Here is a 108981-nt window from a genome sequence, read left to right as displayed (position 1 = left end):
GGAATATCTTTGTTCTTAAGCTATCAATATCAACAGCCAAAACCTGTTTAGAATTATTGAGGATAAATTCCCTTATTGCTAAAAATCTATGCCCATTAAACTCAAATGTTTTATGTATTAATCTGTAATCCTTGATTTGTGCTAACGAGATATTTATCATTAGTAAAAAAAGAATTAAGGGCTTTTTCATGGTAAAACCTGTTTTTAGATTTATTATAGCTGGAATATTTTTTGCTGTGTTTTTTTCGGGGTGTTCTTCACCTAAATATAAAATAGAAAAGATATATCATCCCCCTACAGATAAAGCCTGTGTGAACAAATGTCAAGAAGAATTCCTAAAGTGTCAGGATACCTGTCAAAAAAACTATAATCAATGTTTATTAAAAGCTCCTGAGAAAGCCAAAAAAATTTATGACCAGCTTGAAAAGGAATATACACAAAAATTGCAGGAATATTATAAACAATACAGAATTTACCAAAACCAGCTTCGTGAAAGAGAAAAAACAATAGAAAGATTAAAAGCAGATTTAAAATTCTATGAAAGGTTATGTGCACAGTATAAGGATAAGGAAGCCTGTTATCGTAAAGAAAATATAAAAAGAGCATTAAAAAAACTTGAATATAGCACCCCTGTTGCACCTGAAAAACCTGAAGAAATTTCTTATCAGGAAGTTTTAGAAAAAGAAAGGGCTTTATGTAAATGTGATTGTGGTTGCAAAGAAATATTTGATGCCTGTTATCAGGCTTGCGGTGGAAAAGTAGAAATAAAAAGAATATGTATTGAAGATTGTGATAAAGATTAAGTCACAGGGATTTTAGACGATAAAATTAACAAATATTTGTAAAATAAGGAAAATTTTGTTATAAATTTTAGGACTATAAATAACAACTAACGGGGAGGTTAGAAGCCATGACAAAAGCAGAATTAGTAGCAAGAGTAGCTGAGCAGGCGGGGACAACAAAGGCTGCAGCAAGAAGATGCGTTGATGCATTTGTTCTTACTCTCGCTCAAGCTCTGGAAAGAGGAGAAAGAATTGCACTTCCAGGACTTGGTGTATTCAACGTAAAAGAAAGAAAAGCAAGAAAAGGAAGAAACCCAAGAACTGGAAAAGTTATCAAAATCCCTGCCAGAAAAGTTGTTACCTTCCGTCCTGCTAAGTCTCTCAGAGAAAGAGTTAAGTAATTAATCCTTATCTTATAGGGGCATTAATGCCCCTTCTTTAAATTTTTGAAAATTTTTCCAATCTGCATATATTGACCCCGTGAAGTAATAAAGGAGGGGTCAAAATGAAACTCAAAATCACCCCAAAGTTTGTCACCATCGTAATGTTATCACTTATGGTTCTATCTGTAGGATTATATATGATAGGAAAAAGTGTTGATTTCTTCAATTCAGAATTTGCCCAGAATGAATCAGATTTTAGAGGTTATATAATTGTTTTATTTGCAAGATTGTTTATGATTGTTGGATGGCTTGCAATTATTCTTGGTCTTTATTTTAGAGGTCAGTTTAATGATATTGAAAAACCAAAAACGGATTTACTTGAACTTCATGAAAAGATAGAAAAAATTGAAAAGGAAAAATTAATGAAAAAGGGGGCATAACCCCCTTTATGTGAAGAAAATTATTCTTCTACTACTTCTGTTTGGAGTGCACCAGATGGGCATTCTTCTGTGATTTCGAGAGCTCTTTCTGCGAGTTCTCCTTCTATGATAGCACCATCTCCGCCGATTTCGTCCTTAACTTTAGCTATTCCGTCACCCTGGTCTTCGTAAACTTCTGGAAGTTCATCGTAGCAGAGTGCGCAAGCTGTGCAGAGATCCTGGTCTACAGATACTTTTACTTTCATTGGACTAAACCTCCTTGTTAGTTAGTCAATCTTAAGTTCCTATAGTATATGTCAACAATAAGGAAATTGCAATATAACAATGTTTGATTTTTTGAATAAAGATGCTATTTTAGATTGCATGATTAAAGGAATATATATCCATATACCATTTTGCATTAATAAGTGTCCTTATTGTGATTTCACGTCTGTCGCATTTGTAGACAAAGATATTTTCAGAAGGTATTTAAATCTTCTAAAAAAAGAGTTCCTTTTATATAAGGACAAAAATTTTAATATCCAGACTATCTATTTTGGCGGAGGAACGCCATCGGTTTTTCCCCCTGAATACATAGAGGAAATTATTGATTTTATTGCCGATAATGTCAAAACCGTGAATAATCTGGAAATAACCATAGAGGTTAATCCTGAAACCTATAGATACAAAGAATTTAAACAGCTATTAAATGCCGGAGTTAATCGTATAAGTATTGGTGCACAGAGTCTTAATGAAAAGGTTTTGAAATCCCTTGGTAGATGGCATTCTCCCAAAGATGTTGTAGAGACAGTTTATTCAGCTGCAGATGCAGGAATAGAAAATATAAATATGGATATGATTTACGGTGTTCAGGGGCAAACATTAAAAGGCCTTGAAGAAGACCTAAAAGGATATACTCAACTTCCAGTAAAACATATATCTGCGTATATGTTAACTGCTTATGAAGAAACTCCTCTTGGTCAGATGGTAAAAAGGGGTGAATACTCATTGCCAGAGGAAGATTTATTACTGGATATGTTTAAGCTAATTGATGGCTTTTTAAATGAAAAAGGGTTTGATAGATATGAACTTTCAAACTGGGCAAAAAAAGGCTATCACTGCAAACATAATCTTTTTTACTGGACAGGAGAAGAATTTCTGGGAATAGGTGTTTCTGCATGGTCTTTGGTGGATAACGAAAGATTCGGTAATACAAAAAATCTGTATGAATATATGGAAAAAATAAATAAAGGTCAGTCTGCTGTTTTGTTCAGAGATAAACTTTCTCCAGAGGAAAAAAGGAAAGAGAAAATAATTCTTGGACTGAGACTTGCAGAGGGTATAGATATAGAACTGGTAAAAGATAAAATGGATTTTGTTAATCAGATAGTATCTGATGGTCTTGCCAAAATAGAAAATAACAGGCTGAAACTTACACCTGAAGGTATTATGGTATCAAACTATATAACCGCTTCCCTTATTTAGATAACTCTTTGCTTCTTTTTGTTGCTTCCTCCACAGCAGAAATAACAGCGTCTTTAAGGCCTTTTTCCTCAAGTTTATGTAAAGCATAAATAGTCGTTCCTGCAGGTGAGCTTACCTTGTCCCTTAAAACAGCAGGATGTTCATCAAGCTCTTTAACCAGCTTTGCAGCACCTAAAACTGTTTGGACAGCAAGTTCTTTTGCCTGAGCGTAAGACAGCCCTCCTTTAATGCCACCTTGAATAAGTCCTTCAATAAACATAAATACATAAGCAGGGCCACTTCCAGACAGACCTGTTACAACATCCATTAGAGACTCATCAACTTCAACAACAACCCCGAGGGCATTAAGAATATTTAAAATTTCTATCTTCTTATCTTCATCTATTTCCCCAAAAGACACTCCTATTGCACCTTCACCGATAAGTGCAGGTGTATTAGGCATAATTCTAACTATAACCGGTTCTTCAAGGAATTTTCTTATTTTTTCTATTTTTATTCCAGCTAAAACAGATATCAGAACTTTATCCTCTGTCCAGCTGTCCTTTATAGGTTCCAAAGTTTTTTCTAAATCTTTAGGTTTAACTGCCAGAAAGATTATTTCAGAGTTTTCAACAACTCTTTTATTACTGGAACTTCCTGCAACATTGTATTTTTCAACCAGATAACTAATCCTATCAGGGTCAATATCGGAAACAACTATTTCTGTAGATTTAACTACATTCTTTTCAATTAGCCCTCTGACTATAGCCTCTCCCATATTTCCTGCGCCGATTATTCCAATCTTAAACATATTTCTTCCTCTTCATTCTGTCATTTATTCTTTTTCCCTCAGATAGCCTTATTATATCAATTACCCTGTTGACATTATAATCCTCAAGAAACTGAAGCATTTTTATAAATATCTTAAGTGTGGTTTCTGCATCAGATAAAGCCCTGTGTCTTTGTTTAAAAGGGATATTAAAATGGAATGCTATATTTTCCAGAGATTTGCTATCAATATCAGGAAGAATACGCCTTGCAAGATTATCTGTGCATATCACCGGATTTTTTAGTGTTTTGTTCAGGTAAAGTTTTCCGTTATAGTTTAGAAAGGAAATATCAAACTTTGCATTATGGGCAACAATTATACTGTCTTTTATAAATTTGAAAAACTCAGGCAAAACCTCATTTATCTTTGGCTGGTCAATCACCATTGCTGTTGTGATACCGGTCAATTTAGAAATATGCTGTGGAACAAAATCCATATCAGGTTTTACAAGTTGATGGTATCTGTCAATCTCCACATTTCCCTGAAATTTTATTGCGGCTATCTCAATTATATAATCCTTTTCAGGATGAAATCCTGTTGTTTCAAGGTCTATAACTGTAAAAACAGCCTCATCGGTTGTCAGGTTATACATCTTTTATTCCTTTATGTATTTTGTTTAAGTATAAATTTAAATATCCATGGATACAAAATTCCACTTAGAAGGGCAGCAAGGATAATCATTGATGCATATTTTTCATCTATTGTATGGGTTTCAAGACCCAGTGTTGCAATAGCAACAAGCAGTGTAAGGGGCATTGAGGTAGCAAATGGGAAAGATATGATTTCCTTTACAGAAAAACCGGAAAAAATCAGAGGAATAGCAGCAAAAAATCTTATCAGCAAAATAACAGCTATTATGCTAAGAGCCCCTAAAAATACTTCTTTTTGTAAAAAGCTAAAAATATCAAATCTCAAGCCTACCTCAATAAAAAACACAGGAATTAAAAAACCATACCCAAAACTTCCTATTTTTTCTTGAATTTCATGTCTTTCTTTGAAAATCATTGCAAATAGCATTCCACCGAAAAATGCACCTATTATATATTCAAGTCCCAGTATGTTTGCAAGTGCTGCAAAAACAAACATATTTGCAAAATTAGCCCTGACCGCTGTTTCTGTTGGGTCATCTGTTTTTATAAACAAAAACATTTTTTTAGGATTCCACCATGCATAAAGCTGTAGAAGTTTCAACACAATATATGCAATAAAGAAGAAGATGTATATCTCTATTAGCTGGATAAATGTTTCCTTTGATAAACCGTGTTCAAAATACATAAAAAATCCGGATATAAAAAGAAGACTGAGGACTTCTCCTATACTGGCGATTATTAACATTGATTGGGCAAATTCTGTTTCAAGGAGTCCGGCATCTTTCAAAACAGGATAAAGCAACCCCACAGCTACGGTAAGATAAATCAGTATATTAATTTTAGGCTGACCTGTATAAAATACTATTACAAAGGAAAGGATAACAATTATCAGTATAGATAGTATGTATATAAACAGATTTTTCTTTGGGGTAACTTTAATTTTTTCAAAATTAATTTCCAGACCTGCAAGATACATCAGGATAAGAAAACCAAGGCTACCTAAAAAATGGAGAATACTAAGACTGCTTTCAGCTGCAAACTGTTTGAAAAATATTCCTATTATCAGCCCAAATAATATTTCCCCTACAGCAGAAGGAAGCATAAGCCTTTTACTGATAAAAGGCATTATAAATGCACCTACAGAGACCACAAGAAGCAATATAGATTCTTCTTTACTCATAGGTCATTTCCTCTAAAGGAAAACATAAAACCGAGGATTTTACATTTTTGGTTATATAAAATGGAACATTCGGAGAAAATACGGATATTTTTTCCTTTTTGTCATAAACTGTCAAAAGCAATGAATCCTTTTTATCTTTCATATATTTCAGTGTTTCCTTTACAGGATTTCCCTCTAAAACAGAGTATTTAATCCCTGTTTTGTATATATGTTCAAAATCTGAGATAATCTCATTCCTTTCTTTTATGGCTTCTTCTTCCTCTATACCCCTTAACTCCTCAGGCATGACACCGTAAACAACCTCAACAGGCAGTTTCATAAGCCTTGATAGTTCAATTCCCATCTCAAGAATGAAAGCAGGTTCGGAGCAGTTAAAAGAAACAACAATACTTTTATAAGGAGAACTTCCCCTGCTGATTAAAAATGGCTTTGTTGCCTCTTCGAATATAGCTTTCAGCTTAAACCATTTGAAAAATGGTTCTTTTATAAATGGGATTATAACTGTTCCTATATCTTCTTCTAATTTGAAAAGCTGCAGATGGCTATTAACAGGATTTTTTATCTCAAAATTATCAACAGTCTCTTTTATAAACTCAAAATCTTTTCTTATGTCATATTTTTTATACGGATATATCTGTAATTTATGGGCTTTTGTATGTTTTTTTAGATAAGCTGCTTCTTCAAGGCTTTTTCTGAATTTAGGGGCATAAATTGTGGCCATATCTGAGCCAAACTGGAGAGGAAATTGGGGAATACCTTTAATTAAAATATTAACCAGATTTTCCAGTACTTTAGGGTCACCTATAATTACAACTTTATCTCCTACCTTTATTCTCTCATTTCCTGTAGGTATGATAAGTTCGCCATTTCTGTAAATGGCGGCAATTCTCCATCTGGTAGGTTTCAAATATTTGAGTTTTCTATCTACAAGATGTGAGCGGGCAAGTATGTTAACCTCAATAATCTCCCCTTTCCCAAGACCAATATTTGTGGCGACGGTGTAATTTTTTTCTATCTTTGATACAACAGCATTTGTTATTATTTCTGCAGGTTTTATAATTGTGGCTTCAAAACTTTCAAAATCTTCAGCCCTATCCTCATCAAAAAGTAAAACAATAACCGGACTATCAAGCTTAAAAACCTCTCTAGCTATTCTGCATACTTCCAGAGAGACATCTGTATCCTTTATGGTAGAAATAATATGACCAATTGATGCCAGTTCTATCTTTTTCCATGTGAGGATACTGGAGGCATCACCATGGAGAAATTCAACGTTTTCAAATTCGCCGGAGAGTTGTGAGATTACAGACTCATTTATATCAACTCCGATTATTTCCCAGTTTTTTGATAATTTTTCAATCAGTTTTTTACCAAAAAATCCCAGCCCAAATATTATTATTTTTTTCTTTTTTCCTTCAGAGACCATAAATCAAATCCTGTAGTAAAATAATTTTCAAACATTATAACAGAAGAAAACGGAGGCTATATGAAACCAAGAATTGTCTTTATAAAAACACCAGACCCTAAAAAAATTGTTGACTCTCTTATGGAAGGTCTTGCAAAATCACTTTCTGCAAGAAATTTTGAAACAAAAATTGTAGAACCAACACCTGAAAATGTTCAGGAAGTAGTTAATGAAATCATTGAATACAAGCCGCTTTTTACATTTGATTTTAATCTGGATGGTCTAATCTTTGCAGAAAAAGATGGAGAACAAAGAATTCTTCCTGATGTTATCGGGAACATCCATGTAAGCTGGTTTTTAGAAGACCCTATGATTCATTTTACAAAACTAAAATCAACACTTCACTCTAATCAGCTTCTTTTCCTGACTATAGATATAGAACATGCCCAGTGGATTGGGGGCATGAAAAAAAATGTTGCCTTTATGGCACCGGGAATTAATCCCGGAGATTTTCCCCCTCCAAACACCGAAAAAGAGTTTGATGTTGCATTCTTAGGACCGGTTTCTGACCCTGATATTATTGAACAGGCTTGGAAAGAAAGATTTGACCAGCCTTTATTTGATTTTGCCGTTGAACTTGGAAGAATGCTTTACAGAAATCCTGATATGCCTGTTAGATATGCCTCAGGATTTTTACTTTCCCAGTATACACAGGATTTTCAACAGGCAATGTTCAAGTTCCAGCAGGAAAGGGAAGATGATTTTATGAAATATCTTATAGAGATAGCCCTATATGCTATGCATCTTAGAAGATGGAATATTATTGATTCTATTGAGGATTTTGAGATAAATGTTCTGGGTCCTGTTCAGGGAGAAACCAAAGAAAATGTTATTGTGTATGAAGATGTAATAGAAAACAAAGATGTAATAAACTTCCTGTCAAAAACAAAAATATCCCTACTATCCCATCCGACATTTATAACAACCGGACTTGCCTATTCAGTATTTGCTTCTGTTGGGGCAAACACACTTACAATGGTTGAGGAAAGACTTGCATCAAAATCATTCCTTGTTGATGGTCAGGACTTAATTACATACCATCCTATTGATAGCGTTGAGATAGAAGGGAAAATAGCATATTATCTGGAAGATGCACCTCAAGAAAGGGAAGAAATAGCAAAACACGGCAGAGACAATGTATTCCAGAACCACACAATTCTCCATAGAGGAGAATTCCTTGCCAATATACTAAATGACATTATAAAACAGGCTTCTGGAGTTGAAGAAAACAACGGCCAGAAAACTGAAGACCAGCAGGAGGGTCAGTAAGCTGCCCTGACCTTCCTTAGATGTTCTCTGTATGTTTTAGAGAAGGAATGTCTTTTGCCATCTTTAGAGAAAAAATATAGATATTCTGTCTTTTTATAATTAATCACAGCTTTTAAACTCTCCAGTGAAAAGCTACATATAGGGGTAGGTGGAAGTCCTTGATACAAATAGGTGTTATAAGGTGAATCTATTTTCATATTTTTCTTTGTAAGGTCTCCATACCACTGATTTTTAAGCTTTAGAGCGTAAATAATTGTCGAGTCAATCTGCAATTTCATTCCTTTTTTAAGCCTGTTTATTATAACCCCTGCTATTATAGGTTTTTCTTCTGGAACAGCAGTTTCCTTTTCTACCATAGAAGCCACAATCATAACTTGATATGGAGTGAGATTTTCTACAGGTTTCAAAACAGGTTTATATTTTCGTTTAAAATCCCCTAAAAATGTTTCAATTATATTTCTAAGGGTAAAATCTTTTCTAAAGTAATAAGTATCAGGTGGAAAATATCCCTCAAATGACTTGCCTTCAAGTCCATACCATCTAACATTTTTCGGGTCAAAGACATACTTATAGAATTCCTCTTTTTGAACAAATCCTGCTTTTTCCAGTTTTTGTCCTATGTCTATTAAATCTTCACCGGGAATAATGGTAAATTTTATTAATTTTTCTTTACCTGTATAAAGAATTTCCCATACTTGAGGAATATTAAGTTTTCCTTTGAACATATAAAAGCCGTATTTAAGGGGTTTGTTTTTGTATCTGGCATATAGAATAAAAAGATTTTTGTCTTTTATTATTCCTTTCTTTTCTAACTTTTCTGCAATCTTTTTTATACTTTCCCCTTTATGTATTTTGACAAAAACAGGTTTTGAAAGTTGATTGTATGAATTAATTTTTGATAATAGGACATAATAAGATATTCCGGATATAGCTAAGATTAGTAAAAATAAAGCAGCTAAAAAATAAACAAGCTTTTTCATCTAAATGTGCAAACTATCCAGATATGTTTTTAAGATATAAACAGCAGATACACTGTCCAGTTTTTGTTTTCTTTTTGATTTTTTTGTGGTTTCTCTGAGCTGTCTTTCTGCCAGTGTTGTTGTAAATCTTTCATCAACAAACTTTATAGGAATATCAGGAATTTCCTGTTTTAGTTTTTCTGCAAACTCTCTTGTTTTCTGTGCCTGTTCCCCTTCTTCGCCTTTTAGGGTTAAAGGAAGACCTATTACTATTGTCCCGATGTCATATTCTTTGACTAAGTTTTTAATTTTTTCAAATACTTTTTCATCATTTTGGATAACAGGAAGGGGATTTGCAGATATACCAAAGGGGTCGCTATAAGCAACCCCTATTCTTTTATTACCAACATCAAGGGCTAAAACCCGTTTGTTCATGCTTCAGCTGCTTCCTGGCAGTTATCACATCTGGATGATACGCCGGTAAGTTTATAAAGTGGACAAAAGCCAATTATTGCTGTAAACATAAAGATAAATCCAACTACTTCTCCGATTTTCCACACTCCGCCTACTTCAATACCGAGCCAAACCAGTATTGCACCAATTAGAACTCTAATTAAAGCATCCCATAAGCCTATCATCTTGCTACCCTCCAAGGTTTATATTAAACATTTACTTCTGCTTTTGTTCCTACAACTTCTTCAGGGTGTGCAATTCTTCCTAATACTGCTGAAGCTGCAGCTACTGCAGGACCTGCCAGATAAACCTCACTATTTGGATGTCCCATTCTTCCTGTGAAGTTTCTGTTAGATGTTGAAACGCAAACCTCTCCTTCAGCGAGGATACCCATATGTCCACCAAGGCAAGGACCGCAAGTAGATGTGCTTATCAGACATCCTGCATCTGCAAGGATTTCAAGGATTCCTTCATGGAGTGCCTGTTTGTATGTTCTATCAGATGCAGGAATTACAATACATCTAACATCAGGATGAACTTTTCTGCCCTTTAGTATCTGAGCAGCTATTCTAAGGTCTGTAATCCTTCCGTTTGTGCATGAACCGATGAAAACCTGATTAATAGGTTTTCCTGCAACTTCTGAGACAGGTTTTACATTTGATGGAAGGTTTGGAGCTGCAACAACAGGCTCTATTTTTGAAGCATCAAATTCATATTCACAGCAGTATTTTGCATCAGGGTCAGCTTTTATCATTCTAAGTGGTTTTTTGGTTTTATCTTTAAGCCATTCTAAAACTTTTTCATCAGCTTCCATTATTGCATTTTTTCCACCTGCTTCAATTGCCATATTTGTTATTGTAAGTCTTTCCTCAACAGGAAGATCTTTAATAGCTTCCCCGTGATATTCCATAGCCCTGTATAAAGCACCATCAACACCTATTTTTCCAATTACTGTAAGGACAAAATCCTTTCCACCTACCCATTTTTGTCTTTTTCCGTAGAATGTGAATTTCATAGTTTCAGGAACTTTAAGCCATGTTTCACCTGTTGCAAATATATATGCGATATCTGTTGAACCTACTCCTGTGGAAAATGCACCGAGGGCACCGTATGTGCATGTATGGGAATCAGCACCCATTACTAAATCCCCAGGAGCAATAAATCCTTTTTCCGGCAGAATTGTATGCATAACTCCAGAGTCCTGACCTTCAAAATAGTTTTTAATTCCCATTTTTTTGGCAAAATCTCTGGAAATTTTTATCTGCTGTGCAGATAAAATATCTTTTGGAGGGAAGAAGTGGTCCATAACAAGGGCTATTTTATCCGGATCATGAACCTTATCTATTCCATATTTTTCAAGCTGTCTTATTGCAAGTGGTGCTGTGATATCATTGGCTATTGCAAGGTCAACTTTAACTGTGACCAGTTCTCCTGGTTCTACATAATCTCTTCCTGCGTGCTCTGCAAGGATTTTTTCTGTTAACGTCATTCCCATTTATGTTTCCTCCTAAGTTTTCTTAAGGTATATGAAAAATATGAATATATATTTTAAACCTTTTTATGATTATTTACATCTTCAGGGGTTAAATAAGTTTTTCAATAAAATCTTTAGTGCTGGTTTTTTTGATTTCAGGTGAAAGAAGGTTATCATCATTGGACAAAATTAAATCACATTCATTTTCCAGTGCTAAGACATACTGCAGAGTGTCTTCCAAGTCTTCAAACTTTTTATCTTTTTGCATCAATTCTATTGCTTTTTGGGTTTCATAGTTTGAAAATGGGATTAAATACATTAATTCAAAAGTGTATGAAAAATTTTCTAAAGCTTTTTGTTTATTATACTTTTTTAATACATAGTAAACGGTAGTTATTAACTCACAACTGGTTAATAGCTCTACATTATTTTTTTGTAAATAAAAGAAGGATTTTTTTGAATATTCACTATATGGCCTATCATCTAAGAACAGGTCTAAAATAACGTTGGCATCTACAAATACCTTTTTATAATTCACTTCCCATCTGCTCCTTTATTTTTTGTATAGTTATGTTTGGGTCAATTCCTTTGAAGTATTTCCTGTTTTCAACAATCCTTTCTAAAGCTTCTAATTTTTTCTTTTTTTCTATTTCTTTATAGACTTCCTCTATAAGCTCTTCTATAAGCTGGCTCTGAGATTTATTTTCTATTTTTGCCAGTTCTTTCAGTTTTCTTTCTGCTTCCTTAGAGATAGTTATATTTTTTCTTACCTTTTTACTTTTTAATTTCATACTAATACCCTCTGCTTTAGTCTATACACCTAAATTTATACATAAATAGATATGTGTCAATTAAATACAATTAATTTTTCGTTTATTGATATGTCCCGAAAAAAATTTTATTTTAAAATGTTTCTTTGTTTAGATACCTATATATCAATATTTTAATGAGTGTCTCGAAAGTATAGAATTTTCTAAACCTGACAGGTAGAAATTTATTAACCTCACAAAAAGGGGAATTTTTTAATTTTCTAAACTTCTAAATCTAAATGATATTGATATCTATTAGTGATATGAGCTTTTGATATGAAAAACAAGAAATTTTTTGAAACCTTTGATTTAGTGGTGCGAGAGGGGGGAATCGAACCCCCACGGCCTTGCGGCCAAGGGATTTTAAGTCCCTCGCGTCTGCCAGTTCCGCCACTCTCGCTTAGGAATATATATTATATGGAAATTTTACTGCAAAAACAATATCTAAGAATATAGTAAAATAACCTATTATGCAGGCTAAAAAGAAAAAAATTCAGGTAAAAAATCTTACAAAAAAGTTTGGAGACAGGCTTGTCCTGAAAGGTATATCCTTTGATGTTTATGAAGGAGAAATATTTGTTCTTATGGGGGGTAGTGGTAGTGGAAAAAGCACCACTATAAAACATATAATTGGTCTCTTAAAGCCAACCAGTGGTCAGATTATTGTTGACGGAACAGATATAACAAAACTATCAGATAAAGAGCTCATAGATTTTAGGAAGAAAATGGGTTATCTATTTCAGGAAGGAGCCCTTTTTGATAGCTTAAAAGTCTGGGAAAATGTTGGATTTTATTTTCTGGAAAATACTAACATGCCTGTAAAAGAAATTTACAAACTGGCACAGAAAAAATTAGCCCTTGTAGGTCTAAAAGGGATAGAAGAGCTTTATCCTTCTGAGCTTTCAGGTGGTATGAGGAAAAGAGTATCCCTTGCAAGAGCTATCTCAACAGACCCTGAAATAGTTTTATATGATGAACCGACTTCAGGTTTAGACCCTGTAACAAGTGCAATGATAGATAAACTAATCATGGGATTGAGAGATAGAATAGGAGTTACTTCTATAGTGGTTACCCATGACCTTGATAGTGCATTTGGCATAGCAGATAGAATAGCAATGATACATAAAGGAAAAATATATGCTATAGGAACACCGGAAGAAATCAGGAACAATCCAGACCCAATAGTTCAACAATTCATAAACAGAAAAGCAGAGGGACCTATAACAGAAGAGCTCTATAAAGAGATGAATTTAGAGAGCACCGGAAAATGATATAATAATCACTCTAATAATTTCTGGAGGATTACAAAATTTGGGCTTGTGTAAATGGGAAGGAATCATTAAAGCTTATAAAGAGTATTTACCTGTTACAGAAAAAACCCCTATAGTTACACTTCATGAAGGAAACACGCCACTGATAGAAGCCCCAAATCTTGCTAAAAAAATAGCTCCAGATTTAGACCTGAAAATATATCTTAAATATGAAGGTCTCAATCCAACAGGTTCCTTCAAAGATAGAGGTATGACCCTTGCCATATCAAAGGCAAAAGAAGCAGGAAAAACAGCTGTAATATGTGCTTCCACCGGAAATACATCAGCCTCAGCAGCAGCTTACGCAGCAAGGGCAGGAATGGATGCCTATGTAATTCTTCCTAAAGGTGCTGTTGCTCTTGGAAAGCTTTCTCAGGCTATGGTTTATGGAGCAAAAATAATAGCCCTTATGGGAAATTTTGATGATGCCTTAAGTATTGTTCGTGAAATCGGTGAAAAATTCCCTGTAGAAGTTGTAAACTCTGTAAACCCATTTAGAATAGAAGGTCAAAAAACAGCATCATTTGAAATAATAGATGTTCTTGGAGATGCCCCGGATTTTCATTTTATTCCTGTAGGAAATGCAGGAAATATAACAGCTTACTGGAAAGGATACAAAGAATACCATCAGGCAGGAAAGTCAAAAAAATTACCCCATATGATAGGCTGGCAGGCAGAAGGAGCAGCACCGATAGTAAAAGGCTTTCCTATAAAAAATCCTCAGACTATAGCAACTGCAATTAAGATAGGAAATCCATATAGCTGGCAACCTGCACTTAAGGCTGCACAGGAAAGTAACGGATTTATAGATGCCGTATCTGATGAAGAAATATTGGAAGCTTATAGACTTGTGGCTTCTTCAGAAGGTGTATTTTGTGAACCGGCATCAGCAGCATCAATTGCAGGTGTGATTAAATCTTATAGAAGAGGATTATTCAAAGGCGGCGAAACAATAGTCTGCACCCTTACAGGAAACGGACTAAAAGACCCGGATACAGTAATAAAAGCCAGTGAAAAACCAATAGAATTACCACCAAACCTTAACGAGATTGCAAAATATCTGGGATTATGAAAATAGCAGTTTTCGGGCTTGGAGCCCTTGGCATTGCATTTGCAACATTTTTAAAAAAAGCAGGTGCCACAATTTACGGTATTACTAAGTCAGAATACCTAAGTAGATTTCTTGATAACACCCTATGTGTAACAGGTATATGGGGAAATCATCAGGTTAAATTAGATGGTATTACAGATAAACCGGAAACTCTGCCACCAGTGGATTTTGTAATACTTACCGTTAAATCTTATGATACGGCAAAGGCTTTAGAACAGCTTTCTCCTTTGATGAAAAATGAAACTCTACTTGTTGTTGCCCAAAACGGATACGGGAATTATGAACAGGCAGTTGAAAGGTTTGGAGAAAATAAGATTTTGCTTGCAAGGGTTATTTTTGGCTCAAAAGTCATAAATGGAAATTGTGCAGAAATCACCGTTAATGCAGATGATGTCAGGATTGGAGACCCTTCAGGGACAATTCCACAGGAAAAAATACTTCCTCTAATCAATCTCCTTAACAAAGAGGGAATTCCGGTATCTTATGCCCCGGATGTTTATCAAATACTATGGGATAAAATTCTTTATAACTGTGCACTTAATCCGCTGGGAGCATTACTTGAGTGCAATTACGGTAGTCTTGCAGAAAATCCGGAAACCAGGAAAATTATGAACAATATCATTTATGAAATATTTGAAGTTACCAAGGCAAATAACATAAAGCTAAACTGGAAATCTCCAGAGGAATACGTAAAAAATTTTTATGAAAAACTAATTCCTCCAACGGCAAAACATTATCCATCTATGTATTATGACCTGAAAGCAGGTAAAAAAACAGAAATAGATGCCCTTAATGGTGCAATAGTAAAGCTGGCAGAAAAGAAGGGGCTAAAAGCCCCTGTTAATGAAACGATAACTGAGCTAATTAAATTTAAAGAAAATCAGTTATAGATTGTGCTTTTCTTTTTGCTTTTGAATTAATCTGTTTAATCTTTCAGACAGATTTTCAAGTTCTTTTAAAAGGAAATTATATTCCTGCTGTAGTTTTACCTTTTCTTTTTCCAGTTCTTCCTCTTTTTCTAATAGTTTATCTTCTTCAAAAATTAAATCCTGGTATTCTGAACGCAGTTTTTCAATTTCTTCCATGAGCTGAGTAGCTTTTGCAACCAATTTATCCCTTTCTTTTAGATATTTTTCATATTCCCTTGGACTATCTGCCTGTTGAAGAAGTTTTCTGTGCTTTTTAATTTTTTGTCTTGTTTCATGTAGTTCATGCTCTAATTCTCTAATCCTGCGGGAAAGTTCAATAATTTTTACTTCTTTCTGAGTTAATTCATTTCTTACAGAAATCAGTTGTTTGTCAATTTCTTCTAATTTTTTTGAAACCTGTTCCATATGCTTTTCAATAGACTCCAGCCTTTTACTAAGTTTGGCTGTTTCATTTGAAAGTGCTTTTAATTCTCTCATTGTGCCCTCCTTTTTTTATTTACAACATATTACCTTTAATTTAACTTTTCAATGGATAGTTATGATAAAATTTTGTGTTTGTAAAAATGATTGGAGGTTTGTCTTGCGTCCAGACGGAAGAAGTCCAACTCAACTGAGACCTGTAAAAATCGTTAGAGATTTTAACATCTATGCAGAAGGTTCTGTCCTTATTGAGATGGGAAATACCAAAGTAATAATAACTGCTTCTGTAGAAGAAAAAGTTCCTCCATTCCTTAGAGGAACAGGACAGGGATGGATAACTGCTGAATATGCAATGCTCCCAAGGTCTACAGAAAGTAGAAATATAAGAGAAGTTGTTAGAGGTGCACCATCTGGCAGAACACAGGAAATTCAAAGGCTAATCGGAAGGTCATTAAGGGGTGTAGTTGACCTGAAAAAATTAGGAGAAAGAACCCTCTGGGTTGATTGTGATGTTATTCAGGCAGATGGCGGAACAAGGGTTGCCTCTATAACAGGAGCATTTATAGCTGTTGCTGACGCCATGATAAAAATAACAGAAAACGGTGTAGTTCAACAAAATCCCCTTAAAGACTATGTGGCTGCAGTTTCTACAGGGGTTGTAGGAAAAGAAGTGGTTTTAGACCTGAACTTTAAGGAGGACTCAGCTGCAAAGGTTGATATGAACCTTGTTATGACAGGAAGCGGAAATTTTGTTGAGATACAAGCAACAGGAGAGGAATACTCCTTTACACAGGAAGAGTTTGACAAAATGCTTGAATATGGAAAATTGGGGATTAAGAAACTTATACATATACAAAAACAATTTATTGAAGGAATGCCATCTATTGGCCACTGGAAAAGAAAAGATATTAAAGAGTTCGTTTATACTGATACAGGAGGAAATTAATGGGTAATAGCCTTGTTATCCTTGGCTCCCAATGGGGAGATGAAGGAAAAGGTAAAATAGTTGACCTTTTAACCCCTGATTATGATTATGTTGTTAGATATCAGGGTGGTAGTAATGCAGGGCATACAGTTATCGTAGGAGATAAAAAATACGCACTGCATCTAATTCCTTCTGGAATTCTCAGAGAAGGTAAAAAAAATCTAATCACAAATGGTGTTGTTGTTGCCCTTGAAGAGCTTATAGCTGAAATGGACAAAGTAAAGGACGTAGTCGGCGATGACTTTAAAGGAAGGCTTTTTATAAGCGATAGGGCACATATAGTTTTTCCATACCATAAAATCCTTGATGGACTTTCAGAAAAGAAAAAAGGTAAAGACAAAGTAGGAACAACTCTAAAAGGTATAGGCCCTGCTTACATGGCAAAGTATGCCAGAACTGGCATAAGAATGGTTGACCTGTTTGACCCTCCATATTTTAAAAACAGACTTGAAAGTGCGTTAAATGAAGCCAAAGAGATAGCAGAAAAGATATACGGAGAAACATTTGACCTGACTGTAGATGAAGTTTATTCAGACACAATGAGAATGTTTGAAAAAGTTCATGAACTTGTGGCAGATACATCTTTAATGCTACATAATGCTCTGTCAAAAGGGGAAAGAGTTTTATTTGAAGGTGCACAGGGAACAATGCTTGATATAGATATGGGAACATATCCTTATGTTACTTCTTCCAATGCTTCTGCTTTAGGTCTGTGCAATGGGACGGGAGTTTCTCCAAAACTAATAGGACAGGCAAAAGTTTATGGAGTAAGTAAAGCCTATGTTACAAGGGTGGGTGCAGGGCCATTCCCAACAGAGCTAAATGATGGAATAGGCCAGAAACTCAGAGACGAAGGGAATGAATACGGAACAACAACAGGTAGACCAAGAAGATGTGGCTGGCTTGACCTTGTAGCCCTTAGATTTGCAGCAAGAATAAATGGAATGGATGGTCTTATAATTACAAAACTTGATGTTTTAGACCATTTTGATGAAATAAAAGTTGCTGTTGCTTATGAGTATGAAGGCCAGATAATAAAAGATTTCCCTGCATCTTTAAAAATATTGGAAAACTGCAAACCTGTATACAAAACCCTTAAAGGTTGGGATAAAAGCACATTTCGTTTAAAAGATAAATCACAACTCCCGGCAGAAGTATGGGATTTTATAAACACAATAGAAGAAGAAACAGGAGTTCCTGTAGTGATGCTCTCCACAGGGCCAGAAAGAAGTGAATATATCTGGCTTAAATAGGAGGTGTTAAAAATGGATGAAGCTGCAAAACTAAGACTAAACCAGGGCACTCCTGAAAGTGTATTATCACAGGTTGGAGACCTCCACTCAACAGATATTTTGATACTGCTTATTCTTATTCTTGTGGCAGGGATAGGTAGCTATGTAATTATGGTGATAAAAAACAATAAAAAACCTCCTGAGGAAAGAAGGTCTAATTTTGCACTGTTTTTAATAGCGCTTAATATAGGATTTTTTACCGTTGTTTTGTTTTTTGTTTACAGGGTAGTATTTATAGGACTTAAATATTTAATGTCCCAGTAGGAGAAAGATGGAAATAATACAGAAGCACATAAAAGACCGTAAAAAAATAGATTTAGCTGTAGAGAACTCCATAAATTTTATAAAGGAAGAAGCATCAAAGTTTCCTTCTGTTGAAGAGCTAGTCTCAGACAGCAACCGCTTTTTTGAAGAAAGAAAATCAGTAGTCAGGTTCGTAAATCAGGAATTTAAACACAAAAAATTCAATAAATGGGAAATTCGGCAGGCAGTCATTGATATATTTGATAGACTGGAGCTTAATCCTGAAGAAGACACTCCGGAGAAAATAATATTTATGCTATTTACCGATGCACTTAGTGAGTTACAACCAACACCTGCACCTCTGGTATTTTTCTATCAGGGAACACCGCTTGTAAAAAAACACGGAATAATCATTGATTTTAATCTTTTACCTGAACTTATGCAAAAAATTGAGGAATTAGATGCTACCAAAAAACACCAGCTTGTTTTAGAGCTTTTCCCTGATGATGAAATTGTAAGGGAAGGAGTTTCACTTAAACTTGCCCAGCTTAATTTCCTAATACTTAATCTGTTTGACAAGGTTTTGTATGAAGAAATAATTCCCTTTGAAAAGGTTGTTATCCAAAAAGAAGGAAAACTTACAATAGATAAAAATATTATTCTATTTGGAATAGTTTCTGTTTTTGCTTCCCTTTATGAGATATTTACAGGAGAAAAACAGCAATTCAAAGGCAGTTTCTACACCGCAGAATTTTCAAAAATGTTTGTAAAAATCAAGCATTTTGTTAAAAAGCAGGTTGAAGATAAAGATGAATTTTTATATCTGCTAACTGTTTCTTATTATGAAGAGGCAGGAATTGAAAACAGGCTTGTTACCATAAGGGATTATGAAACCCAGAAAAATGTTTTTGAAGAAAGCCTGCGTAGGCAAGACGTAGATACATTTGAAAAAATAGAATCAATATTCTGGCTTCTTGGAATAGAAAATGTTAATCCGGTTTTACTGATTAGATATTATAACGGGGATGACATAATATATTATCTGTTTGAATTATTCAGGCAGGCACAGGATGAAGGCTTCAGCACAGGTGAGTTTATAGGTAGTATGAAACTTTTTCTTAAAAAGCTATTCAGATATCCATATCTTTCAAAAGGCTATCTCAATAAAAAAACACTGGACAAACCTGTAAATATTTACTACGGAGAGGATAACACCTTTAAAGCAGATTATCTATACTTCACACAAAGATATGAAGAATTCCTTGAAACTCCAAAGGAAAGTAATGATGACAATCGTTTAAAAGAGCTTTTTGCAAAGTATTTCACAAAACAGATTTCCGAAGATGAGCTTGTAGGCTGGCTGGCTTTAATAAAATCAAATGAAGGGGAATTTTTCTATCATCTATTTAGTAAGACACTTGATAATATTCCACAACAAAATCCTTATAAATATGTTGCTGACCTTTACAATGTTAAAGCTTCCCATCAGGACATATTTAATATTATTGGGGAAGAAGGCACATATACCTTGATTTTAAGACTGCTTGGATTTTATCCTTTTGATAACACATTAAAAAATCTTTCAGATTTGAGGTTTCAGCTATGAGGGAGGAGTTTTTTAAAACGGGGGAAAATGAATTAAATGAAGCCCATGAACTATTAGAGATTGATTTTTGTGATGATGGGCTTGTTTTTTTTCATCTTCAAAATGCCACAAGGGCACTACTAAAAGCACTCGGATTAAGCTACGGCCTTGACGTTGAAAAGGTGGGTTCAATCAGAAATCTAATTGATTTAATAAGACAGAAAACCACTGTAAAATTTCCAGACTGGATAGAGCAAATCATAGAGCTGGAAGAACTTTCTATGTCAGATGGCTGTGCTGCGTCTATATGCTATGACTACGACATGTATGGTGATATTGTTGAAGCGGTAGATGCCCTTTATGAATTTGTGAAGGAGCAGATTAAGGGATGAAATTATTAAAAGCCAGCGAAATGGCTTTTGCAGATGAAAATACAATAAAGCTGACAGGAATTCCATCCCTTGTTTTAATGGAAAATGCCGGTAGAACAGCAGCCCAGATAATCCTTGAAAAAAAGGATTTTAACTCTGCAGTTGTTGTTGCAGGAAGCGGAAATAACGGTGGAGATGGACTGGTAATAGCCCGTTATCTGCTCCTTGCCGGTAAAGATGTAAAAGTTTTTATACTATCAGATACTACTAAAAAGCTATCAGAAGACAACAGGAAAAATCTGGAAATATTTGAAACCTTCGGCGGTTCAGTTCTTCTGATAGGAAAAGATAAACTTGGTAAGCTAAGAAACGCAATAAAAACTGCTGATATAGTGGTTGATGCCATTTTTGGCACTGGATTTAAGCCACCTGTAAAAGGCTATAGAGAAAAAGCGATTGAAATTATAAACAACTATGCAAAATATGTGGTAGCAGTTGATATACCATCAGGACTGTCAACAGATACAGGAAAAATAGAAGGGGTTCACACAAAAGCTAATATAACAATAACCTTTGCTTATCCAAAAGTTGCCCATGTTTTGTATCCTGCCTGTGAGTTCTGCGGAGATATTTATGTGGTTGATATATCCATAGACCATCAGTATTTAAAAGAAATCCATAGATATCTGCTTGAGCCTGCAGAACTTGTTTTACCTGAAAGAAAGAAAAACAGCCACAAGTATACCTATGGTCATTTGCTTGTAATTGGCGGTTCAAAAGGCAAAACAGGTGCACCTATTATGGCTGCAAAATCTGCAACTGCAGCCGGTTCAGGACTGGTTTCTGTAGTGGTTCCTGAAGAACTTGATACTATATTTGAAATAGCCCTGATAGAAGAAATGAGTATTCCTGTTGATAGCAAAGATGGAACGTTTGGAAGAAAAGCTGCTGACCAGATTAAACAGATTATCAAAAACGGCAAATTTACATCTATAGCTATTGGTATGGGAATGTCTGTAAATCAATATACAATACAGGTTGTGGAAAGAATTTTAAAAGAAAAAATGCCTGTTGTTATTGATGCTGATGGGCTAAATAACTTTGTCAAAATAGACGGATTTAAAAATCTTCTGCAAAAAAGAAGATATCCAACGGTGCTAACACCACACATTGGAGAGATGTCCAGATTAACAGGTATTTCAACAAAAGAAATACTGGACAATATGGAAGATGTAGCCAGAGAGTTTTCCACAGAAACAAAAACATATGTGGTTCTTAAAGGTTCACGGACAGTAATCTCAACCCCAGAAGGCAAAGTTTATTACTCAATCCGTGGAAATGAAGGAATGGCAACAGCAGGCACAGGAGATGTTCTTGCAGGTATTCTGGGAACTATGGTTTATAGGCTTGGTGCAAAAGAAGGAACCAAAACAGGTGTTTATCTCCATGGACTTTCAGGGGATATAGCAGCCAGACACATAAATAAAGAAAGTATGAAGGCAACAGACCTTATCAAATTCATTCCAGACGCTTTAGACCTCTTCCAAAACTATCAAGAAAAATATACCTTCTATAAACATATAGACCCCCTCAAAGAAATCCTTTAGTTTCTGTCATTTTCATTGTCAGGCTAATTTATTGGGTTATAATTAATTTATGGAAGGTTTAAAAAATATTGCCAATGAGCTTGGTAAAACATTTTTTAATATTGCTGTTGCTATTTTGGTATTTGTGCTTTTACAACCTTTTGTAAAAGGAGAGTTGACAAAATCTTTAGTAGGCACAGCTTTTATAGGTATATCTTTCTCTCTTTTAATTGGTTCTATTCTTCTATATTTTGGAGGAAGTAAAGATGACAGTTGAAGAATATTTTGCGACAATTATTGCAATGTTAGTTTTTATTGGAATAACGGCAACAGCCATTCTCGCTTATCTAATAAAAAGAGCTGAAAAGAAAAAATCCTAAACTCTCCTTATCCTAAATGACCTGATTAAAAGGATAATTATCACTATTTCAACAAATAACAGAATAAAATGCAGATAATAGACCTTATCCTGATTTGTTGTAATTCCAAGAAAATATTCCAGACTACGATAAAAAATAAAAGAAATTACCAGTCCAGATAGATATCCAGCCTGTTTATAGATATCAACTAAGGATAAAAATTTTTTCTTTTTTAAAAAAATTGTTTCAGTTCTTACCAGATAAGAGCCAAATACAAAAGTTAGTTGATATCCGGCATAAACAAGCAAAGCAGTTGTGTATGTGTAAGGCTTTATCAAAAAATAACTAACTAAAAACAGAATAATGATCTCAACAAGCAAGGATATAAAAAAGAATATTTTCAGGTTCATCAATTTTTCATAAAATTTGGCAATTATAAGCATTCCAATAGCAAGTAAAACGCCCCCTACCGAGTAGATAGAGGGCTTAAGAGGAGCATATATTGTGAATATTGAACCTATTGAAAGGCCTGTGAAAAGTGAATTAACAAACTTATACCAGAAGTATCTCCTCGGATATAAACGGGTTATTCTCATCTATCACCATTTCAGCTGCATACCTGCATATAAACTTCTATCCGGTGTAGCATAACCTGCAACAGTCTGGTAAAACTTGTCTGTTATGTTATCCAGCTTTACATAAGCGAGCAAGTATTTGTTTATATTAAAGTTAGCAAAAGCATTTATAACTGTGTAGTAGCCGGTTTCTCTATTACCTGAATCTTTTCTTTTATCAACATATAATCCTGAAAATCCTATATTTATCGCTTCGGCTGGATACCAGATAACGTCAAAACCAAGCTGGTGTAATGGTCTTCCTGCAAGCCTTTTTCCTGTTTTTGGGTCTTTAGAGTCTAAATAGGTATAGTTTAGTCTTAAAAATGTATTTAAAAGATTAATGTATCTAGAGTATGAAGCATCAATTCCTTTTATTTTTGTTTTACCGGGAATATTTTGATATTTACTTGTGGCAAAATCATAATCAATCATATCTCGTATAGAGTATTTAAAGTAGCTTATGCTAAATCCTTTATATCCTGCCCCAATATCCCATTGGATAGAATTTTCTGGCTTTAGATTTTCATTTCCCCAATAAGGATTGAAAAGCTGATCTATTGTAGGCACGTTATACCCTGTTCCCCAGTTTGCGGATATATATAAATCTTTATCAAAAAGATATTTTGCTCCTAATTTCCATGTGGTTTTGTCTTTGAAGGCAGAATAGCTGTCGTGTCTAATAGACTGGGAAAGGTAAAATCTATTAATTTTTGAAAGGTTTGTTAGATAAATCCCATTGTTGTGGTATCTGGAAAGTTTTGGTGCAGAATATCCATCTTTACTTTGGATAAAATCCTGTCTGGAAAATCCAAATTTTACAAATCCAAAGGAGTAGTTAAATTTATTCTTTGCTGTATATTCCCTATACTCTCCCTCATATCCGCCGTATTGGGTTCTGTTGAACTTAGATTTTGCAAATAAAAAGGTAAGATGATTATTTTTCAATTTTTTATCATACTGTAGTTTATAAAATTTCTGGCTGTAATGGTTAAAATATTCACTTGGATAACCTAAACCGAAAGGATCATCATAATTCTTTGCATCAACGGCAGCTGCAGCATCATAATGTATAACCGCATCTATATTTTTCACCACAGCTTCAACCCTGTCCTTTGGCGTAATATTCCAGCCCATTTTAAAGTTAATAGTTTCATTTCTGTATGGGTCTCTTTCGTATCCTGCCTCATCCCATCTTTTGTTAAAAGGCTCTGCAGCAGAAAATCCGGAAGTTCTAAACCAGTGATATCCAAGAATCATATCTATTTTTTCATTGGCATAAGAAAGAGTTATACCTGCTTTCTTTGTGTTGTAATCTCCGATAAGTCCTGAGGTTTTCAAATGAAAACCCTTTTCAGGTTTTTGAGTAACAATATTAATCACTCCACCTACAGCATCAGTACCCCATACACCAGACTGGACACCTTTCACTATTTCTACTCTCTGGATATCGTCCATCATAAGAAGTTCATAAGCGGCTGATTGGTTTGGGGTTGTAAAATCATTTGCCCTAATACCATCGATATATAAAACAGTCCTTTTAGGGTTAGTTCCCCATAGATATATAGAAGTTATCTGACCAAATCCACCGTTTGAGCTAAAAGCAAAACCATTTTTATTAAAAATGGTATTCTTAAAATCAAATGGATGTTTTTCGTTTATTTCTTCTTCTGTTATCACATCCACAGGAGAGGTTATCTGGGAAATTCCTGATTCTGTCCCATAACCGGATTCAACTTTTATATTTTCCAGCTGATAGGCAAAAGCCGGAAATGAAAGCAACGCTGAGATTAAAACTTTTTTCATTCTGACCCTCCTTATTGCTAATGCAAATATTTTGCAATTATTATACCTGTGTTGAAACTTTTTTTCATTTTTTATAGGATAGGGAGATATCTCTCAGGGAGGGAAAAATATACGGAGGTAAGAATGTTTAAGAAGATTTTATTAAGCAGTCTTTGTTTGTCAACGGTTGTATTTGCAGCGGAACAACAAAAGGATTTTGAGATGCATGGTGAACTTTCTTATGTAAAAACATCCGGAAATTCGGACACAGAAACCTTCGCCACAAAAATTGAAGCTAAGAAAAAACTGGAACTTAACCGTCTTTTTGGTAAAGGTGAGTTTTTATATGGAAAGACAGATGATAAAGAAAATACAAATAAACTTTATCTTCTCGGTAGATGGGAGAAGCTTTTAAGTGATAGATTATTTATCTTTCTGCAAGGTGACTATTTAAGGGACAAGTTTTCCGGTTATGACTACCAGACAACATGGTCGGCAGGTTTTGGTTATGACATTATTAAAACTAAAAAGCATTATTTAAAAGGGCTTGCTGCTTTAGGTTGGACATTTGAGGATTTTAAAACAGGCGGTAGCGATGATTATACTACCGGAACAATTGAGCTTGATTATAACTGGCAGATTTTGGATAACTTAAAATTTATTGAGGAATTTAAATACAGAGTTAATTTAGAGGATACCGAAACATACTTTATAAATTCTGATACTGGAATTCAGGTTAAGATCAATTCCCATTTTTCCCTTGGGGTTGGTTATAGAATTGCTTATCAAAACAATCCCCCTTCTGATGACATAGAAAAAACAGATACAACTTTTCTTACTTCATTAATTATTGATTATTAAAAAGCCGGGAGAGATTAATCTCCCAGCAGTTCTTTTGCTTTATTTGCAACATTTTCAGGAGTAAATCCAAATTTTTCCATAAGAACATTACCCGGAGCTGATGCACCGAAACTTTCCATACCTACCACTGCACCATTTTCTCCGACAATTTCTTTCCACCCAAGTGATGAGCCAGCCTCAACTGCAAGTTTTGGGATTTCTGGAGGAAGAATAGATTTTCTGTATTCCTCAGGTTGTTTAAAGAATAACTCCCATGAAGGCATTGAAACAACCCTAATCTTTTTACCTTCATTTCTTAGTATCTCAGCAGCTCCAAGACATACATGAACTTCCGAACCTGTTCCAATTAGGATGATATCAGGATTGTCATCATCTTCTAATATATATGCTCCTTTTTGAACACCATTTTTTATGTCATATTTTTGAGGGTCTAAAACCGGAACATTTTGCCTTGTAAGAACAAGGGCAACCGGTTTTTTCTCTTTTATGGCAATTTTCCATGCTTCAACAGTTTCATTAGCATCAGCAGGTCTTATAACTGTGAGATCTGGCATTACCCTAAAACTCATAAGATGTTCTATAGGCTGGTGTGTTGGACCATCTTCACCAACACCGATACTGTCATGGGTATAGACAAATATAGAATGAACACCCATTAATGCAGCAAGTCTTACAGATGCTCTCATATAATCAGAGAAAACAAAAAATGTTGCACCAAAAGGAATTAGTCCACCATGGAGAGCCATTCCGTTAACAGCGGCTCCCATTGCGTGTTCTCTGATTCCAAAATGAATATTTCTTCCTGAAGGAGAATCACAATAAAATTCGCCTTTACCTTTCAAAACAACTTTATTAGATGAAGCAAGGTCTGCAGAGCCACCTATTATATTAGGAATTTTGTCTGCAAGTGCATTTAATGTTTCTCCTGAAGCAGACCTTGTAGCTATTTTTTTTGATGTATCTGTATAAACCGGCAGTCCTTCATCCCAGCCTTCAGGTAGTTCTCCTTTTATGAATCTTTCAAACTCAACTGCCAGTTCAGGATAAGCTTTTTTATACTCTTCAAACATTTTATTCCATTGTTCTTCTAGTTCTCTTCCTCTGTCTATTGCTTTTCTAAAGTGATTTAGAGCCTCTTGTGGGATGTAGAACATTTTATCTTCAGGAAATCCTAAAGCCTTTTTAGTGGCTCTTGCCTCCTCTTCAGATAAAGGTGCTCCGTGAACAGCAGGATTGTCCTGTTTAGGCGAGTGCCAGCCTATATGGGTTTTTACCCTGATTAAAGAAGGTCTTTCTTTTTCATCTTGAGCTGCTTTTATTGCACCGTAAATTGCATCTAAATCTTCTCCGTTTGGAACAGTAATCACATGCCAGCCATGAGCTTTAAATCTAAGCTCTATATCTTCATTCCATGTAATATCTGTTGGACCATCTATAGTAATATGGTTGTCATCATACAGGTATATAAGCTTCCCGAGTTTCAATCTTCCTGCCAGTGCAGCTGCTTCCGAGGATATGCCCTCCATTAAATCTCCATCAGAGACAATAGCATAGGTGTAGTGGTCAACTATATTAAACCCTTCCCTGTTAAAGTAGTTTGCAAGGAAACATTCTGCAATTGCCATTCCTACACCCATTCCAAATCCCTGTCCAAGGGGACCTGTTGTGGCTTCAACACCGGGAGTATGTCCATATTCAGGGTGTCCAGGGGTTTTGCTTCCCCATTGTCTAAACCTTTTAAGTTCTTCCAGAGGCAAATCATATCCATAAAGATGAAGTAATGAATAAAGCATTGCAGATGCATGTCCGGCAGATAAAATAAATCTGTCTCTGTTAAACCAGTTTGGGTTTTGGGGGTTATGTTTCAAAAACTTATCCCACAGAACATAAGCCATAGGTGATGCACCAAGGGGCATTCCCGGGTGTCCTGATTTTGCTGTCTGAATCTGGTCTAATGATAGAACTCTGATTGTGTTAATACACAGCCAGTCAATATTTTCCATTTATCCTCTTACCTCGTTGAAATTTTTATCAATAAAACTATTATAAACTTTTTATGGTTAATAGATACTATGAAAAAACGCAGTTTTTTTAAGGTTTTGCGGGGTTTAAGATTCATTGAATTTTTAAATAAGTTGATATATCATATAGCCTTATATATTTCTACATATATTCCTTTTGTGAGGTGGTTAAATGTCTTTCCAATTTACTGAAGAGCAAATAAAAAGATATAGCAGGCATATAATACTCCCAGAGGTTGGAGGAAAAGGTCAGCAAAAACTCCTCCAATCAAAAGTCCTTGTTGTTGGAGCAGGTGGATTAGGTTCACCGGCTTTATATTACCTGGCGGCAGCAGGGGTTGGAACAATAGGAATAGTTGATTTTGATGTTGTTGATTTTTCAAATCTCCAAAGGCAAATACTCCACAACACAGAAAGGGTAGGTAAACCAAAAGTAGAATCGGCAAAAATGACCCTTGAAGCCTTAAATCCGGATGTTAAGGTAATCGCATACAATGAAAAAATTCATAAAGGCAATGTCCTGGATATTATCAAGGATTATGATGTTGTCCTGGATGGCTCAGATAACTTCCCAACAAGATTTCTTGTAAATGATGCATGTTATTTTCTTGGAAAACCGCTTGTATCAGCAGCTATACTGAGATTTGAGGGACAGCTAACAACATTTGATTATAGAGATAAAGAAAATTCACCATGCTATAGATGTCTTTTCCCTGAACCTCCACCTCCGGGACTTGTTCCATCATGTCAGGAAGCAGGTCTTTTAGGTGTAGTAGGTGGAATAATGGGAACACTTCAAGCAAATGAAGCACTTAAGCTTATACTGGAAATAGGAGAACCACTTGTTGGAAAACTACTTGTTTTTGATGCCCTGACAACTGAGTTTAATATTGTTAAATTAAGAAAGGACAAAAAATGTCCTCTCTGCGGAGAAAACCCGACAATTAAAGAACTTATTGAATATGACCAGGCCTGTGATATCCATTTTTAAGGAGGAAAGATGTCTGAGATAAAGGTTGATAGAGAACTGGATTTAAAAGGTGAGGTTTGCCCATTTACTTTTGTGAAAAGCAAGTTAATAATGGAACAGATGGAGCCTGGACAGGTTCTCAGGGTAATCCTTGATTATAAACCTTCTGTAGAAAATGTGCCTAAAAGTATGAGAGAAGAAGGTCAGGAAGTTCTTGAGATAAACCAGATAGGTGATAATCTCTGGGAAGTTATTGTAAGGAAGGTAAAATGAATCTGTTAATCATAATGGCGAGTAATCCATATTCACATGATTTTAATACCGCTGTTAAGCTTGCGGCAGCATCTTTAGAAAGAAACCATAAAACAAGAATATTTTTTATGGGTAATGGTATTTACTCAATAGTTCGCCCTGAGATAAAAGAATTGGTAGATAAAGGGGCACAGGTCTATTATTGTGCCCATAATGCAGAACAGAGGAAAATTAAACCGGAAGAATGGGCAGAAAGTAGCAGTATGTATGGTCTTTCTAAACTAATCACGGAAGCAGACAAAGTTATAATGCTCTCCTAATGGTGAAAAAATGGCAAAGAAAAAAGTAGTTGTAATAATAAAATCAAATCCTTTCAGCTGGAAAGCCTTTGAAGCTCTCAGACAATCAGTCGGATTATCAATGGAACATTCCCTATCGGTAATATTCCTTAAAGATGGCGTTTACACCCTTACAGATTGGAAACCACAGATGATAGGGATAGAACCTATTGACAAATCTATGGAAGCCCTTGGCATGATGGAAGCCAATGTGATAGCAGAGGAAGAGGCAATAAGGGAAAGGGGAATAAAACCAAAAGAATGGCCGGTTGAAGTGCAGATAAAGCCAAAAGATGATATCTGTGAAATAGTCAAAGAAGCTGAGGTGGTGATAACATGGTGAATAATCTGTGGATAATAAAAAGACCTGCTGATTTTCCGGAAGCTGATATGCTTGAAGAAGATGATATGATTATTCTTATACAGGATGCCGTTCTAAGGGTGCCTTATATAGATAACTGGGCTGCTTGCAAAGAGGATGCCCTTGCCAGAAATATAAGAATTCCTGAAGATAAACTCCTTGAATACACAGAAATAATAGATATTATTGAGAAGGCAAATAAAGTAATTGTATGGTAAAGATAGCTATCTCCCTTGGTGACCCTGCCGGTATTTCACCTGAAATTTTAGTAAAAGGAGGCCAAAATTTACCTGAAGCCTCTTATGTTATTTATGGAAGCCAAAAAGCCATTGAAAAAGCTAAAGAGATAACAGGCCAAAATTTTGAATACACCTTAATATCATCTCCTGAAGAAGCCAATCGAAAAGGATTTTTCCTGATAAATATTTATGATAAAGATTTCCAGATAGGAAAACCCAATATAAAATCCGGTAAAGCAGCTGTTTTATTTTTGGAAAATGCAGTAAAAGATATACTTAGAAAAAAAGCTGATGCCCTTGTAACACTTCCCATATCAAAACAGTATGTTATGGAAGCAGGCTTTAGATTCGCAGGGCATACAGATTATCTTGCCCATGTTTCAGGTGTAAAAAATTACATTATGATGCTTATGTGTGATGAGTTGAAGGTTGCACTGGCAACAACCCATATCCCCCTGAAAGATGTTCCTAAAACTATTAAAAAAGAAAACCTAATCTCAAAGATAAAACTACTGGATAAAGAACTTAAAAATAAATTTAGAATAAACTCCCCTAAAATAGCTGTTCTGGGACTCAATCCCCATGCAGGAGATGGAGGAAATATAGGAACAGAAGAAATAGAAATTATCCAGCCTGCGATAGATACCCTGAAAAAAGAAGGTTTTAATGTAGTGGGAGCTTTATCAGCAGATACAGCCTTTAACCGTAGAGATGAATTTGATGCATATTTTGCCATGTATCATGATCAGGGATTAATTCCTCTAAAGCTTTTATGTTTCAAAAAAGCAATTAATATTACCCTGGGGCTTCCTTTTATCAGGACATCCCCAGACCACGGAACAGGTTTTGATATTGCAGGTAAAAATATTGCAGACCCATCATCTTTTGTGGAAGCCGTTAAACTGGCATATAAACTTGCCACAATTAATTCCTTATAGCAACATTAGGACAGAATTTTTTAAGCTGATTTTTTAAGTTTTCAATCTCTTTTTGAGAAAATCCTGTTTTTTCTTTGAACTCTTGCGATACCAGTGAATCTGAAGGATTAAAATTTTGCAAAACATATTTTTTGCTGTTTTTTATCATCTGGCATATCTGTAAGATTTCCTTTAAGGAGTGAAAACTTTTTATAAGCGTTGTTCTAAACTCATAATCTAGCTTGGAATTTTTTATTAGTTCCACAGATTTTAAAATTTTTTCGGTGTCGGTCTCTACACCGGTAATTTCTTTGTATTTACTGATAGGGGCTTTTATATCCATTGCTATGTAATCCACAAGGTTATTTTCTATTATTTCTTTTAGAATTTCAGGATTTGAACCGTTAGTATCAAGCTTGACACTAAATCCCAGAGATTTTATTTTCTTTATAAAGGGAATAAGGTCTGCAAAAATGGTAGGCTCTCCTCCTGTAATCACAACACCTTGTAGTTTTCCTATTCTGTTTTTGAGAAACTGGAAAACTTCTTCATCCGGTATCGTGAAAGAAAAATATTCAGGTAGAACCAGTTCTCTGTTATGGCAGTAACCACATCTGAAATTACAACCCTGAACAAATAAAACAGCAGATAGTTTTCCTGGAAAATCTATCAAAGAGAATTTTTGAATTCCGGCTATTTTCATTTCTTTCTCCAGTTCTATATTTTTTATAAAAAGGCCTCCCGGGGAGGGAGGAATGGGGAGAGGGGGATTTTATATCCTTTTCTATTTTTAAATTCTTCTTTTTTCCCATCATTCCACTGTTTAACAGGCCTAAAATATCCGACTATACGGGAGTATATTTCTGTTTCTTCTCCACACTCCGGACAGTTTTCATGTTTTCCTGAGATATATCCATGAACCGGACATACGCTGAATGTAGGTGTAATAGTAAAGTAAGGTAGATGATAATTCTCGCATACGAATTTAACAAAATTTTTAACCGATTCTGTATCTGAAATTTTTTCTCCTAAGAAGAAATGTATTACCGTTCCACCTGTATATTTTGTTTGCAGACTATCCTGATGGTCTAAAACAAACACAGGGTCGTCGCTATAGTAAACAGGCAGATGTGTAGAGTTGGTATAATACGGGGCAGCGCCGTATTCTTTGTATTCTTTCTCATTTGCTACAACAATATCAGAGAATGACTCTTTATCTATCTTCGCCAGTCTGTAAGATGCTCCTTCTGCCGGAGTTGCTTCCAGATTGTAATTGTTTCCCGTTTCCATCTGGAATTTTATAAGCTTTTGATTTATAAACTCCAGAATCTTTTCTGCAAATTCTTTTCCTTCCGGTGAAGCTATACTTTTTCCAAACAGATTAATACATGCTTCATTCATACCTATTATTCCTATTGTTGAAAAATGGTTCTGCCAGTATTTTCCTGTTTGGGATTTTATGCTTCTTAGATAAAATTTTGAGTAAGGATAGAGGCCTTTGTCTGTTAGTTCTTCAAGGAAGTTTCTTTTGATTTCTAGACTTTTTTTCGCTAATTCCAGCAGATTATTAAGTCTGTCAAAGAATTCTTCTTTATTTTTAGATAAATAACCAATTCTTGGCAGATTTATAGTCACAACTCCTATAGAACCTGTTAATGGGTTTGCACCAAACAGACCTCCTCCTCTTTTCCTTAATTCCCTGATATCCAGTCTAAGCCTGCAGCACATACTACGGGCATCATTTGGGTCTAGATCTGAGTTTATGAAGTTTGCAAAATAGGGAATACCGTATTTGCCTGTAATCTCCCATAGCTTTTCCAGAACCGGATTATCCCAATCAAAATCCTTTGTTATATTGTATGTAGGGATAGGGAATGTAAATACTCTACCGGAAGCATCCCCTTCTGACATTACCTCAAAAAAGGCTTGGTTTATCATATCCATTTCTTTCTGGAATTCTTTGTATTTTTCTTTTTTTATTTCTCCACCTATTACGACATATTGGTCTGCATAAGGGGAGTTTTCTGCTTTCAGGTCAAAGGTTAGATTAGTGAATGGTGTCTGAAATCCAACCCTTGTTGGAACATTAAGATTAAAGACAAACTCCTGAATAGCCTGTTTTACTTCTTTGTAAGAAAGCCTATCATATCTAACAAATGGTGCAAGTAATGTATCAAAGTTTGAAAATGCCTGCGCACCGGCAGCTTCCCCCTGCAAAGTATAAAGAAAGTTAACTATCTGTCCTAGTGCAGAGGTAAAATGTTTTGGAGGGTTACTTTCTATTTTTCCATAAGCACCTTTAAAACCTGTTATAAGCAGGTCATATAAATCCCAACCAACGCAGTAAACACTTAGATTTTGAAGGTCGTGTATATGAAAATCTCCGTTTTTATGGGCTGATGCCACTTCTTTAGGATAAACATTATTAAGCCAGTAATCTTTTGTTATTTCCGAAGAAATATAAAAGTTTAATCCTTGCAGAGAATATGTTGTGTTGCTATTTTCATAAACTCTCCAGTCTAATTTTTTCAGGTAGCTGTCTATCAGGTGTGTATTCATATTCATGACACCCTCCTAAATATAGTATTAAATTTTTAATACCACTACATATAGTATAGTGATACTAAAAAGTGCTGTAATTGATTTCTATCAATCCTTGATTTTTAGGAAGATGTAAAGGGATAAAATCTTTGCTAAACTAACAACTATGCGTAAAGAAATGGAAAGTCTCAAAGAGTATAAAATAGTTTTTTACGATATTTTCAAATGGAGTTTTATTTCTATCTTTAAAGGGCTTGTTGTTGGTTTCGGTGTCAGTCTTTTTCTTATGATGCTTGAAAAATTCTCTGTTTTTGTAAGGAATTATCCTTTCCATGTGCCATTTTATTTTTTCTTACCATTTGCTATGGGAATAAGTGCTTTTATAGTCTATAAAACACTTCCTGAAGCAGAAGGAGATGGAACAGAAGATATTATACGGGATGCTGTGGAAGATAACAAAAGACTTAATATATTTACTTTTACAGTAAAACAGGTTGCCACTATTTTAACAATTGTTTTTGGTGGTTCAGCAGGAAAAGAAGCTCCATCTGCTCAAATCGGAGGATATATTTCTCTTGTTTTTTCAAGAATACTTAAATTTTCCTATGCTGATCGGATTTTAACAATAATAACAGGAGTCAGTGCCGGTTTTGCTGTTGTATTTGGTGCCCCTATTGCCGGGGCAATATTTGCTATAGAAGCTTTTTTTGCAGGTAGAATTTTATGCCGTGTTTGTGTTCCTGCATTTATCTCTGGTTTTGTTGCATTTTGGGTAATGAAATTGCTTAATGTCCCATATATTTATAAACCAATAGAAATAGAGTTTGTTCCGGATTTATGGCAATTAGCACAGCTTGGTAAAGTAATACTTGCCGGTATATTCTTTGGTTTAATTTCCTATTTTGTAATAATAGCTATGGAATATGCCACAAAATTTGCCCGTGTAATTATTATAAATCCATTTTTTAAAGGTATGTTTGGTGGAACAATAATTGTTGTATTGGCTACTATTTTTGGTTCTGAGTATTTGGGGCTTGGTGTAGATATTATCGCTTTGAGTTTAAATCCAGAGTATCATGCTTCTATTTTTGAGCCTGTTTTAAAAATACTCTTTACTGCTTTAACACTTGGTTTTGGAGGAAGTGGTGGTTTTGTAACACCTATATTGTTTGTAGGGGCTACTTCCGGAAATTTCTTTGGACATTTAATTGGAGATAACGCAGCCCTTTTTGCTGCAATTGGTTTTGTTGCAGTTTTATCAGGTTCAACAAATACCCCAATAGCTTCTACAATACTGGCTGCTGAACTTTTCGGTGCAGATGTGATTCATTATGCTGCCATTGCATCTTTAATCTCGTATTTAGTATCATCTAAGAAATCTGTATTCTCCAGAGAGATTATTGATTTGATTAACAAAAGATTTAAAAAACATTATCCATAACTATTATCTTCTTGATAATAAAAAACTTTTGTAATAAAATATTTTTTTGCTTTAAATAGGAGACCAAGGAGGTATTCGCAGAATGTATGCAGTTATAAAAACAGGTGGAAAGCAGTATAAAGTAGAACCGGGAATGCTTGTAAAAGTTGAGAAATTATGTGCAAATCCAGGGGAAACAGTTGAACTTGATGCTGCTCTTATAAGAGATGATGAAGGAAATATAAAAACAGAAGGAAAAGTTGAAGCAGAAGTTGTAGAGCACGGAAAACACAAAAAAGTGCTTGTATTCCATTTTAAAAGAAAGAAAAATTACAAAAAATTAAATGGCCACAGACAGCCATATACTTTAATCAAAATTAAAGACATTAAGGCTTAAAGGAGGATTTTAATATGGCTTCAAAGAAAAGTGGTGGTTCAGCTAAGAACGGTAGAGATAGTTTTAGTAAAAGACTTGGTGTCAAAAGATATGATGGTCAGGTTGTAAAAGCAGGAAATATCCTTGTAAGACAAAGAGGAACAAAAATATATCCAGGTAAAAATGTAGGTCTTGGAAAAGACTATACACTGTTTGCCCTTATTGATGGAGTTGTTAAATTTGAAAGATCAAAAGGTAAAAAAGTTGTTTCTGTATATCCATTAGACGCTTAAAAGGGGAAGTTTTTCCCCTTTTAAATTTTCTCTGCAACTCGTTTATCTAATTTTCAAATCAAACTATAAATTAAACATTTTCTTAAGATAAATTATTTTAACAGTGTTTTACAAAATTATTCTAAAAGAATAATTCTATTGGAATAATTCCAGATAAATTATCTAAAGTGTAGTTTCTGGGTTTTGTGCGCCCTTATTACGCTTAAAGTAGCACCGATTATCAGAGAAAAGGTTAACATTGATGTTCCGCCGTAGCTCATAAAAGGCAGTGTTATCCCAACAACAGGGGCAAGGCCAACTGTCATTGCTATATTAATAAATGCCTGAGTGGTAATTAATCCAGCAGCACCATAGCAAATTAATTTACCTTCTAAGTCTTTAATCTTATTTCCCCAGTATATAAGCCGCAGTCCTATTATCAAATAAACAAGAAGTATAGTAAAAGATATAACAAAACCCCATTCCTCTCCTATGGTTGCAAATATAAAATCTGTATGCTGTTCTGGGAGAAAAAATAATTTTGACTGGGTGCCGTGTAAAAAGCCTTTTCCTGTTAATTCCCCCGAACCTATTGCAATTTTAGACTGAAGAATATGATATGCACTTCTAAAAGGGTCTGCCTCAGGGTTTAAAAAGGCAAGTATTCTTTTTTTCTGGTAATCCTTTAGATGTTCCCATATAAACGGAGATGCAATAATTAGCCCTATAAATGTTCCTGCTATTATTTTTTTGGATATACCTGCAACAAATAACATAAAAACTACAGGTATAAGTATTGTTATTGCTGTCCCAAGGTCAGGTTGTTTTAAAGTAAGCACCACAGGAATTAAAGTTGTTATTCCAACCAATATTAATGTTTTTGTATCAACCTTTTCCCTGTTTCCTAAAATAAATGCAGTCGTCAATATAATTACAAATTTCATCAGCTCAGAAGGTTGAACGGTAAAAAATCCCAGACTTATCCATCTTTTTGCACCAAGTATTGTTGTTCCAACAAAGATAACGGCAATTAACATGGTAACAGCTATCACATAAATTACTGGGGAGTAAAAGACCAGTTTTTTATAGTTGATGAAAGGCATAAGAAGAATAATAAAAATACCTGTAATGGCATAAATTCCCTGTTTTATATATAAATTGCTATATTCATGTATTGTTGCACTGTATATATTTAAAACACTCCAGCCTATCAAAAAAAATACAGCGGTAAGTATCACCCAATCATAATTTTCAAAAAAACTATTTCTGGATTTCATTAAATAATCCTTCCTGATAAAGTCTTTCTATAATATCTTTTGTTATAGGGGCTGCTGTTTTACTTCCGCCTATTCCGTGTTCAACAAAAACTGATATCACAAATTTAGGTTTGTAATAAGGGGCAAAGTCCACGAACCATGCGTGGTTCTGGAGTTTCCATTTTTCAATTTCCTGTTTAAGTTTTTTATGCCTGAATACCTGTGCCGTTCCTGTTTTTCCTGCATTTTTTACAGGTGCATCTTTTAGAATTTTTGCTGTTCCTCTTTTCCCGTAAACAACTTTATACAATCCTAATTTTACAATGTTGTAATAAAATTTTTTTATATCTAACTTCCTTATTAGTTGTGGCTTTGTTTCAATGAATTTTCTTTCCTTTGTGTCAAAGTAAGCCTTTAATAGTTTCGGCTTAAGAATTTTTCCTCCGTTTACCACTGGAACGAGTATTTTTGAACTGTCAAAGGGAGTAATAGCTAAAAATCCCTGACCAATACTGTAGTTTACAGTGTCCCCGAGATACCATGGTTCACCTATGTGAGAGAGTTTCCATTGAGGGTCAGGAACTCTGGCTGTTCTTTTTTCCAGTTGAGGATTTAGCTTTTCACCTATACCAAATAATCTGGCATAATAGCTAATTTTTTCAGCTCCCAGTTTTATTCCCACTTGATAGAAAAATGTATCACAGGACATCTCAAGAGCCCTTATAACATTTATTTTTCCACAACCTGCCGGGTTCCAGTTTCTATAAATCCATTTGCCTATCTTGAATCTGGCGCCGCTAAATATTTTTTGATAGGGATAAATAACTCCTTCCTGAAGTGCTGCAAGGGAAACAGTTATCTTGAATATTGAGCCCGGCGGGTATAAACCATAAAGGGCTTTATTAAACAAAGGTTTATATTCATTTTTTATCAGTGCTTTCCACTCTTTAGCTGTTAGGCCATCAGAAAATTTTTGTATGTCATAAATTGGATAACTAAGCAATGCCAGTATTTCATAAGTATATGGATTCACAATAACAACAGCACCTGATTTTTGACCTGAATTTTTAAAAGCTTCATAAGCTATTTTCTGAATTCTTGCATCCACAGTCAGATATATATCATTTCCACGTTTAGGCTGTTTTTCCCATAGGACTTTTTTGATTCTTCCTCTGGCATCAACCATAACTGCTTTTGCTCCATATTCACCCCTCAAATATTTATCAAAGATTTTTTCAACACCACTTTTTCCTATTAAAGTATCAGGGGTTATATCTTCTATATTTTGAAGTTCATTTTTTGAGGGATAGCCTACATATCCAAGGAGATGGGGCATGTATTTAGCATACTCGGTGTAAACTCTTCGCGGTTGAACTTCCAAAAAAAGTCCTTCAAAATCCATCCAGTTGTTAAAAAATTTTTGAACCTGTTCTTGAGATAGATTTTTGGCAATTACAACTTTGTTTGCATATCCTTTTTTAATCTTTTCAATAGTTTTTTTATCTAATTGAATGCCGAGTATTTCATTTAAGGACTTTATTAAATGATTTAATTTTTCCTTTTTCTTTACCATATATGGAAAAGTATATATCTGATAGGTGGGAACATCATAAGCAAGGAGTATTCCGTTTCTGTCGTATATTTTGCCTCTGGGGGCATTCTGGATTAATATTCTGATATGGTTTTTTTCTGAAATTTCTCTATAATAACTGCCTTTTATGATTTGCAGATATACTAATCTCCCTGCAAGTATAGAAAATCCTATTAAAAAGAAAGCTATTAGAATTTTTACTCTATCTATTTTCATCTAAAAAACTAACCGCATAAAATACTGAAAGATTTAGTAAAAAATATATAAGATGCTGGTATGACAACTCAAAAACTCCTGTTTTAAAAAAAATCAATGCACTTTTAATTCCAACATCAACTGCGGTAACCAATAAAATCAAAAATCCTTTTATCAAAAGGGATGAATAATAAAATTTATCCTTAAAGGTTAAAGTAACAATAACAATCAAAGATTTTGTTATTGTATTAAAAACTAAACCTATAGGGGAAAGTAAATCCTGTAAAATACCTAAAAATACAGCAAGTTTTAAAGAGTCTTTTAGGTTATTCTTTAAGGCATAAATGATTACAAAAATTGTTAAAAAATCAGGAATTATTCCGTTATATGAAAAAATTTTAATGAAAACCGAGGACTGAAGTAAAAGTAAAATAACTCCCAGTATATAAAATTTCACTTTTTATCCTCATTTTCAGTTATCGGAATAAATACCACTACGTATTCGGTTTTAAATGGATTAATTTTAAGGGATACGCTTACATTTTTATAAAAATTTCCTTCTTCATAGGAAACAGAAGATATTTCTCCGATTGGAATTCCTTCAGGTATTTTATTTTCTATCCCTGAAGTTTCTACGATATCTCCTATCCTAATATCCTGTTCAGGTTTAACAAAAATCAGCTGACCTTCCTTTTCATTTTTTCCCTGAAACAAAACAAATTCTCTGGTCTTTCTACATCTGGCAGAAATTCTAAAATTTTTATCAGAAATTAGAATAACCGATGATGAAAACTTACCTACCTGATATACCTGTCCAAACAGATATCCATTTGAAACAACAATATCTCCTTCTTTTATCCCATCTTTTTTCCCAAGATTGATAACTACATACTCACTCCAATTATCAGGTGAATATCCTATAATTCTTCCTGTTATAAGCCTGAAATTAGGGTATCTGTTAACAATGTTAAGTTGTTTTTTTAGCTCTGCATTTTCATCTTCCAGTCTTTTGAGGTAAATTATCTGTGCTTTTAAAAGTTCCAGTTTTTGTTGAAGATTATTATTTTCCTGAATAAGTTCTGTTTTTGAGGCTATCATCTGAGATATATAATCAAAAAAACCTGATACTTTATCAAAGGCATACATAAAGGGATATGAAATATCAAGGGCTAATCCCTTGACGAAATCTGTTCTTACGACTAAAAGTCCCCCTCCAACGACAAGTAACAAAATCAAACCAATAATAATAAGCTTTTTTTTCATTACTGGAATGAAATTCTTTTAATCAGGTCAATATCATCTAGAGCTATTCCTATACCACGGGCAACTGCTGTAAGAGGATCATCGCAGTAATAAACAGGCAGGTCTGTTTCTTCTCTAAGTCTTATATCGAGACCATGTAATAGAGAACCGCCACCGGCAAGGACTATTCCCCTTTCTACAATGTCCGCAGACAATTCAGGTGGAGTTTTTTCAAGGGCAAGTCTGACAGCGTTAACTATACTCTGGACAACATTTTCAAGTGCCTGTCTAACTTCTTCACCTTTTATCTCTACGCTGCTTGGAAGTCCCCTGAGGTCTCTACCGGGAACAACCATTGTTTTGTTGTCCCTGTCTGTAGGATATGCAGAACCAAGCTCTATTTTAATTCTTTCTGCAGATTGTTCACCTATCAAGAGATTGTGTTTTCTTTTCATAAATTGGATTATAGCTTCATTCATTTCATCGCCGGCAATTTTTATACTTTCAGATAAAACAAGTCCTGAAAGGGATATTACAGCTATCTCAGATGTTCCACCACCAATATCAACAATCATATTTCCGCCGGGTTCCTGTATAGGAAGGCCGGCACCTAAAGCTGCTGCCATAGGCTCAGCAATTAAAAATACTTCCCGTGCTCCTGATTGTTTTGCAGCATCAATAACAGCCCTTTTTTCAACGGTAGTTATACCTGAAGGAACTCCTATAATAACCCTCGGCCTTGGTCTAAGTATTTTAGATAAAGCCATATTAGAATGAACTTTTCTTATAAAGTATTTAAGCATCTCCTGTGTTACATCAAAATCTGCTATAACACCATCCTTTAAAGGTCTAATTACTTCTATTTCTTTTGGGGTTTTCCCTATCATCTGTTTTGATTCTATACCAACAGCTATAACATTTCCGGTTCTTGTATCCTGTGAAACTATTGATGGTTCTGATAAAACAATTCCTTTTCCTTTTACAAAAACAAGAGTATTTGCAGTTCCAAGGTCAATACCGATATCATTGGAAAAAGCACCGATTAACCTGTCTAAAAACATAATCCCTCCAGATTTTTTGAGTTAAGATAAATTGGCAAATATATTATAAACTATTATTAAATATAAATTTCTCAAGTTGGAGGTAATTATGTTTAAAGGCTCAATAGTGGCACTTATAACACCATTTAAAAATGGCTCCATAGACAGAAAATCTTTGAAAAATCTAATAGATTTCCATGTGGAAAATGGAACAGATGCAATTGTTGTAGCAGGAACCACAGGAGAATCAGCTACGTTAACTTTTCCTGAACATGAAGAACTGATAAATCTTGCTGTTGAATACGCAGATAAAAGAATTCCAATTATTGCAGGAACAGGCGCAAATGCAACTCATGAAGCAATAGCATTAACTAAATCTGCAGAAAAAGCAGGTGTAGATGGTTCGCTTCAGATAGTGCCTTATTACAACAAGCCTACACAGGAAGGAATCTATCAGCATTTTAAGGCAATTTGTGAGGAAACTAACATCCCATTGATTTTATATAACATCCCATCAAGAACAGGAACAGATATGCTTCCTGAAACTTTTGCGAGACTTTACGCAGATTTTCCAAATGTAATAGGTCTTAAAGAAGCAACTGGAAATGTGGCAAGGGTATCAGAAACTATAGCCTTAACAAATCCAGATGTGGTTATACTTTCAGGAGACGATGCACTTACACTTCCAATGATGTCTGTAGGAGCAAAAGGTGTTATATCTGTGGCAAATAATCTGGTTCCAAAAGATATTGCTGAGATGTGTAGGCTGGCATTGGAAGGTAATTTTGAAGAAGCAAGAAAAATCCATGACAAATATTGGAAATTATTCAAAATATTATTCATAGAAACCAATCCTATCCCTGTTAAGACTGCAGCATACCTTATAGGTCTAATAGATGATATAGAAATGAGACTTCCACTATATTACATGAAAAAAGAAAATGAAGAAAAACTTAAACAGGTGCTTAAAGAGTATGGTTTAATCAAATAGATTTTTGCAAAATTGCAAAAATCTTTCTATGAAAATTTCTTATTTTTCAAAAACTTGGTATAGGCATGTTTTTTGCTTTATTTAGTTTTGAAAATATTTAGAAGCCACAGGAGGAATTTTTTTGAAAGTAGGTATTGTTGGCACCGGGAATATGGGTTCAAAGTATGTAAATAAATTTGATACACTTGGCCTTGATGCTGTTTTAATAGACCTTGATGCAAAAAGGCTTTCTGAATTTCCGGATAAATTTTCAAAGTATACAGACCTTGATGAAGCACTGAAAAAAGAAGATATAAAATCCCTTTTTATAGCAACAGACCCCCGTTCGCACATTCCCCTTGCCAGAAAAGCACTTGAAAGGGGAATTAATGTAATGATTGAAAAACCACCATCAATGAAACCATCCGAGCTTGAAGAAGCTATTGAGTTTGCCAAAAAAAATGAAGCAGTTCTTGCAGTTTCAGAAATAGAGTTAAAATCAAATATAGTGAGGAATTTTGACGTTCAAAATGATATAGAAGAGATTGAGGCCTATAGACTTAACCTTGGTAGAGGATATATAAACCCGTTTTATGACCTTGCGTGGCATGACCTTTATATAATGAATTATCTATTTGGTGATTTTAGATTAAAATCTGTCAAGGACAGAGGAGATATATTTGATATTCATGGAGAAACACAATCCGGTGAGTTTTTCCTGCAGGTAGCATGGAGTCATGATTTTCTAAGAAGAGAATGGATACTAAAAAACAGAAATGAAGAAACAAAACTTAATTTTGCAGAGGATAAGATTATTTATCCGGATGGAACAGTAAAAGAAAAAGATAATATGGATAAATTGGAATTAATGATTTCTGAATTCCTTACAAATCCTGCTTTTGAAAGTGCTTACAGGGCATTAAATATTCTGAAAGAATTCAATAAATTCTCAATATAAAGGAGAGGCAATGATACCAATAATAAAACCTGTTTTTGGAGCTGAAGAAGAAAAAACAGTAATGGAAATTATCAAAAATGGTCAGATAACCAGAGGAAAATGGACTTTAAAATTTAAAGAAGAGTTTAGCAACTATATAGGAGCATCCTTTTGTCATACAGTGTGCAGTGGCACAGCTGCACTTTATATTGCCTTAAAAGCATTGGGGATAAATAACAAGGATGACATAGTAATTGTTCCATCTCTTAGCTTTATGGCAACAATAGACGCTGTTATCCTTGCTGGTGGGACTCCCGTTGTTATTGATGTAGGAGAAGACTACTGTATGGACCCATTCCAGCTGGAACAGGCTGTTGAAAAATATAAGCCAAAGGTTATTATACCTGTTCATCTATTCGGACAGCCTGCAGATATGGATAAAATAAAAGCGATTTGTGAACCAAAAGGAATTCATGTCCTTGAGGATGCGGCACAGGCACATGGAGCAGAATACAAAGGCAAAAAAGCAGGGAATCTTGGGGATGTAGCCGCATTTAGTTTTTATGCTTCAAAAAATGTAGCAATGGGAGAAGGTGGAGCGATTCTCACAAACAGTATTGCAATAGATGAAAGAATTTCAAACTGGATAGAATTTGGAGACCATCCTGCCCTAAATCTGAGAATAACAGAGTTTCAGGCAGGTATTGGATACTGGCAGCTTAAAAAACTGGATGAAATGAATGAGAAAAGAAGAAAAATAGCCCAGCTTTATAATGAAGAATTCAAAGACCTTCCAGGGCTAATTCTTCCAAAAGAAGAAGAAGGAAGAAAGCATGTTTACCATATTTATGCTTTAAGACATCCAGACAGAGACACAATAGTTGAAAGGCTTATTGAAAAAGGCATAGGTGCAAGAATTTATTATGAATACACCCTCCATCAGCTTAGAAATGCAGAGCATCTGGACTGTAGCTTTGGAGAAAAAGTAACAAAAGAGATTTTTGCAATACCTGTTCATCCTGCTTTGAAAAATGATGAAGTGTCTTATATCATAGAAACAGTAAAAGATGTGGTCAAAAATATATAACAGGGTGAAAAGATGAGAAATATAGAAGGTCAATTATCCGCAGAAGGATTAAACTTTGCCATAGTTGTCGGCAGGTTCAATAACCTAATTACAGAAAAGCTTCTTGAAGGGGCAGTTGATTGTATTGTCAGACATGGAGGTTCAGAGGATAACATTACTGTTATCAGAGTTCCCGGTTCATTTGAAATACCATTAATAGCCAAGAAAGCTGCGAAATCAGGCAAATACGACGCAGTTATATGTCTTGGGGCTGTTATCAGAGGTGCAACACCCCATTTTGAGTATGTAGCAGCAGAGGTTACAAAAGGAATTGCACTTGTATCCCTTGAAACCGAGGTGCCAGTGGCATATGGTATATTAACCACTGATACAATAGAGCAGGCTGTGGAAAGAGCAGGGACAAAAATGGGTAATAAAGGTTTTGATGCTGCTTTGACAGCTATAGAAATGGTAAATGTGATTAAAGGAATGGAGTAATGGAGAAAACAGGTAAGTATAGAAAAAAAGCGAGAGAGATACTTTTCAGAACATTATACACATACGATCTGAAAGGCGGAGATATATTCGAGATATTAGAAGAACATATAAAAGATATAAGGGATGAACTCTCTCCTGAAGTTCTGGAATATGCCTATTCTATTGCTAAAGGAATTATGGACTCCCTTGATGATATAGACAAAATACTTAGAGAAAATCTCAAAGGCTGGCGTCTTGAAAGATTAGGATATCCTGAGAGGGCATTGCTCAGGCTTGGAACTTATGAGCTTGTTTTTTCAGATGTTCCAGATAAGGGAAGAGTTTTTATTGATATATTAGACCTTGCAAAATGTTATCTTGATAATGAAGATAGCCTAAAGTTTATAAACGGTGTTCTAAGCACCATTTATAAAAAATATCATCAAGATGTGAAAGTATGAGAATAGCATTAATCTCTGATATCCATTCTAATATCCATGCCCTTGAGGCAGTAGAAAAAGATATAAAGGAAAATCAAATAGACCGTATATTTTGTCTTGGGGATATAATCAATTTTGGAGCACATCCTAAAGAATGTCTTGATTGGGTCAGGGAAAACTGTGATATTGTTCTTAAAGGGGAACATGACATTTTAGTGGCTGATCCAGGAGAGGTTTTTGTATCTAATCCTTATGCAATTCAGGCTGCAGACTGGACTTTTGATATGCTTGATGAAAAAGATTTTGAGTATATAAAATCTTTGGAAAACTTTTATGAAGAACCGGAATTTATTTTGACCCATGATGAACCTACCGTTCCCGGAACATACAGTTTTATGACTTCTTTAAGGGATGCAAAAGAAACATTTAGCTGTTTTGACAATAGATTTTGTTTTTATGGTCATACCCATCTACAGATATTATTTGTAAAAGATAAAGAGGATGTTTTTGCAGAAAAAGTAGAAACATATCCTATAAAAGAAGGTCAGCAATATCTAATCAGTGTTGGTAGTGTAGGTCAACCAAGGGATAGAGATACAAGGGCAGGTTATACAATAGTTGATACAGATGAAGGATATATTCAGTTTAAAAGAGTTCCTTATGATTTTGAAAAAGCGGCGGCAGACATACTGAATGCGGGTCTGCCGGAAATGTTTGCGAATATCTTGAAAATGAAGAAAGATTAACTTTCCTTTTTAGATTTTTCTTCAAATGGTGCAGCAATCGCTGATTTGAGGACTTTTATCATTGTTCCTTCAGAAACTTTGAGAGTAACTGTCTTTTCATCAATAGATTTAACTTCCCCTATAATTCCACCTGAGGTAACAACTTTATCCCCTTTTTTCAGAGAATTAATAAATTCCTGATGTTTTTTCCTCTGTTGTTGCTGTGGTCTGTAAAGGAGAAAATAAAATATGGCAATAAGAATTACCATCCATATAACAGCACCAACTATACTGCTCATCGCATCGCCTTGCATAGACAACCTCCTTGAAAAGTTTAATTAATTATTCTACACCAGAATAAAACCTCTTTATAGTAAAGATTAGGAAAGATTTAAGAAGCCGGAAAAATATACAAAAAGTCTTGACATTCAGGCGCAACAGGTATAAACTATTTTATCCAGAATAAAGGTGTGGCCAGGTAGCTCAGTTGGTAGAGCACGCGGCTGAAAACCGCGGTGTCGGCGGTTCGATTCCGCCCTTGGCCACCATAATATAACTCTTCCCTTTCCCTTTCAAATAATTTCATCTCAAAATTTCATAGAATTTTCTCTTTTGATTTATTTTTCATCTATTTTTTGCCAATTAGGGATATTTAATACCAAGGCTTTAAAAGAAAAAACCATATGGTTAATTTTTAGGATATCTGAGGTGAAAATTTCCGGTAATTAATATATTTTTGTAGATCTAATCCTGATAGTAAAAATTTGCCTTAAAAATTAATTAAGGGGCTTTCGCCCCTTATTCTTTATTTTTCTGGAAGTGCTTCAGGAGTTCTTAGTTTGATTATATGTTTTGTCCCATCTTCCTGAACAACTTCAATCGTTTTTATACCATCAACATCTTCATCAACATAAATTTCCACAGGTTTGTGAATTAGATGGTCATGTCTTTCTGCAGCCACTTCAAACTCATCGTCCTTTGGGTCATAAGCTAGTCCTACAAGTGGTTGCCACCAGGTTTCAACCTGATCGCCAATTTCATCATTTACAATTTCAATCTGAACTTCCTTTGCAGGAATTTGTCCTTCCCTATACTTCTTGTCAAATTCGTTAAAGTAACTTTCCCATTCAGATTTTTCCAGTTTCTTTACAGCCATGTTCAGCCCTCCTTGAGAATTTTTTTTGTTTTCTTAAATTATCTGTGCAATAAATAATATTATTTCCCTGAAACTGTTTTACAAGAGGAAAAAATGAGAATTAAAAAATTACCTGTAGAAATAATAAATAAAATAGCTGCAGGAGAAATAATAGACAGACCTGCAAGCGTTTTAAAAGAGTTAATAGAAAACTCCCTTGATGCACAGGCAGATAGAATAGAAATAAAAATTGAAAAAGGCGGAAAAAAACTAATTGAGGTAAAAGATAACGGCACAGGCATACACCCTGATGATATTATGTTTGCAGTTGATAGGCATGCAACCAGCAAGATTTCTTCTATAGACCAGCTGTATGCACTGGATAGCTATGGTTTCCGTGGAGAAGCCCTCGCAAGTATCGCTTCTGTTTCAAAATTTAGTCTTATTTCAAGGGCAAAAGGTTTTCCACTGGGAAAGGAACTTTATATAGAAGGTGGAGTTTTTAAACATCTGACAGACACAGGAGCACCTGAAGGGACAACAGTTAGAGTTAAAGACCTATTTTTCAATATTCCTGTCCGGCAAAAATTCCTAAAATCAGAAAAGACAGAATTAAACCACATAATAGATGTTTTCTTAAGATATGCTATTTACCACAATAATGTATTTTTTAGCCTTGAAGTTGATGGGAAAAATATTTATACCCTTTTACCTGCAGACAGAAGGCAGAGAATAAAAGATTTATTTCCAAAAGCAGAAAATATTCTAACTTTTTCACAGGAAAATCAGACAGGAAAAGCTTACGGCTTTTTACTTCCGGATTACCAGACAGGAAAAGAGTTTATTTACATCAATGGAAGACCTGTCAGAAACAGCCTTATTAAAAAAGTTTTAAAATCAAAGGCTGGAAAAACAATATCTATTTTATTCTTAGAACTGCCACCTTATATGGTTGACCATAATGTCCACCCTGCAAAAATAGAAGTTAAGCTAAGAAAAGAAAATCCTGTTTTGGAACTGACAAAAGAAGCACTGGAAAATGTATCAAAACCTAAGATAAATTATAGCCTAAATCAAAAAACAGCCAAGTATAACAGCCAGTTTGAGATTATTGGCCAGATAGAAAATACATTTCTTGTTGTTTATTTTGATGGTGAGGTTTACTTTATAGATCAGCATGTAGCAAGTGAAAGAATTAATTATGAACTACTACTGAAAAAATATAGAACAACCGGATTAGAGTCAAAAGAGATAAAACCTGTAAAAATTCCTCTTGATGAAAACCAAATTGAAAAGATCAAAAATCTAAAAGGCAAATTAAAAAATGCAGGAATAGAGTTTGAAATTTTACTTGATGGCATTAAAATAACAAAATCCCACCTTGAAGGAGAAACCCTTAAAAATCTCATACTCTCCCTGACAGAAACAGAATATCCTGATATTGAGATAGAGAAATTTCTGGGGGAGATTGCCTGTGAGCTTTCAATTGAAGCCGGAGAAATCCTCGACGATGAAGAGGCCAAAAATCTCCTTAAAATATGGCTTGCAACAAACAATCCAAATCTATGTCCCCACGGAAGACCCATTTATTATAAAATTCCAGTTGAAACCATAAAAAAGAAGGTAGGTAGGGTATGATGAATAAAACACTGGAAAAAAAGAAACAGGAAATATTAAAAAACTACTTTGAAAAAAAAGAGGAAATCGTCCAGAAACATAGAGCAGGTGCCGACGGTCTGGAAACAGTCCGTTCATTATCAGACCTCACAGACGAAACCATAAAACAGCTTGCAGAGATATCCTTTAAAGATTTATCCCAGATAGCAATTGTTGTTTTAGGAGGATATGGAAGGAGAGAGCTCTGTTTTAAATCTGATATAGATTTGTCCCTTGTTTTTGAACCTGATAATTTTGAACAGCTAAAGGAAGGGATAGAAAACTTCTATTACGCACTTTTAGACCTTAAAGTTGATATTGGATTTTCGCCACGGGATATAAAAACATTCCTTGATTTATCAAAAGAAGACCTTACCGTAGCAACTTCTTTGCTACAAGGAAGATTTATTATTGGGAATAAAGAACTTTATGACGAGCTTATAAAAAAATTTAAAAGATTAATCAGAAGGAAAAGATCAGCCTATATAAATGCTACCCTCAGAGCCAGAAAAATGAGATACCAAAGAACCGGTTCAACCATTTACATGATGGAACCTCATATAAAAGAGGGTGAAGGAGGTCTGAGGGACTTCCATGAGGTTTTCTGGATTGCAAAAGTTTTAGATGACGTCCCTAATTATCACTACTTTGTGGAAAACAATATAATCCTTGAGGAAGAATATCAGGAACTTATCAGAGCTTATAACTTTCTCTTAAGACTTAGAAATGAGATGCACCTAATATGCAATAAAAGATGTGATGTTCTGGTCAGGCCCCTTCAGGAAGAAGTAGCAAAAAAATTAGGCTATGTAGAAGCTCCTTATGATGAAGAAGCCCTCAGAGAAAGCGTTGAAAAAATGATGAGGCTTTATTACCTGTATGCAAAATCAATAAACACTATAACAAAGAGAATTCTAAAAGCCCTTACTGAAGAAGATGAACTTGAAATTCATGAACCTATTGATGATGTCTTTTCCAGAACATCTATTGAGCTTGATGTATTCAACAAAAACAAATTTGAAAAAGATGTAAAAAATATTCTAAAAGCATTCCTGTATTTTAAAGAATATAATCTCGATTTTTCTTCTGAACTGGAATTTTTAATTAGGAAAAATGAAGAAAAACTGAGAGAAAACAGAGACAATCCTGAGATAAAAAGCCTTGTTAGAAAAATATTCTCTGATCCAAAAAATCTTGCAAAAACTCTTAGAAAAATGCAGGACTTTTATGTTCTTGATGACCTTATACCAGAATTCGGATATCAAAGGTGCCATTTCCAGTATGATGCTTACCACAAATACACAACAGATGCTCATGCAATAAAGGCAGTGGAAGAGCTGGAAAGTCTCAAAAAAGTTGACCATCCCCACAGAAAAATGATGTATGAGCTTTACAAGGAGATAGACAGGGTTGATTTACTTACATGGGCTATCTTTTTGCACGATATAGGAAAGGGACATAAAACTGACCACTGTATTTTAGGAGAAAAAATGGCAAGGGATATTATGCGTAGATTTGGCTATCCTGAAAGGGACGCAGAGATTGTTGGTTTCCTTGTTAGACATCATCTTGATATGGCAAAGATCTCCCAAAGAAGAAATTTAAACGACCCAAAGGTTATAAATGATTTTGCAAAAACCATAAAAAACAAAGAGCTATTAAAGATGCTTACAGTCCTAACATGGTGCGATGCAAATGCCGTTGGTCCTAACATCTGGAATGACTGGAAAAACTCTCTTCTGTGGGAACTTTACCACAAAACAATGGAAGTCCTTGAAGAAAATGTTTCTTATGAAGAGATAGCAGCTAAAAAGATAGAAGAAAAAAGAAAAAAACTTTATGCACTTCTTGAAGCAGAGCTTGGAGAAGAGAGAGCAAAATTCCATATGCAAAGATTTTCTGAATATTACCTGCTTTCAACCCCACTGGACACAATGATAAGACATATCAAAATGGAAGAACTTTTATTCAAAACAGGAAAACCCCAGTTCTTTTTTGATAAAAATTATGGTATAGGATTTTCCGAACTTATTGTAGTTTTGGATAGTAAGAAAGTAAAAAATCCATTGCTTGTTGTAACAGGAATACTTTCTTACATGGGAATTAATATTCTTTCTGTTTATAGCTATATGAGAAAAGATGGTATCGTGGTAATTGACCTTCAAATATCAACCTCATCCCTTGAAGTTGTTGAAGATAAAAAATTTGAGCAATTTAAAGAACTGTTTGCCAAATATCTTGACAAAAAACTTACCCTTGAAGACCTTTCTAAAAAAAGGAACACTGTATTTAAAGCATCTGTAATTCCACCACCGACATTTGTAAAAGTGGACAACAGTTCATCGGACATTTACACCATATTTGATATTTCTGGAGAAGATAGAATAGGATTACTATTTGATATTTTCAAAGTATTTGCGAAATTTGATCTCTACGTCCATATAGTCAAAGTTGCTACTCAAGGGGAAAGGATAAGAGATGCTTTTTATGTAAGAACTCCAGACAAGAAAAAAATCACAGATGAATCACTCTTAGAACAGATTAAGGAACAGTTATATAAAGTGATTAAAAAATAGGCAGGTAAAACGTTTAAATCAAGTATAGGGTTTATTTTGGTCTTATAAAATCTGAGTCAAATACAAGCATATTTTATATGCAAACTTATTGCATTTTTTTATATTCAGGAATATAATATTAAATAGTAAAAATAAAGAAAAAGGAGGTTATGCAGGATGGCTAAAATCACACCCCTCTACGATAGAGTAGTGATCAAACCTGCAGAAGAAGCAGAAGAAAAAACTCCATCAGGAATTATCATCCCTGATACAGCTAAAGAAAAACCATCAGAAGGTGAAGTAATAGCCGTTGGTGAAGGAAGACTTTTAGAAAATGGAGAAATCAAACCATTAAAAGTAAAAGTTGGGGACAAAGTTATCTACAGCAAATATGCCGGAAATGAATTTGTTGTTGATGGAGAAGAACTTATAGTTCTCAGAGAAGACGACATCCTTGCTATTATCCAATAACAAAAAAACAAAGGAGGTGGAAATAGATGGCAGGAAAAATGATAATCTACGGTGAAGAAGCAAGAGCAAAACTTAAAGCAGGTGTAGATAAATTAGCAAATGCTGTAAAAGTTACTCTTGGACCAAGAGGAAGAGAAGTAATCCTTGAGAAAAAATGGGGAAGCCCTAATGTAACAAAAGACGGTGTATCTGTTGCTAAAGAAATAGAACTTCCAGACCCATTAGAGAATATGGCTGCTCAGCTTGTTAAAGAAGTTGCTTCAAAAACAGCTGATGTTGCCGGTGATGGAACAACAACAGCTACAATTCTTACACAAGCTATATACACAGAAGGTCTTAAAGCTATAGCTTCAGGAGCTAACCCTGTATATGTAAAAAGAGGAATTGATGAAGCTGTAAAAGTTGTAGTAGAAGAGCTCAAAAAACTTTCTAAAGAAGTAAGCGGAAGAAAAGAAATAGAGCAAGTTGCTACAATTTCAGCTAACAACGACCCAGAAATCGGAAAAATCATTGCTGATGCAATGGAAAAAGTTGGAAAAGATGGTGTTATCACAGTAGAAGAGTCTAAAACATCTGAAACAACTCTTGAAGTTGTTGAAGGTATGCAATTTGATAGAGGATACCTCTCACCATACTTTGTAACAAACCCAGAAAAAATGGAAGCTGTATTAGAAAATCCATACATCCTCATATATGAAAAGAAAATCAGCAATATCAGAGAACTTCTCCCAGTTCTTGAAAAAGTTGTTCAAACAAACAGACCACTTGTTATCATAGCTGAAGATGTAGAAGGTGAAGCACTTGCTACACTGGTAGTAAACAACCTGAAAGGAGTTCTCAAAGTAGCTGCTGTTAAAGCTCCAGGATTTGGAGAAAGAAGAAAAGCAATGCTCCAAGATATAGCTATCCTTACAGGTGGCCAAGCTATTACAGAAGACCTTGGAATTAAACTTGAAAATGTTGATCTTGATATGCTTGGTCAAGCTGACAAAGTTGTAATAGACAAAGACAACACAACAATAATCGGTGGTAAAGGTAATCCAGAAGATATCAAAGCAAGAATTGAGCAAATCAAAGCTCAAATTGAAACAACAACATCTGAGTATGACAAAGAAAAACTTCAAGAAAGACTTGCTAAACTTGCAGGTGGAGTAGCTATTATCAAAGTTGGAGCTGCTACAGAAGCAGAACTCAAAGAGAAAAAAGACAGAGTTGATGATGCTGTTCATGCTACAAAAGCTGCTGTTGAAGAAGGAATTGTTCCAGGTGGTGGAGTAGCACTTCTCAGAGCTTCTAAAGCACTCTGTGACCTTAAAGATGAAAACCCAGATAAACAATGGGGAATTGATATTGTAAGAAAAGCTGCACAAGTTCCATTAAAACAAATTGCCAACAATGCAGGCTTTGAAGGTTCTGTTGTAATAGAAAAAGTTGAAGCAAGTGATAATGTAAACTACGGATTTAATGCTGCTACAGGTGAATATGTAGATATGCTTGAAGCTGGTATTATAGACCCAACTAAAGTTGTAAGAACCGCTATACAAAATGCTGCATCTGTAGCCGGAACAATGCTCACAGCTGAAGCACTTGTTGCTGAAATACCAGAAAAAGAAGAGAAAAATCCAGCAGCAGGAATGGAAGGAATGGGAGACATGGGCTTCTAAAAAGCCCTTAATATAAAAAGTTTTCCAAGCCCCCGTAATGGGGGCTTTTTTTTTTGCACAAATTCAGTTCAAAACCTCCCTTATTGCCTAATCTTAGTGCAAGTCCCTCACTCTCCATATTTAATAAAAATTCATATTTATCAATAACTTATACTATCAAAATTTTTGGCATGATTTTTTATTTTAAAACTTTCTGAACAAAAAACAGGAGGTTTGGTTATGAAAAAAATTGAGGCTATTATCAAGCCTTTTAAGCTGGATGAGGTTAAAGAGGCAATATCAGAACTTGGAAATTTTGGTATCACAGTTACAGAGGTAAAAGGATTCGGAAGACAAAAAGGACATACCGAGCTTTATAGGGGAGCTGAATATGTGATTGATTTTCTCCCAAAAATCAAAATTGAGATTGTTGCTGAAGATGAGATGGTTGAAAAACTTGTTGAAGCTATAACAAATGCAGCAAGAACAGGAAAAGTGGGTGATGGAAAAATCTTTATCATTCCTGTTGAAGATGCTGTAAGAATAAGAACAGGAGAAAGAGGCGTAGAAGCCCTTTAAAAAATAAATAAAAATCAGGAGGTTACAGTATGAGAATTAAATCTTTATTATTTTGGGCTTTCTCCCTGCTGGTGCCGGCTATTTCCTTTGCAGATGAAGCAAAGTTAGATACCGGTGATACCGCATGGATGATAACAGCAACAGCTCTGGTTGTTCTTATGACTGTGGGAGGACTTATCCTTTTCTACGGTGGAATGACAAGATACAAAAATATTGTTAACACAGTAATGATGGTTCTTATGGCTTATGCAATAGCAATTGTTGTGTGGTTCCTTTGGGGTTATTCTATGGCATTCACAGACGGATATGGAGCTCTTGATGCTATAGTTGGAGGATTTGGCAAATTTTTAATGAATGGAGTTGATTATAAAGCTTTAAGTGGAACATATCCTGAATGGGTATTTGCAACATTCCAGTCAACATTCGCTGCTATCACAATAGCACTTGCTGCAGGTGCAGTAATTGAAAGAATGAAATTTTCCACATGGCTCGTATTTGTAATTCTATGGATTACTTTTGTATATGCTCCAATAGCTCACGTTGTATGGGGTGGAGGTTTCCTCTTTGATGCAGGAGCTCTTGACTTTGCAGGTGGAACAGTTGTTCATATCAACGCAGGGGTAACAGGTCTGGTTTTAGCATTACTTCTTGGAAAAAGAAAAGATTACAAAAAAACAGCAATTCTTCCATCTTCAGTTGTTTTAACTGCCCTTGGTGCAGGTCTCCTGTGGTTTGGATGGTTTGGATTTAATGCAGGTTCTGCATTTGGTGCAAACGAGGTTGCAGGTGTTGCACTTCTTACAACAAACCTTGCAACAGCAGCAGCAGTTATCTCATGGGTATTAATAGAATGGATAACAGCTAAAAAGCCAACACTCCTTGGTGCTGCTTCAGGTGCTATTGCAGGTCTGGTAGCTATTACCCCAGCGGCAGGTTTTGTTAATGCTGCAGGTGCACTTATTATTGGCTTTATAGCAGGTATAGTTGGATGGTTCGGGGTTTATGTTCTCAAGAAAGCCCTTGGATATGATGACTCCCTTGATGCTTTCGGTGTTCATGGAATGGCAGGTATCTGGGGTGCATTAGCAACAGGTTTCTTCGCACTTCAACCACTCGCATGGGACGGCTCTCCTCTCCAAAACGGAGATAGAATGGGACAAATTATTGTTCAGGTTGAATCTATTTTATTCACAATAGTATTCACAGCAATTATGACAGCCATTTTATATTTTGTATCTTCTCTGTTAACAGGTGGAGCAAGAGTTGACGAAGAGACAGAAACAATGGGTCTTGATGAAGCAACACATGGAGAGAGAGGATTTAATTTATAAACAATTTCGGGGCTTTAAAAGCCCCATTTTTGCTATTTAGATTAAAAATGTGCTAATATTGGCTAATAAAAACTTAAAGGAGGTTACAGTATGAAAAAAGCATTAAGTTTAGTGGCAGCAGGATTACTTGCAGCAGGTGCTGCGCAGGCTGGAACTCTTACAGTTGCTAACTCTGATATTGAAATGACAGGAGGTGTAACAGCGGGTTATTTCTATGCAACAAATAATGGGAAGAATCAAAATAATGATTATTTTACAGTTTCTTCTTTTGCAATTGATTTAACTTCAAAAATGAACTCTACAATTGGCTTTACTGTAGGTTTTGGTGCAAGTGGACAACCGGATATCTTAGATGAGACATTACCTCCTTCTCCTGAATTTGATGTTGAATATGCATGGGTTAGTATAAGACCAATTGAAGGGTTAACTATAGATGCGGGAAAACTTACTACAAATATTGGATATGAATTGTATCATACTTATGATAATCCTAACTATCTTTTTGGTGCAGTTTGGTATGGGCAACCTTTCGTTTATCCTGGAGCAAGAGTGACTTACTCTATTATGGATGGAATTGACATTTACGCTGAGTATACTCAGCAAAGTGAAGATACCGTTAGTGCCATAAACGGAGTATTGCCTTCTGATGCTTTTGCTATAGGTTCTATTGGTTCTATAGCGGGTTTTAACTATGCTGTTTCTTATTTTGACTATTCTGCTTTCAAAAACCTTGTTGATGTAGTTCTCAGCACAGAAGTTGCAGGTATTGAACTTGGAACAAATATTGATTATCAATGGTTAGATGACACAGCGAAAAAGTCTGGAAAGGATGATTCTGCTTACGGTATAGCTCTCTATGCATCTGCAAAAATGGATGTTTTTGAAATTCCAGTAAGAATTGAATACGTAAATGATGGAACAAGTGGAATATATAGTGTTGCCGGTGATGATGCATGGACTTTCACGATCACACCAACATGGAAACCAACTAAAAACACATTCCTCAGAGCAGAATTCTCTTACATCTCAACTGACAAAAAAGGTTTCCAAGATGATAATGGAAACAAAAAAGACAATAGAACAGTTATGGGTGTAGAAGCTGGATTCGTATTCTAAATTTTCCAAAGGGGCGAAAGCCCCTTTTTTCTTTAATGGAGAAAGCTAATGGGTCAAGTATATAATCCAAATGATTTCTTGTGTCAAATATGCGCATATAAATCTTGCCTTCATAAAAACAAAGGTAGAAATATAATTCGACGAAAAGTTCTTCAGATGAAGAAAAAATCATCAAATAATGTTTCTATCAAAGAAGAAAAAATTTTTAATTTTTGCAAAAGTGCAGAAGAGGAAAAATAAATTTTACATTGATTTTTTTCTTTCATATCTTTTCCATCAAGAAATATCAATACTTCCCCAAATATTATGAATGTTTCCTAATTTTGGCATAAATATTGTTTCCTTCTAAAATTAAAGGAAAATGTATTTGTTACGAAAATTAAACAAATAATATATTAGAATAGACATATGAATTAAAATTTGGTATAAAATTTATGAAAAAAATCATATTTAAGGAGGTTACGACATGAAAAAAGTATTAGGTTTAGCAGCAGCAGGATTACTTGCAGCAGGTGCTGCACAGGCTGGAACTCTTACAGTTGCTAACTCTGACATTGTTCTCTATGGTGGAGTATCAGCTTCTTACGACTGGCAGGACAATGATTTTGCTCTATCAAACTTTGGAAATGATGGCAATAACGATAATTTCCACGTATCTACATTTGCTATCGGATTAATGAAAAAAGCTGATGCAAACAGCCCAATCGGATTTAATGCAGCTTTCGCAAGCTTCGAAGTTCCAACATTAGTAGCATCTTCAGCAGTTGTAAATGGAGATAATTCTTTAAATAGTGGCAAAGGACAAAGACTTCTTAAATGGGGAAAAACAACAGATTTTAAACCATGGCTTGCTTATGTAACAATTGCTCCAATTGAAGGTCTTTCTATTGATGCAGGACTTCTCTGGAACAAATTCGGTGAAGCTCCATTAACAATTCTCAATAGAAACTATACAAGAGGTATCCTCTTTACAGGACACCCTGTTCTTTATGCTGGAGCAAGAGCCAACTATGATGCAGGAATTGCTCAAGTTTATGTAGGATACAATCAAGGAGGAGGATTGTTACAAGGTAAAAGTAATGATGTTTTAGGCTATGGTATTTCAGATGCTTTCGAAGCTGGTATTTCTTTCAATCTGTCAGATTTTGTAGGTTTCGGTTCAAAAGTAGGATTACACACATATAACGAAGCAGAAGGAAGAAATCTCTATGTTCTCTGCACAAACTTTGACTTTGGAATTGTAAAGGCAGGACTTGAGGCTGATTATACAACTCTTGATGATGCTGCAAAAAGATCTGCCACAGGAACCAAAAATCCGTTAGGAAGTGATTCTAAAGCAGATGATTCTGCATGGGGTGTAGCTCTTAATATTGACGTAGATTTCCTTGATGCTCAAATTGCTAATGTAACTTTCCCAATTAGAATTGAATATGTAGATAACGGAGATTCAAGCGATAATAACGGTAGTGGAATCTATCTCACAGGTAAAAACAGTGCATGGTCATTTACAATTACACCAACATGGAAACCAACTAAAAACACATTTGCAAGACTTGAAGCTGCTTACATTTCAACAGATAAAAAAGTTTTCGTAAACGACAGCGGAAAAGCTAAAGACAACAGAACAGTTTTAGCTTTCGAAGCTGGATTCCTCTTCTAAGGAATTCATTCTATAAATCTTCTTCTCAAGCCCCCGTTAATGGGGGCTTTTTTATTTGCAAAATCTCATTACATTCCATAAAATTAAAGTAAATTGTGGAATTTATTTGAGGTAATTGATGAGAAAAGTTTTATTTTCTCTTTTTTTAACTTTAGGTTTATTTGGATTTTCTTTTGCAGAAAACAAAAATGTAAAAATAACCAATGAAATGATTTATCAAAAACTCATTGATATAGACAAAAGACTAACTATCCTTGAAACTCAGTTTAGAGATTTTAAAGAAGAAACTAATAAAAGATTTGAGCAAATAGACAAACGATTTGAAGATATTAACAAACGTTTTGAGGATATTAACAGACGATTTGAGGATATTAATAAGCGTTTTGACCATTTTATTCAGTTTCTATGGATTATAACTGGAATCTTTACAACTTTAACTGTTTTTGTAATAGGGTTTGCTTACTGGGACAGAAGGACAATTATAAAAAGAGCTAAAGATGAAACCCTTGAGGAACTTCAAAAAGAAGAAAAATTAAGAGAATTGTATCAGGCTTTAAAACAATTAGCCAAAAAAGACCCTGAGCTTGCCAAAATATTAAAACAATTTAATATTCTCTAAAGGAAATCAAATGCTTGGAATAGAAAAACTACTTGAGAAAATTCTTCATAGACAGAATATTCCCAAAGACCAACGGGAAGAATTTGATTTAGATATAAAAACAAAGTATGTTCATGGACTTTTATTCTATAACTCTTATTTTGACCAGGTAGCAAAAGCTCTTGGAAAAGATACGGTCTGTCTTATAGTTGGAGGCTGGATAAGAGATAGACTGTTAAACAGACCTATTAAAAATAAAGTTGATGTTGATTTTATTGTAACAACAGACCCGTTTGAGATAGTAAAAAAACTAAAAAATATCCTTGGTAAAGGAGATATATTCTCTTTTGAAAAAGAAAAAGATGTAGCTACTATAATTTTCTATGAAGGGCAGACCCGCTATAGATTTGATTTCTCTTATATGGATATCTCTGATATTATGTCAAATCCCCAGCTGGACTTTTATGATAAGGAAAAAGAAATAATAGAGCGGGTTAATCAGGATTTACTCCAGAGAGATTTTACAATTAATGCAATGGCAATTGTTTTTGATGATGCTTTGGGTATGGGTGCTTCCCAAACGGTTCTATTTGATCCATCCGGTGGTCTTGAAGATCTTCAGACAGGAATAATAAGGCCTGTTTCATATGAAAATATACAAAAAGACCCTGTAAGAATATTCAGAGGTTTTAGAATTGCCCAGCAGCTTGATTTTGAGTTAGATAAAGAATACGAAAAATGGGTTAAGAAAAATAAGGAATTAGTTAAAAACTCCCCGGTTGAAAGGATAAGAGATGAAATTTTAAAAATTTTTGAAGGGGAAGATAGCTACAAAACAATTGAAAAACTAATATCAGCCGGAATATTTCAGCAAATTGTTCCTGAAATAAATGAAATGATAAAGATCAAAAATCAAGGAGAATTTCATAAATATCCCTTGCTGGAGCATTCTTTAAAAACAGTTGAGTATATGGAAGAATTTTTAAAAAAAAAGAGTTATTGAAAAATAGTATCCCTAAATCATTTTTAGAAAAATTAGGTAAACAGGAATTTTTTACAGAATTTAATGATATTACTCTTTTAAAATTTACAGCTTTCTTTCATGATATTGGAAAAATATACACAACCAAACAAAAATTTAAGGAACATGATATAAAAGGCAAGGAAATCATTTTGAACTCAATAAATAGAGAGCTATCCCTTGGAAAAAAAGCATCAGAATTCATTGGAAATCTTGTTGGTTCTCATCTGGAAATATTTAGATTATTAGCTTTGAAAGAAGCAGATAACCTGACTAATAAAGAGCTAAATTTTTTCTGGTTCAGGAACAAAAGTTTAATTCCTCACCTTTTTATCCTTACCTATGCAGATGCCTATGCCACCTCTGAAAATAAGGAATATCTTAAAAAACTTGAACTTTTTGTGATTTTTCTCCAGGAATATTATTTTGATATTTATACTAAAGAAGTTATAGAGCAACCTTTGTTAAATGGAAAAGAAATTATGGAAATTTTGAATATAAAACCTTCCCCAATTGTTGGAAAAATTAAAGAAGAACTGCAAAAAAAGCAGGTAGAAGGAAAAATAAAAACTAAAGAGCAGGCAATAGAGTTTATAAAGGAACTATACTATAACACCACCGCCTAACAGTTTGTCATTTGTATATATAGCCAGAATTTGTCCCGGTGCAAATTTCGGTTGTGGAGTTTTGAAGTAAAATCTAAATTTGTTATTTCCTTTTTCTACTTTTTTTATTTCTACGGGTTTTTGCTTATATCTTCCTTGAACTAAAATTTCTTTTTCAAATAAAAAGTCTTCCGGAACAAATAAATTGATATTTCCTGCCCCAACATAATCAGTTAAAAGTTTGTCTTTTGTCCCTACAATCAATGAATTTGTTTTTATATCTTTGTCTAAAACATAAAGAGGTTCTTTCCATGCAACCCCAAGACCTCTTCTCTGGCCTATAGTGTAGTGGGATAAACCTTTATGTTTACCAACTTTTTCTCCTGTATCAAGCAAAATATCCCCGGCAGTATTTATATTTAATCCAAGCTGGTCTATATATTCTCCGGGAGTCTTTCCAGCCGTAAAGCATATTTCAAAGCTTTCAGATTTTTGAGCTACAGGAATTTTATATTTTTGAGCTATTTGCCTGACTTCTTCTTTTGTTTTATCTGTTAAAGGAAAGATAAGATAATCTAAGATTTCCTTTTCTAAAAGAGCCATAAAGTAAGACTGGTCTTTTTTAATATCTTTACCTCTTTTGATTACTTTATGTCCTTCTATATCAGAAATTCCTAAATAATGTCCTGTAGCAAGATAATCAACGCCTAGAACATCAACTGCATATTTTGCAAGAAGACCTGTTTTTACTTCCCGGTTACATATAGAGCATGGATTTGGAGTTTTACCTTTTTTATACTCATCTAAAAAATAATTAATCACTTTTTTATGAAAAATATCTTCCCAATCTAAAACATAATGCTCTATACCTAAAAACTGAGATACTTTTTTTGCATCTTTGACATCTTGTGGGGAACAGCATATCTGTGTATCTGTTTCGCATACTACGGAAGATAATTTTAAGGTAATTCCTATAACGTCGTATCCTTTTTCTTTAAGCAAAAGGGCGGACACTGAAGAATCCACCCCACCACTTAATGCAACTGCAACTTTTTTCATTATGATTGAATAAGTTCACCCATTTTGAATATTGGTAGATAAAGAGCTATAAGAATGGCACCTACAATAATTCCTATAAATACAATAAGTAATGGTTCTATAGTTGAAATTAATGCTTCCACTGATCTGTCAACTTCATCCTCAAAGAAATTTGCAATAGTATCCAGCATCTCATCAAGTCTACCTGTATCTTCACCCACTCTCACCATGGCGATTAATATAGGCGGGAAAATTTTTGGGTCAAGGGATTTATATATCTCCTGACCTTTTTCTACTTTATCTTTCGCTTCAAGAATAGCTTTTTCTACAACAACGTTTCCTGCAACAGATGCCGAAATTTCAAGGGAACGCATAATAGGAACACCACCTGCAATAAGTGTTGCAAGTGTTCTTGCAAATTTTGCTATAGCACCTTTTAGAAATATATTTCCAAGAAGGGGGAGTTTAAGGAATAATCTATGATAGAACTCTTTACCGGCTTTTGTGCTGTATATAAATTTATTTAATATAATTATTCCAATAATTACACCTATAATTATCAAAATATTATTTTTGAGAGTATTACTTATATCGATCAGTAGTTGTGTAAGAAATGGAAGTTGCCCTCCCATGCTTGCATATAGATTGGCAAATGTCGGAACAATAAAAGTTAAAATTCCCAAAACAATAACAGTTGCTATAACAACAACCATTGCAGGATACCAGGAAGCACTTATAATTTTTCTTTTAATTGCAGCAATTTTTTCATAATATTGGGTTGCTCTTTGAAGAATAACATCCAAATTACCTGATTCTTCTGCAGCTTCTATTAAATTCACGAGAAATTCAGGAAAAACTTTTGGATGTTTAGCCATTGCTTTTGAAAGAGACATACCTGCAACAACATCTTCCTTTACTTCTTTTAGAGCTTCTCTAAGAGTTTTATTTGGCATCTGCTCTGCCAAAATTTCAAGTGCTTCAGCAATACCAACACCGGCAGCAATCATAGCGCCTAACTGCCGTGTAAATAAAGCAAGGTCTTTTTCTTTTACTTTTGGCTTAAATATATCGATTTCAAAAGAAAACTTTTTTTGTGGGATTAACTGTAGTTTTATATCTTCAAATCCTTGTTTCTCTAACTCTATTTGTGCTGCCCCTGCATCAGGAGCATAAATAACATCCTCCCTTCTGACACCATATTTGTCCCTTGCTATATATTTGAACTTTGGCATCTATTTCCCCCTCTACTTCAGAGTTTTTAATAATCTTTCGAGTTCTTGTGGCTCAGGAGATACTTTCATTCCATCTTCTTCTGTAATTAGTCCTTCTTTGATCGCCCGTAAAATTGACTGGTTCATTGTTTGCATACCTGTTCCAACTTGTCCAGACTGCATAAGCCCATATATTTGGTGAATTTTATTTTCTCTAATAAGGTTTCTTATACCTGTTGTTGGTATTAAAACTTCATGTATAAGGACTCTCCCACCTCCGATTCTTGGTAGAATCCTTTGTGATATTACACCCTGTAAAACAAAACTTAACTCTGTTCTAATCTGTTCCTGTTCATTTTCAGGGAAAACGTTGATGATACGGTTTATTGTTTGAATTGCTGTATTTGTGTGTAATGTTGCAAATACAAGGTGACCTGTTTCAGCGGCTGTAAGTGCAGCTCTGATTGTTTCTAAGTCCCTCATTTCACCAACCAGAATAACGTCTGGGTCTTCCCTTAAAGCATATTTCAGTGCTATGGCAAAGCTGGAAGTATCATTACCGACTTCCCTTTGTGCAACAAGTGATTTTTTATGTGGGAATAGATATTCTATTGGATCTTCAATTGTAATTATGTGATAAGGATAATTTGTATTTATATAATCTATCATTGAGGCAAGGGTTGTAGTTTTACCTGATCCTGTTGGCCCTGTAACAAGCACTAATCCCATACTTTTATGACATAAACCTTTTACAGAGGGAATAAGTCCTAACTCTTCCATAGGCTTTATTTCATAAGGTATTCTTCTTAAAGCAGCAGCAACACTACCCCTTTGTCTATAAACGTTTACCCTAAATCTACCAACCCCTTTAATTCCGATGGAAAAGTCAACCTCATTCTTTTCTTCAAATGTCCGCCTTTGCTTTTCATTCATAATAGAGTAAATAAATTTTTGGGTATCTTTTGGGTACATAACAGGATATTCAGATAGATAAGTTATTTTTCCATCTATCCTGATAGTTGGAGGTGCTCCCGCTGTTATGTGTATATCGGTAGCATCTTTGTCTATAGCAACCCTTGCTATTTCATCAATTGTGAATGCAAGTTTTTCTTGCTCCATAATATATCTCCTTAAAAAATTTATTTAACTAAAACCCTTTCTACTTCTGCAATATCTGTTATTCCTCGTTTTACTTTTAAAAGGGCATTTTGATATAGGGTTCTCATTCCATTTTTTATCGCAAGCTCTTTAAGCTGTGTTGCATTAGCTCCAGATAAAATAGCTTTTCTGATATTATCGTCAATTTCCAGTATTTCATGAACAGCAGTTCTACCTTTATAACCGGTTTTATTGCAACGGTCACAACCTCCCGGCTTATGAACAAAAAATGTTCCTTCTTCTACGTCTTTTTCAGATAATCCCAATCCTGTCCAGAACTCTTTCGGATATGTAGCAGGCTGTTTACAGTAATTACATAATTTTCTGACAAGCCTCTGGGCAATTATCATATTTACAGCTGTTCCAACAAGGAAACTTTCAACTCCTATATCTATTAATCTTGTTATAGAAGATGGAGCATCGTTTGTGTGTAATGTGGAGAATACAAGGTGACCTGTTAATGCTGCTTTAATTGATATTTCAGCCGTTTCTCTGTCCCTTATCTCTCCAACCAGTATAATATCCGGGTCTTGTCTAAGGAAAGATCTTAAAGCTTCTGCAAAAGTTAATCCTATATGTTCTTTGATTTGAACCTGATTAATTCCTGGAATAGATACTTCAACAGGATCCTCTGCTGTTGATATGTTTACATCATCTGTATTCCTTTCCATTAATGCAGTGTATAAAGTTGTAGTTTTACCTGACCCTGTTGGTCCTGTAACTAAGACCATTCCCCAAGGACTATAGATAGCTTTTCTGATTTTTTCAAGGTCATCCGGTTCAAAACCAAGATCTTCTAATTTTAATCCCAGATACGATTGGGCATCCTGAATACGCATAACTACTTTTTCACCATAAACTGTAGGAATGATAGATACCCTTAAATCAATAGGTTTTCTATCTATTTTTACTCTAATTCTTCCATCTTGGGGTAACCTCTTTTCTGCAATATCCAGATTCGCCATTATTTTGTATCTGGCAACTAAAGCATCTTTTATACTGGCAGGAAGTTTTTGAACTGTTCGGAGAATACCATCAATCCTATATCTTACCCTTAATTCTTTTTCAAAGGGTTCTATATGAATATCAGATGCACCCTGTCGGACTGCGTTTACTATAAAAAGTCTGGAGGCTTTAACTATCGGTGCTTCTTCTGCTTCAGCTATTGCCTCGTTTACATTTATTTCTTCTTCCCTTTGATATTCTTCTTCTACATCTGCATCGAGGCCTATATTATCGAGAATTTCTGTAGGAGATGCCATTCTACTGAAATTTTCAAGAAGAGATTGAATCTCTGAATAAGTTGCAACGAGGATCTCAATGTTTTTAATTCCTAAAAATTTAAGATAATGAATTATTTCTTTATCTATTGGATTAAATGCTGCAATTGAAAGTTGATTTTTATCTTTATCATAAAAAACAGGAGCGAATTTTTTCTTCAACATGTAATTATAGGTAATATTTGACATTATTGATTCATCTACATCAATATTCATATTAGGGTCAAAAGGCTTTAGATTTAAAAAATTAACGAAAAATTCCTTTATCTTTTTTTCATCAGCTATTTTACTTTCAACAAGATAGGTTAAAATATCTGTGAAATCTTTTCCTTCTATATTGGGATTATTCCGAACTTTTTCTGCAGGAACTATTCCTTGGGATACCATTAAACGAAGAAATGTTAATTTCCTTCTACTTTTAAAATCTACATCTCCCATCTTATATCCTTATAATTTTAGTGTTATCCGCCAATTATTATATAATATTTAGGAAATTTAACAGAAAAAGCTATAGTGTAGGAGAAAAGTATTGTTAAAACTGGACAATATCAAAAGAATCCTGATAGCAAACAGAGGAGAAATCGCAGTTAGAGCAATAAGAGCAATAAGGGAATTAGGTGGTGAAAGCATAGCAATATATTCTGAGGCTGATAAAGACTCAATGCATGTTAAACTCGCAGATTATGCGATATGTATAGGGAAAGCCCCTTCAGATAAAAGTTATCTAAATATTCCGGCTATTTTGTCGGCAATAGAGATATCTTATGCAGATGCTGTTTATCCGGGATATGGATTTCTTGCTGAAAATCCAAATTTTGCAGCATTATTAGAAAGAGCAAACATAAAATTTATAGGTCCCCGTTCAGAAACTATTCGTTTAACAGGAGATAAAGCAGAAGCCAGAAAAGCAGCGCAGGAGGCAGATGTTCCAATAATTCCCGGAAGTCCACCGGTAAACACTTTAAAAGATGCACTTGAGGTTGCAGATAAGATTGGATATCCAGTTTTACTGAAAGCTGCTGCTGGTGGTGGTGGTAGGGGAATGAGGGTAGTTCATTCACCGCAAGAGTTATCACGACTATTACCTGTAGCACAGAGGGAAGCTGAAGCAAATTTTGGAGATAGTAGAGTTTATATAGAAAAGTTTATTCAGAATCCTAAACATATAGAAATTCAAATTCTCGCAGATGAACATGGAAATGTTGTTTACATAGGTGACAGGGAATGTTCTATTCAGAGAAGGCATCAAAAGCTTTTAGAAGAATCTCCATCACCATTCATAACTCCAGAAGTTCGTAAGAAAATGGGTGAAGCTGCTGTCCGATTTGCGAAACATGTAGGATTTACCGGTGCCGGAACCGTTGAATTTATAGTTGATGAAAATATGAATTTTTATTTTATAGAAATGAACGGTCGTATTCAGGTTGAACACCCTGTTTCTGAAATGACATCTGGGATTGACCTTGTTGCATGGCAGATGCTTGTGGCTGATGGTAAAAAACTTTCTTTTACACAGGAAGATATAAAGCAGCAAGGCCATGCAATAGAGTTTAGAATAAATGCAGAAGACCCTGAGACTTTTGTTCCAAATCCCGGGACTATAGAAGAGCTATACCTTCCAGGTGGTTTTGGGGTAAGGGTGGATACTCATATATACAAAGGATATAAAATACCTCCTTATTACGACTCTCTAATTGCAAAAATTATTGTTTATGGTAAGAACAGAGAAGAAGCCATAGTAAGAGGGAAAAGAGCATTAAAAGAGCTTATTGTAGAAGGTATTAAAACCACAAAAGATTTCCATCTTAAAATATTAGAAGATAAGGATTTTCTTTCAGGAAAATACACCACCGCCCTTGTTGATAAAAAATATCTGGGAATTAGAGAATGATAAAAATCCTGACTGTTGGTCCCCTTGAGGAAAATACAATAATTATTGCTGATGAATCTACAGGAGAAGCTGTTGTTGTAGACCCTGGGTCTGAAGGCCAAAGAATAGAAAAAGAGCTTGAAAAATACAAGCTTAGATATATACTTGCTACCCATGGCCATTTAGACCATGTTGGACAGGTAGGATATTTGAAAACCAAATATAATGTTCCTTTTTTAATGAATGAAAAAGATATATTTTTAATCAATAATGATATCTTTCCTGGTTTTGCTCAGATGGTAGAAGCAGTTCAATGCCCTGAACCTGACAAAACCATAAAGGAAGAGAATATTATTTCTTTTGGAAAATTTTCCCTAAAAGTAATTGCAACTCCCGGGCATACACCGGGAAGCGTATGTTTTTACGATGAAAAGAACAAGTTCATAATTACAGGTGATACCTTGTTCAAAGGTAGTATAGGTAGAACAGATTTACCCGGTGGAAATCCTGAAGATATGGTTAAATCACTTGAGAAATTGAAACAATTACCGGATGATGTAAAGGTTTATCCGGGACATGGTGAACCAACCACAATAGGCGCTGAGAAAAAAACAAATCCGTATATAACAGGCGTATTTAGGGTAAGAACATGGTAAAAATCGGAACTCATGTATCATCTGCAAAATCTTTAGATTTGGTTTTTGATAGAGGTAAAGAAATAGGAGCAGATACAATACAATTTTTTGTATCTTCTCCACGTTCATGGGCCTGGAAGGAAAGAACAGAAGAAGAAAAAACTTTATTTTTGCAAAAAAGAGAAGAAACAGGTATACAACCTGTTGTTGTTCATGCTTCTTATCTTTTTAACCTTGCTTCTGCAGATGAAAATCTCAGAAAAAAATCTATTAATGGTGTGATAAATGAGTTGAAACTGTGCGAAGAGCTTAGAATAGATTACTATGTGATACATGCAGGTAAGGCAAAAGGGCAACCTGAAGAACAAGCTATACAAAATATAATAGAAAGTCTAAAGATAGTATTTTCTGAAGTGCAGCTGAAAAACACCACCTTTCTCTTTGAAACTCTTGCTGGCCAGAAAGGAGAAATAGGAAAAACAACAGACGAGATAGTAGCACTTATGGAGCCTTTTCCTAACATAAAAACAGGTGTGTGTCTTGATACCTGCCATCTATACTCGGCTGGATACAAAATAAATGAGGAAGAAAAGTTTTTTGAATATAAAGAAGAACTAAAAGAGAAAATCGGACTTGAAAAAGTAAAAGTAATCCATTGTAATGATTCAAAAACACCTTTCAACTCCCGTAGAGATAGACATGAGCACATTGGAGAAGGTTCTATCGGTTTAAAAGGATTTGAATTATTTCTAAATGATGAATATTTTAAAAATCTTCCATTTATACTGGAAACACCGAAAGAAGGAGATTGGGATTTAATAAATATGGAAAGATTAAAAAATCTTATAAAAGCGCCCGTAGCTCAGTAGGATAGAGCACCGGTTTCCGGGGCTGGGGGTCGCAGGTTCAAATCCTGCCGGGCGCACTTAAGGGAGAAAAGATGGTAGAAAAAAAAGAGCTTGAAAAGATTGAAGAATACCTTTCAGAGTATATGGATTCTAACGTTGAATTTTTATTAAAAATAGGGAATTACATACTTTCCAGCGGTGGAAAAAGGCTAAGACCTGTTTTAGTCCTTACATTTGCAAAGTTATTTAGGGGATACAATGAAGAAAGAGATTATCCCCTTGCGGTTGCTATGGAATACCTTCACACAGCATCATTGCTGCATGATGATGTCGTAGACGGTGCAGACACAAGGAGAGGAAAAAAATCAGCAAATCGTGTATTTGGAAATGATACAGTAGTGCTAACAGGGGATTATATGTATGCAAATGCCCTTTATCTTTTCTCTATTTATGGTGATATAGATATGATTAGGAATGTATCAGATAGCGTTAAGAAAATGGCAGAAGGTCAGCTATTAGAATTGAAAAAAATAGGAGATATGGATGTTACTCTTGATGAGTATTTTAGAATACTGGAAGGCAAAACAGCTGTTTTATTCGGTAGTTGCTGTTATGTGGGAGCCGCTTTAGGTGGTGCCCCACAGGAGCAAAAAGATAGAGCTTATAACTATGGGTTAAATATAGGTCTGGCATTTCAGTTGATAGATGATTATCTTGATTACACCTCAACTGAGGAGAAATTAGGAAAACCTGTCTGTAACGATCTTAGAGAAGGGAAAATTACATATCCTCTTTTATCTGTAATGGACAAACTCACTGAAGAGGAAAAAGAATTAGTCAAAAAAGTGATAAGAGAACTTAATCCTTCTAAAGAGGACATAAACAAGGTAAAATCCATAGTTGAAGAAAAAGGCGGTATGACAAACACCATAGAAAAGGCAAAAGAGCTTGTAAATAATGCTATTACACAGCTTGAAACTTTTCCACAGAACGAATATCTTAAAAAACTGGAAGAACTTGCAAGATTTATTGTAGAGAGGGAGTTTTAATGAGAAGAACAGTTTTAAAATCAAAAATACACAGAATTACAATTACAGGGGCTGACCTTCATTATGAAGGTTCTTTAACACTTGATGAGGCTATAATGGAGGCTGCCAACCTTGTTCCATTTGAAAAAGTTGAGGTGTTCAATATTAACAATGGGAACAGATTTTCTACCTATGTTATTCCCGGAGCAAGATACAGCGGGGAATGTATTCTCAACGGTGCAGCTGCAAGACTGGGACACTCTGGAGACCTTATTATAATCGTGTCGTATGCAGATGTAGAAGACGATGAACTGAAAGATTTCAAAGTAAACTTGGTTTACATTGATGACGAAAATAATATAAAAGAGCATAAAGTAGCAGGTGTTTTTTCCGAAGAGGCAAAGGAAATAGCACTTAGAAATAAAAATCTTATAAAGGATTAAAAGTATGAAAAAAATCGGCCGGTATTATCTTTTTGCAGGGATAATGCTGGCCATTCTGTTTTCTTCCTGTAGCACAAAAAAAGTAAATACAGAAAAAACTTATATAATTCCCAAAAAAGATAAAACCTATGTGATTATCAAAAAAGAAGACCAGACCCGCGTAAAAGTTATCAAAAATTCTGAAAAAAATTCACTTCCTAAAGAACCTGTAGTTATAAAATCAGATGAAACTGTTCATATAGACAAAGAAGACGAAGGTATTTTATACGAAGAATTTATTAATTTGGGGTTGAGAGTTCCAAAATATTCAGACCTTGAAGATTATTTATATTTTTACGGTGTTAAAAATAGAGCATGGACAGAAGCAGCATTAAACAGAGCTAATTTTTATATGCCTATGATAAAAAGTATTTTCAAACAGTATGGTTTACCGGAGGAATTAGCATATCTACCTGTTGTAGAAAGTGGATATGACCCATTTGCCACCTCATATTCAGGGGCAGCAGGAATATGGCAGTTTGTAAGGACGACAGGTAGAAGATTTGGCCTTAGGATAAACAGATATGTAGATGAAAGAAGAGACCCATATAAATCAACCATTGCAGCAGCTAAATATCTAAAACATTTATATGGAATTTTTAAAAGATGGGATTTAGTCCTTGCTGCTTATAACTGTGGTGAAGGATGTGTTCTCAGTAGAATGGATAATCCGTTTGCAAATTTCTGGGACATAAAATATGACCTTCCAGACCAAACTCAAAAATATGTCCCAAAATTTTTGGCTGTTGTATTAATTGCAAAACATCCTGAAAAATACGGAATTAGGATAAGAAGAACTAATATATACTATGTAAAAACCCAGAGAGCACCGATAACAGCATCACTCAGCTATATTGCCAGAAACCTAAGAATAGATTATAGACTGCTTAAAAAATACAATGCGCATTTTAGAAGGAACGTTGCAATAAGAGGATATAATCTTAATATTCCATATAAAACTTTAGCACAGAAAAAATTATTCTTAAAAAGAGTTAGTTATATAAAAAGAAAAAGATACAGGTATCATAAGGTTAAGAAAGGAGATACCCTTTATAGAATTTCCAGAAAGTATGGGATTTCCATTGAAAAAATCAAAAAAATCAATAAAATAAGAGGGAGTTTAATAAAACCAGGAATGGTTTTAAAAATACCCTTAAAAGAGGTTTCATATCGTAGATGATAAACAGGAGAAAGACAAGGCCGGTATTTGTAGGCGATGTAAAAATCGGTGATGGTGCTCCTGTTATAGTCCAATCAATGACCGATACCAAAACCCATGATATAGAAGCCACCCTCAACCAGATAAATCGTTTATATGAAGCTGGCTGTGAAATAATTAGGGTTGCTGCACCGACAGAAAAAGATGCACAGGCACTTCCGGAAATAGTAAAAAGGAGCCCAATTCCGGTAATTGCAGATATACATTTTTCACCGAGAATTGCATTTTTAGCACTGGAAAGCGGAATACATGGAATAAGGCTTAATCCTGGAAATATTAATGATAAAGGCAAAATAAAAGAAATACTTCAGGAATGCAAAAAGAAAAATATAGCCGTAAGATTAGGAGTTAATTCAGGTTCACTGGAAGAAAGACTCCTTGAAAAATACGGATACCCTTCAGGAGAAGCACTTGCAGAAAGTGCATTGGACTGGTCAGAATTTTTTGAAAGCGTAGGTTTTACCAATTTCAAAGTATCAATAAAAGGCTCTGATGTTCTCCAGAATATTCAGGCAAATCAGATATTTGCAGAAAAAACAGATATCCCATTACATATAGGAATAACAGAAGCAGGACCTGCAGGAAAAGGTTCTATAAAATCTGCAGTAGGACTGGGAATTTTGCTTTATATGGGAATAGGAGATACGATTAGAGTTTCCCTAACAGCAGATCCTGTTGAAGAAGTAAAAGTTGCCTATCAGATACTCCAGTCTTTAGGTCTTAGAAGAAAAGGAATAGAGATAATTTCCTGTCCAACATGTGGAAGAATAGAGGTTAATCTATCTGAAGTTGTCAAAAAAGTTGAAGAAAAGCTTGAAGGTGAAGACTTGCCAATAAAAGTGGCAATAATGGGCTGTGTTGTAAACGCAATAGGAGAAGCAAGGGAAGCGGATATCGGACTTGCCTGTGGAAATAAATCAGCAATCCTTTTCAAAAAAGGGCAACCTTTAAAAAGGGTTTCAGAAGAAGAAATGGTTGATCAATTACTTGAAGAAATCCAGAAGATGAAAGAGGAGGAAAATGGAGGAGCTTAATATAAAACTAAATGCTGTTGCAGTTGATGTTCTTTCAGAAGAATGGAGAGAAGAAGATGTTATCCAAAAAACTCCTGTTCTTCTTGAAAAAATAACAAAAAGAAAAGGTGGTTTTACCCTATACATGAAAGCCCCTTATGAGAATATAGAATGGTATTTCTCAAAAGGTCTTACACTTTTTCATGTAAAAAACAATCAGGGTAGAAAAATCCTCAGGATTGAACATGAAGATGGCCAATACTGGGTGGATATGCCATATAATCAACAGGTTGTAGATTTTCTTAAGGAATTTATGGAGGAGTAAATGGAAAGGCTTGTTGAAAAAGCAGAGACATTAATGGAAGCCCTGCCATTTATCACGAAATTTAGAGGAAAAACATTCGTCATAAAATACGGTGGAAATGCAATGGCAAAAGCAGACCTTAAAGCCGCTTTTGCCCAGGATATATTAATGCTTAAGTATATAGGGATAAACCCTGTAATTGTTCACGGTGGAGGTCCACAAATAGGCGAAGTCCTGAAAAGGATGGGACTTGAATCAAAGTTTGTCGGAGGCCTTAGAGTTACTGACAGAGAAACAATGGAAGTTGTTGAAATGGTTTTAGGGGGGCTTGTTAACAAAAATATTGTGATGCTTATAAATAGATACGCAGGTGGACATATAAGGGCTGTTGGTCTCACAGGAAAAGATGGTGGACTTATAAGAGCCAAAAAATTAGATGCAGAAGAATATTTCAGGCAGATGGGAGATTTCAGGCCTACAGAGCTAATAGACCTTGGTCATGTAGGAGAGGTGGATTTTGTTGATGTCCAGATTTTGAAACATCTTGAAGAGGATAACTATATTCCTGTTATAGCACCTATAGGATTTGATGCACAGGGGAACGCATATAACATAAATGCTGATTTTGTAGCTGCAGCAATTGCAGGAGCATTGAAGGCAGAAAAGGTAATATTTTTGACAGATATAGAAGGATTAAAAGACGAAAACGGCCAGACAATTTCTTCAATAAATATTGCAAAAATAAATCAGATGATAGAAGAGGGAACAATAAAAGATGGAATGATTCCAAAGGTAAAAGCCTGTATAAATGCCTTACAACAGGGTGTCAAAAAAGCCCATATCCTTGACGGTAGAATTCCCCACTGCGTTCTTCTTGAGATTTTCACTTCAGAAGGAATCGGAACAGAGATTGTAGTTGAAATTTCCTGATTTTTTGGGACACTAATTTCGGGATATATAGGGAAATATAGGGATATTTCGGGATATTGGTAATACTTGTTTATGCAAAAAATATATTTTTTAGGTGTCCCAAATTTTTGGAAAAGTGTCCCAGATTTTTGGAACAAATTGGCAGGGTGGACAGGATTTGAACCTGCAATCTTTGGATTTGGAGTCCACTGCTTTGCCAATTAAGCTACCACCCCATTAAATGTTTTCTGCAAGAGTTCCCCAATCTAACTTTTCTATTTCTTTTGGGATTTCTTGGGCTATTTCTTTAGCATTCTTGGCTTGTGTGTTTATAACCAATTGTTTGATTATTACTGTAACAGATTTGCTTTCAGATTTATTAACGTTTTTCATAGGAGAAGGGATATCCGGTTCATTTTTTTCTTTAAAAGGATTTTTTAAATTAACTGCAAAATCTGAAAAAAGTTTAAAGATCTCTTTTTCTTTTTTCAGGAACCCGATTTTTAGTCCTTCAAGTGTAAATAAGCCTATTTCTGCAAAAACTTTGGATGGTGATTGTATTCCTAAAAAGCTTTTGATTCCACCGACTATATCTTTGGCAACGTTTTTTACAGCTTCTACTGGTTTAGAAACCGTAGATTTTATCCCGGCTAAAAGTCCTTCTATTATATTTCTTCCGATATCAAACAGATTGAAATTTTTTAGATAACTTTTTACTTTTTCAAATGCATCAACTATTGTGTTTACGATCTTTATACCAAATCTAACAGCTGCTGCAACAAAATTTATAAATTCTGCAATGCGGTTAGCAATTATTGAGATAATGGTAACAAGACCCTTACCTACTAATATCCCTATTCTTGCAAAAGCAATAAAGGCATTATTGTCTGGAGAGTACTTAAATCCAAAAACTTTTGCTATTGTTTGAAAAACCGGTTCAAGTGCTTTAGCTAAATTTGAAAAAGCATCCTTTAAAGGTTTCAAGGCATTAGAAATATCACTGAAGCCTTCTTTTAGCCCCATCCAGAAGGCTTTTATTCTGTCAAGGTAAAGGAAATTATAGATTGCTTTAAACAGTCCTTTTACTTTGTCCCAGTTTTTATAAACCAGATAACCTGCTATAGCTATTCCTGTTAGAACCGCACCTATTGGAGTAAAGATAAAGCTAATAGCAGCCACTGTTAAACTTCTTAAAGCAATTACTGATGTTTTGATACTGTTTGTTAATGCCATAAAAGCTGTTTTTGAAAATGTAGATACCCCAGAAGATAGATTAAGTTTAGCGATAGCGACATTAAGAGAAGGAATTAATTCTTTTTTCAGAATACTGCTAAGCTCAATAATTTCAGACTTTAAATTTATAAAGCTTAAAATCCCTTTTGTTATCCCCATTCCAAGTAAACCGATAGTTCCAAGAAGTGCTCCTACAGCCAAAGTCAAAATTCCAAATGCTCCTATTGGCAAGAGAATGACAGAAGCTAATGTTTTATGGTGATTTATGAATGTAGCTATTGGTGAAAGAATAGCACTGAAAGCCTGTATCATCATATTGAGTGGTGGTAAAAACACAGACCCTATTAAAGATGCTATGTTTTTTATGTTATTCCAGAGTAGCTGGAGCTGTGCAGCTGTAGATTTTGTTAATGCTTCAAATTCTTGCTGCATAGAACCTGCTTGAGCTCCACCTTGAACCTCTTTTATTTTGTCTTTCAGTCTATCAAGATTATTTACAAGGATTTGTATTTTACCAACATGTTCAAGACCGACCCATTCTTTTAAAAGTTGTGTTTGTTTTGTTGAGTCCAGTCTTTTTACTGCATCTAAGACTTTAATAAGAGCCTCTGAAGGGTTCTGTTGCTTTAGTTTCATAAATTCATCTTTAGTCATTCCAATAGCAGACAGAACATTTAAGAATCCCTTATCCATTGCTTGAGTTCTGGTTAAAAGTGTTCTGAAAGAAGTTGCTGTTTCTTCTGCAGAAATACCTGCTTCTTTAATAACCGCTCCAAATACCGCTGCATATTTTGCTTCTATACCGAATGCTTTTGCTGTAGCACCAACTCTCCTGAGAATATCAATAATATCTGTTGCAGCTGCACCCATTGTATTGGAAAGGTAGTTAATAGTATCACCAACATCTCTTAAAGCTTCTATTGTTGGTATAGCAAATGCATTTTTGATTTCTCCAAATGCTTTTCCTGCTTCTTCTGGAAGCATATCAAAGGCAAAAGCAGCTTTTGATACCATTTCTGTAAATTCTATAAGTTGCTCTTTAGGAATTCCCATCTGGGAAAGAGAAGCAGATAATGCAAATATCTCGTCTGTTGCTATTGGAATTTGAGAAGACATTTTCATAAAAGCTTCTGTGTATTTTGAAAGTTCGGATTCTGAAGCTCCCACAACTTTATTAAACTCATAAACCTGTTTTTCAAGCTGAATAGCTGAGGCAACGGGTAGGGTAAAAGCTGCTGTGATACTTCCTCCTAATATAGCAAGGTCTTTACCAATATTTGCAAGCTTTTTAGAGCTTGCGTAAAGACTTTCTAATGCCTTTTGTGTTTCTTCAGAAACTTTTTCTATATGCTTTAAAGGTTTGGATAGCTTATCAATAGCTTCAAAAACAACTCCAATTCTGAATATATCATCGGTTCCAAACATTATAACCCTCTGATTATTTCAGGAATTTCTTGAATTACTTTAATTTTTGCATTTTTAAGGAAGTGTTTTCCTTCTATTTTTGTTTGCTTTCTTAGGGCAAACAATGAAATAACTTTTTTCTTTTTTGATGCCTTTATCACACCATCTTCAACAAAAATGCTGTATCCTTGTTTTTTAAGAGCATCTATAAAAGCCCTTGGAGAACCATACTTTTCTGTTTGCTTTTTTATTTTTTTACTTACAGGAATTGCAAGGAATTTTGCCTTAACTGGTCTTATTATTGCCCCTCTCTCCTGTGCAGGTGCATATTCCACATTAGTTCCAACTGCAGACCAGTTATCTCCTATTTCTACTTTTATACTTCTTCTTAGATGTCCTGTATCAACGGGAACCTCTTCTTTTGCATATTTTTCTGCCCGTGCAGCAGCTTCTTTTAGAAATCTTCTTTCTTTTTCTTTGAATTCTTTAACTTTCCTGTCTAAAAACTTATGAAATTTATCAAATCCAAAAGTTCCTGCCATTACGCATTTTCCTCTTGCCAATTTTGTTCTGGATTATAGTCTGTATCTTCGTTATTTACTTCTACAAGCTGTGGAAGATAATCATCAATGATTGCTTTTGCTTGTTCTTCGTTGATTATTCCCGCTGCCACAAGTTTTGAAATACTGTCAACCACATCTTTGAGGTCTTTTTTGTAAGGTTCAGGAAATTCTACTTCTGTTTCGTAGGTACTGAATTTATATCCTTCGTTTAGTTCTAATAACTTGAGTATAATTCTGTTTGCATCCTGAATAGCCTGTTTCCATATAAGCTGTCTTCTTTTTGTTTTTCTGATTATTGGATGCATTTGTTCTTTTACTGAAGCAAGAGAGGAAGGAGTATGAGCTCCTAAAAGGAACTCTGGAGTTTCAGATAGTATCACGATGTTGTAAAAAAGTATTTCAAGGAAGTCTTTAAGCTCTCCGAATGGTCTGGAACTTTCTAAGAATTTAGCTTCACTATCTTCTGGGAGAAGTAATGCTTTATTCATATCCCAGTTTTTTATCTGTTTTTCTGCTGTTTCTGTGTCTCTTGTGATGATAACCGGAGTTGGTGTTCCGTGATATTTAAGGTTTTTTCTTGCAGCTTCTATTGTATCGCTGTAAGCCTTAATGGCTTTTATAGTAGCTTCTGTTATATCTCCGGTTCCATATAATTCCCCTGCAAATCTGTCATAAGCAATATGAATAACCGGAATTTCTTTTATTTTGTTAGGTTGTTTTTCAGTAAGCTTATCGTCCTGGTAAGTTTCTATATATTCTGGAGTTAATCTTGTTGTTATTTTGGATTGAATAACACCCTGCAAGTCCTGATTAATTATGTGTGTGATTAAAATTTCCCTGTAATCTCTTATGTCTGCAGGATTTGGAATTATAGAAACTTTACCGGGAAAGATTGTCATAATGTCAATGCCGTTGTTATATCCTATAAACAGGTAAGCATTTCCAAAAAGTGAAGCATCTCTACCGGCAGATTGAACTTCTTCTAAGTTGTTATTCCAGATTTTTTGAAGGATCTTTTGGGCTTCTGGGTCTTCACTTTTTATAGAAAATCCATCTGCAAAAATAAACGATGCTGATATATTTGTTATAGCTTTTACAAAAAATTCTTCCCTGTAATACTGTTTTAGCTTTTCAGGGTCAAGCTGGGAGTAATCATCTTCTGCAACTTTACTCCAGAAAGAGTCTATCAAAGAAGGAACTTTTCTCAGTGGAGTTTTGAATATATCAAAAAATCCCATAGTTCACCTTTGGAAAATGTTTTGATAAAAGGTTAATTCTAAAGTGGTGGGATTGTTAGGACAGGTTGGACAATGGATATATGTTAATTTATATTTAAAAGTGAACTACGAAAGAGAGGGTAGTTAATGAATATTTATAATGAAGAGTATATAAAGGATTATATTGACAATCAGCTAAGAAACTTTTACGAAAAAACTGGACGGAAACATCTGGAAGATTTTTTAGAAATCAACATAATTAGAAAAAAAGGATTTAGAGTAAGCGTTAAATTTATAGATGGAAAAGGAGAGATAAAGTATATTGAACAGTTTTTACCTGACTTTGAATTACAAAGAGTTGTTCACACGGAAGTTGTTATAAAAAATTTTATGGATTCAGTAGTTCTTTATATTATCAGAGAATACGAAGGAAAATTTAAAATAGAGCCAGTCAATCTTGAAAATACACCTTCAGATATTCTTAAGTTTTTGATAAAGTAAAGGTGTATTTTTTTCTGTGATAAATAATATTGATTCATAAACTCCCGGTTCTGTTATTTGATTTTTGAACTTTTTCAAAATTTCATCAACCATGCTTACCAGTTCTGGATCTTCTGTTTCTAATGCCTTTTCCATGTCGTAAATATCTACCCCAATGAACTCATCGAAATCAAAATATAAAAGTATATTTTCAAGAGCATATTTAATTTCTTCTTTATTTTTTACCTTCGCCATCTCCAAGCTCCAGAAAAATTTTATTCCCCTTGTGGTTTCTAAGCAAGTCTTTCTGTTCCTGGATATAATTTAGAACTCTTTCTTTATTAGTGCTACCTTTTTCTTTATCAACTTTAAAAAATGTTCTAAGTTTCAAGGTGTCTCTATCTACCATAGCTATAGTTCCTGTTTTGTATTTAACAAAATAATATTTACCGGTATTTTTTAATCCAGCGTCGTCAAAATAAAAAACTCTGCTTGGGTTTTGTAATGTTTCTCTTAAGATATCATAGAATTTTTCTTTGTAATAGGTTTTCCTATCTTCTCTCAGATTTTCCCAATGAACTCCAAATATTTTCTTAACGTGTTTTTTTAGCTTTTCTTCTTCTAATTCCTCTTCCAACCAGCCCGGTAGTTTACCTTTTCTTACATTTTTTAAAACTTTCCTTGTATTCTTAATATGTCTTTTCTTTTCTTTTGAAAACTGGATTTCTTTTTCCGAAACTATTGGCTTTCTACCTATTTGAGCTGGAGCTATTGCACATGTGCAGTTTGGGTGTAGTGGTATATCCCCCCCTACATCAGCCTCGTATATAATTCCGCATCGTGCCTGACATTTAGGGCAGGGGGTTTTACCGCAGAGCCATTTAACTCTGCTTATTCCCATTTTTTTGTAATAATGTAGAGAACCATAAGTATAAGCTCTTGCCGTTTCTGTTCTTGCAATTGTTAAAGCTCTATCATAAACATCTCTAAATACCTCATTTGAAGGAAGAGGAGTTTTTGCAATTCTTCTTGCGATTTTATAGACAGACTCTCCCTGAAGCATACCAAGGGATATTTGTTTTTTTATTTTGCCAATTAGGTCTTTGGAAAGATTATCAGAAAATACCATCGAATAAGCTGTTAGGAACTGGACAGCTTCTTTAGGAATCAAGAAAAAGCTTTCTTTTATCTGCAGATCCTTGGCTGATTGTTTAAAAACTTCGTTAAATGTTTCTTTTATCTGAGATATATCTTCTTCTTTTGCCTTTTCTGCTATTTCTTGAAAAGCTTCTTTTAAGCTTTGTGAAACTTCCTGAAGGCTTTCCTCTGCAATCTTTTTCATTAAAGCTTTTGAAGGTTTTTCAAGGATGTTCTGGATATCCTTTTCTATTTCTTTTAGTAGATTTTGAAGTCTCCAGTTTTGGTATGGTGTTTCTTCCTGGTTTAACAACTTTTGAGATATTTCTTTTTGAACTTCTTCAAGAAGTTTTACATATTCTTTTGCGTATTTATTTCCGCTTCTTAAAAGTTTTTTCTTTGCTTCTCTTGCTTTTCTCTGGATTATGTTTTGTATATTAGCCATAATACACTTTCAGATAAGTTTTTATTGCAACTTTTTCAGTTCCCACATAATAATCTTCAAGTTTTACGGCTATATACTGCTGATTTAAAACGGTGATAATATCTCCAGCCTTGATACTGGTATTAAACGGAAGATAAACAGTTGCGTCGTATTCTTCAGAAAATCCAAATTCGTCTGTGTTTGTAGAAGTTATTTTGGAAGTGAAATATCCATCTACAGTGGAGTTGTCTGCCAGAGTTATAGAAACCTTCGGGAAGGGAAAGCCATCAAATATTTTTCTGAATAGGTCTGGTTTTAATCCCATTTTGGTTCCTCTTCAGGAAGGGGAACTATTTTTACAGTTGAGCCTGTTTCTTTTTTTAGCTTTTCTTTATAATCCTCAAGAAGGGTTCTTAAAGCTTCCAGCCTGCTATTTCCTTCTACTTTAAGGTCTCCTATGGAAGCTGATTGAACAACAGAGATTTCTATTTTTATAAGCTCAATAACAAGTTTATAAAGGGCTATTTTTTCTGTGGGTTCGTTTAAAAATTCATCTGCAAGATTTTCAGCTGTTGTCTGGTCTGCAAATGGAAGTCTAATTAAAGCTTTCTGAACAAGAGCTGTTTTATCAATAGCCATAGGAAACCTCAAAGAAGAGGGCAAAGCCCTCTATTATAGTGTTATCCTGATTCCGTATTTGTTAGAAAGAACTACACCGTTGTATCTTTCTGTGTATGCAAGTTTTATTTCCTGTGTGCCTATGTCAAAATCTCTGTCAACCTGAAGGCTTTGTCTGTGCTGATAATACTGGTCTTTTTTAGGGATTATAAGGTCAACTGGTCCAGCAGGGTCGTAGTGAACTGTGTCTATTATGTCAAAATCAAATGTGAGCCTTTCTCCTCTCTGTCCTGCTACAGTGGAGTCTTTTTTAGCTTGAATAAGTTCTGCTGCCACTTCAACAGGTGCTACAACAATAGGTTTTCTTATGCTGTCTTTTTTGAGTTTTCTTAGAAGTTTAGCCCATGCAGTGTTAAGTGTTTTTATCCAGGATGTAGAATAAGCTACCGAATCGTAGTTTGTGTTTTTTATGAGTGCAAACATGGCAGATGCTTTATCAACCACAGCCTGCTCTTTGGCTTTTCTTGTAACATCTTCAATTTTCCACCATTTGTTATCTTCAAACCAAGTTCTGAGGAGTCCTACTCCTGCTGCATAAGTGATGTTTTTAACTGTAACTGTTTTTCCTGTTGCAGCATGTGTAAATTTGATGCTCCCACCAGGCTTTAATTCTTCAAAAGATATAGATTGTTGTCCAGATTCATAAGTTTCGGCATCTGATGTAGATTCAACGGTTTTAAATATCCTCATCCATCTATCATCATATTCAGGAACAACATCTTCATCTATATTAACCACCACAGGTTTAGGTGGTTTCATCGCCTCTGGAGGCATCTGTGTTGCAGCCTGAAGTTTTTGCTGGAGAAGTTTTATACCCTGTTCTCTTGGGATAGGAAGACCATCTGGACCATAAAGACCGGCTTTCATATAACTGTCTACGGCATCAATAAATTTTGCCCTCAGTTTCGGGTCAGAAAGAATGGCTGCAGCTTGAATTTTACCTTTAATTAATACTCCCATTTTTGTTTGACCTCCTTTAGTAAAGTTCTGGCATAAGTGTTATTAGCACGGTATTTTCGCCGGCGGCTTTATCTGTAAAAGCTTTTCCTATTTTAGGGTTTGTGGTATCAGCAGAATCATAAGGTTTTACACCACCGTTTCCGTCATACTGAAGCAACTCCCCTGATGCTATTGCAACCGATGGGTCTGCTACAGGAAGTTCAAAAACACCTCTTGTCATAATTATTCCTTCTTGTCCTGCCGGAATGTCTGTATAAGCAACTCCTACCCAGTTTCCAACTTTCACAAGAGAATTTGCTGGAATATCAGAAGTTCCAGTGTTTTTAACTAAAACTCTGTCGTCTCTATCATACCTAAGCATGCTTTATCCTCCTTTTAATAGGTAATAAATGGATTGTCTTCAGTTTTTGTGTTGTCGTTTGGATTTGGAATAGTTAAGCCAGCCTGCATTTTTGGAAGTTTTTCTTTAAATGTTGCTGTGAGCTTATCAACTTCTTCTTTTGTTTTTGCTACTTCAAGACTTGCCTTTAAAAGCTCTCTTACTTCTTCAGGAACTTCAGATAATTTTTCAGTTTTGTAAGCAGATAGTTCAGCCTGAAGTTTTTCAGCCTGAAGCTTCTGGACTTCCTTTTCTTTTTCTTCAAGGCTTGCTTTGAGGCTTTGGATCTCCTCTTCTTTTTGCTTGAGCTGGGACTCAAGCTCTGTGTTTTTTGCAAGTAATTTTTTGATTTCTTCTTGCATATCTAAATCCTCCTTAGATTTTTTTGCGTCTAATCTTCTGTTATTTGGTTCTGCCCCCTGTAAAACAAGAGAAAGCTCAATAGGTTCAAATTCATTAATTGTTACTACTCCTGTAGCTTCATCTATGGTGTAGTTTGTGATATAGCCACCGATAGAAACTTCTCTAATAGGGGAAGGTTTCATTTTTGCCAGTGCAACAATTTTTTCCTCTGCTTTAGGGATTCTTACATAAGCTATCAGTTCACCGTTAACAACTTCAGCATCAGCAACAACACCTACAATGTGAGTTATGCTTTCTCTGTGGTCAGCCAGGAGAGGTTTACCTTTTAATTTTTCAGCTGTAAGTTTTATAGCTTCAGGGGTAAAGCTTGCATCTTTAGGCTCATAATCAATAAGAGGTCTAAATACGGTATTTTCAGAAAGTGCCACAAATGGAATTTCAATATATTCATCTGTTTCTTTTAGCTTGTATTTCTGGTTTGTTTTTGCTGTAAGCTTCAGGTTCTTACTCATTACTCACCTTTAGAGATTTTTGATAAAAAGATAGAATGTGAAAAGGGCAAAAGTTAGGACAGGTTGGACAGTTTGAGGGTAGTATTAAGCCTTTTGTCTGAATATTTGTGTATTACGCTTTCTACCAGGAATGTTTTTTGAAAAACTTTTATGGAATATAAGGGATAAATATCAAAAGTCGGTTTTGTTAGGGATACCTCTGTGAAATCTTTTCTTGGGTGTATTACTTTAATCACGTCGTCGGAGATCTGGGTTTTATAGTCCTTTAGCTTTTTTACTTCATGAAAATGAAAGTTTCCTTCTATGTCAAAGAACCATACGAAATTTTTAAGGTTCCATGTTTTTTGTATTCTTCTTAACGCTGTGTCTATGGATTCATTCCAGATTGGGAAATGGTGTTTCTGGATAAAAGATTTTTCGCTTAATACTTTTGGATATTTTATTATGGAATTTATTATTTCTCTGGGTGTAGTTCGGTTAAAGGATGCTGTTATTTTCTTGTTTTGAAGCTTTACATATTCATCTTTAGCTTTTATATATTTAACCTGCTTGTCTGATACATCTGTAATATAGCCCTTGAAAACCGGATATAGCTTTTCATATCCAAGATAAAGCTCAATTTTTTCGTCTATACCTGGTGTTATGTTTGAGATTTTCAGTTCACAGTGCTGGGTGTGGAACTTTGCAGACAATACAACAACGAATTCTAAAAGGTTCTGGGTTTCTTCCCTGTCTCCGATAATAAGCTTAAAGTTAGGTTTGTATATCACTCTTCTACCTGTGGAAATTCTTTTTTGTAGAGGAAAAGAGCCATTCCTCCAAGTTCTGTAAGCTCTTCAAAAGAGGACGGCTTTTTATGGAAATATTTCATTATCAGTGTTTCCAGAAATAAAAGTCCATTATTTTCTATTTCTGTGGAGAACTCTCTGGCTTTTTTATTTGAGCTTTTACCTCGTCTTCAACGGTTTTTACAAGAACAGGGAAGACCCTAAGTGTCAGTAGTGGATAGTTTTCTAATAGTGTTTTCATCTTCTGTGTTTCCTCTACGGAGTCTAATATTACCTCTTTCATTTTTTCTATAAGTTTTATTCCACGGGCATTCACAAGTAGAGATTTCGCTTTTTCATAATCAAAATTTTTCAGGGAAAACTGTTCAAACATTTCTATTTCTATATCAGGGTCATATACCGGAATGAACAGCTTTCCATCTTCGATATATGGTTCCTCCTCTGTAAGCCCTAAATACTGACCTATGATTACCGCAACTTTATCTTTTATTATCTGAGGGGCATCTTTCAGTTTTGCCCTGTCTCTCGGGTCAACAGATGAAAAGACCAGGACTTGTGAGGCTTTTTCTGTTTTTCCTTTTCTATTGAGTTCTATAAATGCATTAAGGTCTTTTTCTGATGGATTTGAAAATCTGAAAGAATAATTTTCTCCATGATACTCCAGATTAAGTTCCATATTTCTACCTCGCTAATTGTTTTGATAACAAGATAATATTTAAGACTGGAACATGTTAGGACAGGTTGGACATAAAAAAGCCCCCTATTGCAGGGGCAAGGGGGGAGTTAGGGGGAGGGAATTAAAATGGAACATCGTCATCTGATACTTCTTGAACTTCTGGTTCTTCTATTTCTGGCTCTTGTTTCTTCTTTTCATCTAATTGCTTTTGTAGATAGTCAATTATTTTACTTGCCTGTGATTTAGTCAAATCTTTTCTGCTTTCTACTTTTGCAGCTTTTTTAAGCCAATTTTTGAACTGTTCTTCACTCCAGCCAAGCTCTTTTACCAGGACAGAGATTTTTCTTATCTGAGCTTCGGATATGTTGTTGCTGTTATCTGTTTGTATCGGTTCCGTAGTGTCTTCTAAGTCCTGTGTGAAGAAGAAACTTCCACCAGTTGCAAGTAAAACTGCATCAACAAATGCTCTTTTTTTTGCCATTTTTAGAAGTGTATTTGGAAGGTCAAAAGGATCTACTTTGTTGCTTCTATATTTCCTTTCTTTGCTGTGAGCAATTCCGTGTCCTTCGGCAATTACTTCTCCAGTTTTTCTGCTAATTAAGGAACACTTAACTTCATACCTGAAAATACCTTTGTCCCAGTCCTCGTATTTGTCAACTTCATACATAGGAGAGAAACTAAACAGCATTGCAAGTTTTTCTGCTCCAGATTTGAACAGAGTTGGTTTGTCAGAAATAGGTTTTCCTTCTTTGTTTGTTATGTACCCGTAATCTACGCCTTCTACCATCTGAGATTGTATGAACTGCTTAAATAACGATATGTGTCTGTTTACAATATCAAGTCCTTCTTCTGTTATGTAGTTTTGCTGAATCAGATTAGAACCCTTTACTGCGGGTGTTAATGTTTTTGTTTCCATGATTGTTTACCTCCAATAGATAATTTTTATTCGCACTTTGAAAAATAAAGTTCTAAAAGGGAGCTTTTTCCCGAAATCAAAGCTTTTTTAAAACTTTTACATTCTTTTGTAGAAAGCTTTACTGAATAGAGTTCTGCATATTTACTGTCTACCCAATAGTTAGATAACGAAGTTACAGACACGGAAATTGCAAATATTACTAATGCTATTAATACAGGTTTTCTTTTTATTTCGCCGATAGAGAAAAAAAGTAATGACAAAGCTAATGCTAAAAAGCTAATTGTAGCTATAAAACCAGATATGTCTTGCACGGTTTGCAAAAAGTCGATTAAGCTTTCTATTTTTATTATTTGTTCCATTGTTTACCTCCTTTCAATTTTTGAAATACAAAACTGGCAGTGAAAGCATTAATAAAATTGCTGTGATGACTAATGTTTCACTCATTTTTTCTTCCTTTTCTTTTTAAGTTTGCGTATTTTCACTCTATCTTTCTGATAAATTTTTTCTATGCGATACTCTTTCTTCAGATCTCTCCAACAATCTGGACAGGCTATTTCTTCTTTCCCATTGATAGAAACATAAATTGGTTGGCAGGTGGAAAAAGTGCAAAAGTCACATCCATAACTAATATGAATCATCATTTTCCCTCCAGCTTTTCTAAAATCTCATCTCTGATGCGATTTAGATTTCTTTCAATATTTTTGATACTTTTGTCCACTACAGGAGAAAGGGGCTGTCCTATAAGCCCCTCTATGTCCCTGACCTTTAACAAAATTCTGTCTGGATATCTGAGCAGTTCCTCCAATTGAATAAGAGCTTCTTCAATATTTGTGTCCGAGGTGTCTATTCTCTTTCTCTTCTTTTCGAACTGGTTAAGTTGCATTGTGTTTCTCCTTTTTTTAGGATATTTTTTCAGGTAGCGTGCGTGTTTTTGTAGGGAGTGTTCTCGCTTGAGGCACTTCCTCTTTTTTAACTTTGAAAATCAAGTTCTCCTCGTCCACTTCAAACCCTGTGTAATTAACAACCATTACTGTTTTACCTTCTTTTGTGGAAATTTTGATAAACCTGTCGTGAGGATAGATACAGTGGTTGTAATACCTCGCAGAGAAATGCATTCTTACAATTCCAAAGTCTAATACGATGTTTTTCATGGTTAATCCTCCTTAAACGTATTTGATTCAATTTCGTGTTTTAAGGCTAAAGCCGGGGCAAATGCAGGAATTCTCCTAAATGGCAGCTGCTTTGTTTTTTCGTGATAAGTCCTTACTTTACGGGGTTTCCGTGTTTTTATATAAAACACTCCAAACATAGGAATTTGCAGCCGCTCTCCTTTTCTCAGGGCAGACTTAATGGTTTGAAATACTTCCTCTACAACACGGTCCGCTGTTTCATAAGGGACCTGAGCGTTTTTTGAAACCTGCACCTTTAACTCTTTGTAAGTCATGGCTTACCTCCTCCTTTTTCTTTCTTCATAAAGAAGCCAAATACCCAGCAGGACACACATTGAAAGAATCAGATTTTCCACAATTAATCACCTCCTTTTTTAAATACTTTTTCAAAAGCATACTCAAAGGCTTTTTCTTTGTTTTTGTAGATAAACAGATTGTCAATAAATTCCATCTTCAGCAGAAAGAACTCTTTTTCCGTATAATCAGATTTGCCCTTTTCTGCTAATTTCTTTTTGAGATAAAAGTCTTTGCTTTTCATGGTTTATCTCCTTTTTACTCTCAGGTCTTTATCCTTGATTTGTTTGATTTCGCACATTTCAAGCAATCTTGAGATGACTGGTTCTTCTGAAATAAAATTTGCAAGGTCTTTAAAACTGGCATTTGTGGTAACAAATAACAACTTGTCTGTGTTGTATGCGTGGTAAATTATTTCTGTAGCAAACTTTCTTTCCCATTCGTTCAGGTTTGGATTGAAATCGTCTACAAGATAGCAGTCGGCTTGTTCGTATATTTTTCTTATCTCGTTTATGTCAAAATTTTGTAAAGATACATATAATGGAGAGTTGATTTTGTATTCCTGAAGCAGTTTTGCTATTTTGTATATACAGGCAAATGTTTTCCCTATTCCTGCATTTCCTGACAGAACTACCGGTTTTTGGCTCTTGAGGGTTTCCTCAAGGGCTTTTGTTTTTCTTTTTTCTTTCTGAAATATTGCTTTTATGTATTTCTTTGGAAAGTTTCCATTCAACAGTCTTTCTTCTACCTGCCCTTGAGGTAGAGGCTTTAAAACTTTTTCTATTCCTTCTTGTTTTGCTACCCAGTAGTATGTTTCATCTTCAAAGTATAAATGCTTACCGTTTACTTTTTTGATTGCTTCTTCTGCACTTTTTGCCATAAACATTTTAAAGCCTCCTTTTAATATGGAATGTCTTCAATGTCATCTAAATCATTTGAAATGCTTAAATCTGACTCTTCTTCTTCCTGCTCAATGGCTTTCAGGTAATAGTCCAATCCTCTCTCGTTTTCCGGGGATGTCCATTTTTTCTTTTGGGTTTTTTGGGATTTCTTTATTGCAGGAAGTAAAGCTCTGAACTGTGTTATCCCTTTGGAGCCTTTTCTCTGTGTCTCTTTGAATTTTTCATAATCTGCTTTTAACTGTTCTATGGATTCGTTGTTTTGCTGGTAGATTTTTACAAGTTCCTTTAAGTGTTTTCCGATGATTGCCTGATATTTCACACTCATAAGCTTTTCTGGTGGTTCATTGTTCCATAGGTTCAGATACCAGCCCATGAGGTGTCTTATGTCAACTTTGTCTTTCTGTTTGTCTTCAAGGTATATCTGCAGTCCTTTTATGAGTTTGTCCAGTTTTGCTTTTGCTTCTTTGCCCGACTTAGCATTTCTTATCTCTATAAGTCTTTTAAGGATTGTTTCGTGTCTCATAACGCAACCCCTCTTAATCTTCTTCTGATGATTTTCAATCTTTCTTTGATAGCTTCTTCAGTTCTGCCGAGTTCTTTGGAGAGCTGTTGTGCTTTTTGTCTGTTAAATCTGTAATTGTCAGGTTTGAAAACCTCTATTAGTCTTTGCTCTTCCCATTCCTGCCAGGTCTGGAATTTTCTACTTTTCTTTCCACGATGTCTTTTAGCCCTGTGATACAGCTTGTAGTATTCTTTTTTGCATGCCTGTGAACAGAAAATCTGTTTTTCTTCAAATGGAACAAAGTCTTTGTTGCAGACTGCACATTTTCTTTTTTCTATGTATTTCTCCCAGTCTGGAGCGTAATCTTTTAGGGCAAATATCCCCTCTGCTACTGCTGTTATGGTTGCTTTATAGAGCTGTTGTTTTATGAAGTCTTTTACTTTATTTCTTAAAAATGCTTTTCCCAGATACCTGTATTTTGTTCCTTCAAGGTCTTTCACTATGTCTTTAGGTGTAAAAACTTTTCTTTTGACCATGAAAGACCAGATTGTGTTTTTCATATTGATACCTCTACTGCTTTTATTAATTTTTTGATTTCTTTTTCTGACAATTGTTCAAGCTTCATTCCTTTTGCGTAGTATAGAAGCCTGTCAATTTCTATTGTTGTCCAGTTTCTCTGCTTTGCTATTTTTAGAAGGTTTTCATCTGTTCTTATTTTGTAGTGGTCTGCAAGCTGTCTAACTGTTTTTTCTGATATTGGAGCAAGGGATTTTCTGATTATTACTCTTTTGTTTAATGCTGGATATTTTCCCATGTGTTTTAAAAGGTCAAGGTCTCCAAGAAGTGCAAACCTGATTGGAAACTCTTCAAATACGTCTTTTATTTCTCCCATTAAGGTTCTTTTTGACAAGAGCCTTTGAGCTTCGTCTAAAATTACTATCGGGCTTTGTCCTGTTGCTTCAAGGTATGTTGATAAAAATTCAAGTGTTTCTTGATAGCTTCTGGAGATTGCAGAGCCTAATACTCTTGCAAGTTCTCTTGTAAACTTTGAAGGTGTGTCAAGTGTTTGTGATACTTTCATGTAAAAAACGTCGTGATACTGTTTTGAAAGCATTTTTGCTGCTTCTGTTTTTCCTACTCCGTAGTTTGCAGACACTACTGCAAGCCCTTGCTTGTTGTCTTTTATTGTTTTCCTGAGCATTAATACAACTTTTTCAAGCTCTTCAAAAGCGTGTGTTTTCACTTGCATTTCAATCTTCCTCCATTAAAAGTTTTTCTAATATGTTTTCTTCTTCTGGTTCTTGATGTTCTTCTTCATTGATAAGGTTTTCTTGAAGCTGTTCGTATAGTGGTTCTGTGGATATTTCTACCTTGTGAGGATCCTCCTGGACTGCTTCTACTTCAAGCATTGTTTTTTCTGCTTCAAGTTTTTGAACTCTTTTCTGAACTCTTTTTTGTTTTTGAACTGCTTGTTTTTGCGATACTGCGTCAAGGTGTATTGGCTGGCTTATAAGTTTGGCAACTCCCAAGTATTCTCCTGTTTCGTGAGAATAAACGAAAAGATTTGTGATATTTTCAATGTCTCTCAAACATACAACTGCAAGATTTTCTCTTTTTCTTCCAAGGTCTGTTTCTACTTTGTGGTGAATGAATTCGTATATTAAGTTGTCTATCTGTATCTGGTTGTTGCTAACTTTTCTTTCAAATTTTTCGGCGAATGCCATTCTGATGGTTTCTTCATCCACCTGTTTTGTTCCAAGTCCGTATGAGCTGACCAACTCCAGTGGTGAAAATGCTCCCTGTATGTGTTTAAAGTTATGAGATTCTTTGTTGAAGTGTTCAATTGATAGATGCCATAAATCTTCCATACTTCCCTCAAAACCGGTTGCTCTGATGGTTCTGGCAGTGAGTTTCAGATTCTTGAAAAATCCCTCTATAATTTTTGATGATGGTTTTCCGGATTTTGTGTTCCGGTAATTAATGTTCAGATGTTTTAAAGCATTTATGATGTAATCGTTTTTGATAATCTTATCATTGTCAGATTTTATGGCTTTTGGAACTCCATACTGGATAAAAAGTGTCATCAGGTAGTAAGCAACATCAAGAGAATTAAAGGCTTTGTTGTAGTGCTTTGCGTTTTTCTCTTTGTTTTCAACAATCATTGCCGGGAATACATAACCGGTGAAGGTATCAATAACCTGCATGATTGAGTAATTTTTCCCATTCCACTGATAGCCAGTCGCATCTATCTCCCACAGACCAACTTCTCTTTTTACGGTTCCTCTGGACTGGACAAATTTTGCCATCTCTTTTTTGAGTCTTCTTTGTTTTTCAAGGTTTTCTTGAGAGCCAAATTCTCTTATGATGAAGTAGTCTAAAAATTCATAAAATGCTTTCTTGCCAAGCTTGATATTATCTGCAAGGAGATTAATCCTGATATGCTCGTATATCTGGGAATAAGACAAAACTCTGCTAATTCCCTTTTCTTCTGTGCGGAAGGTTAATAGGGTTCTAAGCTTGTTTTTTGTGGACTCTGACATAGATTTGTAAATCTGGAGGTTTTTCTCTCCTCTTTTTCTCTCTTTTCCTACATCCCCGCTTACAATTCTGTGAACTGTTGATTTGCTTATTCCTGTAATTTTTGCTATCTGTCTTATTGAAAAGCCTTGGGTATAGAGCTGGAGGATTTTGTTCTTATCCATTTTTAGTTTCCTCTTTTTTGGTTGTATATAAACAGAGCTCTTCTATCTTTGTAAATGGTTAATCCTTTGTGCTTTCTCTCTTTGTAAGCGAAGTAGATCTCTTCTAAAACTTCTAAAGCTTTTTCTTCTCCAAAATGAAACTCTATTTCTATAACTGCATCCCAGATTGCGTTTTTATCTCTTTCAAGTATGTGATTTGGGTGTAAGAGTTTCTTTTCTTCTTTTGAAGATTCTTTTTTGGGTTTTGCTTTTGGTTCCTCGGCTACTTGCTCCTCTTCTGTTTCCTCTTCTTCGTTCCAGTCGTCCCAGCTTCCGTCGTATTCTTCTACTTCCTCTTCATAAGAGGGTTCTTCTTGGGTGGGTTGATATTCCGTTTTGAAATCTTTCAAAGTGGAATAATTTCTTAACCATTTAGAAATAGTTCCTTGTTCGACCCCTAATTCTTTTGCAATTTCCCCTTGTGTATAACCTTCCCTGTAAAGCTCTAAAGCCTTTTGTTTCAGTTTTTCTTTTTCAAGTTTTTCTTCTTCTTTCAAATCTCCTATCCAGTTGTAAACAGTTCTCAGTGATACTTTGAAAAGCCTTGCTATACTCTCAGGTTTTCTACCCTTTATGTATAGCCTTCTTGCATCTTCCCTTTTGTCCTCTCTGGAGAGTGGTAAACCGTGTTTGAGGTTTTCTCTGATAGCCCATTCCATAAATGCAACTTCATCTTCAATGCCCTGAATTATTTCAGCTTCTATATACTCTTTTCCAAGTTTTCTGTAAGCTGATATCCTGTGAACTCCATCTATTACCTGATAGGTCCCGTCTAACTTTTCCCAAACTTTTATAGGTGGGAACTCTGCCCCATTTTCCATAGCTTCTGCGTATTCTTCTACTTTTTCCTCATTTACTCCAAAAATTCTTGGGAGTAGCCCTTGAGGAATTATGATTTTGTTTATAGGTAGTTTTACTATCATCTGCTTAACCCTCCTTGGAGTGTATTTGTCCAACCTGTCCTAAATAGTTGGAATGGTTTGAAGTATGGTTTTGATATGGAACTTGGATTATTGTTTGGGGCTTTGATATATATGTTTTTAGAAATAGTAAGAATTACCGCAAAATTTAATGTGCAAAGAGCTTTATTCAAAGATAAATCCTCTAATTTTTTCTTCTGGTTTTTATGCCTCATTATCTTCACCATTGTTTGTATTCTCCTGTTTATGGTGTTCCTGTTTATTTATGAGCATTTCCAACTGGAGCAATTTCATGTAAATAACGAATGCAGAAGTAATAATTAGCGAACCTATTATGCTAAATGCAAAAACTTCAAACATTTTAATTCTCCTCTTTGTTTTTCTTTAATTTTTGAAATTCAGAAAAGATTTCTAAATACCAGAGATAGCTAAGAGGAACTACTACCATCAAAAACCCAGTGAAAATCAAAAATCCTGCCACCTCGGGCATATGCAAAAATGCAATGGCTATACCTGTTATTAATATCAATTCCCCCGCTGTAATAGTATTTTCTATAGCAGTAAGTTTGCGATTTGGTTTCCCTCTCAGTCCAAAGATATCCTGGATGGTGTAAATTAGCTTTGTTATTCTGAAAGCCAGATGACCAAAAATAAGAATTGAAAAAGAAAGTAACATGAAAAATAGAGCTGTTAATTTTTCTTCCATCTCAATATTCCTCCCTGAGACTTATTACTTTTTGTCTGACAATTGCTCTTTTTTCATTGAGAACTGCAAGGGCTTCATCAATTTCGTTTAAGAGCTGAAGTAGTTCTTCTTTTGTTATCCTTCCATCTTCCATGATGTTTACTTCTGTTAGGGGAACATCGTTGAGCTCCTTCATTAGCCTGGAGAGTTTTACATCTTCAGAAGGATTTTCTTGTTTTACTGGAACATAGCCGTATCTTCTGAGTAGTTCTTGTAGAACCTGTTGGAATAGTTCTGGTGTTTCGTCTTTGAGAATGTCTAAAATGTCAACAGCTTTTGAAAGAGGATCTCTGCGGTAGTATGGATTGTCTGCATCTTGAGCCCAGCTGTAAACAGTCTTGTGAGAAATGCCAGCTCTTACCTGAAAAATCAGAGGATTTACCCTTTTGATGAACCTTTTGTAAACCCATCCAAAGTTAGCGTGTGCCATTACTTGTTACCTCCTTTTGATTTATCTTTGCATCTAAAAGCTTTGATTAAATCTTCTGCGTTCAAAGCTAAAATCAGAATTGCAAGACCTATAAGAAAAAAGCCTGCTTCCATTTTTATTTGTCCTCAGATTTTTCTTTGGAATTTTCCACAGGCTCCAGAAGGTAAGGAAAAAGCGAACCTCTCGGAACTTCTAAAAAATCTTCTATCTGTTTTGCTATTCTCTTTGAGCGTGCATCTTTGTAGAGCATTTGATACAGGAAGTTTTCGTGAATTCCAAGCACATTACGGGCAAAATCTTTGAGTGAGTATCCTCTTTTGAGTAGTTCCCCTTTAACGAAATTCACTTTTCCGTATTTTTTTATCTGCTTTTGTATATCAATGGTTTTCACCTTGAGCCTCCTTGGAGTGTATTTGTCCAACCTGTCCTAAAGAAAGGAAAGGTTTTGGAGTATGGTTTTTGTATGGAAGTTAAGTTAGTTTTTTTAGTGCTTAAAGTGAGCAAAGAATTTCTTTTGAATAACTCTGGCATCATTATTGGTTTTGTATGTTTGCTTTTTTCTGCAGTTTTTGCTTTAATTGCTGTTTCTGCCGAAAAGAGAGGCTTAAAAGAAACTTCCAAAGCTACTTTAGACATCTCACAGCTCCTTATTATCGTTGCCATTTTGTTTTTTATTTTTGCTTGAGCAGATTTTTGCTATTGCCAAATAGCTGAAAATAAATCCAGCAGTGATAGCTATTCCTAAAGCTATTTCAAGAGTCCTATTTTTTTCTATCGAAAGCGACAATACTAAAATCGATATAGCAAGTGAGTAAATTAAGAATTTAATTGCCTTTTCCATCTTCTACTCCCTTTTTGGAACTATCCTTTTTGATTGCTCTGAATACAGAAGTTTTTGAAAGTTGCAAAATATTTGATATTTGTCTGATAGTGAAACCTGCTTGGTAGAGCTCTAAAATTACCTTGTCTTTACTTCTTTTTTCCTGTTTAATATTACCTGTGGTTGACATTTATTTAGCCTCCGTTTATGTGGTTGTAAATAAGTATATATTCACAATGTGAATATGTCAACACTTTTTGTGTGCCTTTGTGTGGATAATATTCCAAATTGAAAATTTGCAAAATGGAATAATGATTGAAACAAAAAGAAATGAATAATATAGGACAAAGGATAAAAGAGCTTAGAAAGATGTTAGGTTTATCTCAGAAGGAATTTGCCGAAAAGATAGGAAAGAGTTTTAGGGCTATTCAAGAATATGAAGCAGGAAGGAGAACCCCCGACGAAAGCACCTTGAAACTCATTGCAAAAGAATTTAACGTCAACGAGGAGTGGCTTAAAAAAGGGGTAGGGGAGATGTTCACGGAAGCTCCAGCGGTAGCAAAAGGAAATTACCTACAAGTTTCTTATTATGATATATATGCCTCAGCCGGAGAAGGAATAGAAGCTGTTGAATCAGAACCAAAGCCAATTCAAATAGACAAACTTTTTGCACAGGCTATACTTGGCATATCTTCTGGAAATGGACTTTTTATGATACAAGCTTACGGAGATTCTATGTATCCGACTATAAAACCGGGAGATTACCTGGTAGGAAGGTTCTGGGAATTTGAACCGTTCTTGCTGGAAGGTTCTGTGTATGTGTTCCGTATAGAAAACGAATTATTTGTAAAAAGATTCAAAAGAGATAGAAAAGGCAATAAGCTTATTTTCAAATCAGACAACCCGGAATATAACGATATTGAAATAACAGAAGACCAGCAGTCAGAAATAAAAATCATAGGCAGGATACTGGTAAATTTAAGCAAATTGTAAATAAGGCTTAAAACATAGAGGGGAAGAAAATGGAGATTTTACAGGGACTATTAAGCACTTTATTTTTTATATCTCTGGGGTATCTTACTTATGCTTTTATCAAGAAAAAACCAAAAAAAGTTCCTGTTTTCATTTCCATAGGATTATTTATTGCTTTGTTTATAGTTGATGCTTTAACTCCAGAAAAAAAAGAAGAACCGAAAGTTGCTATAGAAAAAACTAAGCAAATAAAGAACAAGAAATTTGAGGAAGTTCTACAGATTTTACAACAACATCCTTATATGGTATCCGCTGAGAAAGTAAATATTAAAACTTTTGATAATAATTTTAAAGTAATAGAGATACATTTCTTTGAGAAAGCAACATTCATGGACTATGCATTAGGCTTCAAAAATCTAACTCAAGAAATTTCAAAGGTTTCCAATCAACCTAATTGGTTTTATATAGATGTTTATAATGGAGACAAGTTTATTTTCAGACTGCAGTATTTCCCACATCAAGTTTTGGGAGTATATAAACAGAATACAAATGGAAGAGTTATACATGCAATTATTATGAATAATCTTCAAGTAGTAAAAAAGAACAAGAATTTAGAAAGCTGGTTTATAGAACAATGCAGAACTTATAAAGGATATTTAGATCCGTTTTGTGGGAAGGTTATTTAATTTAAAATCTATGGGGGATAAAAATGATGGAATCATTTAAAGCTCAGGTTGAGGACTTTAATTCATTTGAGAAAGAAGAAAAAATAAAAATTCTAGAGAAACTTACAAAAGCTATATTGGTTTCCATATTAGAAGATAGATTGAAAAACTTGGGAAGAAAATACAAATTGAAAGAACTATTAAGGAATAAAAAGTTGGATATTATCGATGAGATATTAAAAATAGATGAAAATTTTTCTGAAGAAGAGTTTTTATCAATCGTAGAAATTCTTTCTGGATCATCTCTTGGATTTAGTTCATATTTAGCAACTGGTGAAGATTTCGATAATAAAAGCAAACTTGAAGCTGGCTTCCATGAAAAGTTTAAATTAAAAGATGAACTTTCTGAACTTGAGGAAAATGCGTATTATAGAAAAGAAGTAAGATTTAAACCTATAATTGATGCACATAATGTTCCAAGAATAGAAAAAGATGAACAAATCGTGCACGGTATAAAATTGAATAGAGGAAACGCAGACCAAGATTTCTTTTTAATAATTACTACCAAAAAGACTTTTGCTCAAAATTTTATTGATATGCACATTAAGAATAAAACAAGTATTAATCCATCATATAAACAAAATCTTGTATCAGACAAAACAGCTTTTTTTATAACTCTTCTAAATGAATTTTCTGTTGAACGTATTAATAGAATAGACGTTGAAAACGAGAGAGGTCACATAAAAAATGCTATTTTCAAAGGAGATCCTTGGGAAGATCCGACGCTCTGGGAATTTATAATGGAAAGAGGAGCTTCTATAACAGGAGTTAGATTTGAATCAAGATTTTCCTTGGGTTCTAACTATAAGCGTACAACAAAGATTAATATAGAATTTCACGATGGCATGTTGAAAATAGGTATTCCAGATACTAAATTAAAACCGTCAGAGTTGGCAACTATATATAAAAAATCATACACATTGATAATAAAAGCTATCAATAATGATAGTGATGAAGTAAATGCAAGGATAGGGGAAATAATAAAAGAGAATTATTCAAATTTTAAAGATTAAAGGTGGTGATTGATTATGGTCACCGTAGATTTTTTGTATTTTGAAATTTATGACCTAAGAAAATTGAGCAATAACGAAAGAGAATTATTGATATCCAATTTGGAAGAAAAGCAGTTATACTCTGAAGAAATTTTTTCTGTTTCTTATGTTTCACCAAAATACAATTTTTTGACTATTTCTTTTAATGATTTTGTGGCATTAGATAAATTGCTTTCATCATTTAAATTTTCTCAAAAAGGTTTAAGAAGGTTTAAATTAGATTTACAGATTATAGATTTTTTCTTTGAAAAAGATTTAATAGATAGAATTGCATATCTAGAAATTAGAGACTTAACCGATAAGATTAACTTTTTCGTTGAAGAGATAGAAAGAGAATATTTACATAAAGTTTTAAAGAGTTATATAAAATATCCGGATGAGTTCCCACATAATATCGTTAGCTTAGCACTGAGAATAAAAATAGAAAATGAAATACATATACTATATTATGAAGGCGAAACATTTAGATTCAGTAATGTAGAAAACAAAAAAGAAGAAATCATAAAATTAATATCTGAAAATATTGATACTTTTTTAGAAATCAAAGATGATTGATATTGATAAGTTAAGAGAAAATATTATTAACTTTTTTTATAAAAATCTTGCCTATATCTTTCTATTTGTAATAGGTTTGCCAGTTATTTTATTTTTTAATGGTAGTGTTAAAAATGTAATTTTTACATTTATAAATAACAATAGAAAGTATTTTGAATTTTTGTCTCTATATTTGTTGACTTTTAATTTCTTGTTGTTATTATACATAATGTATATTATTAGAAATAAGTTATTTTCATCCGATTCTTCATTAAATGTCAAAACTTTAAATCGACATCCTAAAAAGGAGAATACAAGGAATGGATATGTATTAATATTCGAATCACCACTATTGATTTTTTGTGAAAACTTAAAAAAAGATGATCAGTTAGAACTACATTTTGATAGTAGATTTGAAGTTGTCATAACAAATGAAATAAACCTCCCATACGAATCTAATAGAGAAAATAATAAGCTTGTTATAAAAATAAAAGAAACAAAGCAATCAATACTTATAACTATTCCTCGCATTAGGATAGATGAGGCAGATTATGAAAAAAGCAATAAGGAAGTTGAAGTAATACTATTAAGAGGGAAAAAACAAATAGATCGAAAGAAAGTCACTTTATTTAGTTAACTTGTCCAACCTGTCCTAATCCTCTACCCTCCCCTAATATATCTTTTTCTTATGATTGAAAAACAGATTGAAGAAATTAAAAGCTTAATAGAGAAGACAGTATCTATTCCTACTCCGCCAGTATTAGGAAAGGTAGAAAAAGTTTATGAAGTGGCAGGTAAATCTGATTTTCTGAACTGCCTGTATTCAGCTGATGTAAGACTAATAGAACTTACAGAGGGTGGAGACTTTAAAGATTCAGAGCTTGTTATTCCAGATGTTCCAATTCTTGGGATAGGGTTTGGAAATAACAGGGGAATATTTTTCCTTCCTGAAAAAGGAGCAATAGTAAAAGTGTCATTCCTGTATGGATGTCTGTCCTATCCAGTCATAGATGGAATTCTTCCTTTCAGAAAATCTATTCCACAACATGGGAAGGATAACCTTCAGATAAACGTTCCAAAAGATGAGATAAAACAGGTTGGCAACAACAAAACGGAAAATGTTTCAAACCTGTGGTCAGGGTCATATAAAAAAGTAGAGCTAACAGCACCTTCGGGATTTTTTCTAACCGGAGATGTGCAGATAACCGGAAATCTCCTAACAACAGGAAACATCACATCCAATGGGCAAATAGCAGATTTGGGAGGAACAAAAGGAACACTATCTCAGCTAAGGGATACATACAATTCTCATACTCATCCGGGAGATAGCGGAGGAACAACAGGAACACCAAACCAAACTATATAGAGGGCGAAAATGGATTTTGGAACAGATATCTACTGCATTAATGGAGATTTTCAGGTTTTGCCGACAGGAGATATAACAACTGTAAACGATAAATATTGCCTCATTCAGGATATTATTAATAGACTCAAAACAGTAAAAGGTTCACACTTCAGGCATCCAGATTACGGAATAGACCTTTATAAATATCTTAAGGCTCAGTGGTCAGAGGAGGTAGAACTTGAAATACTGACACTTATTGAAACAGAACTTGAAAAGGATCCAAGGATTTTGGAAGCAACAGCTGTCAGAGAGTATATAGATATGAGAACATTTGTAATAAAAGTAATAGTTGAAACAGTAGAGTATGACACGCCTATCAATTTGATTATTGATTTGGATAGAGATAGTCAGGACATATACATAAAAGTTTCAAAAACAATAGAGGGATAAAAAATGGACTATAAACAGACTTTAGACAGTTTACTGGATTATCCGACATTTGAACAACTACTACAAGAATCTATTGCTTTATCAAGACAGAAAAACCCTAAAATAACAAACTACAATGTTGGTGGAGCTTACAGAACACTCCTTGAGGTTAATTCAGAAGCCATAAAACAGTTGTACGACCTTGTGAAAGAACACATCGTTCCAAATATGTTTGTGATGACTGCCAAGGGAAAATGGCTTGATACCCATGCAGCTACATTTGGAATAACAAGAAAACCAGCAAAAAAAGCAAAAGGATATCTTCTTTTCAGAAGAACAGATATATCAGGAAATGTACTTATCCCAAAAGGAACTATAGTAAAAACTGCTCCCAATATCTTTGGAGAAGAGCTTAAGTTTATAACCATTGAGGAAAAAGTGCTAATAGATGGACAGGCAGAAACTTCTGTCCAAATAGAAGCTGAAGAACCTGGAGCAAAATACAATGTGGGAGAGGGAATGATAAATACCCTGACAACATATATATCTGGTATTGATGAGATATATAATCCAGCTGACTGGCTCATTGAAGAAGGAACAGATGAAGAATCAGACGAAAGTCTTAGAAATAGAATTCTTCTCGTATGGGCTACAAAGTCTATCTTTACAGATGATTATTATAGATTTCACACTTTATCTGTTGATGGTGTAGTTGACTGCTATATTGATAACCAGCATCCAAGAGGACAGGGAACAGCTGATATATACATAGTTTCTTCTTCTGGAATGCCGACGGCAGATTTAATTTCGCAGGTTCAGGCTGTTATAGATGATATAAAAACTCCAGCTGCAGATATACAGGTAAAAAGTCCAACAGAAAAGCCTGTGGATTTAGATATAACGATAACATCTTATTCTGATTATCCAGATAAAGCATTAATTCAAGCTGAAGCAGAAAGAAGAATACATGCTCTCTTTGTGTATAATCCAGACTACAAAGATATAATTTTTGACTATGAAAGCAGGAGATTTACCATAGGAAAAAGCGTTGTTCTTTCCACTATTTACTATGTTCTCATGGAAATAGAAGGAGTAGAAAAAGCAAACATAAACAATCCGACATCTGACATAACGGTAAACCCTAATGAACTTCCAACTCTTCAAAGCTTAACACTGCAGGTGGTATAGCAAATGGAAAACAAAGTAGTAAAACTGATTGATGAAGACGGTAATGAGATAATTCTTCCGGTAGATAATACCGGAGTTGAGGTTTACAAAAATATAAAATATGAAGACAACACAGGGGAAGGAAACAGCTCTTTAACGAGAATTTATCAGGGTTATGAACCGGCATACATAGACATAACTTTCTCCCTTGCAGATGAAGAAGATATTTCAGCATTTGACAAGGTTAAACAAATTGAGAAAGCTTTTAAGAGACTAAAAAATGGAAGACCTGTCGTCTGGACAATCATAGATAAACACTGCAGAGCAAGAGGTATCCAGAAAGTTCAGTTTTATAATTTTAGGTCTATGGAAGTTGATACCGGAATTGAAGCTACAGTTCAACTAATTGAAACAAAACTTCCTGAAGAAAAGAAAGAGAAAAAAACTTCCGCAGATACAACTGCAAGCACAACAGGTTTTTCCAAAAAAAACACCAGCAAAACAAAAACATGTACAGCCCAGTCAACAGACGAATACTGCAGAAAGCTGCTGGTCAAGTATGAAAAGGAAAGAATGGAAGGCAAAACAATCCTTGCCTTTGAAGACTGGGCAAAGCAAAAGCCTCTGCCGCCTTCAGCAGATACAGATACAACAACAGTATAAATCCTTTATTTGTCCAACCTGTCCTAACACTACACACTGGTGTGTTTTATCTTTTAATCAAAATTAAACTTAATAGGTCAAATAATGAAAGCAAAAGCAAAAGGCTCAAGAGTAGAAAGAGAAGTTAAAAAAATTTTTGAAGAGGCTGGATTTGAAACTGTTCGTTCAGCAGGTTCTTTTGGGAAAGCAGATTTACAAGTCAAAGGAATAGGTTCTATTCAAGTAAAAGCACGAAAGCAGTTTTCGGTTTTAAATCTATTTGATGGAGCAGACAAATTAGTTATCAAAGCTAATAGACAAGAACCATACATAGTATTACCCCTGAAGAGATATCTGGAGGAAATCAAATGTCAGAATGGCAAGTAGCAATTAGTATTGGACAGCTGATTGGGACAGTTGGAGCATTAGTTTGGTTTACACGAAGTTTGAAAGCCGACCTTTCCAAATTACAGGATAATCACAACAAAAGACTGGAGGATCTCCAGGAAAAACATTACAAGCTGAGAGAAGAGATAGCAGACAAATATCTGAAAAGAGATGAATGGCTTGCATATCACAATAAAACAGAAGCAAAAATGGAAAGGGAATTTGAAGAAATTAAAAAACTTATTATGGAGATAAGAAATGGAAAAAGTGGATAAGCAGATAAACGCTTTAATCTTGAAATTTTTAGACAAAATGGGGAATGAAGGATTAACTATTGCATTTATTGAGGGGCTTCTTTATGACTGGCATTTATTTCCAGACAGACATCATTTGATGAACGTAAACATAAGATACCTTGTCAACAAGCACTATATAGAACCAAAAAGCAATCATCCAATACTTGATGATGCGATGAAATTCAGGATTACACCTAAAGGAAAAGCACTACTTAAAAAAGAATTTATAGATGCAAACATTGATCTGGAGATTTAATTATGCCGAGAAAACACAATTTTGATAAGCAGCCGCACTTAAAAAAGGAAGTTGCAAAAATGTATGCAGAAGGTAAAACAATAGCTGAAATAGAACAGGAGCTGAAAATAAAATTTCCTAATGCTCAGGCTTCAAGAACATCAATCCATAGATTTATACAGAGAGTAAAACCACTACTGGAACTAAAACAAGCTGGCTTGCTTTCAGATGAAGATTTTGACCTTATGACCCAGTCCCAAAATATTGCACTGCTTACAAATGGCTTGCTTATGGAGCTATTTGCAGAATGGCAGGAAAAAGGAGAAATAGAAGAAAAAAAGATTGACAAGCTTTTATCTCTTATAAATGCTTCAGCAAATCTTTCCCGTTCAACTGCTTACGTTGAAAAAACAAAAACACAGCTAATACAACACACAGAAAAGATGTTTGAAAAAATCACAAAAGTATTAATTGAAGTGGTAGAAGATAAACAGCTTCGGGAAAAAATAATAAACAGGCTTCAAGATGAGTTATAAAAAAGAAGGTATAAAAAGAGCTTTAAAAAAAGTAAAAGAGCAATCCCAACAGCAGGATCCTGAAAAACAAGCAAGGATAGAAAAAGCAAAAAATGATTTCTGGTTTTTTTGTTCTTACTATTTACCTCACTATTTCAGCAGTGAGCCTGCAGAGTATCACAAAATATTAGTTGAGATAATAAACACAGAAAAAATAGACAGCCACCAGGTTAACCAGCTCAAAAAATACATTAAACCCAAATATCACAACCTTTTAAAGCCGGTTCACAAACTTGAAGGATTGGTTGATGTAGAGCCAAGGGAACACGCAAAATCAACCAGAATGAGCCTTGCTTACCCATTATGGCGGGTTCTGACCGGCAAATCCAAGTTTATCCTTCTTATGTCAGCATCTCAAGAAATGGCAAACCTGTTTTTAGAAAACATAAAAGCAGAGCTTGAGGAAAATGAAAAGCTGATAAACGACTTTGGAGAACAGCAAGGGGATAAATGGAAATCAGACTTTATAACCCTTAAAAACGGCTCTGCTATAGCCTCAAAAGGTGCAGGAGCTTCAATGAGAGGTATTAGATACAGACAGCACAGACCGGATTTGGTCATAGCAGACGATATTATGAAGGACGATTTAGCAAACTCACCGGCACAGAGGGAAAAGCTTTATAGATGGTTTAAAAGAGTAGTAATGGCACTTGGTAAAAATGCTTTTGTGGTTGTGGTAAATACAATATTTCATTCAGATGACCTGCCCTCAAGGCTTTTAAAAGAAATAGAAGAAGAAAAACTCAAAAACTGGTTAGGTTTAAGATTTTCTGCAATACTTGAAGATGGAACGCCGCTTTGGAAAGAAATGTGGTCTATTGAAGATTTAGAAAAAAAGAAAAGAGCTTTAGGTTCTGTTCATTTCTCAACAGAGTATCTAAATGAACCCCTATCAGAAGAAGACATGATATTCAAACTTTCCTGGATTGAATATTACCAGCCGATTGAGATACACAGCAAAAGGCTTGACATCATAATGGGAATAGACCCAGCAACAGGAAAGAAAACAGGAGACTATTCAGCCATAGTAACAGTGGCCAAAGACTTTGACACAGGCATTTATTATGTTTTAGATGCCTATGGAGAGAAAATATCGGACTTAAAATTTGCCAACAAAATAATTGAGAAGTACCTGATATATAAACCAAGGAAAATAATTTTTGAATCACAAGTTTTTCAAGAACTATATAAAAACACAATAATGAGAGAAGCTTCTAAGCAAGGAATTCATTTACCTATAAAACCTATAAAATCTACAATCCAGAAAGAAGTAAGAATACAAAAATTAAGCCCACTTATAGAAAATGGGCTAATCAAATTCAAAGAAAATCAAAAGTTATTGATAGATCAACTTGTAGAGTTTCCGAAAGGATCCCATGATGACCTTCCGGATGCACTTGAAATGGCTATCAGTGGATTTGAAAAGTCTTCAGGAGAAGTAAAAATAGTAGATTCTACTCCATGGAGCTCACAAAAGCTGGAAATTCAGTACTAATGCTCAACCACATAAATTCCAAAACAACTTGATACACCATCAATAAATAATGTAGATTCACAAAAAACATAACCTGAGGGCTAAAATGGGAATAAAAATTCCTGCAAAAGAAGGAAATTTAATCCAGGAAGAAATTTTAAGTCTCATAAGAAAAAAGCAAGAATTAAATGAAGAATTAGCAAAAATAAACAGAAAGCTAAAGGAAAAACTGAACCTCCAGAGACAGGTAATTATAGATTATGAAAGCTGGGTTAAACAAAAAAGCATAGAAAAGTTCGGTGAAGTTAAAGCGTCATATTCTATTAGAGAAGTTTCAAAAATAACCGGTATATCCCGTTCAACTATCCATCATAGGATAATGGAAGGTCAAATACTAACACTGGAAGACAAAAACAAAAGAATTCCATTTGAAGAAGTGGTCAAACTTGTAAGCCTTTACTACTAATCTTCTACCTGTCCAACCTGTCCTAACTTTTGCCCTTTTCACATTCTATCTTTTTTACATGATTAAAATGCCAGGCAGCCAAGAGATTTTAAATATGTTAGTAGCTGACTTTTCGCAGATTATTAATACGACAAAAGCCCATAAAGGATATGGGCAACATTCCACCATTCCATTGCTGGTAGTTGAGTTTGCAGGTCAAAGCATCAAAAGAAACAGAAAAAGATGGAAAACTACTGAAACAGATACAGGAATAACAATCAGATATAAAATTGATGATTTTATCTACACATTTGAACTTAATGCTCAGATTCCTGAAAGCCAGATTAATCTTTTAGACCAGATTGTTTCTTTGATTTTAAACAATCCATATAAAACAGATTCAAATGGAGAGCAGCTGGAACTATCCATAACCCCATTTGAATTCCAGGAAGAAACGGACAAACAAGGAATAAACAAATATAGGGCTATCTTAACAGTAAAAGGTATATCAGTTTTAGACAAAGAATATCCCAAAATATCAGTTAATACGGAGGTTACATTCTCATGAAAGCAAAAGAGATAGCAGAAAAACTTTTAATTAAGAAAGCAAAAATCAAACATGGAGAAAAAGAAAGAGAAATCGTTCTAAAAAACAGAATGCACATTTTTGAAGGTATGAAAGTAGCTTTCAATATCAAAGATGATGATGAAATCTCAGAAAATCGTTTCAAAGAAATGATGGATGCTTTTTTAAAAAGCAAAAGCCATGAAATTCCTGATTTGTCAAAAAAACCCCAAGAAGAAGTGGGTGAAAATATCGCCACTGGGGCATTAGTAACTAAAAAGAAAGGAGGCAATAAATAATGATTAGAGTAGAAGGACAAAAGTCAGCATTACCCGATGTTGATGTTCTATTTTATGATGGTGCGTTAGGACGAATACCGGCTACCGGAGATGGAATAGCAATAGCAGTCGGTATCAAGGATACTTCAGGAACTGCAACAGCAAATCAGGTTTATAGACTGTTCCTGCCTAATGATTATGAGAAAGCTATTGAGCTGTTTGGTGGTGCTTTTGCAGATAAACTGCTTGATGCCGTTTCAAATGGACAGGGAATAGTATATGCAATATCTGCAGCTTCTAACACTTCTGCAGATATACTTACTGCAATAGAAACAGCAGTAGAACAATCTCTTGTAAATGGAGACGCCCTTTTTGAATACATAGCGGTTTTAACACCAGTAGATAAAACTCTTGCAACATCAATAGAGTCTTATCTTTCTTCCCTTGTATCAAGACACATATATGTCTGGGCAATTGTGGAAGCAAGAGATAAAAATCCGGATACCACGGTTGAGCCTGATTTCGATACATATGTAACTAATCTAATCAATGAATGGTCTGGATTTACAGCTTTAAGAACTTTTGTTGTTGCCGCTTATGCAACATTTACAAACATAAAAGGAAATCAGGGACACAGGAATGGTCTTGGTTCTATAATGGGACTTATTTCAAGAGCTAAAGTTTCTCAGGACATTGGGGAAGTTGGAGCATTTCCTATTAAAAATCTTGTTTCGCTTCCAGACGGTCTTACATATTCCCATATATACACACTTGACCAGGCAGGATTCATAACTATAAGAACCTATGATGGATATGCAGGATACTACGTTACAAACCCTGTTGCAATGAACGACCCAACTTCTGATTACCACTTTATGTATGCAAGAAGGGCAGCTGATAAGGCTGCAAAACTATCCAGAAAAGCAGTAATGAAGTACCTGAAAGGTGAGATACTTCCACCAAACAACCAGGATCCTTCAAATCCTGTGAAACCTACAAAGTCACCTACAGTTCAGGAACTGAAGGCAAAAATAGAACATGCGTTAAAAGTTGGAATGTATGACAGAAAAGAACTATACGGGTACAGGGTATATATACCGGAAGGTCAGGATATCTGGGCATCAAGAGAACTAAATGTGTACACAAAATCAATTCCAACTCCGCACATGGACTGGATTGAAATACATCAATCCTTTGAAAATCCACTTCTTGAAATAGGAGGTTAATAAAAATGGCTAATGTATTAATCAATGGAAAAGAGTACGACTGGAGCTCTGTTGAAATAGGGATAGACGATGCACCTCAAATACTAAAAGACCACATAGTAGCAATTGATTATGAAGATAAAGAGAACATAAAAGCAAGATACGGCAGAGGAAACATTCCTATCGGCTGGACAAAAGGTAAATGGGAAGGTTCAGGAAAAATTACCCTTACAAGAACCGGATTTAACATATTAATGGAATGGGTCAGGTCTCAAGGTAAACAGAGAGTTTCCCAGATAGCCCCTTTCCCTATAACCATTTCTTATCTTGATGATGAGTTTAATGTGGCAGTTACCGATAAACTACCGTCTGTGAAAATGGACAATCCAAAAACAAAAGCAGCAGAAGGTGATGAAAAAGTTGATGTAGAAATTACACTTGTTCTTTTACAACCAATTGAATGGGGTAGCATCGCATAATGATTGCAGACTGGCTTTGGGAGATTTCTCCTGCAAGCTTTAAAACAGGAAATAAAGAAAAAATAGAAAGAGATGTTTATAAACTTTATCAGTCCTGGGAAGTAAATATTGAAAACTTTAGGCAACATGCATTTAAGGTAAGAAGGCAGAAATTTCCTCAATTTGCAAATTCAAATGCTTTATACCTGCTTGGTAAAGAAAGAGGCTTTAGCAAATTCAAATCTGAAACAGAAGAAGAATTTAGAAACAGAGTTATAAACACGATACCGTGGTATAAGAAAGCAGGAACGGTAAAAGGAATTAAAGAAATTTTAGCTTTATATGGCTTTGAAAATGTAAAAATAACACCTGTTTTACAAACAGATCCAAATAGATGGGCAGAGTTCAGGGTAGAAGCAGATGTAAGGAATGGAATATCTGAGGAAAAATTTTCACTAATTTCAGAGCTTCTACCAAAAATCAAACCTACACATGAGGTTTTAGAAAAACTGATTATCTACCTCACCTCAGACTTCAAACAAAACAGAGCGACAGCTGCTCTTTCTGGACACGACATGACAGTTTATCCATATCAGGTTAAAGAAATTCAAACCAATTTTGGGGATTATAGGGCTATTGGATATCAAGCAGTTCACACAACAACAATTTACCCTCATCAAGCAGCATAGGAGGCTATAAATGGCTACAAATGAGAATTACTATACGATACTAACTTCATACGGAAAACAAGCACTTGCAAACGCACAGGCAAGCGGAACAGCTGTCAACATTACAGAGTTTGCAGTAGGAGACGGAAATGGCAGTTATTACGCACCGAACGAAACTCAAACAGCTCTCGAAAATGAAGTTTACAGGGCACAGATAAACAGAATAACTACTGACTCAGACAATCCAAACTGGATAATCGTAGAAGGAATTATTCCTGCAGACCAGGGAGGTTTCACAATCAGAGAAATAGGAATATTTGATGATAGCGGGAATTTGATAGCTATTGGAAACTATCCAGAGACATATAAACCAGTTCTTTCTCAAGGTGCTGGAAATGATATGTATATACGCTTTATTATGGAGGTTGAGAATGTAGATTCAGTTCAACTCAAAATAGACCCAGCGATAGTGCTTGCAAGCAGAAAATATGTAAATGATGAGATAACTGCTCACAATTCAGACCAGACCTCACACAACATACCAGGGCAGATTTCCACAGCAATAAACAATCACAATACAAATACATCTGCTCATGCAGATATAAGAGATAGCGTAAATTTTGCGAAGCTGAACGGGATAAATTTCAAGAATCTCATAATCAATGGCGATTTCACAATATGGCAGAGGGGGACTTCTTTCAATACAGGAAATTCACAGTATTGTGCAGATAGGTTTCTTGATTGGTCTGCATCACCTGTCGGCATACTGGGGAAGCTGATAGAAAAAAGAACTTATACAGGGTCTGAGTTTTCTGGGAACATTTATCATCATGAAATCACTCAAGTTGATACAAATGTAGCAAATAGAATAACAGGTATCGCTCAAAGGGTTGAGATTACAAAAGACAATTATCACTTGTTTGATAAAAAACAATATACAGTTTCTTGCTGGGTAAAAACAAACAAATCAATTGTTCAGCTATATGTAACAGCGAAAGACCAAAATCAGCATCTAATACTTTATAGACAAGACTTTAATGTTTCTCCTAATGTTTGGACAAAACTTGAGTGGACATACACACTTGATTTGACCGTAGCAGGAATTGATACTTTGACTCTTGAATTTGTAGAACTCTTTGGAATCAAAGTGGGAAATGATGGTTCTACTATACAAGACACTACTGTCGATGTAGGAGATTTCATTGAGCTTGCGTATGTCCAAGTTGAAGAATCTGATACAGGAACTGATTTTGAGTATGTTCCATATGATGTGCAATTATTGAGGTGTATGAGATATTATTTTTCTTCTATGTATCCACATTATGACCCGTCAAATCCAGCTGGTGCTTTTACTTCCCATGCAATGTCTGGATACGATTTCTACGATAGATATGTTCATTTCCCTACAACAATGAGAACAATACCGACAATCACGGTATATTCTCGTGGTAGTGGTGTTCAGGGACAGATTACTGATATTGATGCAAATGCGACAATATCTGGATTGCTAATAGGTATAGAAACAAATGAACGTCAAATTTACTGGTATGCGGATAACGTTCTTACACAAGGACATTTATATTCTTGGCACTTCACAGCCGACGCAGAATTGTAAGGAGGTTTGAAATGTATCAAGATAAAGGACAAACAATACTAAATCTCAAAGAAAATAAAGCGATACCCAAAGACCCTGCAAACAGAGATTTTCAAGAGTTTCAAAAATGGCTCACAGAAGGAAATAAACCAATTCCTGAATATGTCCCAAACGATTGTATCAACATGGAAACATTTGAGGTTGATGAAAATTGCGTTTTTCAAAAAATCAAAGAGCAGAAAAGGAAAGAGATACTGCAGTTTGAAAAACAAAGGTTTCAAAAGATTTGCGACGAATACGATTACAACGATCTCGCTGATATCCAGTTCTGTGCACAAAAAGAAAAGAGTGGTGAAGAAGAGGGGACAGAAGCTCAAGACTTGGAGAACTGGTGGTATGCATATGACAGTCTGATTTGGGATTGGATAAACAACGATTTACAGGTGATTGCGACACTTGACAAACTCCTTTCACTTGATATGAAAGCAATTGAACAACAAATATTTGACCAGTCTATACAAACAGCACCATTACCAAGCGGGGAGTAGCCATGGCAAGTAGAAGAATAGAAGACCTGCATCCAATTACTCAGCAAAAAGCAAGAGAATTTTTGGAACTTGCAAAAAAGAATGGCATAGAAGTTCTTATTTATTGCACTTACAGAAGCCCCGAAGAACAAGGGATACTATACAAACAGGGCAGATTAAGAGAATTTGGAATTACTGTTTCTGAACTAAATGAAGAAAGGAAAAAACTCGGATTGTATCCTCTATCAGAAAAAGAAGCAAACCGGATAGTGACAAATGCAAGAGGCTGGCAAAGTTATCACCAATATGGGGTAGCCTTTGACTGTGTCCCTTTGAGCGGCGGAAAGCCTGACTGGAGCAACAAAGAAGCCTATAAAGCACTTGGACAAATAGCAAAAGAAATAGGCTTAGAATGGGGTGGAAACTGGAAACACTTCAAAGAGTTTCCACATTTCCAAGATAGCGAAACTTATCAACATATAGTGAAAAGGAGATAATCATGAAAACTTTTACATTCTTTTTGCTTGGGCTGGCAATTGCCGCCCAGGCACAACAAGTTTTTGAAACACATATATACAAAAACAATTTCCCGAAAACGAAGCTTGAGATGTGTAGAG

Annotated in this window: 138 protein-coding genes and 4 tRNA genes (1 of these 142 only partly in view); 78 read left to right on the top strand and 64 right to left on the bottom strand. The window is 34.8% G+C overall.

Features of this window, described 5'->3' with window-relative positions; genetic code table 11:
* Nucleotides 1–160, bottom strand: partial view of a hypothetical protein gene (locus tag MVE07_RS08765; RefSeq protein ID WP_297456401.1) — the start only. 680 nt of this gene lie to the left of the window's left edge; the window shows 160 of its 840 coding nt (coding positions 1–160); it begins with the start codon at nt 158–160; the stop codon falls past the left edge of the window.
* Nucleotides 161–188: 28 nt separating this feature from the next.
* Between MVE07_RS08765 and MVE07_RS08760 the strand changes: the two genes are divergently transcribed.
* From MVE07_RS08760 to MVE07_RS08750, 3 genes are all read left to right on the top strand, one after another.
* The gene (locus tag MVE07_RS08760; RefSeq protein WP_297456399.1) at nt 189–803 is read left to right on the top strand and encodes a hypothetical protein; all 615 of its coding nucleotides are present in this window, start codon (nt 189–191) and stop codon (nt 801–803) included.
* Nucleotides 804–910: 107 nt separating this feature from the next.
* Nucleotides 911–1183, top strand: coding sequence for an HU family DNA-binding protein (locus MVE07_RS08755; protein ID WP_029521762.1), 273 nt, complete (start codon nt 911–913; stop codon nt 1181–1183).
* A 104-nt stretch (nt 1184–1287) separates the two neighbouring features.
* Complete coding sequence (locus MVE07_RS08750) at nt 1288–1605, top strand: hypothetical protein (RefSeq protein WP_297456396.1); 318 nt, start codon at nt 1288–1290, stop codon at nt 1603–1605.
* A 20-nt stretch (nt 1606–1625) separates the two neighbouring features.
* Here MVE07_RS08750 and MVE07_RS08745 read toward each other — a convergent pair whose 3' ends face one another.
* Nucleotides 1626–1850 carry a ferredoxin gene (locus MVE07_RS08745; RefSeq protein WP_297456394.1) on the bottom strand — a complete coding sequence of 75 codons (225 nt, stop codon included), beginning with the start codon at nt 1848–1850 and terminating at the stop codon, nt 1626–1628.
* Nucleotides 1851–1929: 79 nt separating this feature from the next.
* Here MVE07_RS08745 and hemW point away from each other — a divergent pair, with 79 nt between their 5' ends.
* Nucleotides 1930–3069, top strand: coding sequence for a radical SAM family heme chaperone HemW (gene hemW / locus MVE07_RS08740; protein ID WP_297456392.1), 1140 nt, complete (start codon nt 1930–1932; stop codon nt 3067–3069).
* Here hemW and proC read toward each other — a convergent pair.
* Genes proC through MVE07_RS08720 form a run of 4 tightly spaced genes read right to left on the bottom strand, consistent with a single transcriptional unit; the run spans nt 3062 to nt 7073 of the window.
* A complete protein-coding gene (gene proC, locus MVE07_RS08735) occupies nt 3062–3859 on the bottom strand; it encodes a pyrroline-5-carboxylate reductase (protein WP_297456390.1) in 798 nt (265 codons plus the stop codon). The genes hemW and proC overlap by 8 nt on opposite strands.
* Entirely contained in the window at nt 3852–4469 is a 618-nt protein-coding gene (locus tag MVE07_RS08730) for a 3'-5' exonuclease (protein ID WP_297456388.1), read from the bottom strand. The genes proC and MVE07_RS08730 overlap by 8 nt, the downstream gene beginning before the upstream one ends.
* An 11-nt stretch (nt 4470–4480) precedes the next feature.
* On the bottom strand, nt 4481–5647 hold the full coding sequence (locus MVE07_RS08725) for a cation:proton antiporter (RefSeq protein WP_297456386.1): 1167 nt from the start codon (nt 5645–5647) through the stop codon (nt 4481–4483).
* On the bottom strand, nt 5640–7073 hold the full coding sequence (locus MVE07_RS08720; protein WP_297456384.1) for an NAD-binding protein: 1434 nt from the start codon (nt 7071–7073) through the stop codon (nt 5640–5642). Before MVE07_RS08720 ends, MVE07_RS08725 begins: the two co-directional genes overlap by 8 nt.
* Nucleotides 7074–7133: 60 nt before the next feature.
* On the opposite strand from MVE07_RS08720, the gene MVE07_RS08715 reads away from it, so the two are divergent.
* Nucleotides 7134–8381, top strand: a complete 1248-nt coding sequence (locus MVE07_RS08715; RefSeq protein ID WP_297456382.1) for a glycosyltransferase — start codon at nt 7134–7136, stop codon at nt 8379–8381.
* Here the strand turns inward: MVE07_RS08715 and mltG are convergent.
* The 7 genes from mltG to MVE07_RS08680 form a co-directional block, all read right to left on the bottom strand.
* On the bottom strand, nt 8375–9361 hold the full coding sequence (gene mltG / locus MVE07_RS08710) for an endolytic transglycosylase MltG (protein ID WP_297456380.1): 987 nt from the start codon (nt 9359–9361) through the stop codon (nt 8375–8377). The two genes, MVE07_RS08715 and mltG, sit on opposite strands and share 7 nt — an antisense overlap.
* Entirely contained in the window at nt 9362–9775 is a 414-nt protein-coding gene (gene ruvX / locus MVE07_RS08705) for a Holliday junction resolvase RuvX (protein WP_297456378.1), read from the bottom strand. It lies immediately after the preceding gene.
* Complete coding sequence (locus MVE07_RS08700; protein ID WP_297456376.1) at nt 9772–9978, bottom strand: DUF2892 domain-containing protein; 207 nt, start codon at nt 9976–9978, stop codon at nt 9772–9774. The genes ruvX and MVE07_RS08700 overlap by 4 nt, the downstream gene beginning before the upstream one ends.
* 23 nt (nt 9979–10001) lie before the next feature.
* A complete protein-coding gene (leuC, locus tag MVE07_RS08695) occupies nt 10002–11288 on the bottom strand; it encodes a 3-isopropylmalate dehydratase large subunit (protein WP_297456374.1) in 1287 nt (428 codons plus the stop codon).
* A gap of 88 nt (nt 11289–11376) precedes the next feature.
* Entirely contained in the window at nt 11377–11805 is a 429-nt protein-coding gene (locus MVE07_RS08690; protein WP_297456372.1) for a PIN domain-containing protein, read from the bottom strand.
* Complete coding sequence (locus tag MVE07_RS08685) at nt 11795–12058, bottom strand: hypothetical protein (protein WP_297456370.1); 264 nt, start codon at nt 12056–12058, stop codon at nt 11795–11797. The genes MVE07_RS08690 and MVE07_RS08685 overlap by 11 nt, the downstream gene beginning before the upstream one ends.
* Nucleotides 12059–12389: 331 nt before the next feature.
* Nucleotides 12390–12476, bottom strand: a tRNA-Leu gene (locus MVE07_RS08680).
* A 70-nt stretch (nt 12477–12546) separates the two neighbouring features.
* On the opposite strand from MVE07_RS08680, the gene MVE07_RS08675 reads away from it, so the two are divergent.
* The 3 genes from MVE07_RS08675 to MVE07_RS08665 are packed head-to-tail and all read left to right on the top strand — an operon-like array spanning nt 12547 to nt 15387.
* On the top strand, nt 12547–13347 hold the full coding sequence (locus tag MVE07_RS08675; RefSeq protein WP_297456368.1) for an ABC transporter ATP-binding protein: 801 nt from the start codon (nt 12547–12549) through the stop codon (nt 13345–13347).
* A 46-nt stretch (nt 13348–13393) separates the two neighbouring features.
* Nucleotides 13394–14458: a threonine synthase gene (thrC, locus tag MVE07_RS08670; RefSeq protein ID WP_345781549.1), complete on the top strand. Its 1065-nt coding sequence runs from the start codon at nt 13394–13396 to the stop codon at nt 14456–14458.
* Nucleotides 14455–15387, top strand: coding sequence for a ketopantoate reductase family protein (locus tag MVE07_RS08665; RefSeq protein ID WP_297456364.1), 933 nt, complete (start codon nt 14455–14457; stop codon nt 15385–15387). The genes thrC and MVE07_RS08665 overlap by 4 nt, the downstream gene beginning before the upstream one ends.
* Here the strand turns inward: MVE07_RS08665 and MVE07_RS08660 are convergent.
* A complete protein-coding gene (locus MVE07_RS08660) occupies nt 15382–15903 on the bottom strand; it encodes a hypothetical protein (RefSeq protein ID WP_297456362.1) in 522 nt (173 codons plus the stop codon). The two genes, MVE07_RS08665 and MVE07_RS08660, sit on opposite strands and share 6 nt — an antisense overlap.
* A 103-nt stretch (nt 15904–16006) precedes the next feature.
* Between MVE07_RS08660 and rph the strand changes: the two genes are divergently transcribed.
* The 7 genes from rph to MVE07_RS08625 are packed head-to-tail and all read left to right on the top strand — an operon-like array spanning nt 16007 to nt 22185.
* Complete coding sequence (rph, locus tag MVE07_RS08655) at nt 16007–16792, top strand: ribonuclease PH (protein ID WP_297456360.1); 786 nt, start codon at nt 16007–16009, stop codon at nt 16790–16792.
* Nucleotides 16792–18084, top strand: a complete 1293-nt coding sequence (locus MVE07_RS08650; RefSeq protein WP_297456358.1) for an adenylosuccinate synthase — start codon at nt 16792–16794, stop codon at nt 18082–18084. The genes rph and MVE07_RS08650 overlap by 1 nt, the downstream gene beginning before the upstream one ends.
* A gap of 12 nt (nt 18085–18096) precedes the next feature.
* On the top strand, nt 18097–18387 hold the full coding sequence (locus MVE07_RS08645) for a hypothetical protein (protein WP_297456356.1): 291 nt from the start codon (nt 18097–18099) through the stop codon (nt 18385–18387).
* A gap of 7 nt (nt 18388–18394) precedes the next feature.
* Complete coding sequence (locus MVE07_RS08640) at nt 18395–19972, top strand: hypothetical protein (protein ID WP_297456354.1); 1578 nt, start codon at nt 18395–18397, stop codon at nt 19970–19972.
* Complete coding sequence (locus tag MVE07_RS08635) at nt 19969–20343, top strand: HEPN domain-containing protein (protein WP_297456353.1); 375 nt, start codon at nt 19969–19971, stop codon at nt 20341–20343. The genes MVE07_RS08640 and MVE07_RS08635 overlap by 4 nt, the downstream gene beginning before the upstream one ends.
* Entirely contained in the window at nt 20340–21929 is a 1590-nt protein-coding gene (locus tag MVE07_RS08630) for an NAD(P)H-hydrate dehydratase (RefSeq protein ID WP_297456350.1), read from the top strand. The genes MVE07_RS08635 and MVE07_RS08630 overlap by 4 nt, the downstream gene beginning before the upstream one ends.
* Before the next feature lie 49 nt (nt 21930–21978).
* Complete coding sequence (locus MVE07_RS08625) at nt 21979–22185, top strand: hypothetical protein (RefSeq protein WP_297456348.1); 207 nt, start codon at nt 21979–21981, stop codon at nt 22183–22185.
* Between the two features lie 99 nt (nt 22186–22284).
* On the opposite strand, the gene MVE07_RS08620 is transcribed toward MVE07_RS08625, so the two are convergent.
* Both MVE07_RS08620 and MVE07_RS08615 read right to left on the bottom strand, forming a co-directional pair.
* Complete coding sequence (locus tag MVE07_RS08620) at nt 22285–22863, bottom strand: hypothetical protein (protein WP_297456346.1); 579 nt, start codon at nt 22861–22863, stop codon at nt 22285–22287.
* Nucleotides 22864–22866: 3 nt separating this feature from the next.
* Nucleotides 22867–24687: a TonB-dependent receptor gene (locus tag MVE07_RS08615; protein ID WP_297456344.1), complete on the bottom strand. Its 1821-nt coding sequence runs from the start codon at nt 24685–24687 to the stop codon at nt 22867–22869.
* A 123-nt stretch (nt 24688–24810) separates the two neighbouring features.
* Here MVE07_RS08615 and MVE07_RS08610 point away from each other — a divergent pair, with 123 nt between their 5' ends.
* On the top strand, nt 24811–25527 hold the full coding sequence (locus tag MVE07_RS08610) for a DUF481 domain-containing protein (protein WP_297456342.1): 717 nt from the start codon (nt 24811–24813) through the stop codon (nt 25525–25527).
* 14 nt (nt 25528–25541) lie between these two features.
* On the opposite strand, the gene tkt is transcribed toward MVE07_RS08610, so the two are convergent.
* Nucleotides 25542–27530, bottom strand: coding sequence for a transketolase (gene tkt / locus MVE07_RS08605; protein WP_297456340.1), 1989 nt, complete (start codon nt 27528–27530; stop codon nt 25542–25544).
* Nucleotides 27531–27720: 190 nt separating this feature from the next.
* On the opposite strand from tkt, the gene moeB reads away from it, so the two are divergent.
* From moeB to pdxA, 6 genes are read left to right on the top strand one after another with little or no spacing between them, the layout of a single operon-like run.
* On the top strand, nt 27721–28539 hold the full coding sequence (gene moeB / locus MVE07_RS08600) for a molybdopterin-synthase adenylyltransferase MoeB (RefSeq protein ID WP_297456338.1): 819 nt from the start codon (nt 27721–27723) through the stop codon (nt 28537–28539).
* Between the two features lie 9 nt (nt 28540–28548).
* Nucleotides 28549–28791 carry a sulfurtransferase TusA family protein gene (locus tag MVE07_RS08595; RefSeq protein ID WP_029521792.1) on the top strand — a complete coding sequence of 81 codons (243 nt, stop codon included), beginning with the start codon at nt 28549–28551 and terminating at the stop codon, nt 28789–28791.
* The gene (locus MVE07_RS08590) at nt 28788–29090 is read left to right on the top strand and encodes a DsrE family protein (protein WP_297456334.1); all 303 of its coding nucleotides are present in this window, start codon (nt 28788–28790) and stop codon (nt 29088–29090) included. Before MVE07_RS08595 ends, MVE07_RS08590 begins: the two co-directional genes overlap by 4 nt.
* Nucleotides 29091–29100: 10 nt before the next feature.
* On the top strand, nt 29101–29451 hold the full coding sequence (locus MVE07_RS08585) for a DsrE family protein (RefSeq protein WP_297456332.1): 351 nt from the start codon (nt 29101–29103) through the stop codon (nt 29449–29451).
* On the top strand, nt 29445–29687 hold the full coding sequence (locus MVE07_RS08580) for a sulfurtransferase TusB (protein ID WP_297456330.1): 243 nt from the start codon (nt 29445–29447) through the stop codon (nt 29685–29687). The genes MVE07_RS08585 and MVE07_RS08580 overlap by 7 nt, the downstream gene beginning before the upstream one ends.
* A complete protein-coding gene (gene pdxA, locus MVE07_RS08575; RefSeq protein WP_297456328.1) occupies nt 29681–30646 on the top strand; it encodes a 4-hydroxythreonine-4-phosphate dehydrogenase PdxA in 966 nt (321 codons plus the stop codon). The genes MVE07_RS08580 and pdxA overlap by 7 nt, the downstream gene beginning before the upstream one ends.
* On the opposite strand, the gene MVE07_RS08570 is transcribed toward pdxA, so the two are convergent.
* Nucleotides 30633–31328: an anaerobic ribonucleoside-triphosphate reductase activating protein gene (locus tag MVE07_RS08570; protein WP_297456326.1), complete on the bottom strand. Its 696-nt coding sequence runs from the start codon at nt 31326–31328 to the stop codon at nt 30633–30635. The two genes, pdxA and MVE07_RS08570, sit on opposite strands and share 14 nt — an antisense overlap.
* A gap of 23 nt (nt 31329–31351) precedes the next feature.
* Entirely contained in the window at nt 31352–33184 is a 1833-nt protein-coding gene (locus MVE07_RS08565) for a ribonucleoside triphosphate reductase (protein WP_345781550.1), read from the bottom strand.
* A gap of 148 nt (nt 33185–33332) precedes the next feature.
* On the opposite strand from MVE07_RS08565, the gene MVE07_RS08560 reads away from it, so the two are divergent.
* The 3 genes from MVE07_RS08560 to rpmA all read left to right on the top strand — a co-directional run bounded on the left by MVE07_RS08560 (nt 33333) and on the right by rpmA (nt 35255).
* Nucleotides 33333–34607, top strand: coding sequence for a chloride channel protein (locus tag MVE07_RS08560; protein ID WP_297456322.1), 1275 nt, complete (start codon nt 33333–33335; stop codon nt 34605–34607).
* Nucleotides 34608–34689: 82 nt separating this feature from the next.
* On the top strand, nt 34690–34983 hold the full coding sequence (rplU, locus tag MVE07_RS08555) for a 50S ribosomal protein L21 (RefSeq protein WP_029519913.1): 294 nt from the start codon (nt 34690–34692) through the stop codon (nt 34981–34983).
* A 14-nt stretch (nt 34984–34997) separates the two neighbouring features.
* Nucleotides 34998–35255, top strand: a complete 258-nt coding sequence (rpmA, locus tag MVE07_RS08550) for a 50S ribosomal protein L27 (RefSeq protein WP_029519912.1) — start codon at nt 34998–35000, stop codon at nt 35253–35255.
* 158 nt (nt 35256–35413) lie between these two features.
* Here the strand turns inward: rpmA and rodA are convergent, their stop codons facing one another.
* Genes rodA through MVE07_RS08525 form a run of 5 tightly spaced genes read right to left on the bottom strand, consistent with a single transcriptional unit; the run spans nt 35414 to nt 40579 of the window.
* Nucleotides 35414–36511, bottom strand: coding sequence for a rod shape-determining protein RodA (gene rodA, locus MVE07_RS08545; protein ID WP_297456319.1), 1098 nt, complete (start codon nt 36509–36511; stop codon nt 35414–35416).
* Nucleotides 36495–38297: a penicillin-binding protein 2 gene (gene mrdA, locus MVE07_RS08540; protein WP_297456317.1), complete on the bottom strand. Its 1803-nt coding sequence runs from the start codon at nt 38295–38297 to the stop codon at nt 36495–36497. Before mrdA ends, rodA begins: the two co-directional genes overlap by 17 nt.
* Nucleotides 38284–38733, bottom strand: a complete 450-nt coding sequence (locus MVE07_RS08535; protein ID WP_297456315.1) for a hypothetical protein — start codon at nt 38731–38733, stop codon at nt 38284–38286. Before MVE07_RS08535 ends, mrdA begins: the two co-directional genes overlap by 14 nt.
* Nucleotides 38730–39539 carry a rod shape-determining protein MreC gene (mreC, locus tag MVE07_RS08530; protein WP_297456313.1) on the bottom strand — a complete coding sequence of 270 codons (810 nt, stop codon included), beginning with the start codon at nt 39537–39539 and terminating at the stop codon, nt 38730–38732. The genes MVE07_RS08535 and mreC overlap by 4 nt, the downstream gene beginning before the upstream one ends.
* Nucleotides 39539–40579 carry a rod shape-determining protein gene (locus tag MVE07_RS08525; protein WP_297456311.1) on the bottom strand — a complete coding sequence of 347 codons (1041 nt, stop codon included), beginning with the start codon at nt 40577–40579 and terminating at the stop codon, nt 39539–39541. Before MVE07_RS08525 ends, mreC begins: the two co-directional genes overlap by 1 nt.
* Nucleotides 40580–40667: 88 nt before the next feature.
* On the opposite strand from MVE07_RS08525, the gene dapA reads away from it, so the two are divergent.
* The 6 genes from dapA to MVE07_RS08495 all read left to right on the top strand — a co-directional run bounded on the left by dapA (nt 40668) and on the right by MVE07_RS08495 (nt 45194).
* Nucleotides 40668–41549 (top strand): 4-hydroxy-tetrahydrodipicolinate synthase, encoded by an 882-nt coding sequence (gene dapA / locus MVE07_RS08520; RefSeq protein ID WP_297456309.1) that lies wholly within the window; start codon nt 40668–40670, stop codon nt 41547–41549.
* A 121-nt stretch (nt 41550–41670) separates the two neighbouring features.
* Nucleotides 41671–42486, top strand: coding sequence for a Gfo/Idh/MocA family oxidoreductase (locus MVE07_RS08515; RefSeq protein ID WP_297456307.1), 816 nt, complete (start codon nt 41671–41673; stop codon nt 42484–42486).
* 10 nt (nt 42487–42496) lie between these two features.
* Nucleotides 42497–43552: a DegT/DnrJ/EryC1/StrS family aminotransferase gene (locus MVE07_RS08510; RefSeq protein ID WP_297456306.1), complete on the top strand. Its 1056-nt coding sequence runs from the start codon at nt 42497–42499 to the stop codon at nt 43550–43552.
* A 12-nt stretch (nt 43553–43564) separates the two neighbouring features.
* Complete coding sequence (ribE, locus tag MVE07_RS08505; RefSeq protein WP_297456304.1) at nt 43565–44029, top strand: 6,7-dimethyl-8-ribityllumazine synthase; 465 nt, start codon at nt 43565–43567, stop codon at nt 44027–44029.
* Entirely contained in the window at nt 44029–44469 is a 441-nt protein-coding gene (nusB, locus tag MVE07_RS08500) for a transcription antitermination factor NusB (protein ID WP_297456302.1), read from the top strand. The genes ribE and nusB overlap by 1 nt, the downstream gene beginning before the upstream one ends.
* On the top strand, nt 44466–45194 hold the full coding sequence (locus tag MVE07_RS08495) for a metallophosphoesterase family protein (protein WP_297456300.1): 729 nt from the start codon (nt 44466–44468) through the stop codon (nt 45192–45194). The genes nusB and MVE07_RS08495 overlap by 4 nt, the downstream gene beginning before the upstream one ends.
* Here MVE07_RS08495 and yajC read toward each other — a convergent pair.
* Nucleotides 45191–45487, bottom strand: coding sequence for a preprotein translocase subunit YajC (gene yajC, locus MVE07_RS08490; protein WP_297456298.1), 297 nt, complete (start codon nt 45485–45487; stop codon nt 45191–45193). The two genes, MVE07_RS08495 and yajC, sit on opposite strands and share 4 nt — an antisense overlap.
* Nucleotides 45488–45645: 158 nt before the next feature.
* On the opposite strand from yajC, the gene MVE07_RS08485 reads away from it, so the two are divergent.
* Nucleotides 45646–45721, top strand: a tRNA-Phe gene (locus tag MVE07_RS08485).
* Nucleotides 45722–45978: 257 nt separating this feature from the next.
* Here MVE07_RS08485 and MVE07_RS08480 read toward each other — a convergent pair.
* Nucleotides 45979–46329 (bottom strand): DUF5335 domain-containing protein, encoded by a 351-nt coding sequence (locus MVE07_RS08480; RefSeq protein ID WP_297456296.1) that lies wholly within the window; start codon nt 46327–46329, stop codon nt 45979–45981.
* 93 nt (nt 46330–46422) lie between these two features.
* On the opposite strand from MVE07_RS08480, the gene mutL reads away from it, so the two are divergent.
* The 12 genes from mutL (at nt 46423) to MVE07_RS08420 (ending at nt 59564) form a co-directional block, all read left to right on the top strand.
* Nucleotides 46423–47946 carry a DNA mismatch repair endonuclease MutL gene (gene mutL / locus MVE07_RS08475; protein ID WP_297456294.1) on the top strand — a complete coding sequence of 508 codons (1524 nt, stop codon included), beginning with the start codon at nt 46423–46425 and terminating at the stop codon, nt 47944–47946.
* Nucleotides 47943–50540, top strand: coding sequence for a [protein-PII] uridylyltransferase (gene glnD / locus MVE07_RS08470; protein ID WP_297456292.1), 2598 nt, complete (start codon nt 47943–47945; stop codon nt 50538–50540). The genes mutL and glnD overlap by 4 nt, the downstream gene beginning before the upstream one ends.
* Before the next feature lie 156 nt (nt 50541–50696).
* A complete protein-coding gene (groES, locus tag MVE07_RS08465; RefSeq protein ID WP_297456290.1) occupies nt 50697–50990 on the top strand; it encodes a co-chaperone GroES in 294 nt (97 codons plus the stop codon).
* 26 nt (nt 50991–51016) lie between these two features.
* Nucleotides 51017–52654, top strand: a complete 1638-nt coding sequence (groL, locus tag MVE07_RS08460; protein WP_297456288.1) for a chaperonin GroEL — start codon at nt 51017–51019, stop codon at nt 52652–52654.
* Between the two features lie 219 nt (nt 52655–52873).
* On the top strand, nt 52874–53212 hold the full coding sequence (locus tag MVE07_RS08455; protein ID WP_297456286.1) for a P-II family nitrogen regulator: 339 nt from the start codon (nt 52874–52876) through the stop codon (nt 53210–53212).
* A 29-nt stretch (nt 53213–53241) separates the two neighbouring features.
* Nucleotides 53242–54543, top strand: a complete 1302-nt coding sequence (locus tag MVE07_RS08450; RefSeq protein ID WP_297456284.1) for an ammonium transporter — start codon at nt 53242–53244, stop codon at nt 54541–54543.
* Between the two features lie 90 nt (nt 54544–54633).
* A complete protein-coding gene (locus MVE07_RS08445; protein ID WP_297456282.1) occupies nt 54634–55659 on the top strand; it encodes an outer membrane beta-barrel protein in 1026 nt (341 codons plus the stop codon).
* A gap of 48 nt (nt 55660–55707) precedes the next feature.
* Nucleotides 55708–55899: a hypothetical protein gene (locus MVE07_RS08440; protein ID WP_297456280.1), complete on the top strand. Its 192-nt coding sequence runs from the start codon at nt 55708–55710 to the stop codon at nt 55897–55899.
* 226 nt (nt 55900–56125) lie between these two features.
* Nucleotides 56126–57319 (top strand): outer membrane beta-barrel protein, encoded by a 1194-nt coding sequence (locus MVE07_RS08435; RefSeq protein WP_297456278.1) that lies wholly within the window; start codon nt 56126–56128, stop codon nt 57317–57319.
* 118 nt (nt 57320–57437) lie between these two features.
* Nucleotides 57438–57938, top strand: a complete 501-nt coding sequence (locus tag MVE07_RS08430) for a hypothetical protein (protein WP_297456276.1) — start codon at nt 57438–57440, stop codon at nt 57936–57938.
* Between the two features lie 10 nt (nt 57939–57948).
* Nucleotides 57949–58920 (top strand): CCA tRNA nucleotidyltransferase, encoded by a 972-nt coding sequence (locus MVE07_RS08425; protein ID WP_297456274.1) that lies wholly within the window; start codon nt 57949–57951, stop codon nt 58918–58920.
* The gene (locus MVE07_RS08420) at nt 58917–59564 is read left to right on the top strand and encodes an HD domain-containing protein (RefSeq protein WP_297456272.1); all 648 of its coding nucleotides are present in this window, start codon (nt 58917–58919) and stop codon (nt 59562–59564) included. Before MVE07_RS08425 ends, MVE07_RS08420 begins: the two co-directional genes overlap by 4 nt.
* On the opposite strand, the gene mnmA is transcribed toward MVE07_RS08420, so the two are convergent.
* Genes mnmA through MVE07_RS08400 form a run of 4 tightly spaced genes read right to left on the bottom strand, consistent with a single transcriptional unit; the run spans nt 59541 to nt 64668 of the window.
* Entirely contained in the window at nt 59541–60602 is a 1062-nt protein-coding gene (gene mnmA, locus MVE07_RS08415) for a tRNA 2-thiouridine(34) synthase MnmA (RefSeq protein WP_297456270.1), read from the bottom strand. The genes MVE07_RS08420 and mnmA overlap by 24 nt on opposite strands.
* Entirely contained in the window at nt 60602–61813 is a 1212-nt protein-coding gene (locus MVE07_RS08410) for a type II secretion system F family protein (RefSeq protein ID WP_297456268.1), read from the bottom strand. Before MVE07_RS08410 ends, mnmA begins: the two co-directional genes overlap by 1 nt.
* Before the next feature lie 12 nt (nt 61814–61825).
* On the bottom strand, nt 61826–62911 hold the full coding sequence (locus MVE07_RS08405) for a type IV pilus twitching motility protein PilT (protein ID WP_297456266.1): 1086 nt from the start codon (nt 62909–62911) through the stop codon (nt 61826–61828).
* A gap of 20 nt (nt 62912–62931) precedes the next feature.
* Nucleotides 62932–64668: an ATPase, T2SS/T4P/T4SS family gene (locus MVE07_RS08400; protein WP_297456264.1), complete on the bottom strand. Its 1737-nt coding sequence runs from the start codon at nt 64666–64668 to the stop codon at nt 62932–62934.
* 91 nt (nt 64669–64759) lie between these two features.
* On the opposite strand from MVE07_RS08400, the gene accC reads away from it, so the two are divergent.
* The 10 genes from accC (at nt 64760) to argB (ending at nt 72559) form a co-directional block, all read left to right on the top strand.
* The gene (gene accC, locus MVE07_RS08395) at nt 64760–66121 is read left to right on the top strand and encodes an acetyl-CoA carboxylase biotin carboxylase subunit (RefSeq protein ID WP_297456262.1); all 1362 of its coding nucleotides are present in this window, start codon (nt 64760–64762) and stop codon (nt 66119–66121) included.
* Entirely contained in the window at nt 66118–66756 is a 639-nt protein-coding gene (locus MVE07_RS08390) for an MBL fold metallo-hydrolase (RefSeq protein WP_297456260.1), read from the top strand. The genes accC and MVE07_RS08390 overlap by 4 nt, the downstream gene beginning before the upstream one ends.
* Nucleotides 66750–67604, top strand: a complete 855-nt coding sequence (locus tag MVE07_RS08385) for a deoxyribonuclease IV (protein ID WP_297456258.1) — start codon at nt 66750–66752, stop codon at nt 67602–67604. Before MVE07_RS08390 ends, MVE07_RS08385 begins: the two co-directional genes overlap by 7 nt.
* Nucleotides 67587–67660, top strand: a tRNA-Arg gene (locus MVE07_RS08380). The genes MVE07_RS08385 and MVE07_RS08380 overlap by 18 nt, the downstream gene beginning before the upstream one ends.
* Nucleotides 67661–67675: 15 nt before the next feature.
* Nucleotides 67676–68632 (top strand): polyprenyl synthetase family protein, encoded by a 957-nt coding sequence (locus MVE07_RS08375; RefSeq protein WP_297456256.1) that lies wholly within the window; start codon nt 67676–67678, stop codon nt 68630–68632.
* Nucleotides 68632–69054, top strand: coding sequence for an aspartate 1-decarboxylase (panD, locus tag MVE07_RS08370; RefSeq protein ID WP_297456254.1), 423 nt, complete (start codon nt 68632–68634; stop codon nt 69052–69054). The genes MVE07_RS08375 and panD overlap by 1 nt, the downstream gene beginning before the upstream one ends.
* Before the next feature lie 4 nt (nt 69055–69058).
* Nucleotides 69059–70273, top strand: a complete 1215-nt coding sequence (locus MVE07_RS08365; protein ID WP_297456252.1) for a lytic transglycosylase domain-containing protein — start codon at nt 69059–69061, stop codon at nt 70271–70273.
* The gene (ispG, locus tag MVE07_RS08360; RefSeq protein ID WP_297456250.1) at nt 70270–71346 is read left to right on the top strand and encodes a flavodoxin-dependent (E)-4-hydroxy-3-methylbut-2-enyl-diphosphate synthase; all 1077 of its coding nucleotides are present in this window, start codon (nt 70270–70272) and stop codon (nt 71344–71346) included. Before MVE07_RS08365 ends, ispG begins: the two co-directional genes overlap by 4 nt.
* Nucleotides 71333–71650, top strand: a complete 318-nt coding sequence (locus tag MVE07_RS08355) for a hypothetical protein (protein WP_297456248.1) — start codon at nt 71333–71335, stop codon at nt 71648–71650. Before ispG ends, MVE07_RS08355 begins: the two co-directional genes overlap by 14 nt.
* On the top strand, nt 71651–72559 hold the full coding sequence (argB, locus tag MVE07_RS08350; RefSeq protein WP_297456246.1) for an acetylglutamate kinase: 909 nt from the start codon (nt 71651–71653) through the stop codon (nt 72557–72559). It abuts the gene before it with no gap.
* Nucleotides 72560–72698: 139 nt separating this feature from the next.
* On the opposite strand, the gene MVE07_RS08345 is transcribed toward argB, so the two are convergent.
* The 4 genes from MVE07_RS08345 to MVE07_RS08330 all read right to left on the bottom strand — a co-directional run bounded on the left by MVE07_RS08345 (nt 72699) and on the right by MVE07_RS08330 (nt 76976).
* Nucleotides 72699–72774, bottom strand: a tRNA-Trp gene (locus tag MVE07_RS08345).
* Nucleotide 72775: 1 nt separating this feature from the next.
* Entirely contained in the window at nt 72776–75196 is a 2421-nt protein-coding gene (locus MVE07_RS08340) for a phage tail tape measure protein (RefSeq protein ID WP_297456244.1), read from the bottom strand.
* The gene (locus MVE07_RS08335) at nt 75196–75717 is read right to left on the bottom strand and encodes an HK97 gp10 family phage protein (protein ID WP_297456242.1); all 522 of its coding nucleotides are present in this window, start codon (nt 75715–75717) and stop codon (nt 75196–75198) included. The genes MVE07_RS08340 and MVE07_RS08335 overlap by 1 nt, the downstream gene beginning before the upstream one ends.
* Nucleotides 75717–76976 (bottom strand): phage portal protein, encoded by a 1260-nt coding sequence (locus MVE07_RS08330; RefSeq protein WP_297456240.1) that lies wholly within the window; start codon nt 76974–76976, stop codon nt 75717–75719. The genes MVE07_RS08335 and MVE07_RS08330 overlap by 1 nt, the downstream gene beginning before the upstream one ends.
* 126 nt (nt 76977–77102) lie before the next feature.
* On the opposite strand from MVE07_RS08330, the gene MVE07_RS08325 reads away from it, so the two are divergent.
* On the top strand, nt 77103–77456 hold the full coding sequence (locus tag MVE07_RS08325; protein WP_297456238.1) for a hypothetical protein: 354 nt from the start codon (nt 77103–77105) through the stop codon (nt 77454–77456).
* Here the strand turns inward: MVE07_RS08325 and MVE07_RS08320 are convergent.
* From MVE07_RS08320 to MVE07_RS08175, 30 genes are all read right to left on the bottom strand, one after another.
* The gene (locus MVE07_RS08320) at nt 77427–77690 is read right to left on the bottom strand and encodes a hypothetical protein (protein ID WP_297456236.1); all 264 of its coding nucleotides are present in this window, start codon (nt 77688–77690) and stop codon (nt 77427–77429) included. The genes MVE07_RS08325 and MVE07_RS08320 overlap by 30 nt on opposite strands.
* Complete coding sequence (locus MVE07_RS08315; protein ID WP_297456234.1) at nt 77671–79017, bottom strand: hypothetical protein; 1347 nt, start codon at nt 79015–79017, stop codon at nt 77671–77673. The genes MVE07_RS08320 and MVE07_RS08315 overlap by 20 nt, the downstream gene beginning before the upstream one ends.
* Entirely contained in the window at nt 79010–79321 is a 312-nt protein-coding gene (locus tag MVE07_RS08310; RefSeq protein ID WP_297456232.1) for a hypothetical protein, read from the bottom strand. The genes MVE07_RS08315 and MVE07_RS08310 overlap by 8 nt, the downstream gene beginning before the upstream one ends.
* Complete coding sequence (locus MVE07_RS08305; RefSeq protein WP_297456229.1) at nt 79312–79635, bottom strand: hypothetical protein; 324 nt, start codon at nt 79633–79635, stop codon at nt 79312–79314. The genes MVE07_RS08310 and MVE07_RS08305 overlap by 10 nt, the downstream gene beginning before the upstream one ends.
* 33 nt (nt 79636–79668) lie before the next feature.
* Nucleotides 79669–80634, bottom strand: a complete 966-nt coding sequence (locus MVE07_RS08300; RefSeq protein ID WP_297456227.1) for a hypothetical protein — start codon at nt 80632–80634, stop codon at nt 79669–79671.
* Nucleotides 80635–80650: 16 nt separating this feature from the next.
* Nucleotides 80651–80995 (bottom strand): DUF2190 family protein, encoded by a 345-nt coding sequence (locus MVE07_RS08295; protein ID WP_297456225.1) that lies wholly within the window; start codon nt 80993–80995, stop codon nt 80651–80653.
* Between the two features lie 14 nt (nt 80996–81009).
* The gene (locus tag MVE07_RS08290; RefSeq protein ID WP_297456223.1) at nt 81010–81888 is read right to left on the bottom strand and encodes a hypothetical protein; all 879 of its coding nucleotides are present in this window, start codon (nt 81886–81888) and stop codon (nt 81010–81012) included.
* Nucleotides 81889–81941: 53 nt separating this feature from the next.
* Entirely contained in the window at nt 81942–82658 is a 717-nt protein-coding gene (locus tag MVE07_RS08285; RefSeq protein WP_297456221.1) for a hypothetical protein, read from the bottom strand.
* 136 nt (nt 82659–82794) lie between these two features.
* A complete protein-coding gene (locus tag MVE07_RS08280) occupies nt 82795–83352 on the bottom strand; it encodes a hypothetical protein (protein WP_297456219.1) in 558 nt (185 codons plus the stop codon).
* Nucleotides 83353–83473: 121 nt separating this feature from the next.
* The gene (locus MVE07_RS08275; protein WP_297456217.1) at nt 83474–84268 is read right to left on the bottom strand and encodes a hypothetical protein; all 795 of its coding nucleotides are present in this window, start codon (nt 84266–84268) and stop codon (nt 83474–83476) included.
* 26 nt (nt 84269–84294) lie between these two features.
* Nucleotides 84295–84627 carry a hypothetical protein gene (locus tag MVE07_RS08270; RefSeq protein ID WP_297456215.1) on the bottom strand — a complete coding sequence of 111 codons (333 nt, stop codon included), beginning with the start codon at nt 84625–84627 and terminating at the stop codon, nt 84295–84297.
* Between the two features lie 81 nt (nt 84628–84708).
* Nucleotides 84709–84909, bottom strand: a complete 201-nt coding sequence (locus MVE07_RS08265; RefSeq protein WP_297456213.1) for a hypothetical protein — start codon at nt 84907–84909, stop codon at nt 84709–84711.
* On the bottom strand, nt 84906–85151 hold the full coding sequence (locus MVE07_RS08260) for a hypothetical protein (RefSeq protein WP_297456211.1): 246 nt from the start codon (nt 85149–85151) through the stop codon (nt 84906–84908). The genes MVE07_RS08265 and MVE07_RS08260 overlap by 4 nt, the downstream gene beginning before the upstream one ends.
* A gap of 16 nt (nt 85152–85167) precedes the next feature.
* Nucleotides 85168–85419, bottom strand: coding sequence for a hypothetical protein (locus MVE07_RS08255; protein ID WP_297456209.1), 252 nt, complete (start codon nt 85417–85419; stop codon nt 85168–85170).
* Nucleotides 85420–85421: 2 nt separating this feature from the next.
* Entirely contained in the window at nt 85422–85712 is a 291-nt protein-coding gene (locus MVE07_RS08250) for an HU family DNA-binding protein (protein ID WP_297456207.1), read from the bottom strand.
* 83 nt (nt 85713–85795) lie between these two features.
* Entirely contained in the window at nt 85796–85975 is a 180-nt protein-coding gene (locus tag MVE07_RS08245) for a hypothetical protein (RefSeq protein ID WP_297456205.1), read from the bottom strand.
* A 3-nt stretch (nt 85976–85978) separates the two neighbouring features.
* Nucleotides 85979–86611, bottom strand: a complete 633-nt coding sequence (locus MVE07_RS08240) for an ATP-binding protein (RefSeq protein ID WP_297456203.1) — start codon at nt 86609–86611, stop codon at nt 85979–85981.
* Nucleotides 86612–86631: 20 nt separating this feature from the next.
* On the bottom strand, nt 86632–87156 hold the full coding sequence (locus MVE07_RS08235) for a hypothetical protein (RefSeq protein ID WP_297456201.1): 525 nt from the start codon (nt 87154–87156) through the stop codon (nt 86632–86634).
* Entirely contained in the window at nt 87153–87695 is a 543-nt protein-coding gene (locus tag MVE07_RS08230) for a hypothetical protein (protein ID WP_297456199.1), read from the bottom strand. The genes MVE07_RS08235 and MVE07_RS08230 overlap by 4 nt, the downstream gene beginning before the upstream one ends.
* Nucleotides 87692–88384, bottom strand: coding sequence for an AAA family ATPase (locus MVE07_RS08225; protein WP_297456197.1), 693 nt, complete (start codon nt 88382–88384; stop codon nt 87692–87694). Before MVE07_RS08225 ends, MVE07_RS08230 begins: the two co-directional genes overlap by 4 nt.
* A 1-nt stretch (nt 88385) precedes the next feature.
* Nucleotides 88386–89837 (bottom strand): helix-turn-helix domain-containing protein, encoded by a 1452-nt coding sequence (locus MVE07_RS08220; RefSeq protein WP_297456195.1) that lies wholly within the window; start codon nt 89835–89837, stop codon nt 88386–88388.
* A 2-nt stretch (nt 89838–89839) separates the two neighbouring features.
* A complete protein-coding gene (locus MVE07_RS08215; RefSeq protein WP_297456193.1) occupies nt 89840–90799 on the bottom strand; it encodes a helix-turn-helix domain-containing protein in 960 nt (319 codons plus the stop codon).
* A complete protein-coding gene (locus MVE07_RS08210; protein ID WP_297456191.1) occupies nt 90796–91023 on the bottom strand; it encodes a hypothetical protein in 228 nt (75 codons plus the stop codon). The genes MVE07_RS08215 and MVE07_RS08210 overlap by 4 nt, the downstream gene beginning before the upstream one ends.
* Nucleotides 91001–91156 (bottom strand): hypothetical protein, encoded by a 156-nt coding sequence (locus MVE07_RS08205; RefSeq protein WP_297456189.1) that lies wholly within the window; start codon nt 91154–91156, stop codon nt 91001–91003. The genes MVE07_RS08210 and MVE07_RS08205 overlap by 23 nt, the downstream gene beginning before the upstream one ends.
* 1 nt (nt 91157) lies before the next feature.
* On the bottom strand, nt 91158–91502 hold the full coding sequence (locus MVE07_RS08200; protein ID WP_297456188.1) for a hypothetical protein: 345 nt from the start codon (nt 91500–91502) through the stop codon (nt 91158–91160).
* Nucleotide 91503: 1 nt separating this feature from the next.
* A complete protein-coding gene (locus tag MVE07_RS08195) occupies nt 91504–91971 on the bottom strand; it encodes a hypothetical protein (protein ID WP_297456186.1) in 468 nt (155 codons plus the stop codon).
* Between the two features lie 115 nt (nt 91972–92086).
* A complete protein-coding gene (locus MVE07_RS08190; RefSeq protein WP_297456184.1) occupies nt 92087–92362 on the bottom strand; it encodes a hypothetical protein in 276 nt (91 codons plus the stop codon).
* Nucleotides 92359–92607, bottom strand: a complete 249-nt coding sequence (locus MVE07_RS08185; RefSeq protein ID WP_297456182.1) for a hypothetical protein — start codon at nt 92605–92607, stop codon at nt 92359–92361. The genes MVE07_RS08190 and MVE07_RS08185 overlap by 4 nt, the downstream gene beginning before the upstream one ends.
* 1 nt (nt 92608) lies before the next feature.
* A complete protein-coding gene (locus MVE07_RS08180; RefSeq protein WP_297456180.1) occupies nt 92609–92812 on the bottom strand; it encodes a hypothetical protein in 204 nt (67 codons plus the stop codon).
* Nucleotides 92796–92981 carry a helix-turn-helix domain-containing protein gene (locus tag MVE07_RS08175; protein WP_297456178.1) on the bottom strand — a complete coding sequence of 62 codons (186 nt, stop codon included), beginning with the start codon at nt 92979–92981 and terminating at the stop codon, nt 92796–92798. Before MVE07_RS08175 ends, MVE07_RS08180 begins: the two co-directional genes overlap by 17 nt.
* A gap of 140 nt (nt 92982–93121) precedes the next feature.
* Between MVE07_RS08175 and MVE07_RS08170 the strand changes: the two genes are divergently transcribed.
* The 23 genes from MVE07_RS08170 (at nt 93122) to MVE07_RS08060 (ending at nt 108861) form a co-directional block, all read left to right on the top strand.
* Nucleotides 93122–93784, top strand: coding sequence for a S24 family peptidase (locus MVE07_RS08170; protein WP_297456176.1), 663 nt, complete (start codon nt 93122–93124; stop codon nt 93782–93784).
* Nucleotides 93785–93813: 29 nt separating this feature from the next.
* Complete coding sequence (locus MVE07_RS08165; RefSeq protein ID WP_297456172.1) at nt 93814–94449, top strand: hypothetical protein; 636 nt, start codon at nt 93814–93816, stop codon at nt 94447–94449.
* A 23-nt stretch (nt 94450–94472) separates the two neighbouring features.
* Nucleotides 94473–95501: a hypothetical protein gene (locus MVE07_RS08160; RefSeq protein ID WP_297456170.1), complete on the top strand. Its 1029-nt coding sequence runs from the start codon at nt 94473–94475 to the stop codon at nt 95499–95501.
* A gap of 15 nt (nt 95502–95516) precedes the next feature.
* Nucleotides 95517–96095, top strand: coding sequence for a hypothetical protein (locus MVE07_RS08155; RefSeq protein WP_297456168.1), 579 nt, complete (start codon nt 95517–95519; stop codon nt 96093–96095).
* Complete coding sequence (locus tag MVE07_RS08150; RefSeq protein WP_297456166.1) at nt 96088–96711, top strand: hypothetical protein; 624 nt, start codon at nt 96088–96090, stop codon at nt 96709–96711. Before MVE07_RS08155 ends, MVE07_RS08150 begins: the two co-directional genes overlap by 8 nt.
* A gap of 51 nt (nt 96712–96762) precedes the next feature.
* Nucleotides 96763–97440 (top strand): hypothetical protein, encoded by a 678-nt coding sequence (locus tag MVE07_RS08145; RefSeq protein WP_008289314.1) that lies wholly within the window; start codon nt 96763–96765, stop codon nt 97438–97440.
* 9 nt (nt 97441–97449) lie between these two features.
* Nucleotides 97450–97869, top strand: coding sequence for a hypothetical protein (locus MVE07_RS08140; protein WP_297456164.1), 420 nt, complete (start codon nt 97450–97452; stop codon nt 97867–97869).
* A 3-nt stretch (nt 97870–97872) separates the two neighbouring features.
* Nucleotides 97873–99036 (top strand): baseplate J/gp47 family protein, encoded by a 1164-nt coding sequence (locus MVE07_RS08135; protein WP_297456162.1) that lies wholly within the window; start codon nt 97873–97875, stop codon nt 99034–99036.
* A gap of 3 nt (nt 99037–99039) precedes the next feature.
* A complete protein-coding gene (locus MVE07_RS08130; RefSeq protein WP_297456160.1) occupies nt 99040–99678 on the top strand; it encodes a hypothetical protein in 639 nt (212 codons plus the stop codon).
* Between the two features lie 84 nt (nt 99679–99762).
* On the top strand, nt 99763–100044 hold the full coding sequence (locus MVE07_RS08125) for a Holliday junction DNA helicase (RefSeq protein WP_008288934.1): 282 nt from the start codon (nt 99763–99765) through the stop codon (nt 100042–100044).
* On the top strand, nt 100026–100319 hold the full coding sequence (locus tag MVE07_RS08120) for a hypothetical protein (RefSeq protein ID WP_008288933.1): 294 nt from the start codon (nt 100026–100028) through the stop codon (nt 100317–100319). Before MVE07_RS08125 ends, MVE07_RS08120 begins: the two co-directional genes overlap by 19 nt.
* Nucleotides 100303–100596 (top strand): hypothetical protein, encoded by a 294-nt coding sequence (locus tag MVE07_RS08115; protein ID WP_008288932.1) that lies wholly within the window; start codon nt 100303–100305, stop codon nt 100594–100596. Before MVE07_RS08120 ends, MVE07_RS08115 begins: the two co-directional genes overlap by 17 nt.
* 2 nt (nt 100597–100598) lie before the next feature.
* Nucleotides 100599–101111, top strand: coding sequence for a hypothetical protein (locus MVE07_RS08110; protein WP_297456155.1), 513 nt, complete (start codon nt 100599–100601; stop codon nt 101109–101111).
* Nucleotides 101101–102645 carry a phage terminase large subunit gene (gene terL, locus MVE07_RS08105; RefSeq protein WP_297456153.1) on the top strand — a complete coding sequence of 515 codons (1545 nt, stop codon included), beginning with the start codon at nt 101101–101103 and terminating at the stop codon, nt 102643–102645. Before MVE07_RS08110 ends, terL begins: the two co-directional genes overlap by 11 nt.
* 85 nt (nt 102646–102730) lie before the next feature.
* On the top strand, nt 102731–103090 hold the full coding sequence (locus MVE07_RS08100; protein WP_008289701.1) for a hypothetical protein: 360 nt from the start codon (nt 102731–102733) through the stop codon (nt 103088–103090).
* A 94-nt stretch (nt 103091–103184) separates the two neighbouring features.
* Nucleotides 103185–103637 (top strand): hypothetical protein, encoded by a 453-nt coding sequence (locus MVE07_RS08095; protein WP_297456151.1) that lies wholly within the window; start codon nt 103185–103187, stop codon nt 103635–103637.
* Nucleotides 103634–103933: a hypothetical protein gene (locus tag MVE07_RS08090; RefSeq protein ID WP_297456149.1), complete on the top strand. Its 300-nt coding sequence runs from the start codon at nt 103634–103636 to the stop codon at nt 103931–103933. The genes MVE07_RS08095 and MVE07_RS08090 overlap by 4 nt, the downstream gene beginning before the upstream one ends.
* The gene (locus MVE07_RS08085) at nt 103933–105138 is read left to right on the top strand and encodes a DUF2586 family protein (RefSeq protein ID WP_297456147.1); all 1206 of its coding nucleotides are present in this window, start codon (nt 103933–103935) and stop codon (nt 105136–105138) included. The genes MVE07_RS08090 and MVE07_RS08085 overlap by 1 nt, the downstream gene beginning before the upstream one ends.
* 5 nt (nt 105139–105143) lie before the next feature.
* The gene (locus tag MVE07_RS08080) at nt 105144–105596 is read left to right on the top strand and encodes a hypothetical protein (RefSeq protein ID WP_297456145.1); all 453 of its coding nucleotides are present in this window, start codon (nt 105144–105146) and stop codon (nt 105594–105596) included.
* On the top strand, nt 105596–106264 hold the full coding sequence (locus MVE07_RS08075; RefSeq protein ID WP_297456143.1) for a phage tail protein: 669 nt from the start codon (nt 105596–105598) through the stop codon (nt 106262–106264). Before MVE07_RS08080 ends, MVE07_RS08075 begins: the two co-directional genes overlap by 1 nt.
* 10 nt (nt 106265–106274) lie before the next feature.
* A complete protein-coding gene (locus MVE07_RS08070) occupies nt 106275–107858 on the top strand; it encodes a phage tail protein (protein ID WP_297456141.1) in 1584 nt (527 codons plus the stop codon).
* 11 nt (nt 107859–107869) lie between these two features.
* The gene (locus tag MVE07_RS08065) at nt 107870–108385 is read left to right on the top strand and encodes a hypothetical protein (protein ID WP_297456139.1); all 516 of its coding nucleotides are present in this window, start codon (nt 107870–107872) and stop codon (nt 108383–108385) included.
* Nucleotides 108386–108387: 2 nt separating this feature from the next.
* Nucleotides 108388–108861 carry a M15 family metallopeptidase gene (locus MVE07_RS08060; RefSeq protein ID WP_297456137.1) on the top strand — a complete coding sequence of 158 codons (474 nt, stop codon included), beginning with the start codon at nt 108388–108390 and terminating at the stop codon, nt 108859–108861.
* Nucleotides 108862–108981 lie beyond the last annotated feature (120 nt).

Origin of the sequence: Persephonella sp. (assembly GCF_027023985.1) — a bacterium.
Lineage (GTDB): Bacteria > Aquificota > Aquificia > Aquificales > Hydrogenothermaceae > Persephonella_A.
This window is presented reverse-complemented; position numbering and strand designations above follow the sequence as displayed.

What these genes read in the sequence shown, in the direction of transcription:
- MVE07_RS08760 (WP_297456399.1), top strand. Translation starts at nt 189, where the DNA reads ATGGTAAAACCTGTTTTTAGATTTATTATAGCTGGAATATTTTTTGCT.
- MVE07_RS08755 (WP_029521762.1), top strand. Translation starts at nt 911, where the DNA reads ATGACAAAAGCAGAATTAGTAGCAAGAGTAGCTGAGCAGGCGGGGACA.
- MVE07_RS08750 (WP_297456396.1), top strand. Translation starts at nt 1,288, where the DNA reads ATGAAACTCAAAATCACCCCAAAGTTTGTCACCATCGTAATGTTATCA.
- MVE07_RS08745 (WP_297456394.1), bottom strand. Translation starts at nt 1,850, where the DNA reads ATGAAAGTAAAAGTATCTGTAGACCAGGATCTCTGCACAGCTTGCGCA.
- hemW (WP_297456392.1), top strand. Translation starts at nt 1,930, where the DNA reads ATGTTTGATTTTTTGAATAAAGATGCTATTTTAGATTGCATGATTAAA.
- proC (WP_297456390.1), bottom strand. Translation starts at nt 3,859, where the DNA reads ATGTTTAAGATTGGAATAATCGGCGCAGGAAATATGGGAGAGGCTATA.
- MVE07_RS08730 (WP_297456388.1), bottom strand. Translation starts at nt 4,469, where the DNA reads ATGTATAACCTGACAACCGATGAGGCTGTTTTTACAGTTATAGACCTT.
- MVE07_RS08725 (WP_297456386.1), bottom strand. Translation starts at nt 5,647, where the DNA reads ATGAGTAAAGAAGAATCTATATTGCTTCTTGTGGTCTCTGTAGGTGCA.
- MVE07_RS08720 (WP_297456384.1), bottom strand. Translation starts at nt 7,073, where the DNA reads ATGGTCTCTGAAGGAAAAAAGAAAAAAATAATAATATTTGGGCTGGGA.
- MVE07_RS08715 (WP_297456382.1), top strand. Translation starts at nt 7,134, where the DNA reads ATGAAACCAAGAATTGTCTTTATAAAAACACCAGACCCTAAAAAAATT.
- mltG (WP_297456380.1), bottom strand. Translation starts at nt 9,361, where the DNA reads ATGAAAAAGCTTGTTTATTTTTTAGCTGCTTTATTTTTACTAATCTTA.
- ruvX (WP_297456378.1), bottom strand. Translation starts at nt 9,775, where the DNA reads ATGAACAAACGGGTTTTAGCCCTTGATGTTGGTAATAAAAGAATAGGG.
- MVE07_RS08700 (WP_297456376.1), bottom strand. Translation starts at nt 9,978, where the DNA reads ATGATAGGCTTATGGGATGCTTTAATTAGAGTTCTAATTGGTGCAATA.
- leuC (WP_297456374.1), bottom strand. Translation starts at nt 11,288, where the DNA reads ATGGGAATGACGTTAACAGAAAAAATCCTTGCAGAGCACGCAGGAAGA.
- MVE07_RS08685 (WP_297456370.1), bottom strand. Translation starts at nt 12,058, where the DNA reads ATGAAATTAAAAAGTAAAAAGGTAAGAAAAAATATAACTATCTCTAAG.
- MVE07_RS08675 (WP_297456368.1), top strand. Translation starts at nt 12,547, where the DNA reads ATGCAGGCTAAAAAGAAAAAAATTCAGGTAAAAAATCTTACAAAAAAG.
- MVE07_RS08665 (WP_297456364.1), top strand. Translation starts at nt 14,455, where the DNA reads ATGAAAATAGCAGTTTTCGGGCTTGGAGCCCTTGGCATTGCATTTGCA.
- MVE07_RS08660 (WP_297456362.1), bottom strand. Translation starts at nt 15,903, where the DNA reads ATGAGAGAATTAAAAGCACTTTCAAATGAAACAGCCAAACTTAGTAAA.
- MVE07_RS08650 (WP_297456358.1), top strand. Translation starts at nt 16,792, where the DNA reads ATGGGTAATAGCCTTGTTATCCTTGGCTCCCAATGGGGAGATGAAGGA.
- MVE07_RS08645 (WP_297456356.1), top strand. Translation starts at nt 18,097, where the DNA reads ATGGATGAAGCTGCAAAACTAAGACTAAACCAGGGCACTCCTGAAAGT.
- MVE07_RS08640 (WP_297456354.1), top strand. Translation starts at nt 18,395, where the DNA reads ATGGAAATAATACAGAAGCACATAAAAGACCGTAAAAAAATAGATTTA.
- MVE07_RS08635 (WP_297456353.1), top strand. Translation starts at nt 19,969, where the DNA reads ATGAGGGAGGAGTTTTTTAAAACGGGGGAAAATGAATTAAATGAAGCC.
- MVE07_RS08630 (WP_297456350.1), top strand. Translation starts at nt 20,340, where the DNA reads ATGAAATTATTAAAAGCCAGCGAAATGGCTTTTGCAGATGAAAATACA.
- MVE07_RS08625 (WP_297456348.1), top strand. Translation starts at nt 21,979, where the DNA reads ATGGAAGGTTTAAAAAATATTGCCAATGAGCTTGGTAAAACATTTTTT.
- MVE07_RS08620 (WP_297456346.1), bottom strand. Translation starts at nt 22,863, where the DNA reads ATGAGAATAACCCGTTTATATCCGAGGAGATACTTCTGGTATAAGTTT.
- MVE07_RS08615 (WP_297456344.1), bottom strand. Translation starts at nt 24,687, where the DNA reads ATGAAAAAAGTTTTAATCTCAGCGTTGCTTTCATTTCCGGCTTTTGCC.
- MVE07_RS08610 (WP_297456342.1), top strand. Translation starts at nt 24,811, where the DNA reads ATGTTTAAGAAGATTTTATTAAGCAGTCTTTGTTTGTCAACGGTTGTA.
- tkt (WP_297456340.1), bottom strand. Translation starts at nt 27,530, where the DNA reads ATGGAAAATATTGACTGGCTGTGTATTAACACAATCAGAGTTCTATCA.
- moeB (WP_297456338.1), top strand. Translation starts at nt 27,721, where the DNA reads ATGTCTTTCCAATTTACTGAAGAGCAAATAAAAAGATATAGCAGGCAT.
- MVE07_RS08595 (WP_029521792.1), top strand. Translation starts at nt 28,549, where the DNA reads ATGTCTGAGATAAAGGTTGATAGAGAACTGGATTTAAAAGGTGAGGTT.
- MVE07_RS08590 (WP_297456334.1), top strand. Translation starts at nt 28,788, where the DNA reads ATGAATCTGTTAATCATAATGGCGAGTAATCCATATTCACATGATTTT.
- MVE07_RS08585 (WP_297456332.1), top strand. Translation starts at nt 29,101, where the DNA reads ATGGCAAAGAAAAAAGTAGTTGTAATAATAAAATCAAATCCTTTCAGC.
- MVE07_RS08580 (WP_297456330.1), top strand. Translation starts at nt 29,445, where the DNA reads ATGGTGAATAATCTGTGGATAATAAAAAGACCTGCTGATTTTCCGGAA.
- pdxA (WP_297456328.1), top strand. Translation starts at nt 29,681, where the DNA reads ATGGTAAAGATAGCTATCTCCCTTGGTGACCCTGCCGGTATTTCACCT.
- MVE07_RS08570 (WP_297456326.1), bottom strand. Translation starts at nt 31,328, where the DNA reads ATGAAAATAGCCGGAATTCAAAAATTCTCTTTGATAGATTTTCCAGGA.
- MVE07_RS08565 (WP_345781550.1), bottom strand. Translation starts at nt 33,184, where the DNA reads ATGAATACACACCTGATAGACAGCTACCTGAAAAAATTAGACTGGAGA.
- MVE07_RS08560 (WP_297456322.1), top strand. Translation starts at nt 33,333, where the DNA reads ATGCGTAAAGAAATGGAAAGTCTCAAAGAGTATAAAATAGTTTTTTAC.
- rplU (WP_029519913.1), top strand. Translation starts at nt 34,690, where the DNA reads ATGTATGCAGTTATAAAAACAGGTGGAAAGCAGTATAAAGTAGAACCG.
- rpmA (WP_029519912.1), top strand. Translation starts at nt 34,998, where the DNA reads ATGGCTTCAAAGAAAAGTGGTGGTTCAGCTAAGAACGGTAGAGATAGT.
- rodA (WP_297456319.1), bottom strand. Translation starts at nt 36,511, where the DNA reads ATGAAATCCAGAAATAGTTTTTTTGAAAATTATGATTGGGTGATACTT.
- mrdA (WP_297456317.1), bottom strand. Translation starts at nt 38,297, where the DNA reads ATGAAAATAGATAGAGTAAAAATTCTAATAGCTTTCTTTTTAATAGGA.
- mreC (WP_297456313.1), bottom strand. Translation starts at nt 39,539, where the DNA reads ATGAAAAAAAAGCTTATTATTATTGGTTTGATTTTGTTACTTGTCGTT.
- MVE07_RS08525 (WP_297456311.1), bottom strand. Translation starts at nt 40,579, where the DNA reads ATGTTTTTAGACAGGTTAATCGGTGCTTTTTCCAATGATATCGGTATT.
- dapA (WP_297456309.1), top strand. Translation starts at nt 40,668, where the DNA reads ATGTTTAAAGGCTCAATAGTGGCACTTATAACACCATTTAAAAATGGC.
- MVE07_RS08510 (WP_297456306.1), top strand. Translation starts at nt 42,497, where the DNA reads ATGATACCAATAATAAAACCTGTTTTTGGAGCTGAAGAAGAAAAAACA.
- ribE (WP_297456304.1), top strand. Translation starts at nt 43,565, where the DNA reads ATGAGAAATATAGAAGGTCAATTATCCGCAGAAGGATTAAACTTTGCC.
- nusB (WP_297456302.1), top strand. Translation starts at nt 44,029, where the DNA reads ATGGAGAAAACAGGTAAGTATAGAAAAAAAGCGAGAGAGATACTTTTC.
- MVE07_RS08495 (WP_297456300.1), top strand. Translation starts at nt 44,466, where the DNA reads ATGAGAATAGCATTAATCTCTGATATCCATTCTAATATCCATGCCCTT.
- yajC (WP_297456298.1), bottom strand. Translation starts at nt 45,487, where the DNA reads ATGCAAGGCGATGCGATGAGCAGTATAGTTGGTGCTGTTATATGGATG.
- MVE07_RS08480 (WP_297456296.1), bottom strand. Translation starts at nt 46,329, where the DNA reads ATGGCTGTAAAGAAACTGGAAAAATCTGAATGGGAAAGTTACTTTAAC.
- mutL (WP_297456294.1), top strand. Translation starts at nt 46,423, where the DNA reads ATGAGAATTAAAAAATTACCTGTAGAAATAATAAATAAAATAGCTGCA.
- glnD (WP_297456292.1), top strand. Translation starts at nt 47,943, where the DNA reads ATGATGAATAAAACACTGGAAAAAAAGAAACAGGAAATATTAAAAAAC.
- groES (WP_297456290.1), top strand. Translation starts at nt 50,697, where the DNA reads ATGGCTAAAATCACACCCCTCTACGATAGAGTAGTGATCAAACCTGCA.
- groL (WP_297456288.1), top strand. Translation starts at nt 51,017, where the DNA reads ATGGCAGGAAAAATGATAATCTACGGTGAAGAAGCAAGAGCAAAACTT.
- MVE07_RS08455 (WP_297456286.1), top strand. Translation starts at nt 52,874, where the DNA reads ATGAAAAAAATTGAGGCTATTATCAAGCCTTTTAAGCTGGATGAGGTT.
- MVE07_RS08450 (WP_297456284.1), top strand. Translation starts at nt 53,242, where the DNA reads ATGAGAATTAAATCTTTATTATTTTGGGCTTTCTCCCTGCTGGTGCCG.
- MVE07_RS08445 (WP_297456282.1), top strand. Translation starts at nt 54,634, where the DNA reads ATGAAAAAAGCATTAAGTTTAGTGGCAGCAGGATTACTTGCAGCAGGT.
- MVE07_RS08440 (WP_297456280.1), top strand. Translation starts at nt 55,708, where the DNA reads ATGGGTCAAGTATATAATCCAAATGATTTCTTGTGTCAAATATGCGCA.
- MVE07_RS08435 (WP_297456278.1), top strand. Translation starts at nt 56,126, where the DNA reads ATGAAAAAAGTATTAGGTTTAGCAGCAGCAGGATTACTTGCAGCAGGT.
- MVE07_RS08430 (WP_297456276.1), top strand. Translation starts at nt 57,438, where the DNA reads ATGAGAAAAGTTTTATTTTCTCTTTTTTTAACTTTAGGTTTATTTGGA.
- MVE07_RS08425 (WP_297456274.1), top strand. Translation starts at nt 57,949, where the DNA reads ATGCTTGGAATAGAAAAACTACTTGAGAAAATTCTTCATAGACAGAAT.
- mnmA (WP_297456270.1), bottom strand. Translation starts at nt 60,602, where the DNA reads ATGAAAAAAGTTGCAGTTGCATTAAGTGGTGGGGTGGATTCTTCAGTG.
- MVE07_RS08410 (WP_297456268.1), bottom strand. Translation starts at nt 61,813, where the DNA reads ATGCCAAAGTTCAAATATATAGCAAGGGACAAATATGGTGTCAGAAGG.
- MVE07_RS08405 (WP_297456266.1), bottom strand. Translation starts at nt 62,911, where the DNA reads ATGGAGCAAGAAAAACTTGCATTCACAATTGATGAAATAGCAAGGGTT.
- MVE07_RS08400 (WP_297456264.1), bottom strand. Translation starts at nt 64,668, where the DNA reads ATGGGAGATGTAGATTTTAAAAGTAGAAGGAAATTAACATTTCTTCGT.
- MVE07_RS08390 (WP_297456260.1), top strand. Translation starts at nt 66,118, where the DNA reads ATGATAAAAATCCTGACTGTTGGTCCCCTTGAGGAAAATACAATAATT.
- MVE07_RS08385 (WP_297456258.1), top strand. Translation starts at nt 66,750, where the DNA reads ATGGTAAAAATCGGAACTCATGTATCATCTGCAAAATCTTTAGATTTG.
- MVE07_RS08375 (WP_297456256.1), top strand. Translation starts at nt 67,676, where the DNA reads ATGGTAGAAAAAAAAGAGCTTGAAAAGATTGAAGAATACCTTTCAGAG.
- panD (WP_297456254.1), top strand. Translation starts at nt 68,632, where the DNA reads ATGAGAAGAACAGTTTTAAAATCAAAAATACACAGAATTACAATTACA.
- MVE07_RS08365 (WP_297456252.1), top strand. Translation starts at nt 69,059, where the DNA reads ATGAAAAAAATCGGCCGGTATTATCTTTTTGCAGGGATAATGCTGGCC.
- ispG (WP_297456250.1), top strand. Translation starts at nt 70,270, where the DNA reads ATGATAAACAGGAGAAAGACAAGGCCGGTATTTGTAGGCGATGTAAAA.
- MVE07_RS08355 (WP_297456248.1), top strand. Translation starts at nt 71,333, where the DNA reads ATGGAGGAGCTTAATATAAAACTAAATGCTGTTGCAGTTGATGTTCTT.
- argB (WP_297456246.1), top strand. Translation starts at nt 71,651, where the DNA reads ATGGAAAGGCTTGTTGAAAAAGCAGAGACATTAATGGAAGCCCTGCCA.
- MVE07_RS08340 (WP_297456244.1), bottom strand. Translation starts at nt 75,196, where the DNA reads ATGTTTGGAACCGATGATATATTCAGAATTGGAGTTGTTTTTGAAGCT.
- MVE07_RS08335 (WP_297456242.1), bottom strand. Translation starts at nt 75,717, where the DNA reads ATGGCAGGAACTTTTGGATTTGATAAATTTCATAAGTTTTTAGACAGG.
- MVE07_RS08330 (WP_297456240.1), bottom strand. Translation starts at nt 76,976, where the DNA reads ATGGGATTTTTTGATATATTCAAAACTCCACTGAGAAAAGTTCCTTCT.
- MVE07_RS08325 (WP_297456238.1), top strand. Translation starts at nt 77,103, where the DNA reads ATGAATATTTATAATGAAGAGTATATAAAGGATTATATTGACAATCAG.
- MVE07_RS08320 (WP_297456236.1), bottom strand. Translation starts at nt 77,690, where the DNA reads ATGGCGAAGGTAAAAAATAAAGAAGAAATTAAATATGCTCTTGAAAAT.
- MVE07_RS08315 (WP_297456234.1), bottom strand. Translation starts at nt 79,017, where the DNA reads ATGGCTAATATACAAAACATAATCCAGAGAAAAGCAAGAGAAGCAAAG.
- MVE07_RS08310 (WP_297456232.1), bottom strand. Translation starts at nt 79,321, where the DNA reads ATGGGATTAAAACCAGACCTATTCAGAAAAATATTTGATGGCTTTCCC.
- MVE07_RS08305 (WP_297456229.1), bottom strand. Translation starts at nt 79,635, where the DNA reads ATGGCTATTGATAAAACAGCTCTTGTTCAGAAAGCTTTAATTAGACTT.
- MVE07_RS08300 (WP_297456227.1), bottom strand. Translation starts at nt 80,634, where the DNA reads ATGGGAGTATTAATTAAAGGTAAAATTCAAGCTGCAGCCATTCTTTCT.
- MVE07_RS08295 (WP_297456225.1), bottom strand. Translation starts at nt 80,995, where the DNA reads ATGCTTAGGTATGATAGAGACGACAGAGTTTTAGTTAAAAACACTGGA.
- MVE07_RS08290 (WP_297456223.1), bottom strand. Translation starts at nt 81,888, where the DNA reads ATGAGTAAGAACCTGAAGCTTACAGCAAAAACAAACCAGAAATACAAG.
- MVE07_RS08280 (WP_297456219.1), bottom strand. Translation starts at nt 83,352, where the DNA reads ATGGAACTTAATCTGGAGTATCATGGAGAAAATTATTCTTTCAGATTT.
- MVE07_RS08275 (WP_297456217.1), bottom strand. Translation starts at nt 84,268, where the DNA reads ATGGAAACAAAAACATTAACACCCGCAGTAAAGGGTTCTAATCTGATT.
- MVE07_RS08270 (WP_297456215.1), bottom strand. Translation starts at nt 84,627, where the DNA reads ATGGAACAAATAATAAAAATAGAAAGCTTAATCGACTTTTTGCAAACC.
- MVE07_RS08265 (WP_297456213.1), bottom strand. Translation starts at nt 84,909, where the DNA reads ATGATGATTCATATTAGTTATGGATGTGACTTTTGCACTTTTTCCACC.
- MVE07_RS08260 (WP_297456211.1), bottom strand. Translation starts at nt 85,151, where the DNA reads ATGCAACTTAACCAGTTCGAAAAGAAGAGAAAGAGAATAGACACCTCG.
- MVE07_RS08255 (WP_297456209.1), bottom strand. Translation starts at nt 85,419, where the DNA reads ATGAAAAACATCGTATTAGACTTTGGAATTGTAAGAATGCATTTCTCT.
- MVE07_RS08250 (WP_297456207.1), bottom strand. Translation starts at nt 85,712, where the DNA reads ATGACTTACAAAGAGTTAAAGGTGCAGGTTTCAAAAAACGCTCAGGTC.
- MVE07_RS08245 (WP_297456205.1), bottom strand. Translation starts at nt 85,975, where the DNA reads ATGAAAAGCAAAGACTTTTATCTCAAAAAGAAATTAGCAGAAAAGGGC.
- MVE07_RS08240 (WP_297456203.1), bottom strand. Translation starts at nt 86,611, where the DNA reads ATGGCAAAAAGTGCAGAAGAAGCAATCAAAAAAGTAAACGGTAAGCAT.
- MVE07_RS08235 (WP_297456201.1), bottom strand. Translation starts at nt 87,156, where the DNA reads ATGAGACACGAAACAATCCTTAAAAGACTTATAGAGATAAGAAATGCT.
- MVE07_RS08230 (WP_297456199.1), bottom strand. Translation starts at nt 87,695, where the DNA reads ATGAAAAACACAATCTGGTCTTTCATGGTCAAAAGAAAAGTTTTTACA.
- MVE07_RS08225 (WP_297456197.1), bottom strand. Translation starts at nt 88,384, where the DNA reads ATGCAAGTGAAAACACACGCTTTTGAAGAGCTTGAAAAAGTTGTATTA.
- MVE07_RS08220 (WP_297456195.1), bottom strand. Translation starts at nt 89,837, where the DNA reads ATGGATAAGAACAAAATCCTCCAGCTCTATACCCAAGGCTTTTCAATA.
- MVE07_RS08215 (WP_297456193.1), bottom strand. Translation starts at nt 90,799, where the DNA reads ATGATAGTAAAACTACCTATAAACAAAATCATAATTCCTCAAGGGCTA.
- MVE07_RS08210 (WP_297456191.1), bottom strand. Translation starts at nt 91,023, where the DNA reads ATGGTGAAGATAATGAGGCATAAAAACCAGAAGAAAAAATTAGAGGAT.
- MVE07_RS08205 (WP_297456189.1), bottom strand. Translation starts at nt 91,156, where the DNA reads ATGTTTGAAGTTTTTGCATTTAGCATAATAGGTTCGCTAATTATTACT.
- MVE07_RS08200 (WP_297456188.1), bottom strand. Translation starts at nt 91,502, where the DNA reads ATGGAAGAAAAATTAACAGCTCTATTTTTCATGTTACTTTCTTTTTCA.
- MVE07_RS08195 (WP_297456186.1), bottom strand. Translation starts at nt 91,971, where the DNA reads ATGGCACACGCTAACTTTGGATGGGTTTACAAAAGGTTCATCAAAAGG.
- MVE07_RS08185 (WP_297456182.1), bottom strand. Translation starts at nt 92,607, where the DNA reads ATGTCTAAAGTAGCTTTGGAAGTTTCTTTTAAGCCTCTCTTTTCGGCA.
- MVE07_RS08180 (WP_297456180.1), bottom strand. Translation starts at nt 92,812, where the DNA reads ATGGAAAAGGCAATTAAATTCTTAATTTACTCACTTGCTATATCGATT.
- MVE07_RS08175 (WP_297456178.1), bottom strand. Translation starts at nt 92,981, where the DNA reads ATGTCAACCACAGGTAATATTAAACAGGAAAAAAGAAGTAAAGACAAG.
- MVE07_RS08170 (WP_297456176.1), top strand. Translation starts at nt 93,122, where the DNA reads ATGAATAATATAGGACAAAGGATAAAAGAGCTTAGAAAGATGTTAGGT.
- MVE07_RS08165 (WP_297456172.1), top strand. Translation starts at nt 93,814, where the DNA reads ATGGAGATTTTACAGGGACTATTAAGCACTTTATTTTTTATATCTCTG.
- MVE07_RS08160 (WP_297456170.1), top strand. Translation starts at nt 94,473, where the DNA reads ATGATGGAATCATTTAAAGCTCAGGTTGAGGACTTTAATTCATTTGAG.
- MVE07_RS08155 (WP_297456168.1), top strand. Translation starts at nt 95,517, where the DNA reads ATGGTCACCGTAGATTTTTTGTATTTTGAAATTTATGACCTAAGAAAA.
- MVE07_RS08150 (WP_297456166.1), top strand. Translation starts at nt 96,088, where the DNA reads ATGATTGATATTGATAAGTTAAGAGAAAATATTATTAACTTTTTTTAT.
- MVE07_RS08145 (WP_008289314.1), top strand. Translation starts at nt 96,763, where the DNA reads ATGATTGAAAAACAGATTGAAGAAATTAAAAGCTTAATAGAGAAGACA.
- MVE07_RS08140 (WP_297456164.1), top strand. Translation starts at nt 97,450, where the DNA reads ATGGATTTTGGAACAGATATCTACTGCATTAATGGAGATTTTCAGGTT.
- MVE07_RS08135 (WP_297456162.1), top strand. Translation starts at nt 97,873, where the DNA reads ATGGACTATAAACAGACTTTAGACAGTTTACTGGATTATCCGACATTT.
- MVE07_RS08130 (WP_297456160.1), top strand. Translation starts at nt 99,040, where the DNA reads ATGGAAAACAAAGTAGTAAAACTGATTGATGAAGACGGTAATGAGATA.
- MVE07_RS08125 (WP_008288934.1), top strand. Translation starts at nt 99,763, where the DNA reads ATGAAAGCAAAAGCAAAAGGCTCAAGAGTAGAAAGAGAAGTTAAAAAA.
- MVE07_RS08120 (WP_008288933.1), top strand. Translation starts at nt 100,026, where the DNA reads ATGTCAGAATGGCAAGTAGCAATTAGTATTGGACAGCTGATTGGGACA.
- MVE07_RS08115 (WP_008288932.1), top strand. Translation starts at nt 100,303, where the DNA reads ATGGAAAAAGTGGATAAGCAGATAAACGCTTTAATCTTGAAATTTTTA.
- MVE07_RS08110 (WP_297456155.1), top strand. Translation starts at nt 100,599, where the DNA reads ATGCCGAGAAAACACAATTTTGATAAGCAGCCGCACTTAAAAAAGGAA.
- terL (WP_297456153.1), top strand. Translation starts at nt 101,101, where the DNA reads ATGAGTTATAAAAAAGAAGGTATAAAAAGAGCTTTAAAAAAAGTAAAA.
- MVE07_RS08100 (WP_008289701.1), top strand. Translation starts at nt 102,731, where the DNA reads ATGGGAATAAAAATTCCTGCAAAAGAAGGAAATTTAATCCAGGAAGAA.
- MVE07_RS08095 (WP_297456151.1), top strand. Translation starts at nt 103,185, where the DNA reads ATGTTAGTAGCTGACTTTTCGCAGATTATTAATACGACAAAAGCCCAT.
- MVE07_RS08090 (WP_297456149.1), top strand. Translation starts at nt 103,634, where the DNA reads ATGAAAGCAAAAGAGATAGCAGAAAAACTTTTAATTAAGAAAGCAAAA.
- MVE07_RS08085 (WP_297456147.1), top strand. Translation starts at nt 103,933, where the DNA reads ATGATTAGAGTAGAAGGACAAAAGTCAGCATTACCCGATGTTGATGTT.
- MVE07_RS08080 (WP_297456145.1), top strand. Translation starts at nt 105,144, where the DNA reads ATGGCTAATGTATTAATCAATGGAAAAGAGTACGACTGGAGCTCTGTT.
- MVE07_RS08075 (WP_297456143.1), top strand. Translation starts at nt 105,596, where the DNA reads ATGATTGCAGACTGGCTTTGGGAGATTTCTCCTGCAAGCTTTAAAACA.
- MVE07_RS08070 (WP_297456141.1), top strand. Translation starts at nt 106,275, where the DNA reads ATGGCTACAAATGAGAATTACTATACGATACTAACTTCATACGGAAAA.
- MVE07_RS08065 (WP_297456139.1), top strand. Translation starts at nt 107,870, where the DNA reads ATGTATCAAGATAAAGGACAAACAATACTAAATCTCAAAGAAAATAAA.
- MVE07_RS08060 (WP_297456137.1), top strand. Translation starts at nt 108,388, where the DNA reads ATGGCAAGTAGAAGAATAGAAGACCTGCATCCAATTACTCAGCAAAAA.